Below are 115,343 nucleotides of genomic sequence, written 5' to 3'. Positions count from 1 at the left end.
TGCTGACCGGCTCCCTCGACGACCTCACCGCAGGTGTCGATGCCGCCCGCGAAGCCGTGGAAACCGCCCCGCCCGGATACAGCGACCGAGCGGCGCTGCTGACGAACCTCGCCGCGTTGCTGCGCACCCGTGCCGCGCGCACGGGCGGCGTCGAGGATCTCGACGCGGCGGTCGCGGCCTCCGGCCAGGCGGTGGAGGCGGCGAGCGGGCCGCACCGGGCGTCGGTGCTGCTCACCCACGCGATCGCGCTGACCAGCCGGTTCGAGCGGACGGGGAACCCCGCCGACCTGGACGCCGCCGTCGCCGCGGGCGAAGAAGCGCACGCGACCGGGGCGCCGGACCACTTCGACCGCGCGACCTGGGACTCCGACCTCGCGTCGGCGCTGGTGACGCGGTACGTCAACCGCGGGGATCGCCGGGACCTCGACACGGCGGTGCGGCTGGCCCGCCGCGCGGCCGCCGCGGACCACCCCGATCGCGGCCGGTTGCTGTCGAACCTCGCCTACACGCTGCGCATCCGCGCCGCGGCGACCGAAGACCCGGCCGACTTCGACGAGGCCGTGTCCGCGGGCGAGGAAGCCGTGGCGTCCCTGCCGGACGGGCGGCCGGGCCGGTCGGGGTACCTGGTGAACCTCGCCTCCGCGCTGGCCGCCCGTTCCGAACGCACCGGCAGCACCGCCGACCTCGACGAAGCGGTGGCGCGTTCTCGCGAAGCCCTCACCCAGATCTCCGAAGCGCACGCCGACCACCCCGGCCTGCTCAACAACCTGGGTCTGATCCTGAGCCGCCGGTTCGACCGCCTCGGCAGGCTCGCCGACGTCGACGAGGCGGTGGCGCTGGCCCGGCGCGCGGTCGACGACGTGCCCGCCGAGCACCAGGACCGGCCCGCCTACCTGACCAATCTCGGCACTTCGCTGCGGTCCCGGCACCGCCGCACGCACAGCGCCGAAGATCTCGACGACGCCGTCGAGGTCTCACGGGCGGCCGCGGCGGCCCTCCCGCCCGGGCACACGGCGCTCGGCGGGTACCTGAGCAACCTGGGCAACACCCTGCGCGCCCGGTTCGACCTGGCCGGCGACCCGGACGATCTCGCGGCGGCGCTGGTGGCCGCCGAGCGCGCGGTCGCCCATGCGGCGTCCGACGTCGAACGCGCACAGTTCCTCTCGAACTTCTCCGCGGTGCTGATGAGCGCCTTCGAGCACGATTCCGCGCCCGATCGGCTCGAAGCCGCGATCGCGGCCGCCGAAGCGGCCGTCGAAGCCACTCCGGCCGACCACGCCGACCTCGGCCGGCACCTGGCGAACCTGGGCAACGCCCTGGTCGCCCGCGCCGGTCCCGGTGACCTGGCGCGTGCGGTGGCCGTGACCGGTGAAGCCGTCCGCGTGACTCCGGCGGCGGACCCCGACCACGCGGGCTACCTGCTCGTCGCGGGGCACGCCCGCCGCACGGCCGAGCCGGCCGCGGGGGTACCGGACGAGTGGCGGCAGGCGGCCCGCAGCGCGACCGGGCCGGCCGAGGTGCGGCTGGCGGCCGCCTGGGCGTGGGGCGACGCCGCGGCGGCCGACGAGAACGTGTCCGAGGCGGCCGACGGGTTCGCGGCCGCGGTGTCGCTGCTGCCGGTCCTGGCCTGGCGCGGCCTGGACACCGCGGCGCGCGAAGGACAGCTGTGGCGTTGGGCCGGCCTGGCGAGCGAAGCCTGCGCGTGGGCGCTGCGCGCCGGCGACCCACGCCGGGCGGTCGAACTGCTCGAGCAGGGCCGGTCGATCACCTGGAGCCAGCTCACGCAGACCCGCGCGGACCTGACGGCGGCCCGGGAGGCCGCGCCCGAGCTGGTGGACCGGCTCGCCGAGCTGCGTTCGGCGCTCGACGCACCGCAGCGCGACGCGGACACCCGGACGGTGCTCGACCGCGAACGGGCGGCTTCGGCACGGCGTCGCCTCGCCGAAGAGTGGGACGAGGTCCTCGAGCGGATCCGCGGGATCGACGGCCTGCGGAACTTCCTCGCCGCGGCGCCCTACGACGAGCTCGCGGCGGAGGCCGCCGCCGGCCCGGTGGCGCTGGTCAACCTCAGCAGCCACCGGTGTGCCGCCATCGTGGTCACCGGCGGGGAACCGATCGTGGTGGACCTGCCCGGTGACGCACAGGCCCGGGCGGTCGAGCTGGTGAACGGGGTGCTGCAGACCCGGCAGGCCGCGGCCGTGAACCCCGCCTTCGCCACGGTCCGCGCCGCGCACCGGGCCCTGGCGGAGGCGCTGAGCTGGCTGCACGAGAACGTCGTCGGCCCCGTGCTGGACGCCCTCGCGCTCGACGCCGCCGACGGGCAGCTGCCGCGGATGTGGTGGTGCCCGACCGGGCCGCTGGCGTTGCTGCCGCTGCACGCCGCGGGAGACGCGCTGGACCGGGTGGTTTCGTCCACCCTGCCGACCATCGGGACGTTGCGCCGGAGCCGCGCGGCCGCCGGTGCCGGACCGGTGCGGGCGCTCGTGGTGGCCCAGGCCGAAGCCCGGGGGGACCTGCCGGCGCTCCCGAACGCCGAAGAAGAGGCCCGCCGGGTGCGCCGGCACCTGCCCGACGGCGAGGATCTGGCCGGTCCCGCCGCGACCGCCGACGCGGTCCTCGCCGCGCTCGCCGGTCACACCTGGGCCCACCTGAGCTGTCACGGCAGCCAGCACCCCACCGACCCCACCACCAGCGCCCTGCACCTGGCCGACCGGCCGCTGACGGTGGCCGAGATCGCCGCCCGCACCTTCCCCGGAGCCCACCTCGCCTACCTCTCGGCGTGCGAGACCTCGACCGGCGGCACCCGGCTACTGGACGAGGCCCTGCACCTGGCGGGTGCCTTCCAGGTGGCGGGCTACCGGCACGTGATCGCGACACTGTGGACGGTCGCGGACGACCGCGCCGTCGAGGTCGCGGAGAGCGTGTACACGGCTTTGCTCGGCCAAGGCACAGCGGCCGCGGACGAGGTGGCGCGGGCCCTGCACCAGGCCGTCCGCCGCCTGCGTGCCCTGGTGCCCGAGGCGCCGATGCTGTGGGCGCCGTTCGTCCACAGTGGACCATGACCGGGCTTCGGGGCGGGATCGCTCAGAACAGCGTCGCGGGCTCGACGGGCTCCGGCTCGGGCAGCGGGTCGAGATCGGGGACGAGCGCTCGCACGTCGTCGTGGAAGCGTCGGGCGAGTGCCGGCGCGTCGTCGTTGCCGGGGGTGTGCACGAAAACCGTCGGCGACCGGCCTTCCCGCAGCCACCCGGCGACCACCGCGGTCCACGGCTGCCAGCCCTCGGCGGTCTCCTCGGCCGAGTCCCGCCCCAGGTAGCGCACGATCGGCCGATCCGTCAGCGCCCGCGTCCGCCGCGGCAGCCGCGGTTTCATCCCCCAGGTCTCCCGCTCGGCCGGGGTGACCGGCGGCTGCCGGAAGAAAACGGTGGTGTCGAACGGCACCCATTCGGCCTCCGCGGCAGCCAGCGCGCCTTCCAGCTTCGCCGTCGCACCGGCCTCGGTGAAGAATTCAGGATGCCGCACCTCCACGGCCCGCCGCCGCCCGGCGGGCAGCCGCCGCAGGAACCGGCCGAGGGCCTGGACGTCCGAAGGGCCGAACGAGCCGGGCAGCTGGGTCCACAGAACGGCCCGGTCACCGAGGGGTTCGAGCGCGTCCAAGAAGGCCCGCATTTCGCTCTCGACCCCGGCCAACCGCAGTTCGTGCGTGACGACCTTGGGCACCTTGACGACGAACCGGAAGTCGTCGCCGGTCTGCTGCGCCCAGGTCGCCACGGTGTCCCGGGCCGGAATGGCGTAGAAGGTCGTGTTGCCTTCGACGGCGTTGCACCAGCGCGAATAGGCCCGAAGCCGTTCTTTGGCCGGCAGCGACGGCGGAAGGATCCGCCCGGGCCACGCCTTGTGCGACCACATCGCGCAGCCGACGTGCAGACGTGCCACTGGTCAGCTCCCCTCGATCGTGCGGAAAATCTACCGGTTCCGCTCGACCCCCGCCGTCTGCAGGAGGGCGTCCACCGCGGCGAGGCCGAGCACCTGGCCGCCGTCGCCGGGCACGGCCACGCCGATCACCTCGCCGACCTCGTCCAGGGCCGGTGCCCCGGCACAGCCGGCCGGCAGCGCCAGGCTCGTGCGGAACAGCCGTTCGCCGTGCTCGGCCGGCTCGAACCGGTTGACCACGCCGGTCAGCAGCGTGCGGGTGCCGTCCTCCGCCGGGGCGGGCAGCCAGAGCTGGTCGCTGATCCCGACGAGCTCGGAGTGGCCGAGGGGCAGCGGCGCCACGCCCAGCGGCCTGGCCAGTTCCAGCACCACGACGTCGTGCCCGGCCCGGTCCGCGGTGTGGACGTGCAAGACGTCGCTGGTCGCCGCGCCCGCCGTCACGACGATCGGCGCGTCGCCGTCCCGCCGGGGCAGGTGCGCGACGACGAGCCGCTCGCCGACCAGGAATCCCGTTCCGCCGGGCGAAACTTCGACCAGCCCGGCCGGCAGCCCCGTCGGCCGTTTCGCCCCGGCGCGCCGCCGCAGCGTGCGGTAACCCTCGGCGTCGCCGATGCGCGCGAGGCACTGCTCGTGCCGCCGGACGTCGGCGGGATCGTCCGGCGGTTCGGGCAGCTCGCCCAATGCGCCGAGCGCCTCCCGGTACGACCCGGCCGCGTGGTGGTCGCGGAAGCGGCGAAGCGGATCCGGCTCGTGCATCGCCAGCCGGGTGAGCACGGCGCTCCAGCGGGCGACCTTCGCGGCCAGCTCCCGCAACCTCGCGGCTTGGGCCCGGGTGGTGTCCAGCAGGTGCGTGCTTTCGGCAACGGTCGCTTCGAGGTCTTCTTCGGCCGGTGCCCGCCGGGCGGCGCAGGCATCCGCCGCGGCGGCCGCGGCGAAGGCCGCCGTCCGCGCGGAGGCCAGGTCGAGCTCGGTCTGGACGTCCTCGTTGAACATCTCGACCAGCGCCTGCCGCGTTTCGGCCGTCAGCGCGGTGGCGGGCGGGCGGTGGGTGGCCTGCCGCTGCCGGAACTCCTGCCAGGCCCCCTCGGTGCTGTCTTCGGCGATCCCGGCGGCCAGTTCCCGCAACTGCGTCCGCACTTCCGCCAGCTCAGCGCGCTGCTGCTCGCGCCGGCGCTGCTGTTCGTAGCGGCGGGTCAGGTCGCCGATCTCGCGGGGCGACAGCAGGGTGGTTTCGGTGACCCGGATCCCGTTGGCCTGCTTGGTTTCCAGGTCACGCGCGGTCACCTCGAGCACGCAGTCGGCGTCGATTTCGAAGGTGACCTCGATCTTCGGGCGCCCCTTCGGCGCGGGCGGAATCCCGGTGAGGGTGAACTGGCCGATCCTCGACTCCCGGTCGAGGGTGCCGTTGAAGATCCGGATGCACACCTCGGTCTGGTTGTCCTCGTGGGTGGTGTAGATGTCGGAGCGGCGGGTCGGGATCGTGGTGGCCCGGCTGATCAGTTCCGAGAAGATCTGCCGCTTCGTCTCGTCGGTGATCTGGATGCCGAGGGCGAGCGGGGTGACGTCGAGGAGCAGGAACTCGGTCAGGGCGCCGCTGCGCATCGCGCCGAGGAGCGCGGCTCCGCTCGCCACCGCGGTCCGCGGATCGGTGACGACGACCCGCTTGGCGGCGAAGACTTCTTCCACCGTCTGCCGGACCAGGGGGGACAGCATCGGCCGGCCGACCAGCACGACCTGGTCCGGCCGGTCGGGCGCGGACTCCAGGAACGCCGCGGTCACGCGGCGCAGCGTCGCCAGCCGGTCGGCCAGCACCTCCGCCAGCTCGGTCCGGGTCAGCTCCAGGAGAACGTGCTCGTGCGAGCCGAAGCCGGCCAGGCTGCACGACGCCCGGTCCTGCGCGGAGAGGTCGATTTTCAGGCTCTCCGCGGCGATTCCGAGCCGCCGGCGCAGCTCGCCGGTGGCCGGGACCTGGATGCCCTTCAGCGCCAGCTGGGCGGCCAGCGCGTCGGTGACCGCGGCGTCGAAGTCCTTGCCGCCGAAGCGGGTGTCGCCGCCGACGTCCCGCACCTCGTAGACGCCTTCGCCCACCTCCAGCAGGCTCAGGTCGAGCGTGCCGGCGCCGAGGTCGACCACCGCGACGGTCTTGTCGAGCTTCCGCTCGTACGCGGCCGCGATGCACGCCGCCGTCGGCTCATGCACCAGCCGGACCAACTCGACTTCCGCGATTTCGCACGCCGAGCGGGTGGCCGCGTTCTGGTTGTTGGTGAAGTACGCGGGCACCGTGACGAGCACCCGCGGCCGGTCGATCCGCAGGTCGTGGTGGCGGTCGGTCCAGGCCAGCCACTCCGTCCGCACCTGACCGAGCTCGGCGGCTGCCAGCTCCCCGACGCGTTCCCGCACCTGTTCGGCCAGGAACGTCTCGACCAGCCCCCTGGCGTGGCGGATGATCCGGGCGGCGACTTCTTCCGGCCGGTAGGTGCGGTCGCGGATCTTGAACCGGGTGGCGCTGCCCATCCGCCGTTTCGCGGCGTCGATGTGCCCGGCGAGCCAGGGCGCCAGCGTCTCCTCGCCGGTCAGGCCGACCAGCTCGGTGCCCTGCCGGTCGAGGCTGAGCGTCGAGGCGAACTGGAGGTGTCCTTTCCACGGGCAGAAGACCGGCCGCTGCTTCTCGCGGTCGTAGATTGCCGCGGCGGACGTGGTCGTGCCCAGGTCCAGGCCCCAGATCGCGCTGTACCGCTGGTCGACGTCCGCGCGGGCCCTGGTCACCCACGCCTGCGCCCGTTCCTGGAACCGGCGCAAGTCCTCCGCGCCCAGCGCTGTCAGGCATTCCGTCACGTCGGCGTCCAGGTGGGGCGGCACGAGCTCGTCTTCGGCCAGCCTGCGCAGCACCCGGGCCGCCTGCGACCGCTCCCCGCGGGCCTCGATCGCGGTGAGGCAGTGCCGGACGAGCTTGTCGTACTCGCCGGTCCGGCGCAGGCATTCGGCCAGCCGCGGGTCCTCCGCCGCTTCCGCGCCGAGCCAGCCGAGCAGGACGTGTGCCGCACCGGCGAAGTCACCGGCGCGCAGGAACAGCGTGACCGCCTGCTCGGGCTGGCCGATGCGCCGGCGCAGCCTGGCCGCGCCGGCGAAGTCCCCGCCGGCCTCGTAGGAAGCGGCGCGCGCGTCCAGCGCTTCCGGGGAGTCGTCGCCCTTCAGGACCCGCGCCGCCTCACCGAACTGCCTGGCCCGGTTGAACAGCCGGTTGGCGCGGAAGAACTCGCGTCCCTCTTCGGCCCGCGAGGCGGCGAGGGCAAGCTCGCCGGCGGCTTCCTCGAAGACGCTCCAGGCCCGGTAGGCGTCCTGGCAGGCGTCGGCGTCGTGTTCGGCCAGCCGGATCAGCGCGCCGAAGTGCAGCCGGGTGGCCGAGACGAGGTCCGCACGCAGCCCTGCCACCCGTTCACGGCGTTCCAGCACGGCGGCGGTCGGCGTCGCGACGCGGTCCAGCTGCGCCAGCACGTCCTGGAGCCGCCCGGCCGCGGCGGCGAAGTCCTGCCGCCCGGCGAGTTCGTCGACTTCCGGCAGGGCCCGGTCGACAAGCGCGGCCAGCCGCTCGGGCCGGTCGGCCGGGCAGGTGGCGAGGGCGTCGAAGAACTGGTGGAGTTCCTCGTGGCACCGGCTCACCTGGTCCAGCCGGCCGAGCTCGCGGTAGACGGGCAGCGCGGCGGCGAACCGGCCGGCATCGGCCAGCAGGTCGCCGTACCGCTCGGCGAGCGGTACGGCCAGCTCGGTGCCGGGGTGGGCCCGAGCCAGTTCCAGCCCCGCGCCGACGTCTTCGGCCACCGACGACCGCAGGCAGCAGGCGAGGGCACGGCGGACATCGGTGTCGGAGCCGGAGCTCGCCAGCCGGACGGCGTCGGCACCGTGCCCCAGCAGGCAGTGGACGTCGAGGACGTCCGGCCGCAGTGTCTCGGCGAGGTCGGCGAAGAAGCGCTGCCACAGCTCGGCGTCGCGCTCCAGAGGTGTGCGGGCGGCGTGCAGCGTCACGACCGCGGCCACCACGTCCCGGGTGAGCACGCGCCGCTTCCACCAGCGGAGGAGATGGCGGACGGCGAGGTCGGCGTCGCCCAGCTCGCCGAGCAGCGTCACCATCCGATCGCGGGCCACCACCTGCAGGTCCGCCAGGTCGAGCCGCGAGGCGACCTCGAAAACGACGGCGAGAACGTGCCGATCCGGCCGCGAGGTCAAAGCGCCCAGCCACGCCCGGTCACTGGCGTCCAGCGGGTACCGCTCGGGCGGAATCCGGTGATCGCAGGCACCGAACACCTCGGCGGCCAGGCCGGGTTCGGCCCGAAGGGCCAGCAGCAGAGCCCGCCGGTAAGCACGCCCGGCGCGTTCCCAATCGACCGGAGCACCCCCACCGGCGGGAAGCTCCCCGTCAAGCCGCGCCACGGCCCGCACCACCCGTTTCCGCGCCCCACCGGCCAGCCAGTCGAGCACCGACTCACGGACAGGAACCCGGTACGGAGGGGCGACGAAAGGGACGGGAGCAGTATTCGGCTGCCCGATGATCACGGTGTTGATACGCCCGGCTTGCACGGTGTTCCCCGCGCCATCACCCTCGAATTTGTTTTCGACCCGGCTCTCGCTCACGCCACTCCCTGTCGCCAGTCTGCGAGCACGCTAGCACCGGGCGAGTTCCCGCCCGGCGCTTTCCGCGCCGACGGCGAAGGGGGTAGCGAACGTAAACGATTTCTGGCCAAATAGAGGCCACGAATTCGACGTCGTTGAGGAAGTGATCCGCGCGGTTTCCGGTTCGGGTCGGGCGGCGCTCAGGCCACGGCGACCGGCAGCGTGCTGAGCCCGCGCAACGTCACCGTGGCCGCCCACTCCGGATCCCCGGCCGGCTGCAGGCCCGGGACGCGGCGGGCGAGTTCCCGCAGCACCGTCCGGCCTTCCAGCCGGGCCAGCGGCGCACCGAGGCAGAAGTGGATCCCGTGCCCGAACGCCAGGTGCCGCTCCGGCGGCCGCGTGATGTCGAAGGTGTCGGGCGCCCGGTGCGCGCGCGGGTCCCGGTTCGCGGCGCCGATGAACACCAGGGCCTGGTCGCCGGCGGCCAGCGGGACGTCGCCGAGGGTGGTGTCGGCCAGCGCGGTGCGCATGGTGAGCTGGATCGGCGAGTCGTAGCGCAGGATCTCTTCGACCGCGGCTTCCGCGAGCGCACCGTCGCCGGTGAGCGCGGCGTACTGTTCCGGGTTTCGCAGCAGGGCGAGGACGCCGTTGCCGAGGAGGTTCGTGGTGGTCTCGTGGCCGGCCACCAGCAGCAGGGTGAGCGTGACCAGCAGTTCGCCTTCGCTGAGCACCTGGCCCTCGTCCGTGACCGCCACGAGCGCGGACAGCAGGTCTTCTCCCGGGGTACGGCGACGCTCGGCAGCCAGGTCGCGGAAGTAGGCGATGAACTCCCGCCGCGCTGCCGCTGCCTGCTCGGCGACGCCCGGCGGCAGGAGGAACCCCGGGTCCGACGCCCGCGCCATCGCGGCCGACCAGGCGCCGAACCGTTCCCGGTCCCCGGCCGGAACGCCCAGCAGTTCCGCGATCACCGTGACCGGCAGCGGCACGGCCAGCGTCTCCATGAAGTTCGCCTCGCCGGCGTCGAGGATCCGGTCGATCGCCTCGGTGGCCAGCGCCTCGATCCGCGGCTGCAGGTTCCCGATCACGCGCGGGGTGAACGCCTTCGACACCAGACGGCGCAGCCGGGTGTGGTCCGGCGGGTTGCGGAACGCGAACGCGCGCACCACGCGGCCCTGCGCGTCGACGGGGTGGTCCGGGTCCCCGCCGTCGATGACCTCCGGCTCGGGGTGTCCGAACTGCGTGCCGCGCAGCACCTGCTCCGCCTCGGCGTGGCCCAGCACGGCGACGAACGAACCACCGGCCCGGACGACCGGCGCCTTCTCCCGCCACTGCGCGTACAGGGGGTAGGGATCGGGACGGTTCTGCGGGGTCAGGAGGTCTCCGAGCATGTTCACCACGGCACCTTCTCACGCTGCGGTGACGCGGCTCAGCCCGGCGGGAATTCCACGAAGAAGCGCCCCAGCACTCTGGGGAAGATGCCGGGGCGCTTGCCGTTCGCCGCGGTGGCCCGGGTTCGAGGGTGGCGGGCCACGTATCCGTTGCGGCGAACGGATTCGAGGGTGGGGTACCTGCTGGCGACACGGGATTCGGTGTCGCCAGCAGGATTTCCCCCCTCTGTCCCCGCCGCGGGGTGGTGATCCGCTTGGCGAGGAACTTCAAGTTATCGGCCCACCACGGTGGATGTCAACTAAAAAGTACGCGCGGAGATCGACGTAATATGAAGTTGGACCAGGTGCCGGGTCGCGCCGGGAACGTCCGGCTCAACCGCGGGCGGCGGTGAGCGACGGGCGCTGCCACTCCTGCGCCACGAGGCGCAGGAACTCCACCATCGCCGCGAGGTTGTTGCCGGTGGCCGGCTCCTCGATGATCTTCGTGCTCGGTTCGCGGGACTGAGCCGCGTGGGCGGCCAGGGCGTCCCGCCACAGCGCGGCTTCGACTGCGGCCAGGAGCTCGGCCCCGGCGAGCCCGCGGGCTTTCGCGGCCTGCTCGGCGGCCCGCGCAACGTCCTCGTCGAGGTACCCGCGCAGGCGGCTTCGGCCGTCCATGATCTCGATGGCACGCCGGTACAGCGCGAACTCCGAATCCCAGGCCGGCGGGCGCGTGTTCAGCATGATCGAGGGCAGCGCGGTCGTGAACGCCTCCCACAGCGGCTCCAACTGGCGGTAGGACCGCCGGTAGGCGAAGGAGAGCCGGATGGATGTCGCCCGCGGCCCCCAGGCCGGCATCGAGAGGCCGACGAGCCAGAACAGGACCCCGACCGCGATCACCGGCACCTCGAGGCCCTGCGGGTAAGGCGGGGTGATGCCGAAGGTGATCAGGATCGTGAACCCCAGGTGGTGCACGGTGTAGAGCAGGCCGAGGGTGGTGCCGATGGTCATGGTGACCAAGCCGCGGCGCACCCACGTGCGGTCGGCGATCCGGGACCATTTCCACGACAGGCGGCTGAGGGTCAGCGACGATGCGCCGACCGCCGCGGTGTAGCAGAGCACCATCACGCGGGCGAACGGGTACGCGTGGTAGTCCAGGTCCCGGTAGTCGGGCGATTCGGTGACGAGGCTGGTCGCCCAGGCGGCGACCATCCCGGCGGTGAACAGCAGCATGGCGGCCTGGTACCAGGCGATCTCCGCGGGGCGTTTCCGCTGCCCGTAGATCGACAGCAGGTAGAACCACTCGAAGGAGACGATGGAGCCGAGGATGAGCAGGTGCTGGATCAGGAACAGCTGTGCGGAAAGCGGGCGGAGGAACCCGGTCGCGACGGCTGCGGTGAGAAGGAACAGGCCGGACCACATCGCCCACATCGCGGGCCGCCGCGGCGAGCGGATCAGGTCGACGAGCCGGTAGACGGTGACCACGACCCCGGCGAGGACCATGACGTATTGGAGCGCGGTCTGGATCGCTTCACGCACGGGTGCGTCCCATGATCGCGGCGAGGGCGTCGACACTGGCGAGGTCCTCGCCGTGGAGGTGGCGCTCCGGTTCGATGAGGCGACGCCCGGCGGCCTTCCAGATGAGCGACGCTCCGACCTCGGCTTCGGTCTCCTGGTGGAACGAGTACGTTTCGCGGTGCAGCACCTGATCCCCGGCGGCGCCTTCGCCGGCGTGGCGGATGATCACCTCGCGCAGCTGCTCGTCGAGCGGGCCGCGGGCGAGCACGGCGTCTTCGTCGCCGCGGTGGCAGAGCAGGATGTGGGCGGCCTCGTGCGCCAAGACTTGCTCCCAGTGCAGGTCGCCCTCGCGGAGGGCGGAGTCGTAGAGGATGACGTCGACGTTCTCGGTGGGCACCCACAGGGCGTCCGGCCCGTCGGGCGGAATCTCGGCGGCCAGGAGCTCGATCGGCCGGCCGCGGTAGCCGGCCAGCCGCTGGATGAACTCGCGGATGTCCCAGGGCTCGGGAACGCCGACTTCGTTCAGGAGCTTGTTGATGCGTCGGCGGAGCCGCCGGTACTCGGCGGCTCCGAGCAGTTCCGGTCGCCGGCTCGGAGCGCCGGAAGCCGGGCTGTCGTCGATGGACATGGTGCGGCTATTCCTGTTCGGGCTTCTCGCGTGGTTTGTGTTTCCGGTTCAGCGCAACGAGCTGTTCACTCATACTGGCAAGGACACTCCGGGCGGCGGGATCCATCTGCCCCATCCGGAAGAGGACCTCCTTGACACCGGCGTCCTCGCGAAGCAGTTTCAGCGCAGCCCGCGTCTCGGCATCCTCGACCGCGGCGGCAGCCTCGGACCTGCCCCCGAAGTCGGTGAGGAAGGCGACAGCGACGTTGAGGACCTTGGCCAGGGAGCCGATCGTCTCCAGCGTGGGGTTGTGACTCTTCCCGGTCTTGAGCTGGTACAGCGCATTGCGGCTCAGATGACCGCCCTCAGCCTCGATACGGTCGAGAATCTGCTGGTCAGTGAGGCCACTGGCGCGAATCGCGTAGTTCAGGCGGTCAGCAAGAGTGGACCCCGGGTCGTGGCCCTGTGGTGTGGTCATCGCGCTGCCCTTCCTGAAGCTCCGGCGAGACCACGCGTCATCCGAAGTGCATACAGTCTTGCCGGTGTCACATTTAGTTCACAGTCTAACGCTGTGGCTGACGCTCGCCCAGCGGCATCGCGGCTGTCAGGCGCAAGCGATCTGGCTCGAGATCCTCCCGTGCCGCTCCGGGTCGTCAGGGCGGCGTCGGCCAGGGTGCTCCGCCTGCACGGAGTTGCCCGAGACACCGCCCTCGAGTTTGTTTCCGACCCGGCTCTCGCTCACGCCACTCCCTGTCGCCAGTCTGCGAGCACGCTAGCACCGGGCGAGTTTCGGCCCGGCGCTTTCCGCGCCGAAGGCGAAGGGGGTAGCGAACCGTAAACGATTTCTGGCCAAGTAGAGGCCACGAATTCGACGTCTGCCCGACGAGAGCCGCCGCCGGGCTACGGCCGCAGAGCAACCAAGAAGTCGCGCCAAACGGCAGTGTCACGCGTCCAGTCCTGGACGAAACCGGCCAAGAGCTGCGGCCAGCCGGCTTGGTGGGTCGCCAGGACCGCTCGCATCGCGCGTACGCCGTCGCTCACGCCGCGGCGTTCCAAGTCGCTCGTCGCCGAACTCACCAACGCGCGCCGATCGCGCAGCACCGACGCCCAGAACTCCGCCCGGCGGAGTTCTTCCGGAGCCGGCCGCCGGCTCCATCCTTCCGCCAGCACTTCACCGAACTCCTGCGACACCGCACGCGCTGGGTCGTCGAACGGACGGTACTCGTCCTGCGTGAGGGTGCCCGTGACACACACTGACGCCGGATCGTCCAGCAGCAGCGCCAAACCCACGAGCAGATCTTCGTTGTAGACGGGAGGGAACGGCGGCGGTGGGTCGTCGCAGTTCACGGCCATCGCGCCGCCGCCGACGAAGGAAACGGGTTCGCCGGGATCGCGCCAACAGGCGTGTCCCACGGTGGAAAGGTCACGGAAATCCCGGAATGCCCAGCCGACCAGACGTCGCGGTGCACCACCCCGATCCGTTCCGGCCAGAAGCCCGGCTGCGCGCTGCAGGTCCGGTGAGGCGATCGCCTGGACGTCGTCGTCGAGGAAGAGAACCGTTCGCCAGCCCCGCAGACGAGCCAGGACCAGACCGGCGTTCCGCTTCCGGCTCACGTCGCTGACCGTGCTGGCGCAAGGGTGGCGGAAGGTCAGGAAATCCGGCTCGGGGAGCTCGGCAGGCGTGCTCAGCACCAGGCGCACCTCGTTCCTCAGCAGCCGCGCGGCTGCTGAGGCATCCGTCCTGCCGCTGGCAAGCACCACCAAGGGGGCATCGGCGTTCCGTGCCGTGAGCGCAGCGCGCAGGAGCGCGTCGGCACCGCGCGCGGACGAGACGATCACCGCGTCGAACGACGGCACGTCTTCGCGGGGTTCGGTCCGGCAGCGGCCCGGCGCCGGCATCGCGATCACCCCGCCACGGCGGTACACGGTGAGGACGCCGAACTCCGGGACCTGCCGCGGCCAACGCACAACGGCGATGCACCCGACGGCGGTCAGCCCGAACCACATTGCTGTCTCGAGAGCCGTCACAAGTGCTCCTTTTCCGCGGTCAATCCGGGGTTTCGTTCAAGAGCCGGTCCACCTGTTCGACCTCCGGCGACCCGAGTTCCGCGTAGATCTCTCGCGCGCGACGCCAGTGGTCGCGGGCGTCGCGGATGTTCCCCAGGTCCCGGTGCATGGCCGCAAGTCCTTCCAATGCCTGCGCCTCTTCGTAGCGGTCACCGATCTGCTGGGCGATGGTCAATGCTTGTTCGTGCAGGTCCAGAACTGTTTCCTGCTGGTGGAGCAGGCGATTGGTGTTTCCGATCCCGTTGAGCGCGGCCGCCGCCAACGCCCGATCCGTCGTCTTGTGCGCGAAACCCAGTGCCTCGTCGTGATGGGCCAACGCTTCGCTGTAGCGTCCCAGGCGCTGGAGCACCACGCCGATGTCGTTCAGCGCATACCCCGTACGTGGACCGTCGTTCGTCGCGCGGAAGACCGACAGGGCTTGCTCGATGTGGTCTGCTGCCTCGTCGTGGCGGTCCAGCCGGCCGAGAACCAGGCCCATGTTGTTGAGAACCTGGCCCTGACCGGTCAAGTCCCCCTCCTGCTGGAAGAGACGCAATGCCGCCGACAGGTTCAGCAAGGCTTCGTCGTTTCGGCCGAGCAGCATCAGGACCAGACCGAGATCGCTGAGTGCGAAGGCCTCGACCATCGGTTGGCCGACCTCCCTCGTCGCCGCCAGGGACTGCTCCAGGTAGGCGACGGCGTCCTGGTAGCGACCGAGCCGCTGGTACACGCTGCCGAGGTTGTGCAGTGCCCGGCCTACGGCGACCGGTTCGTTGCGCTGCTGGCCCGCGGCCACTGCCGCGGTGTGCAGGATGACTGCGTCGTCGAAGTAGCCGTGGCTGTCCAGGAAACGGTAGACGACGGTGGAAAGCGCGATCGTGAAGATCGCCCAGCTGCTGTGGGATGTGTGCGCCGCCATCGCCAGGAGCGCGGCGCGTTCCGCGTCCAGCCAGCGCGCCGCCTCGATGTCGTCGACGAGCGGTGCGCTGCCTTCGGTCGGTACTCGTGGGCGGCGATCACGCTCCTGCGGGTAAAGGATGTCCATGGCGACGGACGCGGTGGCGAGGAAGAAATCGAACAACCGCCGGCGAGCGGCTTCCTGCTCTGTTGCCGGCTCCTCGTTCTTCGCGAGGTCGGCTGCGTAAACCCGGATCAAGTCGTGCATCTGGTACCGCCCGGTCCGGGTGCGTTCCACCAGGTGGGCGCGGACCAGGGCGTCGAGCAGCCGCCGTGCGCGCAGCACCGTGGTGTCCAGGAGGGCGGCGGCGCTGGCCGGTTCGAAGTCGCGGCCGGGGTGCAGACCGAGCAGGCGGAACGCTCGCGCCTGCGCGTCCGGGAGATTGCGGTAGGACCAAGAGAAGACCGCACGCACGGCGGTGATGGGGTCGTCTCCCGCATCCAGGGCCGCCAGCCTCTCCTGCTCGTCCTCGAGATCGCCGGCCAGTTCGGCCAGTGTGACATCCGGGTTCATCGCAGCCAGGTCGGCCGCGATCCGCAGGGCCAGCGGAAGGCGGCCGCACTCTTGAACGAGCATGGCCACGGCGTCCGGCTCGGCGTCGACCCGCGGGCCGATCAGCATCCGCAGCAGGGCGGTCGCCTGAACGTCCGGCAACAGGTCGAGATTCACCCGCCGGGCGCCGTCACGGGAGACGAGCCCTTGCAGCGCACTGCGGCTCGTCACGAGGACGACGCAGGAGGAGGTACCGGGCAACAACGGCCTGACCTGCTCGGGGCCGGCCGCGTTGTCCAGCACGATCAGCATGCGTCGCCCCGCGACCAGGCTGCGGAACCTCGCCGCACGCTCGTCGATGTCGGAGGGTATCTCTTCGTTGGATAGCCCCAGCGATCGCAGGAAACCGCCCAGCGCCTCGGTGACCGGCACCGGCGTATGCGGTCCGAAACCGCGAAGGTTGACATAGAGCTGCCCGTCCGGAAATCGGCCGCTCACCCGATGTGCCCAGTGGATCGCAAACGCGGTCTTGCCCACGCCCGGAGTGCCGGAAACCGCGGAAATCACCACGGCAGCGGTCGAGGCGACCGGGTCCGAGCCGGCGAGCAGCAGGTCCAGCTGCTCGAGCTGCTCGACGCGATCGGTGAACGCGTGCACATCCGGCGGAAGCTCGTGCGGCGGGGAAAACGGCATCGGCGGCGCCGGGTGCAGGTGGATGCCGCCGGCGATGGAACCCGCTTGAACCACCGTGCCGGCCATCCCCGACATCTCGTTGGCCCGGTCGGCGTCTTTCTCCGACACGTCATCCTTCCCGCAGGTCCGGTGCGCACCGGAATGGTCGCACGCCACCGGCTCTTCGGCGTATCCGCGAAGCGAATAGTTCGGCTTCTTCTCCGCGCGGGTTCACGCAGTCACGTACCTTGCGCAGTCGGTCAGCCCGAGGGCGCCGGGCACGCTCGCCACTCCGGAAACCAGCCGCCCGTACCGGCCTCGGATCCGCTCGTTGTGGTCGTGCCACGCCGAGCGGTCGTCCCGTAGTGCGATCAAGTACTCCACGCAGGTTCGAGGTTCGATCACGCCGGATTGTTCGTGCGCCCCGAGGAGCGCCGCCAGCATGCGCTTCCGCTGGTCCGCGCGGTCGCGGCGCTCGGCCTTGGCCAGGGTGTCGGCTATCATCCGCTGTCGGTCGGCCAGGAACCCGCGCCAGAAGTCGACACCGGCGTCGCCCGCTTGACGACCATCCCGGTGCAGCAGAAGCACGCCCTCGGCGACGCAGTCGCCGAACTCCTCGAACCGCGCCCGGCTGCCGACTTGGAAGGGGTCGTACCGCGCCTGGAGCGCGGTACCCGAGACCACTGCGGGGCGCAAGCCCTGGTGGTCGAGCAGGAAGAGCAGATCTTCGTTGTACACGTTGGGAAAGAAAGTATTGATCTTGGCGGGATTCACCGCCAGTGCGCCCCCGCCGCCGATGAACGCGGGCCACTCCCCGCCCACCGCCCGGTAGGCGTGCCGGACGACGGAGTTGTCCGGGAATCCGTCGACGAGCAGGCCGACGATCGAGTGTTCCGCCACGAGCGTCGCGGCCGTGGCGAGATCGCCGGGAGCCGGTATGTCGATGTCGTCGTCGAGGAAGACCGCGCACTCCCACCCGAGGAGCCGGGCGAGGAGCAGGCCGAAATTGCGTTTCATGCCGGTATCGGTCCGCAAGTCGAAGACGGACTCCGCCAGCATGCGCCTCGTCGAGAGGCTCGGCATGAGGTGATCGGGCAGCCGGGTCGTGTCGATGGCGAGCAACTCGACGCCTGCGCTCCCGGCCAGCCGCGCGGTGACGTCCGTCGAGGCCAGTCCGCTGCACAGGGCCACGACAACGCAGCGGAGTTCGTGAGCTATTCCGATGATCGTGCGAAGCCGTTCCGACGGTCGATTCGTCGGAACGATGATCGCTTCCACTCTGTTAGAGTTGCCTGCCGGACCCGGCTGTTCGCTTCGAGGAGCCAAGGTTCCGACCTTCCGGTGTGAAGATCAATCTTGTACGTCCGCACGACAGATCTTCGGAACTGTATCGGCAAATTCTCGTGAAGACAAGGCTCCGAAGGGGTGACTCGACAGTCCGGGAACGAGAGAGAGGGCGATGGAGCAATGAAAGTTCTGGTGGTCGCTCCGCCCAATTCGAACACGGCCATCGAAGGCGCAGCGTGCACGGTGACGAATCCCCAGGAGCACAGCGATTGGGCCAACTATCCCCACCTCGGCGTCTTGGCTCTGGTGTCGGCTCTGCGGCCCGTTCCCGGAATCGAACCGGAGTACCTGGACGGAACGATCCTGCCGTGGCAGGAACTTCTGAAGTACGTCGAAGACCACGCCGGTGAGATCCTGGCGCTGTGCATCACGGCGCTGACGGCCACTTACGAGGCCGGACTGCAACTCTGTGCAGCGGCGAAGAACGCCAACGAGAACATCGTCACGATAATGGGGAACGACCACGTCACCGCCTTGACCGCCGAGGTGTCTTCCCTGCGCGCCGGCCAGGTCGACTACATCTTCACCGGCAACGAGGTGGTCGGCCGGTTCGTCGGACTGATCGCCGCACTGCGTGCCGGCGCCGTGGCGAAAACCCCGGGAGTCGTGCAGGTGATCGGGTCGTCGCCCGGCGAGCCGGTGTACACCTCGATCGACCACTCGGCGATCGACCGCACTTTTCGGCATTCGGCAGCGTATCGAAAAAACTTTGCTGGACGCATAGCGCCCGCGCTGCTCCGGCTGACCGGACGGACCTTTGCCGCGGGAGTCCCAGTCGAGATCGGCCGCGGTTGTGTCAAATTCGCGCAGGACGACGCCTGTTCTTTCTGTTCCATCCAGCACGCGGGTGTTTGGCGCAACTCGATACGGGATGCGGCCACGGCGTGGAACGTCATATCGGATGCACATCGGGCTGGTTACGATTACCTCTACTTGACTGCCGACGAGTTGCCGCTGACGTTCGGCAAGCTACTGCGTGAGATGCAGGCCGAAACTCCCGGGTGGTGGCGGGAAATGGCCGAAGACGAGCGACCGGCGATGGTGGGATACGCGCGCGCGGACGGCCTCGAAAACGAACGGAACGCGGCGCTTCTGCGCGGCCTGGGCATCCGCCAGGTGATGGTCGGCCTCGACGCAGGCAGTCCGATATCGCTGCGGGCGTTGCGCAAGCCGCTGAGCCCGAGACGTGACCCGGCCCCGGCGGCTCGCGCCGAGAAGCTGTTCGAAAGCAACGTACGCGCCCTCAGTTCCGCGAAGAACACCGGATTGGTGTTGAAGGTCGGGTTCGTGCTGGGTCACCTCGGGATGAGCCACGGGCTACTCCGCGAAAACGTCGACATGATGAACGAGTTGCTCACCCTCGGCGCCGGCAGCATCACCTCGGTCGACGTGGAAGTCCTGTCACCCGAGCCGGGCTCGCTCGACTTCCGGACACTGCTGAGCCCGGACCTCGCGAGTGCCCGAGCGTCCCGGCTCGGGTTGCCGTTACCGACGTCGGCGCCGCGCGAGCAGCTGGCCGGCAAATGGCGGGGCAAGGACGTGATCGACCGGGAGTCGGCCATGGCCGACTACGTGACGGCAGTGATGCCAGGGCTGACGATGGCGGACCTCGCCGAGGCGAGGTCCGCGGTTCGCACGCACGCGGCAGACCTCGGTCTGACCATCGGATCCTGACGCACACCCGGACGTCGATCGAAGCACGGGGAGAGATCCTTGGTTGTGGGGATCCCGGCCCCGATGTGCCGCCTCGATCAGCTTAGTTGCTTGCCCAGGCACTGATGGCGCATCCGACCACCCAGCCGAACGGTCCTGCCGCCTTGACGAGGGAGGAAGCAACCTTTCCGGCGATCCAGCGCGCGCCGGCGAAGCCGAACCAGCCGCCGCCGGCAAGGCAGTTCGACCACAACCACTTGGCCACTGCCCGACCTTCTCCTTCGTGGCCAGGGCAGTCGTTGGCGTCCTCGTGGCTCATCTCGCACTGGATCAGGTCGTCCTCGGGGTCCTGCTTCTTCCAGCCGGCGAACCGCGCCGTGCGGCCCCGGGTGAGGGAGACGTCGCCCCGCGACGTGTTCGCATGGCGGGTCACCCTCCGGACGATGCGTCGCATGAGGTGACCGCGGATCCTCGTGACGTGCTTGCGCACGGTCGGATGCCGCCGGGCGCGTACCCGCTGGCCGTCGAGGTCGGTCGCGTTGATCGGATCGCCGGCGGTGTAGTCGTAGTCGTTGGCCGAACCGCCATCGACCGGGTCGACCGACAGGAACCGGCCCAGCATCGGGTTGTACGGCCGGGCGCCCATCTGGACCAGCGACAGTGATCCGGCGTGCTCGTACGGCCGTTGGTGCTGGCCGAGCCAGGCGTTGTCCATCTGGCCGGGCTGGTTGTCCGGCACGTTGTCCGGATCCGGTGTGCCGTCGCTCTTCAGCGGTTCGCCGAACGGGCTGTAGGTGCGCAGCTCGCCGATCTGCTTGCCGGCGTTGTCGGTGGTGAGGCTGAGGTCGCCGCGGACGGTGGGGTGGTCCCACGTCACCGTGGACCCGTTGATCGTGTAGAGCACGCCTCCGGGCAGTGAGATGCTGCGGGACAGCAGGTGCTTGTCCGGTGCATACGCCAGATCGGCGGAGTCGCCGCTGCCGGTGTAGCCGTACAGCACATCGGTGATCTGGTCGCCTTGAGTGGCGTTGCGCCACACGAGCCGGTCGGTCGCGTCGCGGGTGTAGGAGACGACTGCGGGGTCGGGGCCGGTGGTGCTGGCGTAGGTGTTGCGGTCCGCGCCGTCCCAGGCGAGCTTGGTGACGGCTCCCCCTGCGGTGTACTCGGTGGTGTCGCCGTGGGAGTTGTACTGCACACCCGTGACCGCAGCCGCGCCGGTGGTGGCGAGGAGGCGATCGGCGGAGTCGTAGCAGTAGCCGGTTTCGGTGGTGCCCGCGCCGGTTTGGTCGAGCAGGCGGACGCGGTTGGTGTTGGTGCCCGCGTTGGACCGGGTGCCGCCGGGGCAGGCCGACGAGGCGAGCGAGGTGAAGTCGTAGGTGTAGTGGTGGCCGGTGACCCAGGCTTCGGTCAGCCGCCCGGCAGTGTCGTAGACGTAGTTGGGAGCGTTCGGCCGGGCGTCGGCGCCGCCGAGGGTTTCGTCGGTGATGGTGCCGGCCCGTGTGCGGTCGACCGTGGCGGCGATCTGGTGGCCGTCGCTGGTCTTCCAGGTCAGCGACGTGGTGCGGCCCGCGGTGTCCTTGCCGATCGCCGCGAGCGACGATCCGTTGGCATACGTCACGGTGGCGAGTTCGCCTGCGGTGTCGTAGGTGGAGGTCGCCAGGACGGTGCCGCCGAGTTTCGTGGTGAGGACGCGGCCGGCGTCGTCGTAGCCGGGTGTGGTGGTTTGCGGTGCGTCGGCGGCGTTGGGTGGGGTGACCTTTTCCGTGCTTGCGCGGCCGGCTTGGTCGTAGCCGGTTTCGGTCTTCGTGCCGTGGACGTCGGTGTAAGTGACGGTGCGGCCGAGGAGGTCCACGGTCGTGGTCACCGTGCCGTGGTTGTCCCAGACCGAGGTGGTGAGCGGGTCGCCACCGACCTGGTAGTCGTAGTGGACGGTGCGGGGCGAGGAGGTCACGCTCGCGGGGACGGCCACCTGGCTGACGCGCCCTCGTCCGTCGTAGCTGGTGCAGGTCCAGTCACCGGTCGTGGCTTTGGCCACGATGCGGCCGGAGGCATCGTAGACCTGTTCGTCGACCCGAGCCGTCCCGGATGTGGGCGTGGCCGCGGTCGAGAGCTTCGCCATGCCGCCCTGGTTGACCGCCGGGCTGCCTGGCACGCAGGGGTTGGCGCGAGTCTCGGTGTCGCCGTAGAAGGCATAGGTGTTCGGCACACCGTTGGGCATGGTCTTGCCGGTCTTGCGCAAGTAGCCCGTACCCGGCGGTTCATAGCCGGACCAGGTGGTGAGCTGGTGCCCGGTGGGGTCGGTGACGGTGGCGGTCGGCAAACCGAAGACGGGATCCAGGCCACCGTCGTTGTATCGGGTGGCGGTGATCTGGTCGGCCACGCCGTCCGATTCGGACGTCACTGACGAGGTGGTCAGGCCGTAGCGGGGCCGCAGCGTCGGAACCGGCTCCAGCACGCCACTCGGCGTCTTCCAGTGCAGTTCCAGCTGAGCGATTCCGCCGACGTCGTAGTAGTCGACCCGGATGCGCTTGACGGTGCCCGGAGTGTCGATGTGCACGGTGCCTTCCCGCCAGATCGCGCCGGTGTCCTTCCAGTCGTCGATCACGCTGGTGTCGTCCACCCACACCCGGACGCCGTCGTCGGCCAGCGCTCGCAGGACGTAGTCACCGGCCTGCGGGAAGGTGATCTCACCGGTGGCCCGCAGCGAGAAGCTGTCCGTCGTGATGCCGGTGACGGGGCCATCGGTGCCCCAGTTGCGGACCAGCGTGCCGTCGCTGGTGCCGATTCCGGTGGCGTAGACGTTCGGGCTGCCACTCAGGGTCGGGTTGGCGTAGTAGGCCACCGACAGGCCTTTGACGTTCTCGTCGTAGTTCGTGCGGGTGTGCGGCACTGTCGCCGCGCAGGCCGCGGTGGGCTGCTGCCCGGAGAAGCAGGACGCGGGGGCTGGACCGTACTGGTCGGTGACGCGGTCGGCGTAGTCGTACACGGTGGTCGACACGCGGCCGGCGGCGTCGGTCGAGGCCAGGAGCTGGTCCTTGACGTTCCAGGTCTGCCCGGTCGTGCGGCCGGTCGCGTCGGTGGTGCTCAGCAGCCGGTCGGCGTCGTCGTAGGTGATCTTCGAGAAGTACCCGGGTGCCGGGGTGAGGCCGGCGACGTCGACGAAGGTCTGCCGGTTGGCCGGGTCGTAGCGGTAGGCGTGACGCGGTCGTGGCTGGCCGGGCGCGGGTGCCGGTGACGTCACCGACGTCGCCGTGGGCTTGGCGGCCGTGGGGTCGTAGCCGATCTCGGACTGGATGTCCGCGAGGTTCGTGCGATGGGCCGGGTCGGCGGCGATCCAGTCGTTGATCAGCGGCGATCGCGACCGGTTCAGCAGGCCGTCGGCGGTGTAGCCGAAGTCGGTGATCTCCGAGCCCGGGTCCTCGATCCGGCTCAGCCGGCCCTGGGTGTACCACAGACGGGTCTCGGTTCCGTCCCAGTAGGACACCCGGCAGAGCATCTGGGCCGGCGGCAGGGCGTCGGCCCCGGCGGGCGGGGCTACGCCGCCGTAGCAGTCGTCGCCGGGCCGGTTGTAGTGCAGCACGTGCAGGCGTCCGCTGACCGGGTCCTTGATACCCGACAGTCTCAAGGGCGCACCGTCGTAGAGGTTCTGCAACGCTGCCGGCTTGCGCGAGTCCGCGGTGGTGGATTGGGTGTCGAGGGCGCCGTCCGGGCGGAAGGTGAAGACCTCGTTGCCGTCCTGCAGGGTCACCCGCCCGGCGCTGTCGATGGCGAGCACGCCGTCCTCGCCTGCGGGCGGGTCGTAGCCGCCGGCGCTCTTCTTGGTCCAGGTGTGCTTGGCGCCGGAGGTGTCGGTGAGGACGATGTTCTGGTCGGTCACCTGCGCCTTCGTGTAGCTGCCGCCGTCGCCGTCGAGATCGGCCGACAGCGTCCAGCCCTGCGGCAGCGCGGGCAGGTCACTGCTGTACAGCCAGTCGGCCGGCACGATCTGCGCGCCGACGTTGCCCTCGGTCGTGCGCGTGAACAGCCGCATGGTGGCGGCGCCGGTGGCTTCCTGCAGCTCCACCTTGATCGGCACCCGCTGTCCCTGGGTGAGGCTGACGTTGGTGGCCTGGGTCCAGTTCAGGTCGCTGGCGGTGTCGCCGTCGTAGACCTTGTTGCCGTTGACGTACACCTCGGCGCCGTCGTCGTGGACGCCGGCGAACTGGTAGGTCCCGGTGGCCGGGGCTTGGAAGTAGCCCTCCCAGCGGGCCACGAACCAGTCGCCCGGCAGCGCCGGCGCGAACGGCGAATCCGTGCCCCAGGTGACGTTTACCTGCGGTTCGGTGCGCACCAGGACGGGCTGCTGCGCCGGGTTGATGATCCCGTTGTGGCTCAGGTCGACGAAGTAGGACGCCCGGAGCCCCTTGCTCTCCCGTTGTTGCGAGTTGTAGCCGAAGGTCAGCCCGGCGTTGCCACCGACGGTGGTGAAGGCCGGTGATCCCGCGCTCGTGTTCACGTTGCCGTTGGCGAGGTTCACCGTGACCGGCCCGGCGCTGTCCACAGGGGACGGTCCGTGCTCGCCGATGCGCTGGTCCACCTTGAAGTGCCCCACCCATGACGGGGTTGTCGTCGTCGACCCGCTGTAGGCCATTGCCTGCCACGTGTAGGCGACGCCGTCCTGAAGCACGTCGGGCGGGACCGTCCACTGCGGGGTGTTGAGGCAGCCCGAGTCGACCACGACGCCGGATCGGGCGTCGGCGCCGGTGGCCACCCGGAAGCAGTAGGTGACCGGATCGCCGTCCGGGTCCGACACCGGGCTCACCGACAGGGCCGGGGTCATGGTCGTCAGGACGCTGCGGTCGGCCGGGGACTGCAGGGCGGGCGCGGGTGCGGGCGTGCCGGTGTCGACGGTCAGCGTCGCGTTCAGGTTCTTGTACGTCCACGTGCCCGGCTGCTCGGTGCCGGCCATCATGAACGCCACGTTGAGGTTGCGGGCGTTGACCTGGTCGCGCATGAAGTTGGTGAACGTCGTGCTGCTGAAGCTGCCGACGTCGCCGACCAGCGCGCTGCCCAGGTAGGGCCCGAGGGCGTCGAAGTTCTTACCGCTCGCGTGGTAGAGATCGGCGTTCCAGGTCTTCAGCGAGCCGGTGACGTCGGTGTTGCGTGTCACGTCCAGCCGTGCGCCGACGACGTTCTTGCCCCACAGGGAGGAGTAGTCGATGAAGAACCACGCCCGGTTGTAGCTGTCGCCGTTGCTGAGGCTGTTTCCGATCCGCAGGCCGCAGTAGTCACACGTGTAGCCGTCCGACCGGTAGTCGTGGGTCTCCCCGGTCACCAAGGTGACGGTCGGATCGACACTCACCGGGTACACCCGCTTCGGGTCGCGCAGCCAGCCGTTGTCCACGGAGACCGTGAGCAGCCAGGAGTCGCCGCTGCGTTCAACGGCGTAACGGCCACCGGTCATGGCCGGCGCATCGCCCGCGGAATCCCAGGTCTGTACCGGGGGAATGCTCGCCGGCACCTTCCCGGCGGCGTCCTCCAGCAGGACCGAGCCCGTGCCGTCCGGCCGGTCCAGCACCGGGGTCAGGCCAGGGGCGGAGAGCCGGAACCGCCATTGCGGCTGGGCGGGTGGCCGCTTGAGCACCACGGTTTCCTTGACTCCACCGGCGGTGACCTCGTAGCCGAGATCGGTGTCCGGTGCGATGCCCGGGTAGGAGGCGCGGTTCCGGTCGACCTTCGCCGGGACCGGCCGGGCGCCGTCGAAGCCGAGCGAGACCTTGCCGGTGGGGAGGTTCACGGCCAGCACCGCCGGATCGTCACCCTTCCCGGCCAGCGACGGCTTCAGCGGGTGGACGCCCGGCTGCACCCGCCCGGACGCGCCGTCCTTGCGCAGGGTGGTGTCCACCGGCTGCCAGGTGCCGTTGGCATCCTTGGCGTTCAGCGGCTCGACCGACTGCCGCACGGTGTGCGTGCCGTCGGGGTTGCGGAACTCGTCGGTGAACATCGACCGGGACACCACGGTCGACCGGGCTTGGTCGAAGTGAGTGGCCCCGGCGTTCTTCTCCAGCGGAGTGAAATCCGCTTTGCCCACGTTCGCGGCCCGGTCCGGCGCCCGCTTGCCCGCCATCACCGGTACGTCACGTGGATCGATCCGCCGGGTCGCCGCCGGCTTGGTGTCCGCCGCGGCCAACGCCGGCACGTCGGCGCCGGTCAGCCCCACCGCGGCTACGGTGACGAACGTGAGTAACCGCCTTGCACGCACGCTGAATCCCTGAGCCCGCGCCATCGTATTCATCCCCCTGCAATTCATCGGTCAACAGCCGTCCGGACAGAGGTGTCCGAGCCGGAAGAGGAGCCTGGTCAGCACTTCGTCGCCGGATCGGCGTGCGGCCAGTCCGCGATGGGAACGAACCCGGCCAGTTCCAGGTTCGCGTTCGTCGGCGAGTGGTCGATCAGCAGGTCCCAATACCTGCCTTCGAACGTGCCGGCGGTCCGGCAGAGCGGCCCGATGTTCTCGTTCTGGTACATCTGGCCGTAGCCGCAATTGAGAGACGGGCAGCTGTGCGCCCACGTCTCGGTGTTGACCGTGCCGGTGGGGCCGATGTCGACACATCGCTGGAAGGTCGAGTCGCGCAGGGCGTTCCGGTCGACATAACCGGCGATGATGGTGCTGCCGTCCCACGGCGCCGGCGCGACGACCAGGTCGTATTCCAGGTTCTCGTTCAGGACGTAGCACGCCACGCGGACGATCGTCCCCGACGGGATCACGTGGTATCCGCAGTGCATGGCCGCGCACTGGTGCGCCCACGCGATCTGATTGGTGACCGTGGAAACGAAGTTCACGTCGGCGGTTTCCGCGCTCGCCGGAGAGGAAGTCAACGCCAGGATTGTCACTACCGGCATCAAGATTTTTCGCAGTACTCTTTGCATTTTTCCATTCCTTTGAGAGAACCGACGCGCGCAGTCGTCGAGCGAGGTCCACAATGCGTTCTCGTCGGGAAGCACGATCGAAATCGGCGGCCCGCAGCAGCGCGCTGCTGCGGACCGCCGGGCCTGTGCCGCGCGGTGCCAGTCCGGCGGCCAGCGGTTCCGAGCTGATCTCCCTCCTGCCCTTCCGTGGGGCGCGTCGGATTGAGCCCTCAGCGTGCTATTGGGTCGCGCAGGGGACCAGGTCACGGACCGGCCATCTGTGGCCGGTTGTGCGTAGCTCGCTGCGCCCGGCCGTTTTCACTGCCCGGTTCGAGAGGCAGGTAGGCGAGGCGGTGTTACTGCCGATCCGGCTGCATGATCTCCGCCACGGTGTCGCGCGTCAGGCGCTCGCTGCGGGTGCGGTCAGGAAGGTCGTGCGGAACACGCTGCGGCACTCGTGGATCACCGCCGCGGCTCGGGCACATCTCGGGCTCTTCGTCGACCATTGTGGATGGAAGGAAGCGGAAGTCATGATTCCGGATAACACAAAACCCCAGGTCGAAGAGAGCTTCGACCTGGGGAGTGAGGGTGCGCCATCAGGGACTCGAACCCCGAACCCGCTGGTTAAGAGCCAGCTGCTCTGCCAATTGAGCTAATGGCGCCGGTGTCTGCCGGAGGTTTCCCTCGGCGACGTGGAAAAGATTAGCACCCCCCTGAGAGGCCCTTTCAGGGGGGTCCCCTTGACCGGGTTGCGGCCTTGCCGGCCCGGTATCCGGGCTGGTCGGGCACACTGTAGTCGGACATCGACGACGAAACAGGCGGGTGGGCATGCGGGGTTCGACCGGGGTGAGGGCGCGGCTGCTGGGGGTCGCTGTGGTGATCGGGCTCACTCTCGGTGGCTGCAGCAGTAGCCCTTCGGGTGAACCGCCGCGGGAGACTGCTCCCGTCAGCAGTGTCGCCAAGCCTGCGCCGAAGCCCGCCGTGCTCGCCCTGGTGCCCGGCAAGGACGCCAAGGGTGTTGCGCCCGGGGAGCCGGTGAGCGTCACCGTCACCGACGGGAAGGTCGGCGAGGTCCGCCTCGCCGGGGCCGACGGCAAGGTCGTGGCCGGGAAGGCGCGGGCCGACGGGTCCGGGTGGGACTCCGCCGAGCCGCTCGGCTACAACAAGACCTACAAGCTGACCGCGACCGCCACCGGCACCGACGGCAAGCCCGTCACCTCCGAGACGACCTTCAGCACCGCCAAGCCCGCGCGTCAGCTCGACGTCTCCGTGAACCTCGTCGACGGCGAGACCGTCGGGGTCGGGATGCCGCTGATCTTCACCTTCACCGGCAACGTCGCCGACAAGGCCGCCGCCGAGAAGGCGCTGAAGGTCACCGCGGAGCCGGCCACCGAGGGCGCCTTCCGGTGGTTCGGCGACAAGCAGGTGACCTGGCGGCCGAAGGACTACTGGAAGAGCGGCACCCGGATCAAGGTCGACGCCGCCATCTACGGCAAGGCGCTCGGCAAGGGCAGCTACGGCCGGGAGGACAAGAGCGTCGGCGGCACCGTCGGTGACAAGCTCGTCGCCGTGGCCGACGGCGGGACGCACCAGATGACGGTCACGATCAACGACAAGGAGGTCAGGACCATGCCGACCTCCATGGGCAAGCCCGGTCACAACACGCCCGCCGGCACCTACACCGTGATGAGCGAGCACACCGGCTACACGATGAACTCCGCCACCTACGGCGTGCCCGAGGACGCGCCCGGCGGCTACAGCACCTTCGTCCAGTACGCCGTCCGGCTGTCCTACAGCGGCATCTTCTACCACTCGGCGCCCTGGTCGGTGCGGCAGCAGGGCCACAGCAACGTCAGCCACGGCTGCCTGAACCTGTCCACCGAGAACACGAAGTGGCTGATGGACACGTCCAAGAAGGGCGACCTGGTCACGGTGCAGAACAGCGGCGGCCCGAAGCTCGAGCCGACCGACGGCTGGAGCGTCTGGCAGCTGTCCTGGGACGAGTGGCGGACAGCAGCGAACTAGCCCGAGTCGCGCACCAGTTCCCGCGCCTCGGCCTCGGTCGACACGGCGGGCCCCGAACCCCACAGCGGCTTGTTCGCGGTCTCCCGGCTGAAGTACACCGCAACGGCGCCGATCGCGCCCGCCGCCATCAGGTACCAGGCCGGCCAGAAGTCGTGCCCGGTGGCGGAGATGAGCGACTGCATGACGAGCGGCGTCGTGCCGCCGAAGAGCGACACCGAGATGTTGAACGCGATGGACAGCGCCCCGTACCGGATCGCGGTGGGGAACAGCGCGGGCAGCGCGGCGGGCATCGAGACCTCGAAGCAGAGCAGCAGCAACCCGAGCCCCATCAGCCCGAGGAAGGTGAGCACGAGGCCGCCGTCGTGCACGAGGAGCATCAGCGGCCAGGACAGCACGAGGAATCCGACGCAACCGGCCATCATCACCGGCTTGCGCCCGACGTGGTCGGTGATCCGCCCGCCGACCATGATGATGAGCATCATCACGACCATGACGACGATGATCAGCAGCAGCCCGTGGGTGGCGTCGAGGTGCAGCTGTTCCGACAGGTAAGTCGGCATGTACGACAGCAGCATGTAGTCGGTCACGTTGAAGACGAGCACCAGGCCGACGCAGACGAGCAGTGCGGGCCAGTACTCGGTGAACAACTTCCAGAACGGCTCCCCGGACCGCCCTCGCTTCTCGGCCTCCTCGGCGTGCTTCTGGAAAGCAGGCGTCTCTTCCAGCTTCAACCGCATGTAGAGCCCGATGACACCCAATGGCCCCGCAACGAGGAACGGGACCCGCCACCCCCAGTCGAGCAACGTCTCGTGCGGTACCCAGGCCTTCATCCCGGTGACGACGGACGCCCCGAGCACGTACCCGGACAGCGTCCCGAATTCGAGCCAGGACCCCATGAACCCCCGCCGCTTGTCAGGCGAGTACTCGGCGATGAAGGTGGTGGCGCCCCCGTACTCCCCGCCGGTGGAGAACCCCTGCACCATCCGGGCGAGCACGAGCAGGATGGGCGACCAGACCCCGATCGAGCTGTACGACGGGATCAGCCCGATGCACAGGGTCCCGATGGCCATCATGATCATGGTGACGGCGAGCACCTTCTGCCGCCCGATCCGGTCCCCGAGCGGCCCGAAGACAAGTCCCCCGAGTGGCCGCATGAGGAAGGCGGCGGTGAAGGCGCCGAAGGTCCCGATCAGCCGAATCCCGGGCGACACACTGGCGGGAAAGAACACCTCGGCAATGGTGTCGGCGATATAGGCGTACACACCGAAGTCGAACCACTCCATGGCATTGCCCAGCGCGGCGGCGCCCACCGCGCGCTTGAGCAACGACCGGTCGACGACGGTGATGTCCTCGTACCGCAGCTTCTTCTTCCGACCCCGGATCTTCGGTGCTGAACGTGCCACGAGAACACGGTGCACCGGCATCCGGCCGCCCGCACGCTGAGCCATCCAGTCGTGAGCGTTACCACGAACAGCCCAGGCGCCCGGCAACCCAACGCAACCACATGGATGGGGGTCCGGGGGCTCGCCCCCGGCGGGGGTGTGGGGGTTCGACCCCCACAAAAAGGCGAAACCCCGACAGGGGGAAGGGCCGCAAGGCCCTGACCATGCCGGGGTGATGGGGTGAGCGACGGGTTTCGAACCCGCGACCTCCTGGACCACAACCAGGTGCTCTACCAGCTGAGCTACGCCCACCATCGCCGAGGGGATCCGCTTGCGATCACCTCGCTGGGAGTAATCGTAGCGGGTGTCCTCGACCGCTTTTCACGGGGTCACCTTTGGTGGTGTTCCTGCACTTCAGCGGCGGCGGCCTTGGCTTCTTCGCTGGTGGGGCCGGGCTGGGGGACGAAGGCGACGCGCCGGTAGTAGTCGAGTTCGCCGATGGACTCGCGGATGTCGGCCAGTGCCCGGTGGGCGAGGCCCTTCTCGGGCTTGGCGTAGTAGATGCGGGGGTACCAGCGGCGGACGAGTTCCTTGACGGAGGAGACGTCGACCATGCGGTAGTGGAGGTGGGCGTCGAGGGCCGGCATGTCGCGGGCGATGAAGCCGCGGTCGGTGGCGATGGAGTTGCCGGCGAGGGGCGCGGTGCCCGTCTCGGGGACGTGCTCGCGGATGTAGTCGAGGACGCGGCGTTCGGCTTCTTCGAGAGTCACGGTGGAGCGGCGGACTTCTTCGGTGAGGCCGGAGTGGGCGTGCATCTCGCGGACGACTTCGGGCATCCCGGCGAGTTTTTCCTCGTCGGCGTGGATGACGATGTCGACTCCTTCGCCGAGCACGTTCAGTTCCGCGTCGGTGACGAGGGCGGCGATTTCGATCAACGCTTCCTTGGCGAGGTCGAGCCCCGTCATTTCGCAGTCGATCCAGACTAGGCGGTCGGTCACCTCGTGACCCTAACCCGACACGGGGATATGAAGGGCGTTACCTGCGCGTACGGCGCGTTACGCTCGCGAAGCGGGGTTCGATGTGGCGCAGGACACAGATCGGGGAGCGGGCAGTGACCGAGCAGGAGTCGCCGGCGAGGGAGATCGCCGCTGGTTATGCGAGTGAGGGTGCCGCCCTGGAACTGGGTGCGGTGGTGATCGACGGGCAGGTGGATGCGGCCGCGGCCGTGCGGCTGCCGTTGGCGACGTTGAACCGGCACGGGCTGGTCGCGGGGGCGACCGGGACGGGCAAGACGAAGACGTTGCAGCTGATCTCGGAGCAGCTCTCGGCCGCCGGGGTGCCGGTGGTGCTCGCGGACGTCAAGGGTGATCTGTCCGGGCTGGCCGCGGCCGGCGAAGCGAACGACAAGGTCGCGAAGCGTTCTCAGGAGCTCGGCGACGACTGGGCGGGCGCGGCGTTCCCGGTGCAGTTCCTGTCGCTGGGCACCGGCGGGAAGGGCTCGCCGATCCGGGCGACGATCACGAGTTTCGGGCCGGTGCTGCTGGCCAAGGTGCTGGGCCTGAACGAGACGCAGGAGTCGACGCTCGGGCTGATCTTCCACTGGGCCGACCAGCGGGGCCTGGCGCTGCTGGACACGAAGGACCTGCGGTCGGTGATCACCCACTTGACCAGCGACGAGGGCAAGGCGGACCTCAAGGGTATCGGCGGGGTCTCGGCGGCGACGGCCGGCGTGATCCTGCGTGCGCTGTCCAATCTGGAAGCTCAGGGCGGCGAGGACTTCTTCGGCGAGCCCGAGCTGGACGTGCACGACCTCATGCGCCAGGACGGCGGCAAGGGCGTCGTCACGCTGCTGGAGCTCGACAACCTCCAGGCCAAGCCGGCGCTGTTCTCGACGTTCCTGATGTGGCTGCTGGCCGAGCTGTTCGAGGAACTGCCCGAGGAGGGCGATCTCGACCAGCCGAAGCTCGTCTTCTTCTTCGACGAGGCCCACCTGCTCTTCGCCGACGCGTCGAAGGCGTTCCTCGAGCGCATCGAGCAGACCGTGAAGCTGATCCGGTCGAAGGGGGTCGGCGTGTTCTTCTGCACGCAGCTGCCCACGGACATCCCGAACAACGTCCTCTCGCAGCTCGGCGCCCGGATCCAGCACGCGCTGCGGGCGTTCACGCCGGACGACCAGGCCGCGCTGGCCAAGACGGTGAAGACGTACCCGAAGACGAAGTTCTACGAGCTCGACACGGCGTTGACGTCGCTGGGCATCGGCGAGGCCGTCGTCACGGTCCTGTCGGAACGCGGTGCGCCGACGCCGGTGGCGTGGACGCGGCTGCGCGCGCCGCGGTCGAAGATGGGCTCGATCGGTGACGAGGCCGTCGCCGCTTCGGTCGCTTCGTCGGACTTGCACGCGAAGTACGCCGAGACGATCGACCGTGAGTCGGCCTACGAGAAGCTGGCCGCGAAGGTCGCTGCCGCGCCTGCGCCCGAGGCTGCTCCCGATGCGCCGGCGCCCGAGAAGGACGAGCCGGGGTTCCTCGAGTCCGCCATGAAGAACCCGGCAGTGAAGTCGTTCATGCGGTCCGCGGCGAGCGCGCTGGGCCGGGAGATCACGCGCGGCCTGTTCGGCAACCGGAGGCGCTGACAATACCTGACGCAAGCTGTCAGGTATCGCTGACAGGCTGGGCGCACCTTTGAAAGGAAAACAGCCATGACCAGCACTGCCACCGCGTCGTTCGTCCTCGACAAGTGGGACCCGCAGGCGACCGACGAGGCCGGGGGCACCGAGTTCGCCCGGGTGGCGATCGGCAAGACGTTCACCGGCGCGGTCGAGGGGACCAGCACCGTCGAGATGCTGACGGCGTCCAACGCAACTTCGCGCGCGTACGTCGGCTTCGAACGTCTCGAGGTCTCGGTCGACGGCCGCAAGGGCGGCTTCGTCCTGCACCACTCGGCCGACGACGCCGGCTTGACGCTGAAGATCCTCACCGGCTCGGGTTTCGGCGAGCTGGCCGGGATCGCCGGGACGGCGAGCATCGAGATCGACGAGGAGAAAAACCACCTCTTCACCCTCACCTACACGCTGTGAGCAGCGCGAAGGCCGCTTCGAGAGCCCCCGATTGACTCTCGAAACGGCCTTCGCGTGTTCTCCCGCTCCCCGAAGCGGGGGGACGGGCCGCCCCGACCACGGCCCGTCCGCGTTCTAGTTGTTCACGATCTGGTCGACGATCTTCTTGGCGTCGTTGATCGGGATCGCGAAGCCGATGCCGACGCTGCCTGCCGAGCCGTTGGCCGAGGCCGTCGGGCTGTACAGCGCCGAGTTGATGCCGATGACGTTGCCCTGGGCGTCGACCAGCGCGCCGCCGGAGTTGCCCTGGTTGATCGCGGCGTCGGTCTGGATCGCGGTGTAGCTCGGCGAGTCGCTGCTCTGGTTCGACGTGCGGCTGAACGGCGAGCGCTGCTGCTGCTCGCCCTGCCCGATGTCGGACAGGTTCCGGTTCAGCGCGCTGACGATGCCGGTGGTGACGGTGTTCTGCAGGCCGCCCGGCGAGCCGATCGCGACCACTTCCTGGCCGACGGCGAGCTTGCTCGAGTCGCCCAGCGACGCCGCCTTCAAGCCGCTGGCGTTCTGGGCCTGGACCACCGCGATGTCCGCCTTGGTGTCCGCGCCGACCACGCTGGCCTGGTACTTCTTGCCGTCGGACGTGGTGATCACGACGTTCTGGGCGCCGTTGACGACGTGCGCGTTGGTCAGGATCCGGCCGTCCGCGGTGAGGATGACGCCGGACCCGATGGCCTCGCCCTGGTCGGTCGTGACGTTGATCTGCACGACGCTCGGCGTCACCTTCGCCGCGACCGCGCTGACGTCACCAGAGGTCGAGTTGGCGACCGTCTGCCCGTTCGCCGCCGGCGTGCTGATCGACGTCGTCGCGCCGTCCGCCGAGGTCGTCGTGAGCCCGACGATCGCCGCGCCGCCGACGCCGCCGACCAGCGCGGCGCCGAGCGCGGTCGCGCTGACGATCATCGCGACCCGGCCGCCCTTGCGCGGCTTGGTCTTCAGGGCCTCCGGCGGCGGCTGCGGGGTGAACAGAGGGTTCGGCGCGGCCTGCTGCTGGTAGGCGTACTGCGCGTACGGCCCGTACTGCTGGGTGTGCTGGTGCGGCTGGTGCCCACCGGTTGAGGCGGGGCCGGGCCGACTCTCGTTCTCGGTCATGGGACAAGGTTCGCGCCCGTGCTTGTGAGCAGCCTGTGGAAATCCCTCAGGCTTTGCTGAGAAGAATCAGCTGAGAAAACTCAGCTGTTCCTCAGGTGTCAGGCGAAGAACGACGGGACGTCCAGTGCACCTCCCGCCGCCTCGAACTCGTCGTGCACCGCCTTCCGCAGCCCGGCGTCACCGAGGTAGTCGGCGGCGGTCAGGGCCAGGCCGAGCGCGCCGTCGCGGACTCCCGCATCACCCGTCTCCGAGCCGGCCGCGGCCGCGAATTCCTTGGTGTGCAACGCAACCGTCGGCCCGGAGATCGCCAGCATCGGGTGCAGGGCGGGGATGCGGTAGGAGAGGTTGCCGAGGTCCGTCGAGCCGGTGAGCGAGTCCGGCACGATACCCGGCGGGAGCGGCTTGCGGCCGGTGATCACCTGGTTGGCCGTCCAGCGCCCGGCGAGCGCGGTGTTGAACCGGATCGGCAGGTAGGCGGCCTGGGCATCCCAGATCAGTTCGACGCCGCAGCCGGTCATCGCCGCCGCGCCTTCGGCGATCGACGTCATGCGGGCGGCGAGGTCGCGCAGGGTCTCCGGGGACTGCGAGCGGAGGTAGAACAGCAGCGCGGCGCGCGCCGGGATGACGTTCGGCCGGGCACCGCCGTCGGTGAACACGCCGTGGACGCGGTCGCTCTGCGGGAGCTGCTGGCGCAGGGCCGAGACGCCCTGGTACGCGGCGACGGCGGCATCGAGCGCGTTGCGGCCCATGAACGGCTGGGCGCTCGCGTGCGCGCCGACGCCGTGGAAGACCATCTCCAGCTGACGCCGCCCGAGGAACGGGTGCAGCGCGATGTCGTGGCTGAACGGGTGCAGCATGATCACCGCGTCGACGTCGTCGAACACGCCGGCGCGGGCGAGGATCTCCTTGCCACCCCCGCCTTCCTCGGCGGGGGTGCCGATCAGGCTGACCCGGCCGCCGAGCCGCCCGGCGACGGTGGCGGCGCCGAGGAAGCCGCCCGCGGCGGTGGTGCAGATGACGTTGTGGCCGCACGCGTGACCGAGCCCGGGCAGCGCGTCGTACTCGGCGAGGACGGCGATGTGCGGGCCCGCTTGCTGCGGCGTGCTCACCCGCAGCGCGGTGTCGAGCCCGCCGACGCCGACGGCCGGTTCGTGACCGTGGCGTTCCAGGAGGCCGGCCAGCGCGCGTACCGACCGGTGCTCGGCGAACCCCTCTTCGGGATGAGCGTGCAGATCTTGGCTCAACGCCACCAGATCGGGTGAAGCGCGCTCGACCGCGGCGGTCACTTCGGCCCGCGTCGCCTCGTCCGCGCCGGCGTGCGGCGAGGACAGCGGTTCGGCGGCCGCGACGGCGTCGGCGGTGGCCTCGACCAGGGAACGCAGGTAGCTGTCGTCGGGCGGGACGGGTTCGGCGTGGGTCATGGGGCGATGCTAACCGCCACCCCCGACAGTTCGGGCCGATCAGCCGAGCCGGCCCGCCACGATCTGCGTGACCCCGGCGTATCGCTCGGTGATCTCCGTGAAGCCGCGGGCGCGCAGGCCCGCCGCGATTTCCCCGCGGTCGAACATCTTCTGCCCGCTCACGATCCCGCCCGCCGACTCGAGCAGGCGGGCGGGCTGCCGGCCCCGGCGCGCGCTCGTCAGCAGCACCACCCGGCCGCCGGGCTTGAGCACGCGCGCGAACGAGTCCAGCGCGGTTTCCGGCTCGGCGAACATGTGGAGCGCGGCGAAGCAGCAGATGCCGTCCACAGTGGACGTCCGGAGGGGAGGGTGCACGGCGTCGGCGCGCAGGTAGGCGACGGTGTCCGGGCCGCCTTCGGCGACGGCCTTGGCGAGCATGCCGCGAGCGCCGTCGAGCCCGATCGCGAGCCCGTCCGGGCCGACGGCGACGCCGAACGCGCGCGTGAACCGGCCGGTGCCGCAGGCGACGTCGAGGACCGTGTACCCGGGTTGCAGCGCGAGGAGTTTCGTGGCGAGCCGGACCTCGCCCGCCATGCTCGGCCCGAAAGGGCCCTTCAGCGCGCGGCCGAGGACTGGTCGCCAGTACCGCTCGTAGACCTGGGGGAGGAGCGTGGTGCGCATCAGGCGCTGGGTGATCCCGGTGGGCGGCCCGGCTTGCGGCGAGGTGCCGAGCAGGTCGAGGTAGCCGTCGCTGGTCTCCGCGGGCGTTTCGAGCAGGGCGTTCAGGCGGTCGAGCGCGGTGGCGCGGCTGGTCGGCACGGACCCCTCCCGGAAGTTCGGATACCGGCAGTATGCCCAGTACCTGGCCACTCGTTCGAGTGAACAAAACCGGGATCAGGCGTTCGAGTCCCGGAATTGTCGGTGCCCCTCCCTAACGTCGCAGGCGATGTCCCGATCCGAGGAGGAGAGATGACGACGACTGAGGTTTCCCGCCAGTGCGGCGAGATCGAGGTGCGCGGTGAGTTCGACCTGGCCGCGACGGCCCGGTTCCTGACCGGCTTCGCCCCCGCCGGGCAACCGGAGGCGGAACCGGGCGCGCTCCGGGTGGCCTTCCTGCTGGAGGGCGACTGGACGCCGGTGGGAGCGGTGCTCCGGCAGAGATCGCCCGGCGCGGTCTCGGTGGAGGTCCACGGCCCGCCCGAGCACACCGGAGCGGTGGTGGAGCAGGTGCGGCGGATGTGCTCGCTGGACATCGACGGCACCGCGTTCCCCGAGGCCGGCGCCCGCGATCCGGTCGTTTCGCTGCTGCAGGGGATGCACCCGGGGCTGCGCCCGGTCCTGTTCGCGTCGCCGTACGAGGCGGCGTGCTGGGCGGTGCTGAGCCACCGGATCTGGATGACGCAGGCGGTCCGGCTGCGCCGCAGGCTGACCGAGCGCTACGGCACGGAAGTCGACGTGGGCGGCAGCAGGCTGAGGACGTTCCCGTCGCCGGCCGCGTTGGCGGAGATGGAGTACCTGCCGGGGCTTCCGGGCCCGAAGCTGCCACGCCTGCGCGGCCTCGCCGCGGCGGCGGCCGAGGTCATGCTGGACGCGGCGACGTTGCGGGCGATGCCGGCCGAGGAGGCGCTGAAGCAGCTGCAGCTGCTGCCGGGCATCGGCCGGTTCAGCGCGGAACTGATCCTGATCCGCGGCGCAGGACACCCGGACGTCTTTCCCCGTGGCGAGACACGCCTCCACGAGATCATGCGCGACGCGTACCACCTCCCGGACGCGGGAGCCGCGGAGCTGGCGGAGATCGCGGAGGCCTGGGCACCGTTCCGGAGCTGGGTGTCGTTCCTGTTCCGCGTCGAGGGCGAGGCCCGGATGCGGGAGTCGCGATGACGTGAGAGCCGGCGCCGGCCGGGCTGCCGGTCCCGGGTCCGGTCAAGCCATCGCCGTCGATCGGCGAGTTCCCATCCCGCCATGTCCGGAACACCGAACGAGAGGAGACCACATCGACTCGATACCGGAGGCCGTGAAGCGGCGAACGGTGGGGACTCACAGTAGCCAGATGTCGCCTGTGGTGAGGTGTCCGGGTGAGCTCGCCCGTTCAACTCGCGCTCGGCGGCCCGGCCGGTGACACCCTGTCAACCCTCCGCGCGGCCGCCACCGACACTTCGCCGGCCGGTTCGCTGCTCGAACAGGCCCAGACTCCCGCGGTGATCACCCTGGTCGCCGGCGGTGTGGCGCTGCTGGTCGTCTTGGTCGGCGGGACGCCGTGGCGGCGGGCGCGGAACGTCGTGACGATGGTGCACGAGGCCGGGCACGCGCTGGCCGCGGTGCTGGTCGGACGGCGCCTGCAGGGCATCAAGCTGCACTCGGACACCTCGGGCGTCACCGTCTCGCGCGGCAAGCCCGAAGGGCCGGGCATGGCCTTCACCGCGATGGCCGGGTACCTGGCGCCGTCGGTGCTGGGGCTGCTGTTCGCGAGCCTGCTGGGCAACGACCTGGTCGGCACGGTGCTCGTCCTGATCGCGCTGCTGCTGCTCGGCGTGCTGGTGATGGTGCGCAACGCCTACGGGGTGTTCACCGTGGTGGCGAGCGCGCTGGTGCTGGCGCTGGTCGCGTTCGTCGCGCCGGTGGAGGTGCAGGCACCGTTCAGCTACCTGCTGACGTGGTTCCTCCTGTTCGGCGGCGTCCGCCCGGTGGCCGAGCTGCAGATCAAGCGCCGGCGCGGCCAGGCCCGCGACTCCGACGCCGACCAGCTGGGCCGCCTCACGGCGGTCCCGCCGGTCCTGTGGGTGCTGGTCTTCGCAGTGGCGACGATCAGCTGCCTCTTCGCCGGCGGTCTGTGGCTGCTGCAGCCGGTCGCGACGTAAGCGAGCCGCTCACGGCGCCGGCTGCGGCCGGCGTTGCCGCCGCCAGCGGTGGCTCGGCTGACGTCGCCGGTTGCCGGTCGTCGGTTGCCGACGTTCGGCCGGGGCGAGCGCTGCCCGTGGCCGCGGGCCATGCGCGGCAGGGCGCGGTCGGGTTCGGCGGCCTGGTGGCCTCGGTGGCTCGGCTGGCGTCGCCGGTCGCGATGTAGGGGACAGCCTGTGGGCGCCGCCTGCGGCTGGCGTTGCCGCCGCCGGCCGCGGCCGGCGTTGCCGCCGTTGGCGGTGGGCGCCTGGCGTCGTCGGTTGCCGACCGTCGGCTGCCGGCATCCGGCCGGGCGAGCCCTGCCGGTGCCGCGCGGTACGCGCGGTCGGGGTCCGTCGGCCGGGCGGCGTCGGTGGCGCTGCTGGCGTCGCCGGTCGGCGGCGGCCGACCCTCGCCGTCCGTGGTCGCCGTGGTCCGGCGTCGGCCCGGTGGCCGCCGTCGTCAGGCCCGGCGCCGGGGTGGGTGGTCCATGCGGCAGACTGGTCTCTCGCTGGTCCGCGCGGAGGGAGACGAACGATGGACGAGGTCGCCAAGGCCGTGGAAGCGTGCGCGCGGGCGGCGAAGGCCGCTGCTCCGTCGCTTGCTGCCGCCAGTGCCGAGGCCGTTGACGCCGCCCTCAGCGGGATGGCCGAGCGGCTGCTCGCGCACCGGGACGCGATCCTCGAGGCGAACCGGGCCGACGTCGAACGCGCCACCGCCGACGGGATGAGCGCCGGGCTGCTCGACCGGCTCACCATCACCCCCGACCGGCTGACCGGCATGGCCGAACAGCTGCGGCTGCTCGCCGGGGCTCCGCACCAGGAACGCTCCGTCGACGTGTCCACCCTGGACGGCGGGCTGCGGCTCGTCGAACGGCGGCGGCCCGTCGGTGTCATCGGGGCGAACTACGAGGCCCGGCCGAACGTGACCGTCGATGTTGCGTCGCAGCTGGTCAAGTCGCGCAACGCCGGTGTGCTGCGGACCGGCTCGGCCGCGCTCGGCTCCGCCCAGCGGCTGCGTGACGTCGTCATCGCGCCGGCCCTCGCCGAGGCGGGCATCGACGCCGACTGCGTCCAGCTCGTGCCGCGGGTCGAGCGGGAGGCCGCGTCCGCGCTCGTGCGGCTGCCCGAGCTCGTCCCGCTGGTCATCCTGCGGGGCAGCGGGGACAGCACCCGGGCCCTCGCCACCGAGGCGGCCGTCCACGGGGTGCGCACGCTCGCCCACGCCGACGGCGGCGGTGTCCTTTACGTCGACCGGGGCGCCGATGTCACCAAGGCGCGGGACCTCGTGCACGCCAGCCTCGACCGCCTCGGCGTCTGCAACCGGCTGAACCTGCTGCTCATCCACGAAGACCTCCACGACGAAGCCTGGCCCGCCATCTCGGACGCGCTCGCCGAGCGCGGGGTCACGCCTTCGCTCGCGCCGCACGAACACCCCATCGGGTACGAGTGGGCGCTGGACTCCGACCGGGAGGCGACCGTCACCGTGGCCACGGTCGGGTCGCTCGCCGACGCCGTCCAGATCGCCAACGAACGGACCTCGGGCCTGGCCGCCGGCATCGCCACCGAGGACGAGGCCGCCGCCGACGCCTTCTTCGACGGCTACACCGGCACCGGCGTGTTCTGGAACGCCCCGACCCGGCTCCTCGACGGCTTCAAGCTGCTCGCCGTCCCGGAAACCGGCATCAACCTCGACAAGGTCCCCGGGCCCCGCGGTCCGGTGACCTACACGGACCTCTACGTCCGCCAGTACGCCGTCCTGCCGGCCTGAACCGGCATGCTGCTCCCGCTCACCCCGGCCGACGTCCGCCGGGTCGAACTGCGCCGCGTCTCGACGGACCGGGGAGGGGACGTCGTTCCGGGCGACCTGCTCGCCTCGGTGACCGGGGCGGACGCGGTGGCGCTCGTCCAGCTCGTCGCCGACCTCCCCGACGACGGAATGATGCGGTGCTTCAACCCCGTGTACGCCCTCGAGGCGCACGGGGCAGCGGGCCTCCTCGCGGAGGTCGCCTTCTGCTTCCGCTGCCACAACGCGCTCGTCGCCGTCCCGGGCGGGGGTCGCCGCGAACTGTTCGGGTTCGACCCCGGCTCGGCCGCCGGGCAGGCACTGCTCGCCCGGTTCAAAGCCGTGGACCGGCCCGGCAGCCAGCAGGCCCCGGACCGGCCCGGCAACTGACCGCTCAGCCGGCCGATCAGCGCGTCGGGGGCACGTCGGCGAGCCTGCGCAGCTCCCTCACCGTGTCCGCCGCGTTGGTCACCAGCTGGGTGCCCTCTCCGGCTTCGCCGGCGTAGCGATAAATGGCCGTCGGTCCGTCGCTGATCGCGATCGCCGCGACCAGGCGGCCTTCGGGGTCGCGGGTGAGCCCGGTGGTCACCGACACCTCCCGGCCGACCGTGTCGACCGTGGTGAGCGTCCGCTCCTTGTACCAGCCTCGCGTGGTCATGTTCCGCAGCTCCGGGGGGATGGGCTCGACAGGGATACGTCGTAGGACGCGGGGATCGCCCGCGGTGTTACGGCATACTGGGCCCGGTGATCTCCCGGCCGCACGTCCTGCTGTCCGCCGCGCAGTCGCTCGACGGCTTCCTCGACGACATCTCACCCGAGCGGCTGGTGCTGTCCACTGAGGACGACTTCGCCGTCGTGGACCGGTTGCGGGCCGAGGCCGACGCCGTCTTCGTCGGGGCCGGGACCGTCCGGGCCGACAACCCGCGGCTGCTCGTCCGCTCCCCGGAGCTGCGGCGGAAACGGCTGGAGCAGGGCAAGCCCGAACAACCCGTCAAGGTCACCGTGACCACCCGCGGCCTCGACCCGGACGCGCAGTTCTTCACCGTGGGGGACACCGAAAAGATCGTCTACGCGCCGCCCGGGGCGGCTGACGGCCTGAAGCACGTCGCCACCGTCGTCGACGCCGGGAATCCACCCGACTTCGGGCGCGTGCTCGACGACCTCGGCGCGCGCGGGATCGAAAACCTGCTGGTCGAGGGCGGCGGCGGGATCCACACCCGGTTCCTCACCGAGGGGCTCGCCGACGAGCTGCGGCTCGCGATCGCGCCGTTCTTCGTCGGGCAGCCGGACGCGCCGCGGTTCGTCGGGCCCGGGCTCTACCCGCGGCCGCTCACGCTCGTCCGGGCGAACGAACTGCAGGGCATGGCGATCCTCGAGTACCGCGCGGCCGCCGAACCGACCGGCCGGGACGTCCAGCGCCTCAAGGAAGCCATCGCCCTCGCCGCGGAATGCCCGCCGAGCCACACCTTCCGGGTCGGGGCCGTGATCACCGACGCCGGGGGCGAGGCCGTCGCCACCGGGCACTCCGGTGAAGGCGACCCCGCCAACCACGCCGAAGAGGCCGCCCTCGCCAAGTGCGCCGGCGACCCGCGCCTGGCCGGCGCGACGATGTACAGCTCGCTGGAACCGTGCAGCCACCGCAGTTCCCACCCGCGCAGCTGCACCCAGCTCATCCTCGACGCCGGGATCCCGCGGGTGGTGTTCGCCTGGCGGGAGCCGCCCGTCTTCGTCGACGCCCGGGGTACCGAGCTGCTGCGGCAGGCCGGGCGGCACGTCGTCGAGGTGCCCGCGCTGACACCGGAGGTCCAGCGCGAGAACACCCACCTCGACTTCTAGGCCGCTAACAGGCGCCGTTGTCCTGCCAGACGCCCCACTCGCCGGTGGTGCCGGGCTCCTCGCCCTGCGTCCACCACTTCGCCGTCCACTTGTGGCTGTTGTGCGAGACGACGTTGTCCTTGACGTAGACCTTCGTGCGGTCCCACTCCGCCGCGGTGCAGGTGCCGCCGCCCGGGGTGGTCGGGGTCGTCGTCACCGGCGGCGTCGTCTGCGGCGGGGTCGCGCCCGCGAACCGGACGCTGAACTTCGTGAAGTCCCAGTCGTTCTGCGGGACGTTGCTGCAGACGCCGTTGTCCGTCGTGCCGACGCAGGGCCGGTCGCGGTTGACCGACCAGAACGTGAAGCGGCCGAGGCCGTGGCTGGTCGCGTAGTCGTACACCGTCTGGAAGTCGGAGGTGTAGAACATCTCGGCCGCGTCCGACTTGCCGTTCATGCCGGAGAAGCCTTCGTGCGAGTACGCGGTCGCGCTGTCCCAGCCCATGTGCGACATCAGCAGGCCGTGCAGCGCTTCCAGCGCCGACACCTGCGACGAGCCGCCGTTGAAGCCGCCGTCGAACGGCATGATCGAGAAGTTGTTCGGGCTGAAGCCGATCGACTTCGCCTGGTCGAGCAGCTGCGTGCCGAACCAGCCGGTGCCGGCCGCGGTACCCGGCATGGTCACCGACACGAACAGGCCGGGGTTGTTGGCCTGCAGCGTCTTCGCCGCGCCGAGTTCGTTCGCGATCGCCGCGGTGTTCTCGTACTCGGGCTCTTCGAGGTCGAAGTCGATCGCCTTGAGCGAGTACTTCGTGATGACCTGCTGGTAGGCGGCGGCCGTGGCGGCCACCGTGCCGCAGGTCTGGCCGAGTTTCGTGCCGCCGTAGCCGCCGACGGACACCGAGACGTCGCCGCCCGCGCCGCGGATGCGCGAGATCACGCCCGCGACCGCGGTGTCGGACGAGACCGCCGACGTGCCGTCCCAGGTCGGGCTGCAGCCACCGCCGTTCGGGGCGAGGATGAACGCCAGCTGGAACGCCTTGAGCCCGGTCGCGTTCATCACGGTGATCGGGTCGGGCGGGTTGTTGCTCTGGGGCATCAGGTACGGCGCCGCGGCGTACCAGCTGGTGCTCAACGCCGCGGTCGCCGAAGGTGCGCCGAGCACGAGGCTGACGGCGGTGGCGGCGAAAGTGGCGGCGGCGAGCCCGGCGGCGGCCAGTCTGCTCTTGCGCATGATCTGTCCTCCCGGAGGGGATCGAGGTGGTCAGATCATTGGACTAGACCATTGACGAAGTCAAGGCGCGAAAGTCGGTTCAGGGGATCCGGTGGGCGAAAAGCGCCGGAATATCCGAAATTTGTCCACGAGACGAGCGGGAGAACGGGTCAGCCGGCGACCGCGCCACCTCCGGCGGCGGCACGTGCGCAGCCCACGCAGCGCGGTCCACGAGTGCCCGGGCCGGCTCACTCCGACTCGAGGTCGCCCTCCAGCGACAGGTACACCTCGCGCATCTGCTCGAGCAGTGCCGGGTCCGGTTCCGCCCACAGGCCGCGGTCCGCCGCCTCGTTCAACCGCTCCACGATGCCGCGCAACGCCCACGGGTTCGCCTGGCGCAGGAACTCCTGGTTGACCTCGTCCAGCACGTACGACTCGGTCAGCTTTTCGTACATCCAGTCGCCGACCACGCCGGCGGTCGCGTCGAAGCCGAACAGGTAGTCCACCGTCGCCGCCAGCTCGAACGCGCCCTTGTAGCCGTGCCGGCGCATCGCCGCCAGCCAGCGGGGGTTCACCACGCGGGCCCGGAACACCCGGGCCGTCTCCTCGCCCAGCGTGCGCGTGCGGACCGCGTCCGGGGACGTGCTGTCGCCTACGTAGGACGCCGGTGCCTCGCCCGTCAGCGCGCGGACCGTGGCGATCATCCCGCCGTGGTACTGGAAGTAGTCGTCCGAGTCCGCGATGTCGTGCTCGCGCGTGTCGGTGTTCTTCGCCGCGACCACGATGCGCTTGTACGAGCTCTCCATGTCCTCGCGCGCCGGGCGGCCGTCCAGGTCGCGGCCGTACGCGAAGCCGCCCCACACCGCGTACACCTCCGCGAGGTCCTTGTCGTCGCGCCAGTTCCCGCTGTCCATCAGCGGCAGCAGGCCCGCGCCGTACGCGCCCGGCTTCGACCCGAAGATCCGCGTCGTCGCGCGGCGGACGTCACCGTGCGAAGCCAGGTCCGCCGAGACGTGCGCGCGGACGAAGTTCTCGTCCTCGGGTTCGTCCAGCGAGGCCACCAGCCGCACGGCGTCGTCCAGCAGGGTGATCACGTGCGGGAACGCGTCGCGGAAGAAGCCGCTGATCCGGATGGTCACGTCGATCCGGGGCCGGCCCAGTTCGGCGAGCGGGATCGCCTCGATGCCCGTGACGCGCCGGGACGCCTCGTCCCAGATCGGCTGGACGCCCAGCAGCGCCAGGACTTCCGCGGCGTCGTCGCCGGACGTCCGCATCGCCGACGTGCCCCACACCGACAGCCCGACCGACCGCGGCCAGTCTCCGGTGTCCTCCCGGTACCGGCGAAGCAGCGAATCCGCCAGCGCCTGCCCGGTTTCCCAGGCCAGCCGGCTCGGGATGGCCTTCGGGTCGACGGTGTAGAAGTTCCGTCCCGTCGGCAGCACGTTGACCAGCCCGCGCAACGGCGACCCGCTCGGGCCGGCCGGGATGTACCCGCCGTCGAGCGCGTGCAGCACGGCGTCGAGCTCGGCGGTCGTCCCCGCCAGCCGGGGCACGATTTCCTCCGCCGCGAACGAAAGCACCTTCGCCACCTGCGCGTCCGGGGCGACCGACGCGACCGCGGTCGCGTCCCAGCCCCGCATCTCCATGGTCTGGACGAGTTCGCGCGCCGTCTTCTCCACCGCGTCCACTTCGGACGTCGGCGCGTTTTCCTTGAGCCCCAGGGCGGAGCGCAGGCCGGGCACCGCGCCCTGCTTGCCGCCCCACATCTGCGACGCGCGCAGGATCGCCAGCACCAGGTTGACGCGGGCCTCACCGGTCGGCGCCGCGCCCAGGACGTGCAGGCCGTCGCGGATCTGCGCGTCCTTGACCTCGCAGAGCCAGCCGTCGATGTGCAGCAGGAAGTCGTCGAACTCCGCGTCGTGCGGCCGCTGCTCGATGCCGAGGTCGTGGTCCAGCTTGGCCGCCTGGATGAGCGTCCAGATCTGCTGGCGCACGGCCGGCAGCTTCGCCGGGTCCATCGCCGCGATGTTCGCGTGCTCGTCGAGCAGCTGCTCCAGCCGCGCCATGTCGCCGTAGGACTCCGCGCGCGCCATCGGCGGGATCAGGTGGTCGACGATCGTCGCGTGCGCCCGCCGCTTCGCCTGCGCGCCCTCGCCGGGGTCGTTGATCAGGAACGGGTACACCAGCGGCAGGTTCCCGAGGACGGCGTCCGGCGCGCACGACGCCGAGAGCCCCGCGGTCTTGCCCGGCAGCCACTCCAGCGACCCGTGCTTGCCGAGGTGGACGACGGCGTGCGCGCCGAACTCCTCCTCGAGCCACCGGTACGCGGCCAGGTAGTGGTGGCTCGGCGGCAGGTCCGGGTTGTGGTAGATCGCCACGGGGTTCTCGCCGAACCCGCGCGGCGGCTGGATCATGATGATCACGTTGCCGCTCTGCAGGGACGCCAGCACGATGTCGCCGTTGTCGACGTACAGCTCGCCGGGTGCCGGGCCCCAGTGCTCTTCCACCCCCGAGCGCAGCTCGGCCGGGAGCGCGTCGAACCATTCCTGGTACCGCGCCGCGGGCACCCGGATCGGGTTCCCGGCCAGCTGTTCCTCGGTCAGCCACTCGGGGTCCTGGCCGCCGGCGGCGATCAGCGCGTGGATCAGCGCGTCGCCGTCGGGCTGGTCGGTGCCGGTCGGGTCGACGCCCGGGAACGCGTCCGGTCCGAGGTCGTAACCCTGTTCGCGCATCCGCCGCAGCAGTTCGATCGCCGACGCGGGCGTGTCGAGCCCGACCGCGTTGCCGACGCGAGAGTGCTTCGTCGGGTACGCGGACAGCATCAGCGCAATGCGCCGCTTCGCCGGAGGCGTGTGCCGCAGCCGGGCGTGCGCCAGCGCGATACGAGCGACGCGGGACGCGCGCTCGGCGTCCGGCACGTACCGCGGCAGCCCGTCTTCGTCGAGTTCCTTGAACGAGAACGGCACTGTGATCAGCCGCCCGTCGAACTCCGGCACGGCCATCTGGTTCCCGGCGTCGAGCGGCGAGAGGCCGTCGTCGTTCGCCGCCCACGTCTCGCGGTCGCTGGTCAGGCACAGGGCCTGCAGGATCGGGACGTCGAGCGCGGCCATCTCGGCGACGTCCCACGCCTCGTCGTCCCCGCCCGCGCCCACCTCGGACGGCCGCGTGCCGCCGGCCGCCAGCACCGTGACCAGCAGGGCGTCGACCTTCCCCAGCTCGGCCATCATCTCCGGCTCGCGGGTCCGCAGCGACGCGCAGTAGACCGGCAACGCGCGCCCACCCGCGGCCTCGACCTCGTCGGCGAGCGCGTGCACGAACGCGGTGTTCCCGGACAGGTGGTGCGCGCGGTAGTACAGGATCCCGATGACCGGGCCGTCGCCCTTCGCGGGACGTTCGAGGACGCCCCAGGCGGGCTGCTCGGCGGGCGGCTCGAAGCCGTCGCCGGTGAGCAGGAGCGTGTCGGAGAGGAACCGGTGCAGCTGGGTGAGGTTGGCCGGACCGCCCTGGGCGAGGTAGGCGTGCGCCTCGGCGGCGATGCCGGCCGGGACGGTCGAGAGCTTCATCAGCTCGGCGTCCGGCGTCTGCTCCCCGCCGAGGACGACGACGTGCGCGCCCGACGCCCGCAGCGTGTCCAGGCCCTCCTGCCAGGTCCGCGGCGTGCCGAGGATGCGGACGACCACGATGCGCACGCCGTCGAGCAGCGCCGGCAGCTCGGCGATGTCGAGCCGGGACGGGTTGCCGAGCCGGTACTCGCCGTCGGCCGAACGCGCGCTGAGCAGGTCGGTGTCCGAAGTGGACAGAAGCAGGATCACGAGGTTCCTCCTCGGGGTCCGCGCCCCGGGTCGACGGTCGCGCCGGCCGGAGTTCCTGGCTCCCGGAGATCACTCTCCGGTCACAGTGGCGGGACCGCCCCGGACTTCCACCGGGTTCCTCCACCTGCCGACGCGTGGGTAACGCACCCACTCTCCGGTGCCGGTCGAGGCGCGTCAAGGTGACGTTGCCCCGGGTAACCTGGCGGCTTGGAATCCCTTCTCCGGAGCTTCACCGCCGCGCAGTCCGCCCGCCAGCCGTACCGCCGCCCCACGACGGCCGAGCTCGAAACCGCTCGGATCGGCTTCGCGGCCCTGCTCGACGGCCGTCCCCACACCCTGCCTGACCTGGGATTCTCCGTGACCGGTGACTCCCTCGTCGTCCAGGAGCCCGGCTCCGAGCGCGCCTGGGGGCTCTACGCGATCGACCGATCGGCGCCGCCGTCCCTGGTGATCGAGGTCCCGCACGCCGCCTCCGACCTGCGGACCGAGCTGCTCGGCCTGGCCCTCCACCAGCGGACTCCGGGCGCGGTTCTCGCGGTCAACGGCGCCCACCGCCGCCGCGAAGACCCCGCGCACGACCCGCGAACCGTCTTCCACATCGTCACCACGCTGCTGGCCCGGCGCGGCCTGCCGCAGGTCCAGCTGCACGGCTTCAACGACCGGACCCTCCCCGCCGCCGACGTCGTCGTCTCGGCCGGGGCCGCGGACGTCGGGGACGCGGCCCGCCGGGCGGCGGAGGCGTTCGAATCCGCCGGGTTCCGCGTCTGCCGGGCGTGGGCCCAGCCCTGCCGCGGCCTGGCCGGGACGACGAACGTCCAGAGCCAGGCCGCCGGCGGGACGCCGTTCCTGCACGTCGAGCTCAACCGGACCACCCGCGAGACGCGCCGCGACGCCGTCGTCGACGCGCTCGCCGAAGCCGACCTGCGCAAGCCCTAAGCGGACCGCTCACCCAGCCGGGGGAACGGCTTCGTCGAGAACAGCACCTCGACGGAGACCTCGAAGAACTCCGCGATCCGCAGCGCCAGGTACAGCGAGGGGCTGTACTCGCCGCGCTCCAGGTAGCCGATCGTCTGGTAGTGCACCCCGAGGGCGTCGGCCAGCTGCCGCCGCGAGATCGACCGCTCCGCGCGCAGCATCGCGATCCGGTTGTAGACGACCTCACTCATCACTACCCCACACGCTGCATGGCCCTCTGCCGCCGTTCGGCCAGCGACGAGCCGGCCTCGCGCCGCGCCATGCGGCGGAGCAGGACCGGGGCCAGCGCGACGCCGAGCACCGCCCACGCGAGGAGCACCGCCAGGGTCGGCAGCGGCCGCCACGACTGGCCGATCTCGACGACGACCGCGCTGTCCGGCAGCAGCGCCGACCGCATCCCGAGGCCCAGCCAGTACATCGGGAACACCTGCGCGATGTCCTGCACCCAGCCGGGCAGCGCGGTGATCGGGTAGAAGATGCCGGAGATCGCGCCCATGCCCATGACCGGCAGCGTGATCAGCCCGATCGAGCGCGGGCTGTTGGTCAGCGACCCCAGTGCCGCGCCGATCGGCATCGTGGCGGCCATGCCGATCACCAGCACCCCGAGCAGGTGCAGGTACGACCAGACGCCGTCGGGGGCCAGCCCCGAGAACGCGAACACGCAGGGGATCAGGACCGCGGCCAGGCTGGTGAGCTGAGCCAGCGACAGCGCCGTCGTCTTCCCGATGAGGTAGCCGAGCATCCCGTTCGGGGTCGCCTTCGCCCGCAACAGCGTGCCGTCCTCGCGGTCCACGGCCAGGTAGCCCGCCGCGCCGGTCAGGCCGTTGAACACGATGCCGGCGCCGAGCACGCCGGGCACGGTCGCCGCGCCGAGCGAGAACGACGTGCCGGGCAGCGTGGCGTTGCGCATGAAGAACAACGTACCGAGGAAGAGCGCGACGAAGACGAGCTGCCCCATGACGTCGTCGAGGTTGGACCACGTCTGCTTGAACTCGATCCAGCCGCGGGCCAGCCCGGAGCGCAGGGCGACGGTCCTGGCGTTCATCGCGCACCCGCTTCCTGGAGCCCGAGCTCCGTCTCGCCGCCGGTCTCCGCGCGGTGGACCAGCGTCATGTAGGTGTCCTCCAGCGACGCCCGCCGGACCTCGAGGTCCTCGACGGCGTCGCCGTGCTGCTTGAACAGGTCGTACACGTACTTCGTCGCCTCGGTCGTCGAGTGCACGAACCGCTGGCCGCCGACGCTCCAGCGGACCTCGGCCTCGCCGGAGATCTGCCGGCTGAGCTGGTCGGCCGAGCCGTCGGCGATGATCCGGCCGCCGTTGAGGATGAGGATCCGGTCGGCCAGCTTCTCGGCCTCGTCGAGGTCGTGCGTGGTGAGCAGGATCGTCGTGTCGAGCTCGTCGGACAGGCGGTGCACCAGCTCGTGGAACTCGCGCCGCGCCTCCGGGTCGAACCCCGCGGTCGGCTCGTCGAGGAACAGCAGCTCGGGCCGGCCGACGATGCCGATCGCGACGTCGAGGCGCCGCCGCTGGCCGCCGGAGAGCTGCTTGAGCTTCTTGTCCGCGTGCTCGGTGAGCCCTACCGTCTCGATCAGCTCGCCGGCGTCCCACGGCCGCGGACGGGCCGGCGTCGAGTACGGCGCGTAGTACCGGCCGAGGTGCGCGAGCAGCTCGCGGACGCGCCACTTCCCGTGGTCGCGCCAGGACTGGAGCACGACCCCCAGGCGTGCCCGCCAGTCCTCGCCGCCGTGGGCCGGGTCGGTGCCCAGCACGCTCACCTCGCCGGCCGACCGCATGCGGAAGCCTTCGAGGATCTCGATCGTCGTCGTCTTGCCCGCGCCGTTCGGCCCGAGCAGGCCGACGACTTCACCCCGGTACGCCTCGAAGTCGACGCCGTGGAGCACGTCGTTCGTGCCGTAGCGCATCCGCAGCCCGCGCACGCGGACGACGGGATCGGCCGGATCTCTCATCGCGGTTACCCCCATCTGACTGATGCGATCGAATGTAGCACACCTACTACATTCGATGAGACTTCTGCTGTCCCGGGAACTTGACCGCCGGTCACTCGGTTCGCCCGGGCATGGGAACTTGGCTGGGGTTGGCCCTTCCGGGCGGCGTGGTGATCCTGCTGGTCACGGCGGCGATCGAACTGCGGCCGCGCAAGAACGGCTCGCGCTTGAAGGCGCGGTTGTCCGCCACCTACATCGAAGAAGCCACCGCGTTCCTCTACGGGACCAAGCGGCGTGAGCTGGAACACCGGGAAACGATGTCGATGCTCGTCGAGCAGGACGCCGAAGGCGCGCGACCCTGGCGTGACGTGGACCTGGACGCCGGCACGGCCCGGATCCGGCCCCGTCCGGAGCCGCCGGAGGGCCGGAACCGCCAGCTACAGTGACCCCATGCCGACCCCAGCACGTGTGCGAGCCGACGCGTGCCCCGGTGTTTTCGCACCCCACGACGCCGCCGACGGCCCACTCGCGCGGGTCCGGCTGCCCGGCGGCACGATTTCCGCAGCGCAGCTGCGCGCGCTGGCGGACGCGGCGGAAGCCTGCGGCGACGGCGATCTCCACCTCACTTCGCGTGGCAACGTCCAGCTGCGCGGCGTCACCCGGCCCGGCCTCGCGGCGCGGCTGACCGACGCCGGCCTGCTGCCGTCGCCGTCGCACGAGCGGGTCCGCAACGTCCTCGCGTCGCCGTTGAGCGGGGTGCGCGGCGGTCTCGCCGACGTCCGCGGCCTGGCGGCGTCGCTGGACGCCGGGCTGTGTTCGACGCCGGAACTGGCGTCGCTGCCGGGACGGTTCCTCTTCGCCTTCGACGACGGCCGCGGTGACGTCGCGGGCGAAGGCGCCGACGTCTGCTGGCGCGCTCTCGATGCCGAAACGGGGGCTCTGCTGCTCGCGGGCGGCGACACCGGACGGCGGGTGGCGCGCGCCGACGCCGTGACGGTGCTGCTCGACGTCGCCCGGGAGTTCTGCCGGGTCCGCGGGGCCGCCTGGCGCGTCGCCGAGCTCGACGACCCGGCCTGGCGCGGGACGCCGGTGCCGCGGACGCCGGCCGAGGTCCCGGCCGGGCTCATCGAGCGGGACGGCGGCTTCGCGGCCGGTGTCGTGCCGCGCTTCGGGCAGCTGTCCGCGGCACAGGCGCGGGCGCTGGCGGAGTTCGGGACGGCGCTGGTCACGCCGTGGAAGTCGGTGGTCCTGCCGGACGCGCCCGAGGACGTCTTCGAGCGGCTGGGTTTCGGCGGCGAAGCCTTGGGGACCACCGCGTGCATCGGGCGCCCGGGCTGCGCGAAGTCGCGCGCCGACGTCCGGGCCGACGCGGTGTTCCGGCCGGGCCTGCGCGCGCACTTCTCGGGCTGCGAACGGCGGTGCGGGAAGCCGTCGCAGTCCCATGTGGACGTTGTCGCCGAAGCCGGGGGCTACCGCATCGACGGCCGCTGGGTGCCGCTCGACGAGATGGAAGGGAAGCTGTGATCGACTACCTGCGGGACGGTGCCGAGATCTACCGGCACTCGTTCGCCACGATCCGCGAGGAGGCGGACCTGGCGATCCTGCCCGACGACGTGGCCGGGCTGGCGGTCCGGATGATCCACGCCTGCGGCATGGTCGATCTGGTCGACGACCTGCGCTACACGCTCGACGTCGTCGAGTCCGGCCGCGCGGCCCTCGAAGCGGGCGCGCCGATCCTGTGCGACGCGCAGATGATCGCCAGCGGCGTCACCCGCCGCCGGCTGCCCGCGGACAACGAGGTGCTCTGCACGCTCTCGGACCCTGCTGTGCCCGGTCTGGCCGAACGCATGGGCACCACACGCTCGGCGGCGGCGCTGGAACTGTGGCGCGACAAGCTGCCCGGCTCGGTCGTGGCCATCGGCAACGCACCGACGGCGTTGTTCCGCCTGCTGGAGATCCTCGACGAAGGCGTCGGCGCGCCCGCGGCGATCATCGGCGTCCCGGTCGGCTTCGTCGGCGCGGTGGAGTCCAAAGTGGAGCTGGCGAAGCAGGCCCCGGCCCCGTACCTGGTGGTGCACGGCCGGCGCGGCGGCAGCGCGATGGCCGTCGCGGCGATCAACGCACTCGCGAGCGCGGAAGAATGACCGGCACGCTGTACGGCGTCGGGCTCGGCCCCGGCGACCCGGAACTGATGACGGTCAAGGCCGCCCGCCTGATTTCCGAGGCGTCGGTGATCGCCTACCACTGCGCGCGCCACGGCCGGAGCATCGCGCGGTCGGTCGCCGAGCCGTACCTGCGCGAGGGGCAAATCGAGGAGAAGCTCGTCTACCCGGTCACGACCGAGACGACCGACCACCCGGGCGGCTACGAGGGCGCGATCGCCGACTTCTACGAGCTGAGCGCGAAGCGGCTGGCCGAGCACCTCGACGCGGGCCGCGACGTGGTCCTGCTCTGCGAAGGCGACCCGTTCTTCTACGGCTCGTACATGTACATGCACGAACGGCTTTCGGGCCGGTTCGAGGCGGTGGTCGTGCCGGGGGTGACGTCGGTGAGCGCGGCGTCGTCGGTCCTCGGCCGCCCGCTGGTCCAGCGCGACGAGGTCCTGACGGTCCTCCCGGGCACCCTCCCGGCTCCGGAGCTGGCGCGGCGCCTGGCGGACACCGAGGCGGCGGCGGTGCTGAAGCTGGGCCGGACGTTCTCGTCGGTGCGGGAGGCGTTCGCGGAGGCGGGCAAGCTGGACGACGCCGTGTACGTCGAGCGCGCGACCTGGGGGCAGCAGCGCATCGAGCCCCTGGCGTCGGTGGATCCTTCGACGGTGCCGTACTTCTCGCTGGCGTTGCTGCCTTCGCCGGCGTACGCGTCGCGTCAGTCGCCGCCCGCTCCTGCGCCTGCTGTCCCGCATTCGGCCGGCGAGGTCGTCGTCGTGGGTCTCGGTCCGGCGGGTCCCGAGTGGCTGACGCCCGAGGCTGCTTCGGAGCTTTCGGCTGCGGAACACATCGTCGGGTACGGCCCGTATGTCGCGCGGGTGCCGCAGAAGGCGGGTCAGCAGCGGCACGCGTCGGGCAACCGGGTGGAGGCGGACCGGGCGCGCGAGGCGCTGTCCCTGGCCGCTTCCGGCGCCCGGGTCGCGGTGGTGTCCTCGGGCGACCCGGGGGTGTTCGCGATGGCGTCGGCGGTGCTGGAGCAGGTGTCGGCCGGCCATGGAGCGGACGTCCGGGTCCGGATCGTCCCGGGCGTGACGGCGGCCCAGGCGGCGGCGTCCCGGGTGGGTGCGCCGTTGGGCCACGACTACTGCGTGCTGTCGCTGTCCGACCGGCTCAAGCCGTGGGAGATCATCGAGAAGCGCCTCGACGCGGCGGGCGCGGCGGACCTGGTGCTGGCGCTGTACAACCCGGCGTCCCGTACCCGGACCACGCAGCTGGCCGACGCCCGTGCCGTGCTGCTCCGCCACCGCGCGCCGGAGACGCCGGTGGTGGTGGCCCGCGACGTGGGCGGCCCGGAGGAGGACATCCGCATCACGACGCTGGGTGACCTGGATCCGTCCACCGTGGACATGCGGTGCCTGCTGATCGTCGGCTCGTCGAAGACCCGCGCGGAAAACGGCATCGTCTGGACGCCGCGGAGCTACTGACGTGAGGCCGGGGGCGCCGGAGCTAGACCGCGGGGAGGAGCACTTCGCTGTGCTGCGGTGACGCGCCGAGGAAGACGTCGCCGTAGAGGTCGCCGCGGTCCGGGAAGAAGGTCAGGATGTTGCGGGCGCCGGTGGCCGCCACCAGCTTGGCCGCCCCCCGCAGCGCGATGCCCGACGTGCCCCCGGCGTAGACGCCGCGGCCGGCGAGTTCGCGTACCCCTTCGGCCGCCTCTTCGTCGGACGAGTAGAACACGTCCTCCACCAGGTGCATGGCGGAGCCGATCACGGCGGGGACCGCGTTCGTGTTACCGATGCCGCGCAGGATACTCGGGCCCGGTTCGCCGCCGAAGGTCGCCGAGCCGACGCGGTCGGCCACGTAGCACGGGATCCCGTGCCGGCACAGCATTTCCGACAACCCGACGAAGTGCCCGCCGGTGCCGACCACGAAGATCGCCGCGTCGATCCAGTCCAGGTCGAGCTTCGGCTCGATGCTCGGCACCAGCCAGCGGCGGTACACCGCCGGGTTGAGATCGGAGTTGTTCTGGTCCGTCCAGTGCATCCCGGGCCGTTCGGCCAGCAGCGCGTCCAGCAGCTCCACCCGGGCCTGCTGGGTGCCGCCGGTGGGGTGCGGGCCGCTGACGAGGTGCAGCTTCGCGCCCAGCAGCTCGATCTTGCGCCGGGTGATCGCCGGGATGTTCGGGTCGGTGACGAGCTCCACCGGGTTGCCGAGGATCTTGCCGGCCAGCGCCAGGCTCACCCCGAGCGAACCCGACGTGGACTCGATCACCGTCTGGCCCGGGCGGAGCAGGCCCGCTTCGTAGGCGAGCAGCAGGATGCCGAACCCGAGGATCGACTTGAAGCTCGACTCCGTCGTCGTCATGCCGTAGATCGCGCGCAGCCGGCCCCGGCCGCCGGCGATCGGCCCGCAGTCGAGGACCGGGAGATCGCTGAAGCCCTCGAGCAGCTTCTCCGCGACGAGCCGCGGGTGTTCGAGACCGTGCCAGTTCTCGATCACGAGCCGATCCTTTCCGGGGCCGGGCCGATGGGGAAGAGCCGGACGAACGTGGTGATCAGGCCCGGGTCGCCGTGGGCTTCGACGAGACCGAGCCACAGCGCCTCGGTCGGGCTCAGCTCGCCCGCCATCAGGTGCTTGAGCAGCGGAGTCTCGATGACCAGATCGGCGCCGGGCAGCTCGCCTTCCTCGACCGTGAGCACGCCGTCCTCGACCCGGGCGCCGACCACCAGCTCGCCGAACCGCACCTCGAAGCTCGCGTGGACGCCGCGGGCGTGGTCCGGGCGGAACGTCGAGCGCAGGGCCATGATGGCGATGTCGAGGGAGAACAGGTCGCCGGGACGCGGATCGCCGAGCGAACGCGCGCCCCACCGGCCGAGCTCGGCCAGGGCCGGTTCCAGGTCCCGCCCGTAGCCGGTCAGCTCGTAGGCGCCCGACTCGCCGCGCCGGACGACACCGGCTTCGACGAGCTCGCCGAGGCGGCGCTCCAGGATCTCCGCGCTCACCCGCGGCAGCGTCTCGTGCAGTTCGGCGAAGTCCTTGGGCCCCACCATCAGGTCGCGGACGACGAGCACGGACCACCGCGAACCGATGATCTCGAAAGCTCGCGCCAGGCCGCAGAACTGCCCGAGCGATCGGTCTGTCATGCCGGGTTCCTCTCAGCTCGCCAGCCGCCGCGTGGCGGCGACCGCGTCGGTCATCCGGTCGAGGATCGTGCGCAGGACCGGGGTGGCGGTGCCGAAGTTGAGGCGGACGAACCCGTCGCCGCCCGGGTTGTACTTGGTGCCGGCGTAGAGCTCGACCCTGGCGCGCTCGAGGAAGTACCCGGCGGGATCGTCACCCCAGCCGAGGGCCCGGCAGTCCAGCCACGCCAGATACGTCGCCTCCGGCATGCGGTAGCGGATCTCCGGCAGCCGCTCGGCGAGTACGCCGGCGATCAGCCGCCGGTTGTGGTCGAGGTAGCCGACGACGGTGTCCAGCCAGTCGGACGCCTCCGTCCAGGCGGCCAGGGTCGCGCGCATGCCGAGCACGTTCACGTTCGGCCCGGGCGGCAGCGCGGCGAGCTTCTCCCGCAGGGCCGACGGACCCACATGTGCCACGGCGCAACGCATGCCGGCCACGTTGTACGCCTTGCTCGCGCCGTAGATGGTGACGGTCCGCGCTTCGAGCGCGGGATCGAGCGACGCGAACGGCAGGTGCCGGTGCGGCGCGAACGTGAGGTCGGCGTGCAGGTCGTCCGAAATCACCGTCAGGCCGTGCCGTTCGGCGATTTCGCCGAGGGCGAGCAGTTCGGCGCGGGTGAACACCCGGCCGGTCGGATTGTGCGGATTGACCAGGACCAGGGCCCGGCACTTTTCGCGCGCGGCGCGCCGGGCGAAGTCGTCGGCGTCGAACGCCCAGCCCGCCGGGGTGCCGGTCATCGGCAGGGGCACCAGGCGCCGGCCCAGCTGCGCGATCATCTGCGGGAACGGCCCGAACGCCGGCGTGTGGAGCGCGACGCCGTCGCCGGGCCGGGTGCTGAGCTCCAGCATCGTCCGCAAGGCGTGGGTGACGTCGGTGAACTCGCGGACGTGCTCCTCGGCCGGCAACCAGCCGTAGCGGGCGTTCATCCGCTGGGCGAACGCCCGGCGCAACGGGCTGCCCACCGTCCAATCGGGATAGCCGAGGTCGCCCAGGTCCAGGTAGCCGCGCACGGAAGCGAGAATCGGCTCCGCGACGGGAAAGTCCATGTCCGCAATGGACGCCGGCAGCACGTCGGGCGCGGGCGAGCTCCACTTCACCCCCGGTCGGAACCGCAGGGTGCGTTCGTCGAGCCGGTCGAAGATCACGGACCGGCTCCCTCGCGATGCGCGCATGGCCCAAGACCACCACGGTGGCAAGGCGTTGTCATCTCTGGTCATGCTCGCGGCGCACAGCACGCCCGAAGGTGCTTCCCGCTGACGCACTCACCATGCTGGCCCGCAGTGACCCCGTGTCGGGGGACGGAGAGGAACACGATCCGGATGGCCGAGCGAGAGATGAGCGATCCCGCCGAGGATCACGGCGACAGTCCCTTCCCGCTGACCGAAATCCAGTACGCGTACTGGGTCGGCCGGGGACCGAACTTCGTGCTGGGCAATGTGGCGCCGCACGCCTATTTCGAGCTCGAGGGCCGGCGCCTGGACACCGGCGCGCTGACCACGGCGTGGAACCGGCTCATCGACCGGCACCCCATGCTGCGGGCGGTCGTCGGCACCGACGGCAACCAGCGCGTGCTGCCCGAGGTGCCCCGCTTCGCCATCGAGGTCGTCGATCTGCGGGACGCGCCGGCGGACGAGGTCGAGGGCAGGCTGGAGCAGATCCGGTCGGACATGTCGCACCGGGTGTACGACGCGGCCCAGTGGCCGCTGTTCGACCTGCGCATCACCCGCCTCGCCGACGCCGACCGCCTGCACATCAGCCTCGACCTGCTGATGGTGGACCTGGCCAGCGTCACGGTCCTGTTCAGCGAATGGCAGCTGCTCTGCGAAAACCCGGCGCACGAGCTCCCGCCGATCGACGTGACCTTCCTGGACTACGTGCTCGCGCTGGAGCGCAACGCCGATTCACCGCGTACGCAGCGGGCCCTGGAGTACTGGACTTCGCGCGCGGCCACGCTCGCGCCGCCACCGGACCTTCCGCTGGCTGCGTCGCCGGTCGCGGTGCACAAGCCGCGGTTCACCCACCGCGAGTTCCAGCTGGAGCCGGACGCCTGGAAGCGGTTGCGCGACCGGTCGGAGGCACGCGGGCTGACCCCGACGACCGTGCTGGCGACCGCGTTCTCCGAGGTGCTCGCGGCGTGGAGCGGGACGCTGAAGTTCACGCTGAACCTGACCCTGTTCAACCGGCTCCCGCTGTTGCTCGCCGAAGACGGCGCAGGCCACCGCGGCCTGCACCCGCACCTGCGCCGGGTGGTCGGCGACTTCACGTCGATCTGCCTGCTGGAGGTCGACACCGCCGAGGGCACGTTCGAAGAGCGCGTGCGCACCACCCAGCGCCAGCTCCAGCAGGACCTGCGCCACCGGCACGTCAGCGCGCTGCACGCGCTGCGCGAACGGCGCCGCCTCGGGCTGGACACCGCGTTCGGGACCATGCCGGTCGTGTTCACCAGCGGCCTGGGCACCGTCGCCGACGTCTCCGGCCCGCGTGACTTCTTCGGCGACATCACCTACCGGATCAGCCAGACCCCGCAGGTCTGGTTCGACCACCAGGTCGTCGACTTCACCGGCTCCCTCGACCTGACGTGGGACGTCGTCGAAGAGCTGTTCCCGGCGAACCTGCTCGACGACATGTTCGCCGCCTACACCGGGCTGGTGGAGCGGCTCGCGGCCGAAAACGCCTGCTGGGACGGCGAACTGCGCGTCACGCCGCCGCGGTACCAGCTCACCGAACGCGACGAGGTGAACCGGACCGCGGGGCCGCTGCCCGACGGACTGCTGCACGAGCCGTTCCTGGCCGTGGCCGCCGAACACCCGGAGCGGCCGGCGGTCGTCACCAGCACCGGCACCGTCACCTACGGCGAGCTCGCCGGCCGGGCCGGCGCCGTAGCCGAAGCGATTCGCCGCTCGGGCGACGGCTTCCCGCTGCGCGACCGGCTGGTCGGCATCAGCCTCGACAAGGGCGCCGACCAGGTCGCCGCCGCCTACGGCGTCCTGCTCGCCGGCGCGGCTTACCTGCCGGCCGGGGCGGGGCTGCCGGCCCAGCGGCGCAACGCGATCCTGGCCGACGGCCAGGCGACGACGGTGGTCACGACGTCCCGGCTGGCTGAGCAGCTCGACTGGACCCCCTGCGCCACGACGCTGGTGCCGATCGACCGGCTCGAAGCCGTCGCCACCCCGCCGTCGAGCACCGCCGAGCCGTCCGACCTGGCCTATGTGCTGTTCACCTCCGGCTCGACCGGGCGGCCCAAGGGCGTGATGATCGAGCACCGGTCCGCGCTGAACACCGTCGCCGACATCACCGAGCGGTTCGGGGTGACCGACGGCGACCGGGTGTTCGGGCTGGCCGAATTGAGCTTCGACCTGTCGGTGTACGACCTGTTCGGTGCCCTGGGCACCGGCGCGGCGCTGGTGCTGCCCGACCCGGACCAGGCGGGCGAGCCGGCGCACTGGGCCGAGCTGATGAGCGAGCACGGGGTGACCGTGTGGAACTCCGTGCCGGCGCAGATGCAGATGCTGGTCGACCACATCGAGGCCGTCGGCGAAGTGCCCGAGGGGCTGCGGCTGGTCATGCTCAGCGGCGACTGGATCCCGGTCGACCTGCCGGACCGCATCCACACGCTCTGGCCGGCGGCCACCGTGATCAGCATGGGCGGCGCGACCGAGGCGTCCATCTGGTCGAACTACCACCAGGTCGACGAAGTGCCCGAAGGCACGCGCAGCATCCCCTACGGCGTCCCGCTGCGGAACCAGCGCTTCCACGTGCTGGACGCGGGACTGCGGCCCTGCCCGGACTGGGTCCCGGGCGAGCTGTACATCGAGGGCAGCGGCCTGGCCCGCGGATACTGGCGCGACCCGGCCAAGACGGACGCGAGCTTCCTCCGGCACCCGGTGACCGGCGTGCGGCTCTACCGCACCGGCGACTACGGCCGGTACCTGCCCGGCGGGATCATCGAGTTCCTCGGCCGCCGGGACGGGCAGGTGAAGATCCGCGGGCACCGGATCGAGCTGGGCGAGATCGAAGCCGTGCTCGCCCAGCACCCCGGGGTCGACCGCGCGGTCGCCGTCAAGGCGGACGACGACGGCGCCGGCGCTCAGCTGCTCGGCTACGTCATCCCGAGCCGTGACGCCGTGGACGGACCGGAATCCCTGTACCGCAAGGAGAGCGCCGATCCCGAGGAGTCCGAGCGGTCGTGGCGCGCGCTGTGCGACGGCACCCTGCCCTCGACCGGCCCGTCGGCCGCGCAGCTGGCCGCGGCCTGGCAGCAGCTGAACGACGTGTACGTCCACGCGGCCGGCGTCGCCTTGACCTCGTTCGGCGTGACCGGCGAGGTCGACGTCCCGGCGCTGCTGCGGTCGGCCGGCGTGGCGGACCGGTACGAGCGGTGGCTGCACCGCGCGGCCGCCAACCTGGGCGAACGGGGCATGCTCCCCGGGCGGCTGCCGGCGGAGATCCCGCCGGAACTGGTCGCCGCGACCCACCGGGTGCTCGGTGGCGAACTGGGCGTGCCCGCCGACCTGACCGACTGGCTGATGACCATCGCAGCGAACGTCGGGGGCGTGCTCACGCAGGACATGCACTCCGCCGAGCTGTACGCGAACGACCGCACCCCGGCGGTCTACGAGCACCTGTTCGGTCCGGTGCACCTGGCCGCCGCGGAAGCGATCCGGCGCGTCACCGCCGCCTGGCCGGAGGGCAAGCCGCTGCGGATCCTGGAAGTCGGCGCGGGCTACGGCACGCTGACCAAGCACGTCGTGCCGCAGCTGCCCGAGCGGGCCGAGTACACGTTCACCGACATCTCGACCTACTTCACCGAGCGGGCCCGGGAGCAGTACGCCGACTACCCGAACATCGGCTTCGACCTCTTCGACGTCGACAAGCCCGCCGACATCCAGGGGTTCGACGGCCGGTCGTTCGACCTCGTCGTCGCCGGCAGCATGCTGCACGACGCCAAGCAGATCCGGCGCGCGGTGGGCAACCTGCGGTCGGTGCTCGCGCCGGGCGGGATGCTGCTGCTGGTCGAGCAGACGGCGTTCCACGACTGGTTCGACCTGACCATGGGGTTGCAGCAGGGGTTCGACGGCTACGAAGACACCGGCCTGCGCTCGGCGCACCCGCTGCTCGACGCGGCCACCTGGCGGTCGGAGCTGGCGGCGGCCGGGTTCGCGGACACGGCCGTGCTGACCCCCGAAGGCAGCGGGATGGCGTCGGTCGGCTTCGACGTGATCGCCGGGCGCGCGCCCGACGAAAGCCGCCGCTTCGACGGTGAACTGCTGCGGGCGTTCCTCGGGCTGCACCTGACGAAGCACATGGTTCCCAGCACGATCCACGCCATCGACGAGCTCCCGCTCACCAGCACCGGCAAGGTCGACCGCGCCACGCTCGCGAAGGCGCGCGGCCGCAGCGGCCGGCACGGCCGCCCGGCCAAGCCGCCGCGCACCGACCGGCAGCGCAAGCTCGTCGAGATCTGGTGCACGGTGCTCGGGCTGAGCCACGCCGACCTGGGCGACGACTTCCTCGAAGCCGGCGGCGACTCGCTGCTCGCGGCCCGGCTGGTCGCCCTCGTCTCCACGGCGTTCGGCACCACGGTCGCCGTGGCGACCGTGCTCGAATACCCGACCGTCGAACGGCTCGACGGCTACCTGGAGCAGATCCTCGGACCCTCCGAGCTGCTTCCCGAGGCAACGGAGATCGCATCGTGAACGCGGACGAGCTGGACCTCCGGGCGTGGTTGCGGACGTTCGTCGCCGACGTCCTCGACATCGGCCCGGAGGAGGTCGACCCGGGCGCCCCTTGGGAGTCGCTCGGCATCGACTCGGCGATGACGCTGGTGCTCGTGGCCGACCTGTCGGTGGTGCTCGGCCGGACCGTGCAGCCGATCGAGGTGCTGACCGCCCCGACGATCGACGCGGTCGTCGAGCACCTCGTCGCCGTCGAAGCGGTGGGAGGCGAGCGTCCGTGAAGCCACGTGCCACCAGCCGGTGGTTCATCCGCGGCCAGGCGCGGCCGGGCCGCCCGAAGCTCGTCTGCTTTCCGCACGGCGGCGGCTCGGCGGCGGAGTTCGTCCGGTGGTCGCGCCGGCTGCCGGACGTCGACCTCAGCGCCGTCCAGCTGCCCGGCCGCGGATCGCGGCTGTCCGAGCCGGTGCTGTCCGGCATGGCCGAACTGGTCGCCGAGGTGGTCGACGCCATGCCCACCACCGAGCCGTACTCGGTGTTCGGGCACAGCCTCGGTGCGCTCGTGGTCTACGAGGTGACCCGCGAGCTGCGCCGCACCGGGCGCCGGCTGCCCGAGCGCCTGGTCGTTTCCGGCTTCCCGGCGCCCTCGACGCGGCGCTCCGAACCGCCCGTCCACCACCTGCCGGACAGCGAGCTGATCGGCGAGGTGGACCGCCGGCACGGCGGCCTGCCCCCGGAGATCGCGGCCCACCCGGAACTGACGGCCATGGTCGCCCGGTACCTCCGCGCCGACTACCAGGTCCTGGAAACCTACGAGTGGCGGCCCGAACCACCGTTGCCCGTGCCGCTGACCGTGTTCGGCGGCCGGGACGACGCGATCGGCGAAGCCGAGCTGCGCGCCTGGCAGGAGCACGTCACCGGCGCGATCACCGTGCGGCACTTCCCCGGCGGCCACTTCTACTTCCGGGAGCACGAGGCCGTGGTCCTGCGCGCGCTGGCCGCGGTGGTCCGGACGACCGCGGCCGTGAACAGGGCGGCGTGAACCATGTGGGTCTTCATCGCGGCCGCGCTCGTCATCATCGTCATCCCCGGCCCGGACCAGGCGCTGATCACCCGGCAGTCCCTGGTCCGCGGCAAGGGGTCCGGCTTCATGACCACCTTGGGCGGTGCCACCGGGCTCACCGTGCACGCCACCGCGGCGTCGCTCGGGCTCACCGCGGTCCTGGTCGCGTCTCCGGTGGCGTTCACCGTGCTGAAGGTCGTCGGCGCGATCTACCTGGTGTGGATGGGGGTGCAGACCGTCCGCATGGCGCGCCGCGCGGCGACCGACCAGCCGACCGGTGAACCGACCGACCGCAAACCGCTGCGGTGCCTGCGCAAGGGGTTCCTGACCAACGCGCTGAACCCCAAGCTCGCCGTCTTCTTCCTGACGTTCCTGCCGCAGTTCCTGCCCGCCGACGGACCGGTGCTGGGGAAGGCGCTCACCTACTGCGGGGTGTTCGCCGTGCTGTACCTGACCTGGTTCAGCCTGTACGTCTTCACGGTGGACCGGATCGGCGCCGTGCTGCGCCGGCCCAAGGTCCGCTCCGGAATCGAATACAGCACCGGTGTGCTGCTGCTCGGATTCGGCGTCGGGCTGGCCATCCAGGGACTTCCGTGAGCGGTCAGCGCGTCGGGTCCTTGCCGTTGGGCTGCCGCGGTCCCGGTCCCGGCGACCACCAGCCCGGCACCGTCTTCTCCCCGTGCACCACCGTCGGCGCGATGCCTTCGGTGAACGGTTCGATCTGCAGCAGCTGGCCCCACGACTGGCTCGGCTGGCCGATCAGGTAGCTCGGCACCTCCGGCTCCTCGGCCAGCTCCTCCAGCCAGCCGATCGGGCCGCCGTTCGTCGACGACGCCCACTGGGCCTCGTCCGCCAGGCCGCCCGCCGTGATGCGGTAGTCCGGGACCTGCGAGATGCCGTCGTGGGACGTCACCGGCTGGACGCACGGGTACACGAACGACGCCGGCCAGTCCACGTACACCGGCTTCGAGCCGATGCGGTCCGTCAGCGTCGTGAACGTCGGGACGCGCGGGGCCGAGGCCGCGATCCAGCCGTCCTCCGTCAGGTCGTTGTCGACGATGTTGATGCGGACCGCGTTCGTCTCCGGCGGGAGGTCGCGCAGGTTGATGCGGGTGTCGTTCCAGCCACCCGTGCCCGAGCCGGGCGGGAGCATGAACTGGCTGCGCAGGACCTTCACGCCGTCCGGGGTGTCGACGCCGTAGTCGAGGCTGACCGACGTCGGACGCCGGGCCGCGCCGGCCGTGGCCACCACGATCTGGCCGTCCGCCGGCTTCTCCGTGAGCGCGTACCAGTCGCTGCGCAGCCGCCCGGCGCGCGTCTCCGGGTCGAGGTAGCTCGACCACATCGGCACCCGGTCCGGGGTGAACCCGTGCGGCGGCTCGGCCAGCGGGTCCTTGTCGTCGACCGGGCGGGTGTGGAAGCCGGTCTGGACGCGGCCGTTGTCCTGGTCCGGGTTCGGCAGCGGCGAGTTGGCCGGTTCCTTCGGCTTCTCCGCGACCGTCCGCTGCTCGGTCTGCGCGTGCAGGATGCTGGTCGCCGCGTCGCGCTCGACCATCACGTGGTCGGAGAGGTTGCAGCTCTTGCCGAACAGGTGCCCGATGTTCGCCGCGCCCAGGCTGTAGCTGCCGGACTGGTTGTGGATCGCCCACGCCATCGTGACGAACTCGCCCGCCGCGACCAGGCCGCAGACCACCACCAGCGACAGCGACCCCAGCCGCAGCGCGCGCCGCTTGCCTTCCTGGGGCTGCTCGGGCAAGCCCGGCCGGTGCGCGCGGACGTTCTCGACGAACGCGTATATCCCGGCGACCGCGGCCGCGACCAGCAGGATCGTCGACAGCGGGATGCCGCCGATCGACGGCGCCACGTTCGTCCACTGGACGCCGAGGCGCGAGACGAACCAGTACGTGTTCGGCCCGGTCGCGGCGAGCGCGGCGACCACCAGCAGCGCCGCGAGGAAGGCCGCGCGGTTGCGTTTCGACCGCAGTACCGTCGAGCTGGTCGCGAGCGCGGCCAGCGCCGCCATCGACGCGCCGACCGCGGCGAACGCGCCGAAGTGGTGCGTCCACTTCGTCGGCGTCAGGGCCAGCAGGAGGAAGAACACCGCCGTCGTGCCGATCAGGCGGCGGGCGGGGCCGAGCGACGCGCCGGGGATGCGGCCGCGGCGCAGCAGCATCACCAGGCAGGTGGCGGTGCACAGCACGACCAGCAGGACCGGGAACCGGCGCGGCGCCGAGCCGTCCGGCAGGTCGGCGAACAGCAGCTGGTAGCGCGCGAGCTCCTGGAACCACGACAGGTTCGGGCCCACCTGGGTCCGGATCCGGGTCGCCTCCTGGACGGTCGCGAACGTCTGGTCGGCGAACACCACGACCAGCACCAGCAGCCCGGCCGCGGCGACCGGCGCGAGCACCGGAAGCCAGCCGTTCTCGTTCGCGCGCTGGCGGATCAGCTTGAACAGGGGACGCGCGGCGACCAGGAACGGCGCCACCGCGATCAACCCGGTCGGCGTCGCGGCCAGGGTGAACCCGGCCGCGGTCAGGCCGAGGCACAGGGGCAGCAGCCGGCGCGTCACCAGCGCGCGCTCCACGGCGCAGATCGCCAGCAGCGAGCCGAGCGCGGCCACCGGTTCCGGGCGGACGCCGTTGTTGTAGGGCATCCACCAGATCAGGAACACCGTCGCGGCGGCCCAGCTGGCCGGGCGGCTGGTGCGGATCTGGGTGCCCAGCCGCGGCATCACCTCGCGGCTGATCAGCAGCCAGCTGAGCACGCCGAGCAGGAACGACGGCAGCCGGATCCACGGCGGCACCGTGCTGACGTGCGTCATCAGCTCGAAGACGTGGTAGAACCAGCCGAACGGCGCCTCGGCGACGCCGAACCAGCGGTGGTAGTTGGTCAGGTACCCGGTCGACTCGGTGACCCGGGCCATCGTGAGGATGTAGCCGTCGTCCGAGGTCACCGGCCCGATGAAGACCCACGCGCCGAGCGCGGCGATCACCGTGACGTCTCGCGCCGTCAGCCGCCACCAGCCGACCGGCGCCCAGCGCGGCGCGCGTCTCGCGAAGCCGGAGTCGCGGCGCCAGACCGCGATCAGGCAGCCGATCAGCGACAGCACGGCGAGCACGCCCACGACGATCTTCAGCGCGGTCGGCGACGTCTGGTAGCGCGTGTCCGGCACGACCGAGACGTGCAGGCCGGCGATCGGGTCCTTGCTCGAGTTGATCGAGGAGTAGATGCCGATCACGCGGGGCCGGACGTCGCCGCCGGTGTGGAAGATCGGCGTCCCGGCCACGGCCAGGGTCATCTGCGTCGCGTCGACGTCCAGCTCGACGTCGCACTTCTCGGCCGGCAGCGGCTGCTGGGCGATCTGCTGGCCCTGGCTGGAGGCGAGCAGCACGCCGTTGTCGACGCGCAGCTGCAGGCCGACGCCGTTGCCGGCCTTCGGGTCGGTGCGGCCGTCCGGCACGGTGGCGAACAGCAGGCCCGGGCCGTTCGTGCGGGCGTCGACCGAGCGGATCGCCGCGCACGGCACCTCGGCGCGCAGGTCCTCGGCCCAGTACCCGGTCAAGGGCGCGTTGACGGAGCGGGTGTCGCTGCCGGTCGGCCAGACGACCTCCGCCGTGTCCTGCACCACCGGCAGGAAGGGGAAAGCCAGCGCGCACAAGGCCGAGAGCAACCCCAGCGCTACGGCAATCAGACGCATCGGCGCAACGCTAACGGGTCAGATGACGGAGGTTGACGCAGCCCCCGGGTCACGCGGGGTGAACCTGCCGTGGTGTATCGCCGCGGTCAGGGGACGGCGGCTGCGCCAACCGTGGCGTTCCAGGTCGGGCACGGTCTCGAGCTTGCTCACCGGGCCGACGCAGAGCCACGCGACCGGCCGGATCCCGGCCGGGATGCCGAGCAGCTCGCTCAGGAACGGTTCGCGGTAGAAGCTCACCCAGCCGACGCCCAGGCCCTCCGCGGTGGCGGCGAGCCACAGGTTCTGGATCGCGAGGCACACCGAGTACAGGCCGGCGTCGGCGATGGCGTGCCGGCCGAGCACGTCGGGGGCGCCGCGCGCCGGGTCGTAGGTGACGACGACGCCGAGGCTCGCTTCGAGGATGCCCTCGATCTTGATGTTCGCGAAGGTGCTCGCGCGGTCTTCGCCGAGCTGCCCGGCGAACACCTCACGCTCCTCGTGGACGTGCTTGGCGAACCGCTCGCGCGTCGCGACGTCGTCGACCAGCACGAAGTCCCACGGCTGCGTGAGCCCGACGCTCGGCGCGGCGTGCGCGGCTTCGAGGACCCGCATCAGCGTGGCTTCGGGGACGGGCGCGCCGGTGAACTCGCCGCGGACGTCCCGCCGCTTGCGCAGGACTTCGTAGAACTCTTCGATCATCGGTGCAGGACCCATTCGACGGCTTCGGGGACGGTTTCGGCGATCTCGGTGCCGGGGCGTTCCGGCCGCCTGATCAGCAGGACGGGCCGGCCGAGCTCGCGGGCGGCGGTCAGTTTGGCGCTGGTCTGCGCGCCGCCGGAGTCCTTGGTGACCAGGACGTCCACCCGGCCGAGCAGCTCGCGTTCGGCGGCCACCTCGTACGGCCCGCGGGCGAGGAGCAGCTCGTGGTGGCGCGGCAGCGGCGGCTCGGGCGGGTCGACGCAGCGGATCAGGAACCACAGGTCGTCGAGGTGCGCGAAGGCAGGCAGGCCCTGGCGCCCGCTGGTGAGGAACACGCGTTTGCCCAGGTCAGGAAGCTTTCGCGCGGCATCGGCGAGGTCGTCGGCCCAGTACCAGTCGTCCTGCGGCCCGGCCTGCCAGCCCGGCCTGGCCAGCCTGAGCAGCGGCGTTCGCGTCAGTTCGGCGGCTTTCGCCGCGTTCGTGCCGATGCGTTCGGCGAACGGGTGCGTGGCGTCCACGACGGCCGTGATCCCGTGCTCGCGCAGGTACCGCGCGAGCCCTTCCGGGCCGCCGAAGCCGCCTACGCGTACTTCGCCGACGGGGAGCCTCGGCCGCGCGACGCGTCCCGCCAGCGAAGAGACAACGCGGACTTCGCGCTCGGTGAGCGCTTCGGCGAGCTGCCGGGCTTCGCCGGTGCCGCCGAGGATGAGGATCACGCGCGACGCCCGTAGCCGACGGCTTCCCGCCAGCGGTCCAGCGTCCGCATGTTGGCGAGGGTCTCGGCCCAGGTCAGCTCGGGCGCCTGGCGGTCTTCGACGTGCGCGGCGACGTGGTCCGCTTCGCGCGCGAAGACGCCCTGGGTCGCTTCGATCTCGATGACCTCCGGCTCGCCGTCGGCCGGGGTCAGGATGATCTGCGAGACGCCGGGGTCGCGCAGCGGGTGGATCCACGCCGGGCGCGGGATGTGGAGCTGCCCGAGCGAGCCGAACACGTGGATGCCGTCCTCGCGGGTGAGCCGGATCCCGCACGAGATCGTGGCGAGGATGTCGCCGGGCAGGCGCAGCAGGCCGGTCGCCCACTCGTCGACGCCGGTGGCGGACAGGTGCGCCATGCCGCTGACCTCGGCCGGCTCGACGACGTCCTGCCCGGTGGCCGCCTGCGCGACCAGCCGCGCCAGCGACGTGCAGTAGCAGCCGACGTCGAGGATCCCGCCGCCGCCGAGCGCGGGGTCGCTCAGCCGGGCGGTTTCCTCGGGGTTGCTGTCGAAGGAGAAGGTGGTGTCGACCGCGCGGACCTCCCCGATGGCGCCGGAGGAGATCAGCTCGGCCAGCCGCCGCGTCTGCGGGTGCAGCCGGTACATGAACGCTTCCATCAGGAAGACGTCGTGCGCCCGGGCGGCGTCGATCACCTCCCCGGCATCGGCGGCGGTGATCGTCAGCGGCTTCTCGCAGAGCACGTGCTTGCCGGCTTCGACGGCCGCGATGGCCCACTCCTTGTGCAGGGCGTGCGGCGTCGAGACGTAGACGGCGTCGATGTCCGGGTCGGCGAGAAGGTCTTCGTAGCTGCCGTAGGCCTTCGGGATGTCGAAGCGCGCGGCGAACTCCCGGGCGCGTTCGCCATCCCGCGCGGCAACGGCGCCCAGCACGCCGTGTTTGCTTTCGTCGACGCCCGCGGCGAAGTGGGCGGCGATGGTCCCGGCGGCCAGCAGGCCCCAGCGCAGTTCCGTCACAACGACTCCGGTTGGTCCGCCCGGTCACGGGCACTCGAGTAGAGGAAGCTGTCGGGAAAGCCGCTGGCACCGAGCACCCGCCCGACGAAGATGGTGGCGGCGCGGGTCATCCCGGCTTCGCGGACGAGCGCCGGGAGTTCCCCGAGCACCCCGCGCACGACGGTCTCCCCGGGCTGGCTCGCAAGCGCGACGACGGCGACGGGGCAGTCCTCGCCGTAGTGCGGCGTGAGTTCCCCGGCCACCCGCTCGACGTGGTTGATGGCGAGGTGCAGCGCAAGGGTGGCCCCGGTCGCGGCAAAGGCGGCGAGGGTCTCGCCGGCCGGCATCCTGGTGGAGCGCGCCTGAACGCGGGTGATCACCAGGCTTTGCCCGATTTCGGGCACGGTGAGTTCCCGTTTCAAGGCGGCGGCCGACGCGGCGAAGGCGGGCACGCCGGGAACGACCTCGTAGGGAACGTCCCTGGCATCCAGTCGCCGCATCTGCTCGGCGACCGCGCTGTAGAGCGAGGGGTCCCCGGAGCACAGCCGCGCAACGTCGTGCCCGGCGCGGTGCGCATCGACGAGCTTCCCGACGATCTGCTCGAGGCTGAGGTTCGCCGTGTCGACGAACTCGGTCCCGGGCGCGCAGTAGGCGAGCAGGTCGGGCGGGGTCATGCTGCCGGGGTAAAGGCAGACACCGCAGCGGGCCAGCAGATCCCGCCCCCGAACGGTGATGAGGTCGGCGGCCCCGGGCCCGGCGCCGATGAAGTGCACGGTCATCGGCTGCTCCAGGTCGGGGTGGCGGGACGCGCGAAGGCAGGCTGCCACACACCGCGAGCGGCCGTCGATGTCGTGCTCGTCACCGGCCGCACGCCGCAGATGGGCCACGCGGTCACCGGCTGCTCCCCGGACCCGCGTGCGGTTCGCGTTGCCCGGCCGCGGTGGGCTGTGCCACGCCCGTCGGCCGAGCGCGGGCCCGTCGCCGTCGGCCGGCTGCCCGCCATCGGCTGCTCCCCGGCCGCGGTTCGCGTTACCCGGCCTCGATGCGCCGCACCACGTCCGCCGGCCAAGCGCGGGCCCGTCGCCTGCCCCACGCGATCCGTGGCCGCCGGTCGCCCGCCGGTCATCGGCTGCTCCACTGGGTCACGACCCGCGCCGGGGTCCAGCCCGTGAAGCCGCCCAGCGGTGCCGCCCGCTCCACGCCGATCCGCAGCAGCTCGCCTCCGTGCTCCTCGTACGCTCGCGCCAGGACCTGCTCGGCCTCCAGCGTCACGCCGTGAGCCACCACCCGCGCGCCCGTCGCCAGGCACGCGTCCAGTACGCCGAGCGCCGTCACGCCGCCTCCGATGAAGACCGCGTCCGGTGCCGGCAGCGCGCTCAGCGCCTCCGGTGCGTCTCCCGTCACCACCTCCAGCTCCGGTACTCCCAGGTCCAATGCGTTCCGCGCGATCCGTTCCGCCCGCTCCGGCGAGCGCTCGATCGCCACCGCGCGGTTCAGGCCGTTCAGCCGCGACCACTCGATGCCGACGCTGCCCGCGCCCGCGCCGACGTCCCACAACAGCTCGCCGGGATTCGGCGCGAGGCGGGCCAGCGCCGACACGCGGAGGTCGCGCTTGGTCAGCTGCCCGTCGTGGGCGTACACGTCGTCCGGGATGCCGATCAGCGGCAACGCCGGACCCGCGCACGCCAGCGCGAACACCGTCAGCGGACCGGGATCGCCGGTCCAGCCGTCGGAGATGCGCTCGTCGGGCCCGCCCAGGTTCTCCAGCGCGATCAGCTCACTCTCGCCATAACCCCGCACGGTGAGCAGGGAGCGCAGAGCCGTCGCGTCGGCACCCAGGACGAGCACCCGCCGGCGCGGCGCCAGCACCCGGGCGACGCGGGCCGACGACCGGCCGACGATGGTGACCACCTCGGTCTCCTCGGCGGACCAGCCCAGCCGTGCCCGAGCCAGTGTCACCGAGGAGAGCGCAGGCAGCGCCTCGACCTCGTATCCATGGGCCACCAGTGTGGCACCCACCCCCGACAAAAACGGATCTCCGCTGGCCAGGACGCAGATCCGGGCCCCTTCGTGCTCGGCGATGACCGCGTCGAGCCCCGGCAGCAACGGCGTCGGCCACGCCTGCGCCGGGACCGCCTCGGGGAGGTACCCCAGCTGCCGTGGCGCGCCCAGCACGACGTCGGCGGCGAGCACCGCGGCTCTGGCCTGCTCCGACAGCCCGGACCAGCCGTCGGCCCCGATCCCGACGACCGTCAGAGGTGATTTTTCGCGCACGATTTCCCACCCTAAGCGAGCCTGGCGCTGTGCGATGATCGGCCGGTCGCCGACCTCAGGAGCGCTGTTGAAGCCGTACCCGTTCACCGCCGTCGTCGGGCTGCCCGACCTGCGCCTGGCGCTGGTCCTCTCGTCGATCTCGCCCGCCGTCGGCGGGGTGCTGGTGCGCGGCGAGAAGGGCACCGCGAAGTCGACCATGGTCCGCGCGCTCGCCGGCCTGCTGCCCGGGGTCGACGTCGTCGACGGCTGCCGGTTCTCCTGCGGCCCCGCCGCCCCCGACCCGCTCTGCCCGGACGGCCCGCACGACGGCGCGAAGAGCCACCGCCGGCCGGCCAAGCTGGTCGAACTCCCCGTCGGCGCGGCCGAAGACCGCGTCATCGGCTCCCTGCACCTGGAACGCGCGCTCGCCGAAGGCGTCACGGACTTCCAGCCCGGCCTCCTGGCCGCCGCGCACCGCGGGCTCCTCTACGTCGACGAGGTCAACCTGCTGCACGACCACCTCGTCGACACGCTCCTGGATGCCGCCGCGATGGGCCGCGCGACCGTGGAACGCGAGGGCGTCTCGGTGTCGCACGCGGCGCGGTTCGTGCTGATCGGCACCATGAACCCCGAAGAGGGCGAGCTGCGGCCGCAGCTGCTGGACCGGTTCGGGCTGACCGTCGAGGTCGCCTCCAGCCGCGACCCGGAGCAGCGCGTCGAGGTCGTCCGGCGCCGCCTGGCCTACGAAGCCGATCCTGACGCCTTCGCCGCGCAGTACGCCGAAGAAGACGCCCAGCTCGCCGCGGACATCGAAGCCGCGCAACGGCTCCTGCCCGCCGTCAAGCTCCCCGACGAAGCCCTGCGCCAGATCGCCGAGGTCTGCGCGTCCTTCGAGGTAGACGGCATGCGCGCGGACATCGTCACCGCTCGCACCGCGGTCGCGCACGCAGCCTGGGCCGGCCGCGACGAGGTGACCACGGACGACGTCCGCATCGCCGCCCGGCTCGCGCTGCCGCACCGCCGCCGCCGCAACCCGTTCGACGCCCCCGGCATCTCGGAAGAGCAGCTGGAGCAGGCGTTGCAGGACGCGCAGCCGGACCAGGGACCCGAGGACGACGGCCCCGGCTCGGGGCCGGCGCCCGACCGGGACGAAGCCCCGCAGGGCAGCGAGAACGCGCCGCAGGGCGAACCGAAGCAGAGTGGCGGGCAGCAGAAGACCGTCGGCGCCGGCGAGACGTTCAAGGCCCGCGTCTTCCGCGTCAAGGGCATGGGCGAAGGCGAGCGCGGACGTCGTTCGCGTGCGATCACCGACAGCGGCCGGACCATCGGAGTCCAGCCCCCGAGTGTCCACGAAGGACGGCCGCACTTGGTCGCGACCGTCAAAGCCGCGGCGCCGCACCAGAAAGCCCGCGGCCGCGACGGCGCCGGCCTGAAGCTGCGCCCGGAAGACCTGCGGTTCGCGCTGCGCGAAGGCCGCGAAGGCAATCTCGTGCTGTTCTGCGTGGACGCGTCCGGCTCGATGGGCGCCAAGGCGCGCATGCGCGAGGTCAAGTCCGCCGTGCTGTCGCTGCTGCTCGACGCCTACCAGCGCCGCGACAAGGTCGGGCTCGTCACCTTCCGCGGCACCGCGGCCGAGCTCGCGCTGCCGCCGACGATCAGCGTCGACGCCGCCGCGTCCCGGCTGGAAGGCCTGCCGACCGGCGGCCGGACGCCGCTGGCCGAAGGGCTCCTGGAGGCGGCGCGCGTGCTGCGCGTCGAGGAGATCCGCGACCCGCGGCGCCGCCCGCTGCTGGTCGTCGTCACCGACGGGCGCGCCACCAGCGGACCGGACGCCGTCGCGCGCGCCCAGGCCGCGGCCGGGCTGCTGACCGGTGTCACGGCGATCGTCATGGACTGCGAGAGCGGCAAGATGCGGCTCGGACTGGCCGCCGACCTCGCCGCCCACCTCGGCGCGGAGCACGTCCCCCTCGCCGACGTCGCCGCCGAATCGCTGGCGGACGCCGTCCGCGCCCGGACCGGAAGGGCCGCCTGATGCCGCAGGGCAAGCCGGAAGCCGTCCCGAACGACGGCCTGACCACGCGCCAGCGCCGCAACCGGCCGCTGCTCGCCGTGCACACCGGCGAGATGAAGGGCAAGTCGACCGCCGCGTTCGGGATGGCCCTGCGCGCCTGGAACCAGGGCTGGTCGATCGGCGTGTTCCAGTTCGTGAAGTCGGCGAAGTGGCGCGTCGGCGAGGAAGCCGCGTTCCGCGCGCTGGGCAAGCTGCACGACGACACCGGCCAGGGCGGGCCGGTCGAGTGGCACAAGATGGGCGAGGGCTGGAGCTGGGCGCGCAAGTCCGGCACCGAAGAGGACCACGCGGAGAACGCGCGCGAAGGCTGGGCGGAGATCAAGCGCCGGCTCGCCGCCGAGACGCACGACTTCTACGTCCTCGACGAGTTCTCCTACCTGCTGAAGTGGGGCTGGCTCGACGTCGACGACGTCGTGTCCGCGCTGGTCTCGCGGCCGGGGCACCAGCACGTCGTCATCACCGGCCGGTACGCGCCGCCGGAGCTGGTCGAGGCCGCCGACCTGGTCGCCGAGATGACCAAGGTCAAGCACCCGATGGACGCCGGCCAGAAGGGCCAGCGGGGGATCGAGTGGTAGCGCGGGTGGTGATCGCCGCGCCCGGTTCCGGGCACGGCAAGACCACGATCGCCGCCGGGCTGATGGCGGCGCTGCGCACGACCGGGCACCGCGTGTCCGGGCACAAGGTGGGGCCGGACTTCATCGATCCGAGCTACCACGCGCTCGCCACCGGACGTCCGGCGCGCAACCTCGACCCGTTCCTCCAAGGCGAGGAGCAGCTGGTTCCGTTGCTGCGGCACGGTTCCCGCGGCGCCGACATCGCCGTGATCGAGGGCGTGATGGGCCTGTTCGACGGCGCGCTCGGCACCGAGGGGTACGCCTCGACCGCGCACGTGGCGCGTCTGCTGGACGCGCCGGTGGTCCTGGTCGTGGACGCATCGGCGGCCTCGCGCAGCGTCGCCGCGACCGTCCTCGGGTTCGCCCACTACGACAACCGCGTGCGGCTCGCCGGGGTCATCCTCAACAAGCTGGGTTCGCAACGGCACCGCGACGAGATCGCGTCCGCACTGGAAGCCACCGGCGTCCCGCTGCTGGGTGCGTTGTACCGCAACGAAGAGATCCACGCGCCGAGCCGGCACCTCGGGCTCGTCCCGGCGGCGGAACGGGCCGCGGAGGCGGAGAACGTGCTGCCCGCGCTCGCCACCTGGGTGCGCGACGGCGTCGACCTCGAGGCGATCGTCCGGATCGCGTCGGCCGCCCCGCCGCTTTCGGTGCCGGCCTGGGAACCGTCCGGTGTGGACGGTCCACGGGTGACGATCGCGGCCGCCGGCGGTCCGGCGTTCACCTTCCGCTACACCGAAAACGTCGAGCTGCTGGCCGCCTGCGGGGTCGAGGTGGTGGACGTCGACCCGCTGCGGGACGAAACGCTGCCCGAGGGGTGCGCCGGACTGTACTTCGGCGGCGGCTTTCCCGAGGTGCACGCGGCCGAGCTGTCGGCGAACACGGCGTTGCGTTCTGCGGTGGCTTCGGCCATCGAGCGCGGGATGCCGGTCAGCGCCGAATGCGCCGGGTTGCTGTACCTGTGCCAGTCCCTGGACGGCGTGCCGATGGTCGGCGCGGTGCCCGCGGACGCGAAGATGACCGCCCGCGGCAAGCTCGGCTACCGGCGCGCGGTCGCCGTCGAAGACAACCTCCTGGCCGCGGCCGGGCAGCGCGTCACCGGGCACGAATTCCACCGCACCGAGGTGACGCCGTCGCACGGCGCGTCGGCCGCTTGGGGCTGGGACCGGCAGCTCGACGGCTTCGCGTCGCCGACACTGCACGCGTCCTACCTGCACGTTCACTGGGCGGGGTACCCCGAGCTGGCCCACCGGTTCGCCGCCCGGGCCCGGGCCCATGGCTGAGTACGACCTGCACCACCACGGCGACCGCGAGGTCGGGCCGGGGCTGGTGGACCTGGCGGTGAACGTCCGGCTGCCGCGGCCGCCGTCGTGGCTGCGGCAGGAGCTGGTGTCCGCTGTGGACGATCTGGCCGCCTATCCGTCCTCGGTGGAGGCGACGCGGGCGGTGGCCGCGCGGCACGGGCGTAACCCGGAAGAAGTGCTGGTCACCGCGGGTGCCGCGGAGGCGTTCACCCTGCTGGCCTCGGCGTTGGAGCCGCGGCGGGCGGTGGTCGTGCACCCGCAGTTCACCGAGCCGGAGGCCGCGCTGCGAGCCGCCGGGCACGCGGTCGAACGCGTGGTTCTGTCCGAAGCGGACGGTTTCGTGCTCGACCCGGCGCTGGTGCCGTCCGGTGCGGACCTCGTGTTCGTGGGCAACCCGACCAATCCGACGTCGGTGCTGCACCCGGCGTCGGCGCTGCGTGCGCTGGCGCGGCCCGGACGGCTGCTGGTGGTCGACGAGGCGTTCCTCGACGCGGTCCCCGGCGAGGTCGAAAGCCTGGCCGCCGGGCACCCGGGCGTCGTCGTGCTGCGCAGCCTGACGAAGACGTGGGGGCTGGCCGGGCTGCGCGCCGGGTACGTGCTCGCCCCGGCGGACGTCATCGAGCGGCTGCGCACGGTCCAGGTGCCGTGGTCGGTGTCCACATTGGCGGGAGTGGCGACGGTGGCTTGCTGCCGTCCGTCCGCGTTGGAGGAAGCGGAAAAGCTCGCGGTGACGGCGGAAGCCGACCGTGAGTACCTGGTGTCCGGCCTGACGGCGGTGGGTGTTTCGGTCCTGGGCGACCCGCGTGGGCCGTTCGTGCTGGTCCGAGTCCCGGGTGGGGCGGCGGTTCGGGCGCGGCTGCGCGAGGTGGGTTACGCGGTGCGCCGCGGGGACACGTTCCCCGGGCTGGGGCCGGATCACCTGCGCCTGGCCGTGCGCGACCGCGCGACGACGGACGCGTTCCTCACCGCGTTGCGGAAAGTTTTGTAAACACCGACAGGGGGTTGTCGCTGCCGTCGCCGAGAGTGGGTGCAGACCGGGAAACGCCCGGTGAGGCAGCGAAAGGACCATCATGCCCGGATTCAACGACGTCGCCTGGTTCGAGATCGGCACCCCGGACCCGGCGGCCGCCGAACGGTTCTACGGCGAGGTCTTCGGCTGGACCGTCGCGCAAGACGAGTCCGCGAGCACCGACCCGGCCTACCGCGTGATCAACACCGGCGGCTCGCGTGGCGGCCTGGCCAGGGCCGAGAAGGACTACGCGGTGTTCACCGTGCTCGTCGAGGACGTCGAAGCCGCCTGCAAGCGGGTCGAAGCCGCCGGGGGCACCGTGCAACGCCCGCCGGCGGTCAACCCCGTCGGCGTCACCTTCGCGCACGTGCTCGACCCGGCGGGCAACCACTTCTCGGTGTTCACCCCGCCAAAGTGAGCGGCTCGGGGGCGCCGTAGGGGATGTCGAGGTCCTCGGGCCGCAGCCGGCGGAGCGGCGGTACTTCGGCGGTCACGGAGAACGAGGCGATCCGGTCGGTGCGGAACGCCCGGATGGCCCCGCGCAGCCGGCACCAGGCCACGAGGTACCAGTGGTCCGGCTTGCCGACGTAGCCCAGCGGCTCGATCTCCCGGCGGGTGACGGTGCCGTCGCGATCGGCGTACCGGATGCGCAGGACACGGCGGATGCCGAGCACGTGCGGCATCGGCGGGATGGGACCCTCGCCGAGCAGGTGGACGCAGGCGGCGAGGTCCCGCGCCGCGGCGGCGTCCTCCTGCCGCATCGCCGCGACGAGCTTGCGCAGCGCCGAGCGACCTTCCGCCCGGAACGGGGTGCCGTCGAGGTGTTTCAGCGCGAGGGCCATCGCGACGGCCTCGGCGGGCGTCAGGTTCACGGGCGGCATGGTGTGGGCCTTGTCGAGGCAATACCCGCCGGTGCGGCCGGTCTCGGCGTAGATGGGCACGCCGGACTGCTGGAGCGCGCTGATGTCCCGTTCGACGGTGCGCACGCTCACCTCGAACCGGCTCGCGAGCCAGCGTGCGCTGCGCGGGCGAGGCGAGACGACGCGGAGTTCCTCGACGAGGGCGTAAAGACGATCGGTCCGGTTCACGCGGCCGACTGTAGGGAAGGGGTACGACAGTTTTCATACGAGCGCGAGTAGTGCGGCCGCAACGGCGGCTTCGACGCCGGCGCCGAGGACGTCGCCGGTGACACCCCCGAGGCGCTTGGTGCACCGGAGCAGAAGGGCACCGGCGACGGCGTAGGCAAGGAGAACGGCGAGCGGCCCACGCCACCACGGAACACCGGGAAGCAGCACGGCGAGCCCGGCGGCGCCCACCCCGACGGCAACCGCGGCGACGCGCGGAACCGAGCCGGCGACGGTGGCACCGAGGCCTTCGGGCCGGGCAGAGGGCACGCCGCGCGCACACGCCATCGACAGGGTGCACCGCCCGACGAGAACGGCGGCGGCTGCCGTGAAGGGGTTGGCGGCGGTGAGCGCGCCGACCTGGACGAGGAGGACGAGAACGAGAGTCGCGACCCCGGTGGGACCGGAGTCGCCGCGGCGCATGACGTCGAGGGCCTTGGCGCGGTCATAGGAGGCACCGAGCCCGTCGGCGGTATCGGCGAGCCCGTCGAGGTGCAGCCCCCGGCTGCCAAGCGCGACGGCTCCCAGGGCAAGTGCCGCGGTCGCGAGAGCCGGAACGCCGAGCGCGGCGCCGGCGGCGACGACGAGCCCGGCGGCCACGGCCAGCGGAAGAGCGGCGAGCGGCGCGAGCAGCATGGCCCCGCCGGCGACCCGCCGGTCGATGACGCGGGGCGCCGGGACGGGAACGGTGGTCAACGTCCCGACGGCCATCCGCACGGAGTCGAGCCAGCGGCTCATGCCGGGTTGTCCACAGCACAGGGGAAAGGAGCCGAGTTGTCCACAGAAGGCTGAGCGCGGTGCGGGTCACCGAGACGGGCCGGCATCCCGGTCGCGGCGTTGAACGGGCTGTGTAGGGGTTGTCCGCTACGCAGGTCGTGGGTCAGCTGCCTCCGGGCCGGTCGCACGGGCGGCCGGCTGCCCGAGTGCCGGCGCGAACCGGCACGGGCCTCGACCTCGCGGGCTTGGGTGGTGGTTTCGTCGGTCACACGCCACTCCGGCCTGTCGGGATGGTCGCGGTGGTGAACGGGCCGGGCAGAGGTTGTCCGCTGCGCGGGTCCTGGGTCAGCTGCCTCCGGGCCGGTCGCACGGGCGGCCGGCTGCCTGAGTGTCGGCGCGAACCGGCACGGGCCTGGACCTCGCGGGCTTGGGTGATGATTTGGTCGGTCACACGCCACTCCGGCCAGTCAGGGTGGTCGCGGCGTCGGCTGCAGCTGATCCGCTGCGGACGACACCGCGGCAGGTCAGCCCGCGGCACGGCCGCCCGCCACACCGGATGCGCGACCGGCGCGGGCCGGCGCCGCGACCTGCCCTCATGCCAGGTCGGCCAGCAGGCCCATGTCGGCCAGGATGGCGCGCGCCGCCCGCAGGGTCGGGACCGCCTGGACCGCTCCGCTGCCTTCGCCCAGCCGCAGGCCGAAGTCCAGGATCGGCTCCAGCCCCAGGGCCTTCAGCGCGAACGCCTGCGAAGGTTCCGTCGATCGGTGCCCGGCGAGCCACCACTGCTCCGCTCCCGGCGCGATGTCCCGCGCCACCAGGGCCGCCGCGCCCGAAAAGACTCCGTCCAGCAGCACCGGGATGCCCAGCACCGCCGCCTGGACCAGGAAGCCCGCCGTGGCCGCCACGCAGGCGCTGCCCAGGGCCGTCAGGCGCTCGAACGGGTCCTCCGTGCGGCCCGTCGTCCGGGCCAGGGCCGCGGCCACCGCGGCCGTCTTGCGCTCCAGGCCCGCCGCGTCGACGCCCGTTCCCGTGCCGACCACCTCCGCCGCCGGGAGGCCCAGCGATGCCGCCACCAGGGCCGCGCACATCGCCGTGTTGCCGATGCCCATGTCGCCCGGGATCAGCACGTCCGCTTCGCGCTCCTCCAGCGCGATCACCCGGCCCGCCTCGAACGCCGCCTGGGCCTCGCCCGGCTGCAGCGCGTCCTCGACGTCGATCGAGCCCGAACCGCGGCGGATCTTGTGCGCCGTGACCTCGGGCGGGACGTCCGCGCCGTCCCAGTCGACGCCGAGGTCCGCGACCCGCACCCGGGCGCCGACCTGCGCGGCCAGGACGTTCACGCCGCTCTTGCCGGCCAGGAACACCCGCACCATCGCCGCGGTCACCTCGCGCGGGTACGCCGAGAGCGCCGACACGCCGTGGTCGCCCGCGAAGACGACCACCCGGACGTCGTCCAGGGGCCGCGGGGGGACGCTTCCGTGCGCCGCGGACAACCAGGCGGCTATCTCCTCCAGCCTGCCCAGCGCGCCGAGCGGCTTGACCAGGCCGTCGAGGCGCTCCAGCGCGGCGGTGCGGGCGGCGGGGTCGGGCACGGGTACGTCGAACACGGGCGCCTCCTGGGCTACAGGTCGAGCGCCCGGCCCGCGACGACCAGCACGACCCGGTCGGCGTCGGCGGACACCCGGTTGTTGAGTGCGCCCAGCACATCACGGAACAGCCGTCCGGACGACGTTGCGGGCACCACACCGCTGCCGACCTCGTTGCTGACCGCGACCACCGGCACCCGCGCCGCGGCCCACGCGGCGAGGAAGTCCTCGAGCCGGTCGTCCAGGCGGTGCTCCCAGCCCGGCTTCTGCCGCCACGCGCCGACGTCGTCCAGCACGCGGGACAGCCACGTGCCGAGGCAGTCGATCAGCAGTGGCTCGGTCGCGCTCCGGAGGACGCCCGCGAGGTCCGTGGTCTCGACGGTCTTCCAGTTCGCCGGCCGCCGGGCCTGGTGCGCGGCCACCCGCGCGGCCCACTCGGGGTCGTCCTCGCCCGCGGGCAGGCCGGGCGCCACGTAGACGAGGTGCGCGTGGCGGGCGACGAGCCGCTCGGCGTGCCGCGACTTCCCCGAACGGACCCCGCCGAGGACCAGCACCTTGCCTTCGTCGCGCCCGTACCGGCGTAGGGCGCGAGCCAGGGATTCCAGATACCCGGCGAGCCGGTGGGTCAGCTTCGTCATACCGGCATTCTGGTGCACGCGCTACCGTGCGCCACGTGCCACTCCGTCTAGGGACAACCACAGCCGGACTCGTGACCGGATACGTTACCGACGCTCTGTTCGGTGACCCCCGAACGGGGCATCCGGTCGCTCTGTTCGGTACCGCCGCCGCCCGCCTGGAACACCGTCTGTGGGCCGACTCGAAGCCGCGCGGGGTCGCGTACGCCGCGTTGTGCACGTTCGGCGCTGTCGGCCTCGGCGTTGCCCTTCAGACGGCGACGCGGCGACGTCCCTTCGCGCGCTTCGCGACCACAGCTGTCTGCACGTGGGTCGTGCTCGGCGGGCGTGGCCTCGCCGCCGAAGGCTCCGAGATGGCTCGGCTGCTCGAAGCGGGCGAAGTGCCCGAAGCGCGTCAGCGGCTCTCGCACCTCTGCGCCCGCGACGCGACGACGCTTGACTCCGCCGAGCTGACCCGCGCGGCCACCGAGTCGATCGCCGAGAACACGTCGGACGCCGTGGTCGCGCCGCTGTTCTGGGGCGCCGTCGCCGGGATTCCGGGACTCCTCGGCTACCGCGCGCTCAACACCCTGGATGCCATGGTCGGCTACCGCTCGCCGCGCTACCGCCGCTTCGGCTGGGCCGCGGCGCGGGCCGACGACGTCGTCAACCTGGCGCCGTCGCGGATCGGTGCCGCGCTCACCGTGCTGTGCGCGGGCGGCCGGACGCGGGAGGCATGGCGGATGTGGCGGCGCGACGGCGGACGGCACCCCAGCCCCAACGCCGGCCAGGTCGAGGCCGCGTTCGCGGGCGCGCTGGACGTCCGGCTCGGCGGGACGAACAGCTACGGCGGCGAGGTGGAGAGCCGGGCGCGGCTCGGGGACGGGCGCGAACCGGAGCCGGTCGACCTGCGGCGCGCGGTCCGGTTGTCGCGTCGGGTGGGCGCCGCCGCGGTCGCGCTGGCGGCGGTGGTGGCCCGGTGAACGGGCTGCTCGTCGCCGGGACGACGTCCGACGCCGGGAAGAGCCTGGTCACCGCCGGGATCTGCCGCTGGCTGGCGCGCCATGGCGCGCGCGTCGCGCCGTTCAAGGCGCAGAACATGTCCAATAACTCGATGGTCTGCGCCGACGGCGCCGAGATCGGCCGCGCCCAGTGGCTGCAGGCCCGCGCCGCGGGCGCCGAGCCCGAGGCGGCGATGAACCCGGTGCTGCTCAAGCCGGGCAGCGACCGGCGCAGTCACGTTGTCGCGCTCGGGAAGCCGTTCGGCACCCTCGAAGCGGGGGAGTACGCCACCGGTCGCGCCGGGCTGGCCGAGATCGCCTTCGGCGCCTTCGCGGACCTCAGCTCGCGCTACGACGTCGTCGTCTGTGAGGGCGCCGGCAGCCCGGCGGAGATCAACCTGCGCGGCGGCGACTACGTCAACATGGGGCTCGCGCGGCGGTTCGGGCTGCCGGTGCTGGTCGTCGGCGACATCGACCGCGGCGGCGTGCTGGCGGCGATGTTCGGCACCCTCGCGCTGCTGTCGGCCGAGGACCAGGCGCTGGTCGCGGGCTGGGTGGTCAACAAGTTCCGCGGCGACGTCGGGTTGCTGCGCCCGGGCCTGGACAGCCTCGAGAAGGTCACCGGGCGGCCGGTGCTGGGCGTGCTGCCGTGGCTCGACCGGGTGTGGATCGACTCGGAGGACGCCCTCGCGGCGGCGGGCTGGCGCCGCGAGGCGCACGGCGGCGGGCTCGGCGTGGCGGTCGTCCGGTTCCCGCGCGCGTCCAACGCCACCGACGTCGACGCGCTGGCCGCCGAACCCGGGGTGACGGTGACGCTGACGGCCGACCCTGACGTGGTCGCGGCGGCGGACATCGTGGTGCTGCCGGGCTCGCGCGCGACGGTGGGCGACCTGGCCTGGCTGCGCGACCGCGGTCTCGACACGGCGGTGGCCTCCCGCGCGGCGGCGGGCCGGCCGGTCCTCGGCATCTGCGGGGGCTACCAGATGCTCACAGAGTCCATTGTGGACGAAGTTGAGTCCGGCGTGGGCACGGTGCCCGGCCTCGGCCTGCTCCCGGGACGGGTGACGTTCGCACCGGAGAAGGTGCTGGCCCGGCCCACGGGGGCATGGCGGGGCCACCGGGTGGACGCCTACGAGATCCACCACGGCTCGGTGACCACGACGGCACCGGCGGAGTCCTTTCTGGACGGAGCACGCACCGGCGCGGTCTGGGGCACGATGTGGCACGGCGCGTTCGAGAACGACGCGTTCCGCCGCGCGTGGCTGACGGAAGCGGCAGGGCAGGCGGGGGCGACCTGGACGCCGGCACCGGACGCGCCTGGTTTCGGCGACCTGCGCGAGGAGATGCTGGAAAAGCTGGCGGACGCGGTGGACGAGCACCTCGACACGGCAACGTTGGAGACGCTGCTGGAACGGGGTGCACCCCCGGGCCTGCCGTTCGTCCCGCCCGGCGCGCCGTAGCGCGGGAGAGCGGGAGAGCTTGCGGTTCGGACCGCCCGGAGTGCTGTGGCGTCGGGCCGCGGTCGAGGATGCCGTTGGTGCCGGGGCGCGGTCGAGCGTGCCGTTCTTCCCGCCGGGAGCGCAGTAGCGCGGACAGGTGCGGTCTTGCTGCTCCGGGGCAGCCGAGCCGGCGGCCACCGCCACGGCCGGTCGCGGCCTGCTCTCAGCGTGGCAAGGGGCCGGTGAGCCGGCCGGCGCGGGCTTCGAGGCCGCACGTTCCGATGCGGGCCCCGGCTTTCCACGCCTTCTCGTCCGGTGCGTATCCGACCAGGACCAAGCCGGGCGGGATCTCGTAGGCGCCGCCGAACAGGGTGTCCGACCGGGTCTGGCAGCTGCGGTTCACTCCGGCCGTGGCTTCGCGGTCGCCCGGGTACGGGGTTTCCGGGCCTGCGATCGTGAACGCGTCCAGCACCACGCCGTCGTGCTCGCCCGCGCAGGGGACGCGGACCGCGTCGGTGCCGAGGCGGCCCAGGTCGTAGCAGTTCTCGACCTGCATGGCCGCGATCGGTGCGTTCGAGAAGCTCAGCAGGCGGACCAGCACCAGGACCGCCGCGACCGGCAACGCGATCGCCCAGACCAGGCCCGCGGCGATCCCGCCGATCGCCAGGCCGCGGCCGCGCTCGCCGGTCCGGTGGATCCGGACCAGCGCGACGATGCCGAAGACCACTCCCAGCAACGCCGTGATCCCGAAGAAACCCAGCACTCCGGTGATCAAGGACGCGACCGCGAAACCGTCCCGCTTGGCGGGCCCGGGTGTGAATTCCCCCATGGGGAAAGGTTAGGGGGACGAACCGGCCGGCGGGTTAACGATCCGGTCAGGCGGCGACGGCGGTCCGCCGGTTCAGGGTCTTCTCCGCGAACGCCCCGAACGACAGGCCCAGTGCCAGCCACAGCGTCACCTGCGTGCCGACCGAGGCCGTCCGGAAGCTCCACAGCGTCGACGCCGGGAACGTCGGCGGGACCTCGTCGACCACCGGCATCAGCCAGGCCACCACGCCGATCACGACCAGGTAGCCTGCCGCTGCCAGGAGGAAGCCGTTCCACGCGCCCAGGCGGTCCGCCAGCTTGCGGCCGAACACCGTGGCGAGGATGCCCGCGAGCAGCGAGACCGCGACGAACCCGAAGTACAGCTCGGTGCGTGAGCCGATCGTGCCCGGCTGGCCCACCGCGGGCGGGTTGGCCGGGTACTTCAGGAACGGCACCAGGAACACCACCGCGAACGCGCCCGCCGTGAGCAGCAGCGCCGTCACCCGTGGACGCAGGTTGCCCAGCCGTCCCTGGGCGAACGCGAAGGCCAGCGACAGCAGGCCGCCGATCGCGACGCCGTAGACGAGCACGCCGGTCAGCAGGCCGAGCGTGCTCTGGATGTCGCGGGGGACGAGCTCCTCCTCTTCCGGAGAAGGAGCGGAAGCGTCGTGCGAGTGCGAGTGTCCGCCGGGCTCCTCGAGCCCGATCGCGGTGTTCACCGACGGCTCACCGAAGGCGTAGGCGAAGCCGAACGCGAGCACGCCGGCGATCAGGCCCGCGAGCATGCCGCGGACCAGCAGGGTCTTCATCATGGGAGTGCGTGCCCGCCGATCAGTGGCAGGGGAAGGCCAGCAGGTGCCGGCCGTCGTGCACGAACTCGTGGACGTACATATTCGCGAACACCGCGGTCGCGCCCTGCTCGGCGCTCACGAAGTACAGCGCGATCAGGGCCAGGAGCACCACGAACACCGCCCACGGCACGATCTCACGGATCGGGATGCGGATCGGGAGCGGAACGGCGGGAGCTGCCGTCTGGGTCATGAGCGTGGCCTCCTCGGGCTTTCGCGGCCTCATCGGGGTCGGTCACGAGGGTCCGGGTCTGGCTTCCCCCTGGTGGGGGTCACAGTGGCGCGACCGCGCGGACTTGCACCGCGTTCCGGAATCCTCGTCTGGCCGGTTGAGCGTAGGTCCGCCGTTCCACGCCCGTCAATGTGACAATGCCGCGGTGACTCGAATGGTGGCCGCCCTCGACGTGGGCGGGACGACGATCAAGGCCGCGTTGCTCGACGAGCAGCTGCAGCCCAAGGCGGCACTGCGCGCGGAGACGGCCCGCAGCGCGGACGGGACGGCGCTGGCCGCGCAGACCGCGGACATCGTGGCCGCGCTGGCCGAACAGGCGGGGACCGGGCAGCCGGCGGCGGTCGGCGTCGTGGTGCCGGGCATCGTCGACGAGGAGACCCGCGTCTGCCACTTCTCGGCCAACCTCGACTGGCGCGAAGTCCCCTTCGGCGAGCTCCTGGAAGACCGGCTCGGGCTGCCGGTGGCGTTCGGCCACGACGTCACCGCGGGCGGCGTCGCCGAGTTCCGGGTGGGCGCGGGCCGGGGCGCGACGAACGCGGCGTTCATCCCGGTCGGCACCGGGATCGCCGCCGCGCTGCTGCTCGACGGCCGGATCCACCGCGCGCACGGGCAGGCCGGCGAGGTCGGGCACATCGACGTCGGCCACCCGGGCCGCTGCGGCTGCGGCGCGACGGGCTGCCTGGAGGCCATCTCGTCGGCGGCCGCGATCGCCCGCCGCTACACCGAGCGCACCGGCCGCCCGGCCGACGGCGCCCGCGAAGTCGTGGAGCTGGCCCGCCGCGGTGACGAGGTCGCGATCGCCGTTGTCCAGGACGCGCTCGACGGGCTCGGCCACGGGATCCGGACGCTGCTGACGCTGCTCGGCCCGGAGGTGATCGTCCTCGGCGGCGGCCTCTTCACCGCGGCCGACTACGTGCTGGAGCCGGTGCGGGAGTGGCTGGCCGCGCACCTGACGTTCCAGAAGATGCCGGAGCTGCGGATCGCCGAGCTGGGCGACGAAGCCGGGCGGCTGGGCGCCGGGTTGCTCGCGTTCGACCTGCTCGGTACCTGAGCCCTCCGAAGGCCACCACCGGGCGAACCCCGGTGGTGGCCTTCGCCCCCAGCTCAGAGTGAGCGCAGGAAAGCCAGCGACGGCATGAAGAAGTACTCCCCGCCCCGCAGCGTGACCGACTGCGGTACCGGCCCGGCCGTCCGCTGGGCGGAGCCGCCCCAGTCCACCGTGTAGTCCGACGACCCGCGCTCGCCCTGGCCGATCACCGGGTCCAGCCCCGGCGTGACGCCGTCGATGATCGGGAAGCCCGGGTTGTCGGCCCAGAGCGCCTGGGTGAACTCGAACTGGTTGTCCAGCACCGAGTTGAAGGCCATGAACAGCAGCCCGACCCCGTTGCTCGGCCGCGCCGCGGGCGGGACGTCGGCGTTCGGGTCGTCCGGCCGCTCGCCGTAGGTGACGCCGCGGCGGGCCATCAGGTGCCGCCGCTCGGCGTCCGGTTCCTCGGCGCCGCCGGAGCCGCGCGGGTTGGTCTTGCGGATGTGCGCCTGGAACGGGCACTTCAGCGCGGCGCGGTCGCTGTCGTAGGTGAAGTTGTTGGACACCGGGCTTTCCGCGCCGTCTTCGCGCTGGGTGGTCAGCGGCGTGCCGTCCTCGAAGCGGCCGATCAGCATCGCCCCGGCCCGCTCGCGGTCCTCGCCGGTCAGGGCGAGCGCGTCGGCCAGGTCCAGTTCGGCCTGCTTGAACCGCCGGACGTTCTGCTCCAGCTTGCGGAAAACGAAATAGCTGCCGAAATGCACGCCGGGATCCGGCGCGGCGGTGTCCGGAACCAGCACCTGCTTGAGCGGTGCCGCCGGGTTCCACACGTTGATGCCGTCGGTGCTGTTCTTTTCCGCGTCGACGTCTTCGGTGAGGAACAACGGCTGGCTCCGGCCGTCGACGTACCCGAAGTGCTCGATGCCTTCGCCGCGCGCGTTGACCCGGCCCAGCCCGGTCTCCTCGGCGAGCACCGCCGCCGAGTCCGGCAGCAGGCCGAGGATCTCGTTGCGGCGGGCGGTCATCGCCTTGTCGGTGGCGTCGCCGACGAGCACGACGGCGTGGATTTCCGCGCGGTAGCCGGGATCGAACGTCGAACGCGGCGGGTCGTTCAGCTTCCGCCGCGTCGCCGGGGCCGCCATCCCGCGCAGGAACGCCTCGTCCTGCGGCATGTTTCCGTCGACGCCGAGCGCGCGGTAGCCGGCCGCGGTGAGGCCGACGCCGACGTACGGCGTTCCCGCCGCGCCTTCGCTCTTGAAAGCCCCCACTTCCTCGAGGTGGTCCTTGGCAGACTTCATCTTCCCGGTCACCGAGACCAGGAAGGACCGCGCCTCCGCCGCGTCCCCGAACGCGAGGAACAGCGCGGACAGGTGATCGCGGACGTGGGCCTTGAGGATGTTCGGCTGCAGTTCGCCGAGCATCGTGGCGGCGTCGCCGCTCGCCGTGGTCCAGGACAGCGTGGTGGACAGATCGACACTCATTCCGGGTCCCCTCCCGTGTGAAAAAACGCCCGCCTCTCGGCGGGCACCCGGCCGACCTGAATCCCCCTCGGCCGACCGGGTCCCCTGAGCCCAGAATGCCGTGCCGGGGGCGGGGAATGCCACCCGTCCGGCGGGTTCACACGAAAGATTAAGTTGAGCGCGAAATTTCCCGCGGGAAAAGAAAACGCGGGCCCCGGCCGGGGCCCGCGTTTCACCGCGCCTGCGTGATCAGGACCACCACTGGGACTTGGCGCCCGCCATGAAGTCCCACAGCTGCATCCGCGTGCCGTTGCCACCGACCTGGCCCTCGCCGGTCAGGTAGCGGTTACTGGCGGGGTTCTGCAGCCGCAGGTAGCCCTCCGGGTTGACGGTGTCGATCCACCACTGGTTCTTGCCGCCGGGGCTGTAGTCCCACAGCTGGACCTTCGTGCCGTTCTTGCCGATCGTGGTCAGGTCGGCTTCGAGGTACCGGCCGCTCTGGACGTTCTGGAAGCGGAGGTAGCCCTCCGGGTTCCGGGTGATGTAGAACGCCTGGTTCGCGGCGTACACGTTGCAGTCCCACAGCGCCATGATCGTGCCGTTGGCGTTGATCGTGTTCAGGTCCGCGTCCCAGCAGCGGCCGAAGGCGGCCGACTCGATCAGGTACGCGTCGGCCTCGGCGACCTGGGCACCGGCGGCCCCGGCGGTGGACCGGTGGGCGGCACCGACCTTCGCGGGCCGCAGCTTGATCCCCCCGGCGAGCGTCTGCACGGGCACGTCGCCGCCCTTGCCGTCGGTCTGCGCCGCGCCGGCCTGCGCCGCGCCGGCCTGCGGCACGGCGACCAGCCCGAACAGGCCGGCCGCCGCGGCGACCGTCACCATCAGGCGCTTCATCTTCGTCATGGTTCCCCTTCTCGTCGCTTCACCAGTGACGACGACGGGAAAATGCAGGCGGCAACCGGCCCCGGGCCACAGTGGACCCGGCGCGTGGCCGTGCCGGCGAATCCCCCTCGCCGAGACCGTCAAACCCCCGAAAGCGGTCTCTCCGACCATCATTCAGGCCACTCCCGCCGTCGTCGAGGTGATTTCCCGGAGGGGACAGAACGCAGGTCAGCGGTGTAACGGAACGAGATCTCGGCCCGATGGACCGGCAGACACCCGGGGGAGGGGCGTGCGGATCGAGCTGACGGTGCCGGACCTCATCCGCGTCGGGCTGGCGGCGGCGGCCGACCCGATGGGCGAGCTGACGGCGAGCCTGCAGGTCCTGCAGCGGCGCGACGGCGGCCGCAACGCGGCGTCGGCGGCGTTCAACCGGTGGCGCCACCGGGTCTGGCAGGGCTTGCCGGATTCGGCGTCGGTGCTGATGTGGCTCTGCCGCCCGGGCGCGCCGGTCCCGGCGTTCCTGCTGCCCGCGGCGGGGCGCTACGACCTGGAGTCCGGGCTCGCCGCGGTGCTCGACACCGAACCGCTGCGCCTCAAGACGGCGTTGCGCACGGCACCGGCCGGCCGCGACCTGCCGGCCTGGGCCGCGGCGCTCGCCGACGGCGACACGGCGGGCCTGCCACGGCTGGCGCAGGCCCTCCAGGAGTACCACGACCTCGCGCTCGCTTCGTGCTGGGACGTGGTGTGCGCGCAGGTCGACGCCGATCTCGGGATGCGCACGCAGGTGCTGCTCCACGGCGGGGTCGACGCGCTGCTGACCGGCCTGCGGCCGAAGGTCCGCTGGGCCGCACCGGTCCTGGAGACCGACGACCGGATCGCCGGGACGCTCCCGTCGGAAGGCACCGGCCTGCTGCTGGTCCCGACGTACTTCTCGGTCGGCCCGGTCCTCGTCCCGGCGTTGCCCGGTGGCACGCCCCGGCTGCACTACCCGTGCGTCCGCCAGGTCACGCACCCCGTGGGGCCGGCGAGCCCGAGGGCGCGGAAAGCGCCGGGCAACGCACTGGCGGATCTGCTCGGCCCGACCCGCGCGGCGGCGCTGACGATCCTGGCGGTGGGGTGTTCGACGTCGGAACTGGCGGCGCGGCTCGGGGTGACGCCCTCGGCGGTCAGCAAGCACACCGCGGTGCTGCGGCGGGCCGGGCTGATCATCACGCACCGGGAGCGGAACACCGTGCTGCACTCGCTCACGCCGCTGGGAAGCGCTCTCCTGGACAGCTGACTGTCCATTGCGGACGGTCAGTCGAGGTCGGCCGTCGCCGCGATCAGTTCCGCCAGTGCTTCCGCCGCCAGTTCCGCGAACCCGCGCTCGTTCGCCGGCGCGGTCCACCGTTCGAAGGCCGTCCAGAACGCCAGGCCGCCGAGCTCTGCAGCGAGGGTCGCCGCCGGGTCCGGCACTCCGCGTTCACGCAGGGCGCCGGCCATCGCCGCCGTGAGCGTCGCCCGCTTGAGGAGCCCGCGCTCCCGCAGGTCGCTCTGCCCCGCGACCACCGCCTGGACCCGGCGGGCGCGCTCCCGCCGCTCCGGACCGAACTCCGCCGCGGCCGCCGCCAGTGCCCCGCCCACCGCCGCGGCCGGGCTCGCGGCCTCGGGAGCCGCCGCGATCGCGTCCGCGAGGATGCGGCTCAGCATCTCCTGGCCGGCGAAGAGCACTTCGCGCTTGTCGGTGAAGTGGCGGAAGAAGGTCCGCTTCGTCAGGCCGGCCCGGTCGGTGATCTCGGCGACCGTCACGCTGTCGTACCCGCGCTCGCCGAACAGCCCCAGCGCGGCGTCCAGCAGTCGCTCGCGCGTGTTCGGCTCCCAGCGGCTCATGCCTCCAGCCTAGGCGATGACACCAGGTGTCATCACGGTGCTATGGTGATGACACCAAGTGTCATAAGGAGGCTCTCATGCGTGTGTTCGTCACCGGCGCGTCCGGCTGGATCGGCCGGGCTCTCGTGCCGGAACTGCTCGACGCCGGTCACCAGGTCACCGGGCTGGCGAGGTCGGACGAGTCGGCCGGGAGCGTCGCCGCGATGGGCGCCGGCGTCCTCCGCGGCGGCCTCACCGACCTCGAAGTTCTGAAAGAAGGCGCCGACAGCGCCGACGGCGTCGTCCACCTCGCCTTCGGGCACGATTTCGCCGAGATGGACACGGCGATCCGAACCGACGCGGCCGCGGTCGAGGCGATGGGCGCGGTGCTGGCCGGGAAGCGGTTCGTCGCCGCCTCGGGGACACCGATGGTGCCCGGGCGCGCGGCCACCGAGGAGGATGACTCCGTGTTCGCGGGGCCGGTGGCCGGCCGCGGGGACAACGCCAGGGCCGTCCTCGCGATGGCAGACCAGGGCGTCCGCGCGTCCCTCGTCCGGCTGCCGCGTTCGGTGCACGGCGAAGGCGACGCCCACGGGCTCATCACGCGCCTGATCGCGCTCGGGCGCGAGAAGGGCATCGCGGCTTACGTCGGCGACGGCACGCAGCGGTGGCCCGCGGTGCACGTCCTCGACGCGGCCCACCTGTTCCGCCTGGCCCTGGAGCAGGCCCCGGCGAAAGCCGTGCTGCACGCAGTCGGCGACGAGGGGGTGCGGATCCGTGACGTCGCCGAGGTGGCCGGGCGCCGGCTCGGCCTGCCGGTCACGTCCGTGACCGCCGAGGACCTCGGCTTCCTCGGCGGGCTCGTGGCGCTCGACCAGCCGGCGTCGGCGAAGATCACCCGGGAAACGCTCGGCTGGCAGCCCACCGGCCCCGGCCTGCTCGACGACATCGAAAAGGGTTACTACGACTGAGGAAGTGGTACAGCGCCGGCGGAGGTGGCGACAGTGACACCTCCGCCGGCGCTGGGGTCCTACGCGATCGGCCGGTCCGTCGGCGCGATCGGGCGGGGCAGGACGTCGCGGCCCGTCAAGTACGCGTCGACGCCGGCCGCGGCGCTGCGGCCCTCCGCGATCGCCCAGACGATCAGGGACTGGCCGCGGCCCATGTCACCGGCCACGAACACGTTGTCCAGGCTCGTCTTGAACGCCTTGTCGCGGGCCACGTTGCCGCGCGCGTCCAGCTCGACGCCGAGGTCTTCGAGCAGGCCCTGCTTCTGCGGGCCGAGGAAGCCCATCGCCAGCAGGACGAGCTGCGCGGGCAGCTCGCGCTCCGACCCCTCGACGGGGACGAACTTGCCGCCCTCGTTGCGGACCTCGACCAGCTTCAGCGCCCGGACGCGGCCGTCGGAGTCGCCCAGGAACTCCTGCGTGTTCACCGCGTACAGCCGCTCGCCGCCCTCTTCGTGCGCCGAGGACACCCGGTAGATCATCGGGTACGTCGGCCACGGGTGGGCGTCCGACCGCGTCTCCGGCGGCTTCGGCATGATCTCCAGCTGCGTCACCGAGCGCGCGCCCTGGCGGTGCGACGTCCCGACGCAGTCCGCGCCCGTGTCGCCGCCGCCGATGACGACGACGTCCAGGCCCGAGGCGTCGAACGGCGACTTCGCCAGCTCGCCCGAAGCGACCCGGTTGGCCGGCGGCAGGAACTCCATGGCCTGGTGGATGCCGTCGAGCTCGCGGCCGGGGATCGGCAGGTCGCGCCAGTCGGTGGCGCCACCCGCCAGCACCACGGCGTCATAGGACGACTGGAGTTCGGCGGCGGTGATGTCGACGCCGACGTTCACCGACGTCCGGAACTCCGTGCCCTCGGCCTCCATCTGCGCCAGGCGCCGATCGAGGCGGGACTTCTCCATCTTGAACTCGGGAATGCCGTAGCGCAGCAGCCCGCCGATCTTGTCGGCCCGCTCGAGGACCACGACGCTGTGGCCCGCGCGCGTGAGCTGCTGCGCCGCGGCCAGACCCGACGGGCCGGAGCCCACGACCGCGACCTTCTTCCCGGTCTTCGTGGTGGGCGGCTGCGGCGTCACCCAGCCCTCGTCGAAGGCCCGGTCGATGATCGAGATCTCGACGCGCTTGATCGTCACAGGGTCGTCGTTGATGCCGAGCACGCACGCCGTCTCACACGGTGCCGGGCACAGCGTCCCGGTGAACTCCGGGAAGTTGTTGGTCGCGTGCAGCCGCTCGATCGCCTGCTGCCAGTCCTCGCGCCAGGTCAGCGTGTTCCACTCGGGGATGAGGTTCCCGAGCGGGCAGCCCTGGTGGCAGAACGGGATGCCGCAGTCCATGCACCGGCCGGCCTGCTTCTGCAGCTTCGTCGTGGCGAAGTCTTCGTAGACCTCTCGCCAGTCCATCAGCCGCAGGTCGACCGGACGCCGCTTCGGCTCTTCGCGGGTGGTGGTCAGAAAGCCCTTGGGGTCAGCCATGTGCGGCCTCCATGATCGCCTCGTTCACGTCGCGCCCGTCGCGCTCGGCCTGCACCTGGGCGGCGAGCACGCGCTTGTAGTCCTTCGGCATGACCTTCCCGAAGCGGTCGACACCCGCGTCCCAGTCGGCCAGCAGTTCCCGCGCGACCGCGGATTCCGTTTCGTTGTAGTGCTTCTCCAGCGTCTCGCGCAGGAAGTCCGCGTCCTCGGAGTCGAGCGGGTCGAGGTCGACCATCTCCGGGTTGACGCGGTGCGCGGGCAGGTCGAGCACGTAGGCGATGCCGCCGGACATGCCGGCCGCGAAGTTGCGCCCGATCGGGCCGAGCACGACCATCCGGCCGCCGGTCATGTACTCGCCGCCGTGGTCGCCGACGCCTTCGACGACGGCCAGCGCGCCCGAGTTGCGCACGCAGAACCGCTCGCCGACCTTGCCGCGGATGAAGATCTCGCCGCTCGTCGCGCCGTAGGCGATGACGTTGCCGGCGATGATCTGCTCCTCGGCCACGTACTGCGCGTCCCGCGGCGGCCGCACGATCAGCCGTCCGCCGGAGAGGCCCTTGCCGACGTAGTCGTTGCCGTCGCCGTAGAGCCGCAGTGTGATGCCCTTCGGCACGAACGCGCCGAACGACTGGCCCGCGGTGCCGGTGAAGGTGACGTCGATGGTGTCGTCCGGCAGCCCTTCGCCGCCCCACCGCTTGGTCAGCTCCGACCCGAGCATGGTGCCGACGGTCCGGTTCACGTTGCGGACCGGCAGTTCCAGCCGCACCTTGTCGCCCGAGTTGAGCGCACCTTCGGCCAGCTGGATCAGCGTGTTGTCGAGCGCCTTCTCCAGCCCGTGGTCCTGCTTCGTCTGCTGCAGCCGCAGCCCGGCCGGGGCCATCTCGGGCACGTGGAAGATCGGCGACAGGTCGAGCCTGGCCGCCTTCCAGTGGTCGATCGCCTTGCGCTTGTCGAGGAACTCCGCGTGCCCGACGGCCTCGGCGATCGACCGGAAGCCCAGTGCTGCCAGGTATTCGCGCACTTCCTGGGCGATGAACTCGAAGAAGTTGACGACGTATTCGGCCTTGCCGCTGAACTTCTCGCGCAGCTTCGGGTTCTGGGTCGCGACGCCGACCGGGCAGGTGTCGAGGTGGCAGACGCGCATCATGATGCAGCCCGACACCACCAGCGGCGCGGTCGCGAAGCCGAACTCCTCGGCGCCGAGCAGCGCCGCGATGATGACGTCGCGGCCGGTCTTGAGCTGGCCGTCGGTCTGCACGACGATCCGGTCGCGCAGCCGGTTGGCCAGCAGCGTCTGCTGCGTCTCGGCCAGGCCGAGCTCCCACGGGCCGCCCGCGTGCTTGATCGACGACAGCGGCGACGCGCCGGTCCCGCCGTCGTGGCCCGAGATGAGCACGACGTCGGCGTGCGCCTTCGACACGCCGGCCGCGACCGTGCCGACGCCGACCTCGGACACGAGCTTCACGTGGATGCGCGCGTTCGGGTTGGCGTTCTTGAGGTCGTGGATCAGCTGGGCGAGGTCCTCGATCGAGTAGATGTCGTGGTGCGGCGGCGGCGAGATCAGGCCGACGCCCGGCGTCGAGAACCGCGTCTTCGCGATCCACGGGTACACCTTCGCGCCGGGCAGCTGTCCGCCCTCGCCGGGCTTCGCGCCCTGCGCCATCTTGATCTGGATGTCGTCGGCGTTGACGAGGTACTCGCTCGTGACGCCGAACCGGCCGGACGCGACCTGCTTCACGGCGCTTCGCCGCTCCGGGTCGTACAGCCGCTCCGCGTCTTCGCCGCCCTCACCGGTGTTGGACTTCCCGCCGAGGCGGTTCATCGCGATGGCCAGCGTCTGGTGCATCTCCATCGAAATCGAGCCGTAGGAGATCGCGCCGGTGGCGAACCGCTTGACGATCTCCGAGACCGGCTCGACCTCCTCGATCGGCACCGGCGCGCGCTTGCCGTACTTGAAGTCGAACAGCCCGCGCAGCGTCAGCAGCTTCTCGGCTTGGTCGTCGACGGCCTTGGTGTACTCCTTGAAGACCTCGTACTTCCCGGCCCGCGTGGAGTGCTGGAGCTTGAACACCGTCTGCGGGTTGAACAGGTGCGGCTCGCCCTCGCGCCGCCACTGGTAGTCCGCACCGGTCTCCAGCTCGCGGTGCGGCGCGTGGAACCCGTCGGCCGGGAACGCGTACTTGTGCCGCTTCGCGACCTCGTCGGCCAGCGTCTCGAAGCCGACGCCGCCGAGGCGGGACGTCGTGCCGGTGAAGCAGTTCTCGATGACCTCTTCGCCGAGCCCGATCGCCTCGAAGATCTGCGCGCCGGTGTAGGACGCGACCGTCGACACGCCCATCTTCGACATCGTCTTGCGGACGCCCTTGCCGAGCGCCTTGATCAGGTTCTGCGTCGCCTGCTTCGGCGTCACCCCCGGGATCAGGCCCTGGTGGGCCATCTCCTCGACGGTCGCCATCGCCAGGTACGGGTTCACCGCGGCGACGCCGTAGCCGATCAGCAGCGCGATGTGGTGCACCTCGCGCGCGTCGCCGGCCTCGACGATGAGGCCGACCTGCGTGCGCGTCTTCTCGCGGACGAGGTGGTGGTGCACCGCGCCGGTCAGCAGCAGCGACGGGATCGGCGCGTGGTGCTCGTCGACACCGCGGTCGGACAGCACGATCAGCCGGGCGCCGTCCTCGATCGCCTCCGAAACCTCGGCGCGGATCTCGTCGAGCCGTTTGATCAGCGCGTCGCCGCCGCCGTGCACGTTGTACCGGCCGAGCACGGTGACCGCCTGGAACTCCGGCAGGTCGCCGTCGTCGTTGACGTGCACCAGCTTGGCGAACTGGTCGTTGTCGAGCACCGGGAACGGCAGCACGATCCGGCGGCAGCTGGCCGCGTTGCCCGCCAGGAGGTTCGGCTCGGCGCCGATCTGGGTGCCCAGCGCGGTGACGAGCTCCTCGCGGATGGCGTCCAGCGGCGGGTTCGTGACCTGCGCGAACAGCTGGATGAAGTAGTCGAAGATCAGCCGCGGCCGGCTCGACAGCGGGGCGAGCGGCGAGTCGTTGCCCATCGACCCGATCGGCTCCGCGCCGGTGCGAGCCATCGGCTCGAGGATGGCTTCGAGCTCCTCCTCGGTGTAGCCGAACGCCTGCTGGCGGCGCACGAGCGCGGCGTGCAGCGGGACCTCGCGGTCGCGCTCGGGCAGGTCGTCCAGGTGCACGAGACCGGCGTCGACCCACTCGTCGTACGGGTGCGCGGTCGCCAGTTCGGTCTTGACCTCTTCGTCCTCGACGATCCGGCCTTCGACGGTGTCGACGAGGAACATCCGGCCGGGCTCGAGGCGTCCCTTCCGGACGATCGTCGCCGGGTCGATGTCGAGCACGCCGACCTCGGAGGCGAGCACGACGAGACCGTCGTCGGTCACCCAGTACCGGCCGGGGCGCAGGCCGTTGCGGTCGAGCACCGCGCCGATCTGGCTGCCGTCGGTGAAGGCGACCAGCGCCGGGCCGTCCCACGGCTCCATCAGCGTCGAGTGGAACTCGTAGAACGCCCGCCGCGCGGGGTCCATCTCCTGGTGGTTCTCCCACGCCTCCGGGATCATCATCAGGACGGCGTGGGGCAGCGAGCGGCCGCCGAGGTGCAGCAGCTCCAGGACCTCGTCGAAGCTCGCCGAGTCGCTGGCGCCGCGGGTGATCACCGGGTAGATCCGCTTGAGGTCGCCCGGGATCAGGTCGGTCTCCAGCAGTGCCTCGCGGGCGTCCATCCAGTTGCGGTTGCCGCGCAGGGTGTTGATCTCGCCGTTGTGCGCCACGTACCGGTACGGGTGGGCCAGCGGCCACGACGGGAAGGTGTTGGTCGAGAAGCGCGAGTGCACCAGGCCGATGGCGCTGGTGACGCGCTCGTCGGTCAGGTCGGCGAAGAACCGCTCGACCTGGGGCTCGGTGAGCATTCCTTTGTAGACGATCGTGCGCGAGGACAGCGACGGGAAGTAGACGTCGTCCTCGGCCAGCTCACGCTCCGCGCGCTTGCGGACGCAGAAGGCGCTGCGCTCGATGGCGAGCGGGTCGGCGTGCTCCGGCTTCGGGCGGCGCGCGGCGAGGAACAGCTGCGTGAAGTGCGGCATGGTCTCGGCCGCGGTCGGCCCGCAGTGCTCGGTGTGCACCGGCAGCTCGCGCCAGCCGAGGACGCGCATGTCCTCCTCGGCGGCGATGCGCTCGATGGTCGTCATGGCCCGGCCGCGGCGCTTTTCGTCCTGCGGCAGGAAAGCCGTGCCGACGGCGTAGGTGCCCGGCTCGGGGAGCTCGAAGTCCACGACCTCGCGGTAGAACTCGTCCGGGATCTGGATCAGCAGGCCGGCGCCGTCGCCGGTGTCCGGTTCGGCGCCACGAGCCCCGCGGTGTTCCAGGTTGCGCAACGCGACCAGGGCCTTGGCGACGATCGCATGATCTCGGCGCCCGGTCAGGTCGGCGACGAAGGCGACACCGCAGGCGTCGTGTTCGTAGTCGCTCCGGTAGAGGCCCTGGGCCTCGGCGTTGCTGAGCTGCTCCCCGGACGGGGGCAGGGAACTGGCACGGTGGGTCACGGCTGGCCGCCTCCCAAGGCGTTGGCGCGACCGGTACTCACCTCATCGAGTGGTTCGGGCTGAACCGGTTAACGAAGTGGTCCGGTACCGCGATGGTCAGTCGAGAACAGTTGCTGTTATCGGCGTCGTTGATGTCACGAGTGCAAGATGCCGCGAGGTACCGGCCGGGCAACGATGCCTGGAAACCGGACGCGGATCATCTGGGAGGCCGCACGACACTGGGCAGCCGAACATGTCGGGTGCTGCGTGCGCGCACAGGACGGCCACTGTGGTGGGGGCCGTCCGGAGCGCGCGGTGTTACTCCCGGGTTCGCCGGGTCTTATGACGATAGTGTGAATTCGCTGTTATCGACATACGTCGTCGCGCCCGGGTGGGAAATGCCACGCTGGCGTTGACGTGGCCCAGGGTAGTCCCATATGCCGGGCTGGAGTTCCCGCAGAACGGTCAATAACCCCGCTGACCTGCGCAAATGTCCGTCCGAAGTGGTCCGATGCGGCTGTCGCGGGCCCGTTGCGGGGTGGGATGCTGGGTGCATGGCGGACTGGCCCGATGACTGATCGTTATCTCTCCGTGGCTCGGACGGGCGTCCACGAGATCGAGATCAAGCGCTCTCGGTTCCTCTGCGCGCTCGCTCCGGTGTCGTCGGAAGCGGCCGCGCGCGAGTTCATCGCCGGTCGCCGGCGCGCCGATCCGGGTGCCCGGCACCACTGCCACGCGTTCGTTTTGGGGCCGGACGGGCGAATCCAGCGGTCCAGTGACGACGGTGAACCGGCCGGCACCGCGGGCACGCCGATGCTGGAAGTGCTGCGCCGCCGCGAGCTCACCGACACCGTCGCGGTGGTGACGCGCTACTTCGGCGGCGTCCTGCTCGGCGCGGGCGGCCTCATCCGCGCGTACGGTCAGTCCGTTTCGGACGCTCTGGAAGTTGTTGGTGTACTAGAACACCGGCGTCTCAGCCTCGTCGAGGTGTCGGTGAGCTACGACCGCGCGGGCCGGCTGGAGAACGACCTGCGCGCGTCGCCGTACCACCTGCACGCGACGCGGTTCGACGCGCGAGCCCACTTCGAGATCGGGCTGGCGCCGGGAGAAGCGCCCGCGTTCGAAAGCTGGCTCGCCGACCTGACGAACGGCGAAGCGGCGACGACCGCTCTCGGCGACCACTGGGTGGTCCACCGGCACTGAGTGGTCCGGTCGCGAAACCGCTTGGCGCGCAACGAACTTTCGGCGCTTCCGTCGGAAGGTCCGTTCGTGGCACCATGTCGTGCCACCGAGTTCCGGTACCACTTCGATCCCCTGGAACGTTGCCGGCATGGCTCGACGCATGCTGACAACGTTGTCACCACCTGTTCTGCTTGCCCGACAACGTTGTCGCCCGGCGGAAGCGTGCGACAAGGAGGGAAGGTTCCATGTCCGGACCACTCGCCAGACGGTTTCGCGGGGCCCTGCTCGCCGCGGTCCTCGCGGGAGCGGGGCTCGCCGCACTGCCCGCCCCACCCGCCGTCGCGGCGGCCGCGGCCCTCACGCAGTACGTGAATCCCTTCATCGGCACGGACAACAGCAACTCGCCCAACCCGGTGCCCGGCGGCGCCGGCGGCAGCACGTACCCGGGTGCGGTGGTGCCGTTCGGGATGGTGCAGTTCAGCCCGGACACCCCGACCGCGTCGCCGTCCGGCTACCGCTACAGCGACACCAGCATCGAGGAGTTCAGCCTCACCCACTTCAACGGCGCCGGCTGCCCCAACAACGAGGACCTCGGCCTGCTGCCGATCACCGGCGCGCTCGGCACGTCGCCGGGCACCGGCTGGACCGGGTACGCGGGCGGCTACACCAAATCCAACGAGTCGGCCGCGCCCGGCTACTACAAGAACAAGCTGGACAACTACAACACGACCGTCGAGCTGTCGGCCACCCAGCGGTCCGGGTTCATGAAGCTGACCTACCCCAACACGACGTCCGCGCGGCTGCTCGTCAACACCGGCCGCAGCGCCACCGGCAGCCGCAACGGGTCGATCAGCATCAGCGGCAGCCAGCTCACCGGTTCGGTGACCGGCGGCGGCTTCTGCGGTTCTTCGAAGACATACCAGATCTTCTACGTGATCCAGTTCGACCGCGCGCCGAGCGGGTTCGGCACCTGGCTCGGCGGGACGATCTCGGCCGGGTCGGCGAGCACCAGCGGCACGAACTCCGGCGGGTACGTCACCTTCGACACCTCCAGCAACACCACGGTGCAGGCGAAGGTCGGCATTTCGTTCGTCAGCCTGGCCAACGCGCAGGCGAACCTCGCCGCCGAAAGCCCCGGTTTCGACTTCGCCGGGATCCGCGGCGCGGCCGACACGAGCTGGAACAACGTCCTGAACCGCATCCAGGTGTCCGGCGGTGCGGCCGCCGACCTGCAGAAGTTCTACACGGCGCTGTACCACGTGTTCCAGAACCCGAACATCGCCAGCGACACGAACGGGCAGTACCGCGGGTTCGACCAGGCGGTGCACACCGCGTCGCACACGGTCTACCAGAACTACTCCGGCTGGGACATCTACCGCTCGTGGGCCGCGCTGATCGGGCTCGTCGCGCCGAACGAAGCGAGCGACATCGCGAAGTCGATGGTCCTGGACGGCCAGCAGGGCGGGCTGCTGCCCAAGTGGTCGCACAACAACAACGAGCACTTCGTGATGACCGGCGATCCCGGGCCGATCATCGTCGGCAGCATGTACGCCTTCGGGGTCCGCGGCTTCGACACCTCGGCGGCGCTGACCCTGATGGACAAGAGCTCGAACGGCGGCACGGCGCAGGGGCAGGCGATCCGCGGCCGGGAAAGCGGCTACCTCAGCCGGCACTACGTCTACGAGGACCCCTCGGACTCGCTCGAGTACTCGGCGTCGGACTTCGCGATCGCGCAGTTCGCGAAGGCGGTCGGGGACACGACGAAGTACAACACCTACATGCAGCGCGCCCAGTGGTGGCAGAACGTGTTCGGCACCGACTCGGGCTACATCCAGCCGCGCGGCAGTGACGGCACCTGGGCGTGGCCGGTCGTGCCGTCGAGCAACAGCGGCTACACCGAGGGCAACCCGTCGCAGTACACCTGGATGGTGCCCTACAACTACCAGGGCGTGATCAACCTGATGGGTGGCCGCCAGACCGCCGTCCAGCGGCTGGACCACCACTTCACGCAGCTGAACGGCGGCCTCACCCAGCCGTACTTCTACATCGGCAACGAGCCCGAGCACGGCGTGCCGTGGGCGTACAACTACGCCGCCCACCCGCAGGGCACCAGCTCGGCGGTGCGGCGCGTGATGAACGAGTCGTTCACCACCGGCGCGGGCGGCCTGCCCGGCAACGACGACCTCGGCGCGACGTCGGCGTGGTACGTCTTCGCCGCGCTGGGCATGTACCCGGCGACGCCGGGCGCGGACGTGCTGGCCCTGCACGGCCCGCTGTTCCCGTCGGCGTCGATCGTCCGGCCCGCCGGGACGATCCAGATCACCGGCACCGGCGCGGGCCAGGGCGCGCAGTACGTGCAGAGCCTCAGCGTGAACGGCGTCTCGACGACCCGGTCGTGGATCCGCTACGGCGACATCGCGGGCGCGTCGACGCTGAGCTATTCGATGGGCTCGTCGCCGAGCGCGTGGGGCACGAACGTGTCCGACGTCCCGCCGTCGTACAACGACGGGTTCACGCCGCCCGCCGCCGCGCCGGAGCTCGGCACGAACCTGGCGCAGGGCAAGACGGCCACGGGCTCGGCGCCATGCAACTCGGCCGAGGTGCCGGCCAACGCCGTGGACGGGAGCCTGGCGAACAACAGCAAGTTCTGCAGCACGGCGGCGACGAAGTTCCTCCAGGTCGACCTCGGGTCGGCGCAGAACGTCTCCTCGTTCGTGGTCAAGCACGCCGGCCTCGGCGGCGAAACCACGAGCTGGAACACGGGCGCTTTCACGATCCAGACGTCGACCGACGGTTCGACGTGGACGACCGTCGCGTCGGTGACCGGTTCCCGGGCGAGCCGCACGTACCACCCGATCAGCACCCGGTCGGCGCGGTACGTGAAGCTCAACCTGACCACCCCGGCCAACGACGGCAACGGCGCGGCCCGGATCTACGAGTTCGAGGTCTACCGCTGACCCTCGTGAGTGGTAAGGCGAGTTAGAACTCGCCTTACCACTCACGACCCGGCTGCGGCAGCCCACTCCTCGCGGGTGATGGCGTACTCGACTGCGCCGTGCTCGCTGCCCGGGGCGCGCTCGTGCTCCGGGAACTCTTCCGAGTAGGCGCGGACGAACTTCATCCCCAGCTTCTCCATCACGCGGCGCGAGCCCGTGTTCACCGCCATGGTGGACGCCGTCACCCGGGTGACCCCCAGTTCGGTGAATCCCTTCGCCAGCAGCGCGGCCGAGCCTTCCGTGCCGTAGCCCTTGCCCCAAGCGTGCTGGTGCAGGCGGTAGCCGAGTTCGGGCTCGTCCGGCGGGTCGTGCGGGCGCGGGCGGAAATGGAACCAGCCCAGGAAATCGCCGGTGCGCTTCTCGATCGCCGCCCAGAACCCGTAACCGGGGAAACGCGCGTAGTAACCGAGGAACGCGGGAAGATCCAGGGTGACGATCTCGGCGCGGTCCGCCGGCTGTCCCCCATTGAGGTACTTCATGACGGCCGGGTCGTCGTAGAGCTCGAAGAGCGCGTCGGCGTCGTTCTCGGTGAACCGGCGGAGGATCAGCCGCTCGGTTTCGAGGAATACGTGCATCGGGTGATGCTGGCAGTAACCCCAGAGTGTGGCAACGTGATTACGCGGCGACGGCGAGGACCTCGTCCAGCGCCTGCGAGCCGGCCTCGGTGAGCAGGGCGGGCACGCGCTCGCCGCACTTGCCGGGGTGCGCGGGTGCGATCAGGCCGAGCCGCGCGAGCCGGTGCACGGTGATCTGGTCGCAGCAGCTCAGGCCGTCGATGAACAGGTCGGGCTCGCAGCTGCAGCTGATCTCGGCGTGGCCCTCGGCCACGGCTCTCAACGTGGCCCGCTCACGATGGTTCAATGCGGTGATCATGGCGGCGCCTCCTTCCCTTCGAGCCCATTAGACGCCCCACCACCGACAGTTTCCGCCTTTCAGCGTGCGAACCCGGGTATTTCAGGGGTGCACGTAGGGGTGGCGTGTCGCGCGGCGCCGGGGTGACCCCCGGGTACCCCTACGGGAGCGGTTCAAGCGTCGTCTTCCGGAGGTGCCGGAAAACGATCGACGTCCGGAACCCGACGATCTCCCGGCGCAACGCGAGCCGGTCGGTCAGGAATGCGTGCAGCGCGTCGATGCCGGGTGTCGTGACTTCGATCAGGAAATCGTCGTTTCCGGCCGTGACGTATACCGACAGCACTTCCGGAAGTTCGGCGATCGACCGCTGGAAGGAATCGATCACCGCCCGGCTCAGCGGCCGCACCTGCGCCGTGACGAGCGCCCGGACGCCGCGGTTGAGGCTCGCCAGGTCGATGTCGGCGTGGTAGCCGCGGATGACTCCACGCTCACGCAGCAGCCGGATGCGTTCGAGGCACGTCGAGGGGGCGATGCCGACCTTCCGGGCGATGTCCCGGTTGGTCTGGCGGGCGTCTTCCTGCAGCAGCCGCACGATCGCCGAATCAAGTTCGTCCAGCACCGGCCCTCCTCGGTCGTACCGAATTTCGTTCGGCAGCGACCTTCGGCTGCCGATTGTCACTCTAACTTCGGCCGTCATGACCGCACATGAGCAGCTCGTAGCCCGCCGGGGCCGGCGTTCCGGCATCACCACGATGGTGGCCGTCCATTCGACCGTGCTCGGTCCCGCCGTCGGCGGTTGCCGCTTCAAGCCCTATGCCACGCTCGAAGACGCCATCGGTGACGTCCTGCGCCTGTCGGCCGCCATGACGGCGAAGTGCGCCGTCGCCGGGCTGGCGTTCGGCGGCGGCAAGAGCGTCATCGCGCCCGAGCCGGGCCGCGTGCTCTCGCCCGAAGAGCGCCGGGCCGTCCTGCTCGACCACGCCGACCTCATCGCCGAGTTCGGCGGCCGCTACCAGGCGGGCCCGGACGTGGGCACCGGTCCGGCCGACATGCTGGTGCTCCGCGAAGCCTCGCCGTACGCCTTCTGCACGCCCGAGTCCGCGGGCGGAACCGGTTCCTCCAGTGGCCCGACCGCCGTCGGCGTGCTCGCGGCGCTCCGGGCGGCCGGCCCGGCGGACATGGCGGGCCGCCGGGTGGTGATCAGCGGCCACGGTTCGGTGGGCGCCCACCTCGCGGCGAGCCTCCAGGCCGCGGGAGCCGACGTCGTCGTCTCCGACATCGACCCGGCCAAGCGAGCCGGCGCCGAAAAGCAGGGGCTGACCTGGGTGGAGCCGGAGAAGGCACTCAGCCTGACGGCCGACGTGGTGATCCCGGCGGCGGTCGGCGGGGTGCTCAGCCCGGAGACCGTGGCCCGGCTCGACACGCCGCTCGTCGTCGGCCCGGCCAACAACCAGCTGACCGCCGACGCGGTCGCCGACGACCTCGCCGCCCGCGGTGTGCTGTGGATCCCGGACTACGTGGCGAGCGCGGGCGGGATCCTGTACACACTTTCGCGCGAAGCCGAAGGTCTCGGCCACGAGGCCGCGCTCGCCCGCGTCGAGACGATCGAGGACACCGTGCGCACCCTCCTCGCCGCCGCGGAGGCCAACGCGACCACCCCGCTGCACGAGGCGGCCGCCCTGGCCGAACGCCGGCTCACCCCCTCGTGAGTGGTAAGGCGCGTTCCAACCCGCCTTACCACTCACGACCGGCGGGCGCGGAGGGCGGCGAACACCTCGGGTGACGTTGTGCGCTCGCCGAGGCGGACCGGCTTGCGGGCGCCGTGGAAGTCGCTCGATCCGGTGACCAGCAGCCCCAGGTCCGAGGCCACCGCCCGGAGCCCGTCGCGGACCTCCGGCGGCTGCTCCGGGTGGTCGGCTTCGACCCCGGCGAGGCCCGCTTCGCGAAGGGCCGCCAGCTGAGCGTCCGACACCTCGGCGCGCCGCTTGACCGAGCGCGGGTGGGCCAGCACCGCCACGCCGCCGGCCGCGCGGACCAGCGCGATCGCGTCCACCGCGGCCAGCACGTGCTTCGGGACGTCGGCCCGGCCGCCGTCGGCGATCCACTCGGCGGTGAAGGCGTCGGAGATGCCCGCTTCGGCCAGCGCCGCGGCGATGTGCGGCCGGCCGAGCGGCGCGCCCGCGGCGATCGCCCGCACCCGGGCGAGGGTGATCGGTGCGCCGAGCTCCCGGCAGCGCTCGACCATCCGCACCCCGCGGCGGTCGCGGTCGGTGCGGATCAGCGCCAGCTCGGCCGCCAGGGGCTCGTGCCCGGGATCGACGAACAGCCCCAGCAGGTGCACCTCGGCGTCGTCGAGCCGGCACGAGATCTCGACCCCGGGAACCACCTCGACCTCGGCGGCGGCCCGCCCGGCCGCCTCCAGGCCCGCGAAGGTGTCGTGGTCGGTGAGCGCGAGGACCGTCAGCCCGGCTTCGGCGGCCAGCCGCGGCAGGTCCGCGGGCGGCGTGGTCCCGTCCGAGGCCGTGCTGTGCGTGTGCAGGTCGATCGTCATGCCGCGGATCGTCGCACGGGTGCGGCGCGCGGTGGCCCGGTCGACTTGAATGGGGGCGTGGAGATCCTCACCGACGCCGCCACGCTCGCGCTGTACACCACCGACGCGTCCAACTACCGCCACGTGCCCCGCGGCGTGGTGCTGCCGCGGACTGTCGACGACGTCGTCGCCGCGGTCGCTTCCGCGCGCGATCGTGACCTGCCGGTGATCGCGCGCGGCGGCGGCACGAGCGTCGCCGGGAACGCGTGCGGGCCGGGACTGGTGATCGACACGTCCCGGCACCTCGGCGGCGTGCTCTCCCTGGACCCGGACGCGCGGCTCGCGCGGGTGCTGCCCGGCACGGTGCTCGACGACCTGCAGGCGGTCGCGGCCCCGCACGGCCTGCGGTTCGGTCCGGACCCGTCGACGCACAGCCGCTGCACGCTCGGCGGGATGATCGGCAACAACGCGTGCGGCTCGCACTCGGTGGCGTGGGGGCGCACGGTCGACGTCGTCCGCTCGCTGGAGGTCCTGCTCTACGACGGCACCCGGCTGCGGGTGGGCCCGGACGAGCCTGCCGAGGGCCGGATCTTCGACGAGCTGCGCGCGCTGGTGCGCGACAACCCGGCGTTGCTGCGCAAGGAACTTTCGACGTGGCCGCGCCGCGTGTCGGGCTACGGCCTCGAACACCTGCTGCCGGAGAACGGGTTCGACGTCGCCAAGGCGCTGGTCGGGTCCGAAGGCACGTGCGTGACCATCCTGGAGGCGACGGTCTCGCTCGCCCGGCTCCCGGACCGCAAGGTGCTCGCCGTGCTGGGGTTCCCGTCCGACATCGCGGCGGCGGACGCGGTTCCGGCGATCCTGCCGTGGTCGCCGCTGACCGTCGAAGGCGTGGACGCCGAGCTCGTCGCGATGCTCCCCGGCCGGGCGGCCGACCTGCCGCCGGGCGGGGCGTGGCTGTTCGTCGAGCTGGCCGGGGACGACCCGGCGGCGCGGGCGAGGGACCTGGCCGCGTCGCTCGACCTGACGGGCTTCGCGATCCTCGACGACCCGGCCGCGCAACGCCGGCTGTGGCGCATCCGCGAGGAAGGCGCCGGGCTCGCGACGCGGCTCGCCGACGGCTCGGAAGCGTGGCCCGGCTGGGAGGACGCCGCCGTCCCGCCGGAACGGCTCGGCGCGTACCTGCGCGAGTTCAAGGAGCTCATGCGGGCGCACGGCCGCCGCAGCGTCGTCTACGGCCACTACGGCGAAGGCTGCCTGCACCTGCGGCTGGACTTCGATCTGCTGTCTTCCGGCGGCATCGCGGACTTCCGGCGCTTCCTGGAGGAGGCCGCGGACCTCGTCGCCGCGCACGGCGGCTCGCTGTCCGGCGAGCACGGCGACGGCCAAGCGCGGTCCGAGCTGCTCTCGCGGATGTACAGCCCGGAGATGCTGGACGTCTTCGCGCGCTTCAAGGCGATCTTCGACCCGGCCGGGCGGATGAACCCCGGCATCCTGGTGGCGCCCCGGCCGATCGACGCCGATCTGCGGGTGCGGTCGACGTCACAGTCCATTGAGGACACCGTCTTTCTCGGCTATCCCGAGGACCGGGGGAACTTCGGGCAGGCGATGCGGCGCTGCGTCGGCGTGGGGAAGTGCCGCAACACCAGTGGCGGCGGCGTGATGTGCCCCAGCTACCGGGCGACTCGCGAGGAACAGCACTCGACGCGCGGGCGCGCGCACCTGCTCGCGGAGATGATCAACGGCGAGGTCATCACGGACGGCTGGCGCTCCACCGAGGTCCGCGACGCCCTGGACCTGTGCCTGTCCTGCAAGGGGTGCCTGTCGGACTGCCCGGTCGACGTCGACATGGCGACGTACAAGGCGGAGTTCCTGCACCAGCACTACCGGCGGCGGCTGCGCCCGGCGTCGCACTACTCGATGGGCTGGCTGCCGCTGTGGCTGCGGCTCAGCGCTGTTGCCCCGCGCCTGGCCAACGCCGTCGGGCGGTCTCGGCTGGCGGGGCTGGTGAAACGGCTCGGCGGGATCGCGCCGGAACGTTCCCTGCCTTCGTTCGCTGCTTCCCCTTTCACGTCGTCACGCGCGGATCTTCGGCGGAAGGCGACAGGGGAGCGCCGGGTGGTGCTGTGGCCGGACTCGTTCAACAACTACCTGACGCCTTCGGTGCTCGACGCCGCCCACGAGGTGCTCACCGCGGCCGGCTACGACGTCGTGCTGCCGGACCGCGGAGTCTGTTGTGGACTGACGTGGGTGTCGACGGGCCAGCTCGGCGTCGCCCGCCGCGTGCTGGACCGGACGCTTTCCGTGCTCACGCCGTATCTGGAGGACGGCTACGAGGTAGCGGGCCTGGAACCGAGCTGCACGGCGCTGTTCCGCGGTGACCTGCCCGCGCTCATACCGGGTGACGCACGCGCGGAACTGCTGGCCTCGCGGACGTTCACCTTCGCGGAACTCCTCGAGCGGGCGCCGATCCCGTTCGCGGCGCTCGATGTCGACGCGATCACGCAGGTGCACTGCCACCAGCACGCGGTCCTCGGCTTCGGCGCCGACGAGTCCGCGCTGGCGGCCGCGGGTGTCCGCAACACCACGCTGGACTCGGGGTGCTGCGGCCTGGCGGGCAACTTCGGGTTCGAGCGCGGCCACTACGACGTCTCGAAGGCGGTCGCGGAGGACCGGATGCTGCCCGCGATCCGCGCGGCTTCGCCGGAGACGGTGGTGGTGTCGGACGGCTTCAGCTGCCGGACGCAGATCGCCCAGGAGTCGGGCCGGACACCGGTGCACCTGGCGGAACTGCTGCGCCGCGCGCTGCCGTGACTATTCGCTGCGCTCCAGCAGCGTCTTGGTCGCGGCGAGGACGAGCCGGCAGATGTCGTCGGGATCGGCGCCGGCCAGCGGTTCCAGCCCGGAGATCTCGCGGACCAGCGCGATGCCCATGAGCCAGGCGAGCGCGAGGTCGGCGCGCAGTTCGGCGTCCGGGGCGTCGGTCAGCGAGGCGAGCACCCCGGCGTACTCCCGGCCGACCTCGTGCCGGATCGCGGCCGCGACGCCGTCGCTGCCCGACGAGCGCAGGTACGTCTCCAGCGCCCGGTTCCGGTTCCCCTCCGGGGCCAGCATGCTGCGCAGCGACGTGCTGAAGAGCCGCTCGGGCGGGGTGGCGGCGAGCTGTTCGCGCCCCGACCGGGCGATGACCGCCTCGAACAGCGCCTCCTTGCTGCCGAAGTAGCGGAACAGCAGCGACTGGTTGGCCCCGGCCAGCTTGGCGATGTCCCGCACGGTCGTCCGGTCGAAGCCACGCTCGGCGAACAGCTTCGCGGCGGCGTCCAGCAACGCCTGCCGCGTCGCGGCCGCGTCCCGTCTGCGCCCAGGCTGCTCGCTCATCGGAGCAGGCTAACCGGCAAACCGGACGCGGGCGCGAGGGGACCCTAGGCGCCGGAGAGGCGGATCGCGGCGGCCGGGCAGGTCAGTTCCGCCTGCCGGACCGCGTCCTCCTCGCCGGCGGGCGGCTCGGCCGCGAGCAGGACGACGGTGCCGTCGCCGGAGTTCTGGTCGAACGTCTCCGGCGCCAGCAGCACGCACTGCCCGGACGAGACGCAGCTGCCGGTGTCGACGGTGATCTGCACGCTCACCACTCCACGGGAACGCGCTCGACACCGCCGGCCACGCGGTTGGTGCGCACCGGGATCTCGTCGACCCCGACGGCGAGCCGCAGGCCCGGGAAGCGGCGGAACAGCTTCGGGAACACCGTGCGCAGCTCGGTGCGGGCCAGGTTGGCGCCGATGCAGACGTGGGCGCCGGTGCCGAAGGCGAGGTGCACGTTCGGCGTCCGGTCCGGGTCGAACCCGTCCGGGTCGGCGAACACCGCCGCGTCCCGGTTGGCCGCGTCGCTGGAGATCAGCACGGCGTCGCCGCGCCTGATCCGCGTCCCGGCGATCTCGACGTCCTCGTGCGCGTACCGCAGCAGGCCGGTGCCGCTGGTGGCGGTGAGCCGCAGGATCTCCTCGACGGTCTGGTTCACCTCGCCGTCGGGGTCGGCGGCGAAGCGGTCGCGGCGGGCGGTGTCGGCGAGCAGGAACAGCGTGCCCATCGCGATCCGCGTCGACGTCGTCTCGTGGCCGGCGAACAGCAGCCCGGCACCCATCCGGGCGAGGTCCTCGTCGGTGAACGTCGGGTCCTCGGCCTGGACCGCGACCATGTCGGAGATGACGTCGGGCTGCGGGTCCGCGCGCCTGGCGTCGGCCAGCTTCGTCATGTAGGCCATGAACTCCGCCATCGCCGCCTGAGCGTCCTCGCCGCCGTCCATCACGGCGATCCGCTCGGACAGGCCGCGGAAGTGCTCCCGGTCGGCGTAGGGCACGCCGAGCAGTTCGCAGATCACCAGCACCGGCAGCGGAAACGCGAGGAAGTCGGTCAGGTCGACGGGGCCGCCCACGCGCGCGGCTTCCATGTCGTCGAGGCAGCGGTCGGTGAGTTCCGCGATGCGGTCGCCGAGGGCGCGCATCCGGGGCGCGGAGAACGCGGGCGCGAGCATCCGGCGCATCCGCTTGTGCACGTGCTCTTCGGTTTCGAAGTCGCCGCTCGGGCCGTCCTGAACCGCGGCGTAGGAGATCCGCGACGCCTGTTCCGGCGCCGGGTGCGACCGGCCGAAGCGGCGGTCGCGGAAGACCTCCTTGGCCTCCTCGTAGGACGTCACCAGCCAGGCCGGGTCGCCGGCCGGCGTGAGCACCCGCGTCACCGGCGCCTGCCGCCGGAGGACCTCGTAGTCCGGGGCGATCGCGAGCGCGTTCGCGCGGGCGAAGGGCAGGCGTGGCGTTTCTTCGGTGGTGGTCATGCGTCTTCCCTCGGGTCGGTGGTGAGGTCGGCGAGCCAGCGGAGTTCGGCGTCGAACTTCCCGAGCACGTGCTGCAGCGCGGCCCGGCTCCACGGGTCGGCCTGCCCGGCGGCGAGCCCGGTGAGCCGGGCCTGCTCGGCGGTGAGCGCTTGCCTGCGGGTCTCGAGCACGCGCCTGCGTTCCGGCGGGCGCAGCCAGGCGAAGTTCCCGACGCGGGCCAGGAACTCGGGCTCGTTGAGCGCCAGGTCGGCCGGGAAGTCCGCGAGCATGTCGTGCAGCAGTTCCCGCCCGACGTCGGTGATCGTGTAGACGTGCCGCGGCGGTTTGGCCTCCTGCTCCTCGGCGCTGCGGCTCACCGCGCCCGCGTCGACGAAGCGTCGCAGGGTCGGGTAGAGCGAGTTGTTGGACAGGGTGTGACCGGTCGACGCCTCCACGGCCTTGCGGAGTTCGTAACCGTGCATCGGCTCGGCGGCCAGCTTCGACAGCAGGAGGATCTCGATCCACACCTAGGTCACCGTAACCTAGGGTCCGGTGACCGGGCAATGGCGGATCGTGACAGGTGGGGAGAAACTGTGTAGCGTTGTAAGCAGCTGCTTACAATCGAGCACGGGGGTTCCCGCATGACCGCCACCCACGCCGAGCCGCTCGCGTACCCGTTCAACGAGGAGGCCGGCCTCGACCTGAACGAGGCCTACGCGGCCGCCCGGGACGCCGAGGGCCTGATCCGGGTGAAGATGACCTACGGGGAGCCGGCGTGGCTGGCCACCCGCTACGCCGACGCCCGGCTGGTGCTGGGCGATCGCCGGTTCTCCCGGGCGATGGAGAAGGAGAAGGACGCGCCGCGCCGCTCGCCGGCGGTCCGCGACGGCGGCATCCTCCAGATGGACCCGCCCGACCACACACGGCTGCGGACGCTGGTCGCGAAGGCGTTCACCGTGCGCCGCGTCGAGCTGCTCCGGCCGCGCGTCGCCTCGCTGGCGGCCGGCCTGATCGCGGAGATGAAGGCGGCCGGCCCGCCCGCCGACCTCGTCGACGCCTACGCGCTGCCGATCCCGGTCGCGGTGATCTGCGAGCTGCTCGGCGTCCCGGTCGCCGACCGGCCGAAGTTCCGCGTCTGGAGCGACGCGGCCCTGTCGACCAGCAGGCTGACGCCCGAGGAGTTCGAACGCAACCGCGAAGAGCTGCGCGACTACATGCGCGGCCTGATCGCCGAACACCGCGAGCGGCCGCAGGACGACCTGATGACGGCGCTGATCGAGGCCCGCGACGTCCGCGACCGGCTGACCGAGCTGGAGCTGGTCGACCTGTGCGTCGGCATCCTCGTCGCCGGCCACGAGACGACGGCGAGCCAGATCCCGAACTTCGTCTACGCGCTGCTGGACCAGGAAGGGCAGTGGGAGCGGCTGTGCGCCGACCCGGACCTGATCCCAGCCGCCGTCGAGGAGCTGCTGCGGTTCGTGCCGCTGGGGGCGGGCGCGGGGTTCGCGCGGTACGCCACCGAAGACGTCGAGGTCGGCGGCGCGCTGGTCCGGGCGGGCGAGCCGGTGCTGGTGGCGATCGGCGCGGCGAACCGCGACGGGCTCCAGTTCGACGACGCGGAGAAGCTGCGCTTCGACCGGCCGGAGAACCACCACCTGGGCTTCGGCCACGGCGTCCACCACTGCCTGGGCGCGCCGCTGGCCCGGCTGGAGCTGCAGGAGGCGCTGCGCGCGTTGGTCACCGAGCTGCCGGGGCTGCACCTGGCCGGCGATATCGTGTGGAAGACGCAGATGCTCGTCCGCGGACCGCGGACGATGCCGATCGGATGGTGACCATGACCTGGCAGGTGGAAGTCGACGAGCACGTCTGCATCGGCTCGGGGATGTGCGCGGCGCTGATGCCGGAGGTGTTCGTGCTCGACGGACCGGTCGCGCACACGCTGACGTCCTCGGTCGAGGCGGACGAAACGGTCCTCGACGCGGCGGACTCCTGCCCGGCCATGGCGATCACGGTGACCGACGGCGGCCGCGAGATCGGCCCGCGCCCCTGAAGACACCGTGCTCGGTGACGACGGCGGTGACGAGCTCGTGCGGGGTGACGTCGAAGGCGGGGTTGAACACGCCCGCGTCCGGCGGCGTGATCGGCACCTCGCCGTAGTGGGTGAGCTCGCGGGCGTCGCGTTCTTCGATGGCGACGCCCGCGCCGTCCGGTAGTTCCAGGTCCACTGTGGACGAAGGAGCGACCACGACGAACGGCACCCCGTGGTGGCGCGCGGCGATGGCCAGCCCGTAGGTGCCGATCTTGTTGGCGACATCCCCGTTCGCGGCGATCCGGTCGGCGCCGACGAGCACGCAGTCGACGAGCCCCCGCGCCATGGCAGCGGCGGCGGCCCCGTCGGGCTGGACGCGGTAGGGAACGTTCGCCTGCGCGAGTTCCCAGGCCGTCAGCCGGGCCCCTTGGAGCAGCGGCCGCGTCTCGTCGACGAGAACCTCTTCGACGAGCCCGCGGGTGTGCAGGTGCCAGACGACACCGAGGGCACTGCCCCACCCGACGGTGGCCAGCCGCCCGGCATTGCAGTGACTGAGCAGCCGAAGCGGCCGTCGCGGGCACTCGGCGAGCACAACCTCGGCGGCATGCCTCGACGCGGTCTCGTTGAGCAGCTCGTCTTCGTCGAGCAGGGCCCGGGCTTCGGCCAGGACGGCGTCGGCGCCTTCGCCGAGCTTCGCGAGGGCGCGTTCAACGCCCCAGGCGAGGTTGACGGCGGTGGGCCGCGCCCGGGCGATCAGCTCGGCGTCCTCGCGAACGTCCCCGCCGGCCTGCGCGGCCAGCGCGACACCCAAGGCCCCGGCGGCCCCGAGCGCGGGAGCCCCGCGGACGGCGAGCCGCCGGATGGCATCGACCAGCGCACCGACGCTCCGCAGCTCGAGCAGCCGGAACTCACCGGGAAGCGCGGTCTGGTCGATGATGACAACGGCACCATCCACCCAGTCGATGGTCCTGCGCACACGCCCTCCCGAACTCGGCCCCGACGTCCCAGACCATTCAACGTCACGACCAGCCCGGACACACGTGATGACCGCCCAGTCACGCGAGATGGCCCGCCAATCACGCGAGATGTCCGTCCAATCACGCGAGTTACGCGCTCAATCACGCGAGTGACGGGCTCGGTCACGCGAGTGCGGCGTACCGGAACAGTCGGCTCGCGTACCTGGAGGGTCGACTCGCGTGATCGAGGCCGGAACTCGCGTGATCGGAGGGCGATCTCGCGTGATTGGGGAGTCATCTCGCGTGATTGGCGGGCCATCATTCGTGATTGGCGGGGCATCACGGGACCGGCCGCCTTGCCCTGGCCCTCACCCCGACCGGCGGCCCTGCCCGGCCCGCGGCGGGCGGGGGTCAGAGCCCGGCCATCAGGTCGGTTTCCGTGATGCCCGGGCCCTGGCCCGCGCGGATGAACCACTCCGTGCCGAACGCGAACGTGAACGCGTCGTCCGGCATGGCCAGCATGAACATGTCCTCGCTGATCTGGCTCGGGTGGGCCCGCATCGCCGCGCGCTTCACCGGTGCGTACTTCGACACGTCGACCGCCGCCGTGATCTCGGCCTCCGGTTTGCCGAACTCCACGTTCTCCGGGGGCTTGGGGGCCGCCTCCGGGGGGATCTGGCCGTTCGCCACCGCCGCCTCGAAGCCGCGCTGCATGAACTCGCGGTTGAACGTCGCCTGGAAGACGCGGGGCGTGCCCGCCAGCTCGGCCGCGCGGATGCCGACGCGGTGGACCTGGATGTGGTCCGGGTGGCCGTAGTCGCCGTTGTCGTCGTACACCGTCAGGACGTCCGCCGACTCCTCGCGCAGGATCGCCGCCAGCTGCTCGGCCGCCTTCTCGACGTCGGCGCGCCAGAAGCAGGCCGGGTCCTCGTTCGTCGGCTCGCCCATCATCCCCGAGTCGCGGTAGCCGAGGAACTCGACGCGCTCGACGCCGAGGATCTCCGCGGCCGCGTGCGCCTCCTGGACGCGGCGGTCCTCCAGTTTCTCGCCCTCGGCGAGGAAGCCGTCGGGTACCTCGCCGACCTCGCCCTTCGTGGCGACGACGAGCACGACCCGGTGCCCCTCTTCGACGGCCTTGCGCATGACGCCCGCGGTGCGGAGGCACTCGTCGTCCGGGTGGGCGTGGAAGGTGACCAGTGTTCCCATGTCAGCGACGTTACCGGCAACCCCCGACAAAAACCGCCCGCGAGGATGCGCTCCAGCCCGCTAAGGTCCGCGACCGTGAGCGAGAAGACCACGTTGCTGGCGTTCCTGCGGGCCCAGCGCGCCAGTGTCCTGGCGATCGTCGACGGCCTCGGCGAGGAAGCCCTGACGACGGCGGTCCTCCCGTCCGGCTGGACCCCGTCGGGCATGGTGGAACACCTCGGGGACGCGGAATGGCACTGGTTCCGGGAGATCGTCACCGGCGCCGCGGGGCCGGACCCCGGCGAACACGCGCCGCGAACCCCGGCGGAAGTCTTCGCCTACTACCGCGAACAGTGCCGCCGGTCCGACGAAATCTTCGCCGCGACGCCGCTGTCCGCGACGCCGAAAGGGCGTCACCCCGGCCCGCTCGGCGACGAAATCACCGATCTGCGCGGAGTCGTGCTGCACCTCATCGAGGAGACGGCGCGGCACGCCGGCCACCTGGACGTGGCGCGGGAGCTGCTCGACGGCCGCACCGGCTTGGGCCCGCGCTAGGACTGTTCCTTCGGGCACCACCAGGTCGACCGGCCGCCGACGGTGCCGTGGCTCATCTCCGCCCCGCAGCGCGGGCAGTGGTCGCCCGCGCGGCGGTGGCCGATGATTTCGCCGGTGTGCACGCCGCCGTGGCGGATCGCCGCACGCAGTGCCTTCCGCAGCGCCTTGTGCAGGTCGGCGAGGTCGTCGCCGGTCAGCTCGTGCACCGGCCGGGCCGGGTGCAGCGCGGCCTGCCAAAGGGTTTCGTCGGCCAGCAGGTTGCCGATCCCGGCCACCACGGACTGGTCCAGCAGCCGCGCCTTCAGCGGCGCCCGCCCCCGGCCGACGCGGTCGGCGAAGTCCCGGCGCGAGATCTCCCCGGCGTCGGGGCCGAGCGTGTCCAGGTCCGGGTCGAGCCGCACCCGGCTCAGCCGCCGCGTGTCGAACAGGCGCAGCTGTTCGCCGTCGGCGAAGGTGATCCCGAACCGGAACCACTCGGGCTTCTCGTCGCGGTCGCGGAAACGCCGGGGACCGGGCGGTCCGCGGTGGCCCGCGAACCGCAGCTGGCCGGCCATCCCGAGGTGCAGCCCGAGGTTCGGGCCGGGCTGCCCCTCCCGGCTTTCTGTTTCACACCAGAGCGTCTTGCCCCGCCGGTGCGCCTCGGTGAGCCGGCCACCCCGCAACGCGGTGGCGATGTCCCCGGGCGCGTGGGGACGGCAGACCCAGTCGTCGTGGTCGTCGACGTCCCGGATCTCCCGGCCGAGGGCGCCGGCGAGGACCTGACGGGCGAGTTCGACTTCGGGGAGTTCGGGCACCCGGCCAGTCTCCGGCACGGACGCCGGTCACGCCGCGCGACGCGGTCCGGCGGCCGGTCAGGACCGGCTCGCGGCGGCGGTGGTCTCCCAGGCGAACCCGTCCGGGTCGGTGAACGGCTCGGCCGCGCCGCCGACCGCGATCCGGTGCGAGCCGCTGCCCTCGGGCGGGACGCCGGCGTCCTTGGCCAGCGCCTTGCGCCGGTACAGGGCCAGCTTGACCGGGCTCGATCCCGCTTCGAACTCGACGTACACCTTGCCGAAGCTCTTGCCGACGGCGAGGCCGCGGCCGACGTAGAACTTCTTGCTCGCGGCGACGTCGGCAACGCCCAGAAGCAGCACGACGGCGTCGATCTTGCGGGTGGCCGGCCCGGTGTTCTTCTTGGCCGAAGTGGCGAGCTTCCAGATCGTCCCGTCCGGCGCCCGGACGGTGCCGCCGTAGCCCCACATGGACTTCGTGGCGGGCTTGATCGTGGTCGCGCCGGCCGCCAGGGCGGTGCCGATGAGGGAGTCGACGTCGGCGGGCTGCGGCACGGTGAGGGAGAGGGTGAAGCCGCGGAAACCGTCGCTGGGGGCGTCCGAGACGCGGAAGCGCAGCTGGCTGGTGAGCCCGAAGGCGTCGGCGTAGAAGCGCTCGGCGGCGGCGGGATCGGTGACTTCGAGGGTGATGACTTCGCTGTTCGTCATGCCGGTAACGCTAGGTGCGGCGCGCTGACCGGCGCTTCTCGATTCCTGACCGGTCCTGGCGGCCCGTCGCCGGAAAAGGGCTGGGCGGGACGCGCGCGCGGCTGGTAGCTTTCCCCTGACCGTGACCCGGCCCGAGGAGGTGAGACCCGTGAACGTTGTACGCAATGGGTGCTCCCCCTCGTCGTCACGGGCGGGCGGCTGACGCAGGTGTCGCCGGGAGCGCTACGACCGGCTTCCGAAAGGCGACACCATGAACCATCTGCACGAACGACCGGGCGTGGCCGGCCGCGGGGAAGTGTCCCGGCGACCGGACGGACGCCTCTTCCTCAGCATCGACACGTGGGACGACGCGGACTTCGCGCTGCTCGCGGCCGACATGCTGCCGGCCCTGCCGAGGCCGTTGTACACAGTGGTCGACGAAGCCGACGCGGATCTGCGCGCCCGCTGGGAAACGGCCGGATTCACGACGCGACGCCGTGAGTGGGAGTACGTCCTCGGCACGGCCCGCGGTGCCGTTTCCGCGGACGTGACAATCTCCCAGCCGTCCGACGAGCGCCGGCTGAGCGCCCTCGAGGACACCATCCGCGCCGAAGTGTCGGCGGCGGTCGGCTGGCAGGAGATGCCGGCGGAGATCCTGCCCCGCCCCGACGTCCCGGACGTCACGAAGTACGTGGTCGCGGAGTCCGCGGGCGACTACGTGGGGCTGGTCCGGCTGGCGGCCGTGACACGGCAGCCGCGCATCGGGCTGATCGCGGTCCGCGCGGATTGGCAGCGCCGCGGGATCGGCCGCGCGTTGCTCACCTCCGTGCTGGACACCTTGTACTACAAGGGAATCCGGACGGTTTCGGCCGAAGTGCACGAGGCGAACCTGGCGGCGGTGGCGCTGTTCGAGGGCGCCGGAGCGCGGCGGGCCGGCAGCAACCTCGAGCTGGTGTTGCGCTGATGGACGGCATCGAAGTCGAAGGCACGGTGGTCGAGTGCCTGCGCGGGGCGACGTTCCGGGTGGAGCTCGAGAACGGGCACAAGGTGCTCGCGCACATCAGCGGGAAGATCCGGAAGAACTTCATCAAGATCCTGCCGTTCGACCGGGTCCTGGTGGAGCTGAGCCCGTACGACCTGAACCGGGGGCGGATCCTGTTCCGCTACCGGACGTAGTGCGGTAGCGGAGGCGGGGGGCCGGGGGCCGCCGCCCCGGGCGCCCCAGCCCCCCCAAAAAAACCAGACAAAAATTGAACAAGCGCGCGGTCGC

The 115,343-nt window shown here is 71.6% G+C and carries 93 protein-coding genes, 2 tRNA genes and 1 riboswitch (1 of these 96 running past the window's edge); of the genes, 38 read left to right on the top strand and 57 right to left on the bottom strand.

All coding sequences use genetic code 11. The features are described 5' to 3' along the window. Positions 1 to 3,062: the 3' portion of a CHAT domain-containing protein gene (locus tag AB0M93_RS31285; protein WP_364279811.1), read on the top strand. Its footprint begins 1,054 nt before the window's first position; only the last 3,062 of its 4,116 coding nucleotides appear in the window; its start codon lies beyond the left edge, outside the window; its stop codon occupies positions 3,060 to 3,062. A gap of 22 nt (positions 3,063 to 3,084) precedes the next feature. Here the strand turns inward: AB0M93_RS31285 and AB0M93_RS31280 are convergent, their stop codons facing one another. From AB0M93_RS31280 to AB0M93_RS31240, 9 genes are all read right to left on the bottom strand, one after another. Beyond that, a complete protein-coding gene (locus AB0M93_RS31280) occupies positions 3,085 to 3,909 on the bottom strand; it encodes a DUF72 domain-containing protein (RefSeq protein ID WP_364280151.1) in 825 nt (274 codons plus the stop codon). Positions 3,910 to 3,966: 57 nt separating this feature from the next. Continuing rightward, positions 3,967 to 8,361: an Hsp70 family protein gene (locus AB0M93_RS31275; RefSeq protein WP_364279808.1), complete on the bottom strand. Its 4,395-nt coding sequence runs from the start codon at positions 8,359 to 8,361 to the stop codon at positions 3,967 to 3,969. Positions 8,362 to 8,741: 380 nt separating this feature from the next. Next, a complete protein-coding gene (locus AB0M93_RS31270; protein ID WP_364280148.1) occupies positions 8,742 to 9,929 on the bottom strand; it encodes a cytochrome P450 in 1,188 nt (395 codons plus the stop codon). A 372-nt stretch (positions 9,930 to 10,301) separates the two neighbouring features. After that, the gene (locus AB0M93_RS31265) at positions 10,302 to 11,447 is read right to left on the bottom strand and encodes an MAB_1171c family putative transporter (RefSeq protein ID WP_364279805.1); all 1,146 of its coding nucleotides are present in this window, start codon (positions 11,445 to 11,447) and stop codon (positions 10,302 to 10,304) included. Further along, positions 11,440 to 12,054, bottom strand: a complete 615-nt coding sequence (locus AB0M93_RS31260) for a hypothetical protein (protein WP_364279802.1) — start codon at positions 12,052 to 12,054, stop codon at positions 11,440 to 11,442. Before AB0M93_RS31260 ends, AB0M93_RS31265 begins: the two co-directional genes overlap by 8 nt. 7 nt (positions 12,055 to 12,061) lie before the next feature. Next, positions 12,062 to 12,511, bottom strand: coding sequence for a helix-turn-helix transcriptional regulator (locus tag AB0M93_RS31255; protein WP_364279799.1), 450 nt, complete (start codon positions 12,509 to 12,511; stop codon positions 12,062 to 12,064). 422 nt (positions 12,512 to 12,933) lie between these two features. Further along, complete coding sequence (locus AB0M93_RS31250) at positions 12,934 to 14,061, bottom strand: hypothetical protein (protein WP_364279796.1); 1,128 nt, start codon at positions 14,059 to 14,061, stop codon at positions 12,934 to 12,936. A gap of 19 nt (positions 14,062 to 14,080) precedes the next feature. Next, positions 14,081 to 16,330, bottom strand: a complete 2,250-nt coding sequence (locus tag AB0M93_RS31245; RefSeq protein WP_364279794.1) for a tetratricopeptide repeat protein — start codon at positions 16,328 to 16,330, stop codon at positions 14,081 to 14,083. A 102-nt stretch (positions 16,331 to 16,432) separates the two neighbouring features. Further along, a complete protein-coding gene (locus AB0M93_RS31240; RefSeq protein WP_364279791.1) occupies positions 16,433 to 17,392 on the bottom strand; it encodes a hypothetical protein in 960 nt (319 codons plus the stop codon). A 276-nt stretch (positions 17,393 to 17,668) separates the two neighbouring features. Between AB0M93_RS31240 and AB0M93_RS31235 the strand changes: the two genes are divergently transcribed. After that, positions 17,669 to 19,222 (top strand): hypothetical protein, encoded by a 1,554-nt coding sequence (locus AB0M93_RS31235; protein WP_364279789.1) that lies wholly within the window; start codon positions 17,669 to 17,671, stop codon positions 19,220 to 19,222. Between the two features lie 82 nt (positions 19,223 to 19,304). Here the strand turns inward: AB0M93_RS31235 and AB0M93_RS31230 are convergent, their stop codons facing one another. From AB0M93_RS31230 to AB0M93_RS31220, 3 genes are all read right to left on the bottom strand, one after another. Beyond that, positions 19,305 to 25,400, bottom strand: coding sequence for a PA14 domain-containing protein (locus AB0M93_RS31230; RefSeq protein ID WP_364279786.1), 6,096 nt, complete (start codon positions 25,398 to 25,400; stop codon positions 19,305 to 19,307). 140 nt (positions 25,401 to 25,540) lie between these two features. Next, positions 25,541 to 26,059, bottom strand: a complete 519-nt coding sequence (locus AB0M93_RS31225) for a hypothetical protein (RefSeq protein WP_364279783.1) — start codon at positions 26,057 to 26,059, stop codon at positions 25,541 to 25,543. Positions 26,060 to 26,678: 619 nt separating this feature from the next. Beyond that, positions 26,679 to 26,751: transfer RNA gene (locus tag AB0M93_RS31220), tRNA-Lys, on the bottom strand. Between the two features lie 160 nt (positions 26,752 to 26,911). Between AB0M93_RS31220 and AB0M93_RS31215 the strand changes: the two genes are divergently transcribed. Next, positions 26,912 to 28,114, top strand: coding sequence for an Ig-like domain-containing protein (locus AB0M93_RS31215; RefSeq protein ID WP_364279780.1), 1,203 nt, complete (start codon positions 26,912 to 26,914; stop codon positions 28,112 to 28,114). On the opposite strand, the gene proP is transcribed toward AB0M93_RS31215, so the two are convergent. From proP to orn, 3 genes are all read right to left on the bottom strand, one after another. Continuing rightward, positions 28,111 to 29,538 (bottom strand): glycine betaine/L-proline transporter ProP, encoded by a 1,428-nt coding sequence (gene proP, locus AB0M93_RS31210; RefSeq protein WP_364280145.1) that lies wholly within the window; start codon positions 29,536 to 29,538, stop codon positions 28,111 to 28,113. The two genes, AB0M93_RS31215 and proP, sit on opposite strands and share 4 nt — an antisense overlap. A gap of 194 nt (positions 29,539 to 29,732) precedes the next feature. Then, positions 29,733 to 29,808, bottom strand: a tRNA-His gene (locus AB0M93_RS31205). A gap of 77 nt (positions 29,809 to 29,885) precedes the next feature. Further along, positions 29,886 to 30,494, bottom strand: coding sequence for an oligoribonuclease (orn, locus tag AB0M93_RS31200; protein WP_364279778.1), 609 nt, complete (start codon positions 30,492 to 30,494; stop codon positions 29,886 to 29,888). 113 nt (positions 30,495 to 30,607) lie between these two features. Between orn and AB0M93_RS31195 the strand changes: the two genes are divergently transcribed. Both AB0M93_RS31195 and AB0M93_RS31190 read left to right on the top strand, forming a co-directional pair. Continuing rightward, entirely contained in the window at positions 30,608 to 32,128 is a 1,521-nt protein-coding gene (locus AB0M93_RS31195; protein WP_364279775.1) for a helicase HerA-like domain-containing protein, read from the top strand. 66 nt (positions 32,129 to 32,194) lie between these two features. Further along, positions 32,195 to 32,572 (top strand): DUF3224 domain-containing protein, encoded by a 378-nt coding sequence (locus tag AB0M93_RS31190; protein WP_364279772.1) that lies wholly within the window; start codon positions 32,195 to 32,197, stop codon positions 32,570 to 32,572. A 114-nt stretch (positions 32,573 to 32,686) separates the two neighbouring features. On the opposite strand, the gene AB0M93_RS31185 is transcribed toward AB0M93_RS31190, so the two are convergent. From AB0M93_RS31185 to AB0M93_RS31175, 3 genes are all read right to left on the bottom strand, one after another. Then, the gene (locus AB0M93_RS31185; RefSeq protein ID WP_364279769.1) at positions 32,687 to 33,697 is read right to left on the bottom strand and encodes a trypsin-like peptidase domain-containing protein; all 1,011 of its coding nucleotides are present in this window, start codon (positions 33,695 to 33,697) and stop codon (positions 32,687 to 32,689) included. Between the two features lie 98 nt (positions 33,698 to 33,795). After that, a complete protein-coding gene (locus AB0M93_RS31180) occupies positions 33,796 to 35,118 on the bottom strand; it encodes a M20 family metallopeptidase (RefSeq protein ID WP_364279767.1) in 1,323 nt (440 codons plus the stop codon). Between the two features lie 39 nt (positions 35,119 to 35,157). Then, entirely contained in the window at positions 35,158 to 35,916 is a 759-nt protein-coding gene (locus AB0M93_RS31175; protein WP_364279765.1) for a methyltransferase domain-containing protein, read from the bottom strand. A gap of 150 nt (positions 35,917 to 36,066) precedes the next feature. Here AB0M93_RS31175 and AB0M93_RS31170 point away from each other — a divergent pair, with 150 nt between their 5' ends. From AB0M93_RS31170 to AB0M93_RS31155, 4 genes are all read left to right on the top strand, one after another. Next, positions 36,067 to 36,978 carry a DNA-3-methyladenine glycosylase 2 family protein gene (locus AB0M93_RS31170; RefSeq protein WP_364279763.1) on the top strand — a complete coding sequence of 304 codons (912 nt, stop codon included), beginning with the start codon at positions 36,067 to 36,069 and terminating at the stop codon, positions 36,976 to 36,978. Positions 36,979 to 37,172: 194 nt separating this feature from the next. Further along, positions 37,173 to 37,955, top strand: a complete 783-nt coding sequence (locus AB0M93_RS31165; protein ID WP_364279760.1) for a M50 family metallopeptidase — start codon at positions 37,173 to 37,175, stop codon at positions 37,953 to 37,955. A 556-nt stretch (positions 37,956 to 38,511) separates the two neighbouring features. Then, entirely contained in the window at positions 38,512 to 39,744 is a 1,233-nt protein-coding gene (locus AB0M93_RS31160) for an aldehyde dehydrogenase family protein (protein ID WP_364279758.1), read from the top strand. A gap of 6 nt (positions 39,745 to 39,750) precedes the next feature. Continuing rightward, positions 39,751 to 40,149 carry a hypothetical protein gene (locus AB0M93_RS31155; RefSeq protein ID WP_364279755.1) on the top strand — a complete coding sequence of 133 codons (399 nt, stop codon included), beginning with the start codon at positions 39,751 to 39,753 and terminating at the stop codon, positions 40,147 to 40,149. A 16-nt stretch (positions 40,150 to 40,165) separates the two neighbouring features. Here AB0M93_RS31155 and AB0M93_RS31150 read toward each other — a convergent pair whose 3' ends face one another. After that, complete coding sequence (locus tag AB0M93_RS31150; protein ID WP_364279752.1) at positions 40,166 to 40,417, bottom strand: hypothetical protein; 252 nt, start codon at positions 40,415 to 40,417, stop codon at positions 40,166 to 40,168. Between the two features lie 86 nt (positions 40,418 to 40,503). On the opposite strand from AB0M93_RS31150, the gene AB0M93_RS31145 reads away from it, so the two are divergent. Next, positions 40,504 to 41,595, top strand: coding sequence for a dihydrofolate reductase family protein (locus tag AB0M93_RS31145; RefSeq protein WP_364279749.1), 1,092 nt, complete (start codon positions 40,504 to 40,506; stop codon positions 41,593 to 41,595). Between the two features lie 4 nt (positions 41,596 to 41,599). On the opposite strand, the gene AB0M93_RS31140 is transcribed toward AB0M93_RS31145, so the two are convergent. Both AB0M93_RS31140 and cobN read right to left on the bottom strand, forming a co-directional pair. Beyond that, on the bottom strand, positions 41,600 to 42,805 hold the full coding sequence (locus AB0M93_RS31140) for a chitinase (protein WP_364279746.1): 1,206 nt from the start codon (positions 42,803 to 42,805) through the stop codon (positions 41,600 to 41,602). A 227-nt stretch (positions 42,806 to 43,032) separates the two neighbouring features. Then, on the bottom strand, positions 43,033 to 46,596 hold the full coding sequence (gene cobN, locus AB0M93_RS31135; protein ID WP_364279743.1) for a cobaltochelatase subunit CobN: 3,564 nt from the start codon (positions 46,594 to 46,596) through the stop codon (positions 43,033 to 43,035). 49 nt (positions 46,597 to 46,645) lie between these two features. Next, positions 46,646 to 46,717: riboswitch (cobalamin riboswitch) on the bottom strand. An 86-nt stretch (positions 46,718 to 46,803) separates the two neighbouring features. Between cobN and AB0M93_RS31130 the strand changes: the two genes are divergently transcribed. Further along, positions 46,804 to 47,532 carry a hypothetical protein gene (locus tag AB0M93_RS31130; RefSeq protein WP_364279741.1) on the top strand — a complete coding sequence of 243 codons (729 nt, stop codon included), beginning with the start codon at positions 46,804 to 46,806 and terminating at the stop codon, positions 47,530 to 47,532. On the opposite strand, the gene AB0M93_RS31125 is transcribed toward AB0M93_RS31130, so the two are convergent. Genes AB0M93_RS31125 through AB0M93_RS31115 form a run of 3 tightly spaced genes read right to left on the bottom strand, consistent with a single transcriptional unit; the run spans position 47,529 to position 49,539 of the window. Beyond that, positions 47,529 to 47,762, bottom strand: a complete 234-nt coding sequence (locus AB0M93_RS31125; RefSeq protein WP_086857807.1) for a helix-turn-helix transcriptional regulator — start codon at positions 47,760 to 47,762, stop codon at positions 47,529 to 47,531. The genes AB0M93_RS31130 and AB0M93_RS31125 overlap by 4 nt on opposite strands. A gap of 2 nt (positions 47,763 to 47,764) precedes the next feature. Beyond that, the gene (locus tag AB0M93_RS31120) at positions 47,765 to 48,616 is read right to left on the bottom strand and encodes an ABC transporter permease (RefSeq protein ID WP_364279738.1); all 852 of its coding nucleotides are present in this window, start codon (positions 48,614 to 48,616) and stop codon (positions 47,765 to 47,767) included. Beyond that, complete coding sequence (locus AB0M93_RS31115) at positions 48,613 to 49,539, bottom strand: ABC transporter ATP-binding protein (protein WP_364279736.1); 927 nt, start codon at positions 49,537 to 49,539, stop codon at positions 48,613 to 48,615. The genes AB0M93_RS31120 and AB0M93_RS31115 overlap by 4 nt, the downstream gene beginning before the upstream one ends. A gap of 110 nt (positions 49,540 to 49,649) precedes the next feature. Between AB0M93_RS31115 and AB0M93_RS31110 the strand changes: the two genes are divergently transcribed. The 4 genes from AB0M93_RS31110 to AB0M93_RS31095 are packed head-to-tail and all read left to right on the top strand — an operon-like array spanning position 49,650 to position 53,149. Then, entirely contained in the window at positions 49,650 to 49,964 is a 315-nt protein-coding gene (locus AB0M93_RS31110) for a DUF6191 domain-containing protein (protein WP_364279733.1), read from the top strand. A 4-nt stretch (positions 49,965 to 49,968) separates the two neighbouring features. Continuing rightward, positions 49,969 to 51,042: a precorrin-3B synthase gene (locus AB0M93_RS31105; RefSeq protein WP_364279731.1), complete on the top strand. Its 1,074-nt coding sequence runs from the start codon at positions 49,969 to 49,971 to the stop codon at positions 51,040 to 51,042. Beyond that, positions 51,039 to 51,662, top strand: coding sequence for a precorrin-8X methylmutase (locus AB0M93_RS31100; protein WP_364279728.1), 624 nt, complete (start codon positions 51,039 to 51,041; stop codon positions 51,660 to 51,662). Before AB0M93_RS31105 ends, AB0M93_RS31100 begins: the two co-directional genes overlap by 4 nt. Continuing rightward, on the top strand, positions 51,659 to 53,149 hold the full coding sequence (locus AB0M93_RS31095; protein ID WP_364279725.1) for a precorrin-2 C(20)-methyltransferase: 1,491 nt from the start codon (positions 51,659 to 51,661) through the stop codon (positions 53,147 to 53,149). Before AB0M93_RS31100 ends, AB0M93_RS31095 begins: the two co-directional genes overlap by 4 nt. A 22-nt stretch (positions 53,150 to 53,171) precedes the next feature. Here the strand turns inward: AB0M93_RS31095 and AB0M93_RS31090 are convergent, their stop codons facing one another. Genes AB0M93_RS31090 through AB0M93_RS31080 form a run of 3 tightly spaced genes read right to left on the bottom strand, consistent with a single transcriptional unit; the run spans position 53,172 to position 55,990 of the window. Beyond that, the gene (locus tag AB0M93_RS31090; protein WP_364279723.1) at positions 53,172 to 54,164 is read right to left on the bottom strand and encodes a pyridoxal-phosphate dependent enzyme; all 993 of its coding nucleotides are present in this window, start codon (positions 54,162 to 54,164) and stop codon (positions 53,172 to 53,174) included. After that, positions 54,161 to 54,808 carry a helix-turn-helix domain-containing protein gene (locus AB0M93_RS31085; protein WP_364279720.1) on the bottom strand — a complete coding sequence of 216 codons (648 nt, stop codon included), beginning with the start codon at positions 54,806 to 54,808 and terminating at the stop codon, positions 54,161 to 54,163. The genes AB0M93_RS31090 and AB0M93_RS31085 overlap by 4 nt, the downstream gene beginning before the upstream one ends. Before the next feature lie 12 nt (positions 54,809 to 54,820). Continuing rightward, entirely contained in the window at positions 54,821 to 55,990 is a 1,170-nt protein-coding gene (locus AB0M93_RS31080; protein ID WP_364279718.1) for an aminotransferase class I/II-fold pyridoxal phosphate-dependent enzyme, read from the bottom strand. Positions 55,991 to 56,164: 174 nt separating this feature from the next. Between AB0M93_RS31080 and AB0M93_RS31075 the strand changes: the two genes are divergently transcribed. The 4 genes from AB0M93_RS31075 to AB0M93_RS31060 are packed head-to-tail and all read left to right on the top strand — an operon-like array spanning position 56,165 to position 62,177. Continuing rightward, positions 56,165 to 60,541 (top strand): amino acid adenylation domain-containing protein, encoded by a 4,377-nt coding sequence (locus AB0M93_RS31075; protein ID WP_364279715.1) that lies wholly within the window; start codon positions 56,165 to 56,167, stop codon positions 60,539 to 60,541. Then, on the top strand, positions 60,538 to 60,801 hold the full coding sequence (locus tag AB0M93_RS31070) for an acyl carrier protein (protein WP_364279713.1): 264 nt from the start codon (positions 60,538 to 60,540) through the stop codon (positions 60,799 to 60,801). The genes AB0M93_RS31075 and AB0M93_RS31070 overlap by 4 nt, the downstream gene beginning before the upstream one ends. Then, positions 60,798 to 61,559 (top strand): alpha/beta fold hydrolase, encoded by a 762-nt coding sequence (locus AB0M93_RS31065; protein WP_364279710.1) that lies wholly within the window; start codon positions 60,798 to 60,800, stop codon positions 61,557 to 61,559. Before AB0M93_RS31070 ends, AB0M93_RS31065 begins: the two co-directional genes overlap by 4 nt. Positions 61,560 to 61,562: 3 nt before the next feature. Beyond that, positions 61,563 to 62,177 carry a LysE family translocator gene (locus AB0M93_RS31060; RefSeq protein ID WP_364279707.1) on the top strand — a complete coding sequence of 205 codons (615 nt, stop codon included), beginning with the start codon at positions 61,563 to 61,565 and terminating at the stop codon, positions 62,175 to 62,177. A 4-nt stretch (positions 62,178 to 62,181) separates the two neighbouring features. On the opposite strand, the gene AB0M93_RS31055 is transcribed toward AB0M93_RS31060, so the two are convergent. The 6 genes from AB0M93_RS31055 to cbiE form a co-directional block, all read right to left on the bottom strand. Next, positions 62,182 to 65,277, bottom strand: a complete 3,096-nt coding sequence (locus AB0M93_RS31055; RefSeq protein ID WP_364279704.1) for an arabinosyltransferase domain-containing protein — start codon at positions 65,275 to 65,277, stop codon at positions 62,182 to 62,184. 18 nt (positions 65,278 to 65,295) lie between these two features. Next, a complete protein-coding gene (gene bluB / locus AB0M93_RS31050) occupies positions 65,296 to 65,955 on the bottom strand; it encodes a 5,6-dimethylbenzimidazole synthase (RefSeq protein WP_364279702.1) in 660 nt (219 codons plus the stop codon). After that, positions 65,952 to 66,671: a cobalt-precorrin-6A reductase gene (locus AB0M93_RS31045; protein ID WP_364279700.1), complete on the bottom strand. Its 720-nt coding sequence runs from the start codon at positions 66,669 to 66,671 to the stop codon at positions 65,952 to 65,954. The genes bluB and AB0M93_RS31045 overlap by 4 nt, the downstream gene beginning before the upstream one ends. Beyond that, the gene (locus AB0M93_RS31040; RefSeq protein WP_364279697.1) at positions 66,668 to 67,684 is read right to left on the bottom strand and encodes a Gfo/Idh/MocA family oxidoreductase; all 1,017 of its coding nucleotides are present in this window, start codon (positions 67,682 to 67,684) and stop codon (positions 66,668 to 66,670) included. The genes AB0M93_RS31045 and AB0M93_RS31040 overlap by 4 nt, the downstream gene beginning before the upstream one ends. Continuing rightward, positions 67,681 to 68,442: a precorrin-4 C(11)-methyltransferase gene (cobM, locus tag AB0M93_RS31035; protein ID WP_364280142.1), complete on the bottom strand. Its 762-nt coding sequence runs from the start codon at positions 68,440 to 68,442 to the stop codon at positions 67,681 to 67,683. The genes AB0M93_RS31040 and cobM overlap by 4 nt, the downstream gene beginning before the upstream one ends. A gap of 343 nt (positions 68,443 to 68,785) precedes the next feature. Next, positions 68,786 to 69,937, bottom strand: a complete 1,152-nt coding sequence (gene cbiE / locus AB0M93_RS31030) for a precorrin-6y C5,15-methyltransferase (decarboxylating) subunit CbiE (RefSeq protein ID WP_364279694.1) — start codon at positions 69,935 to 69,937, stop codon at positions 68,786 to 68,788. A gap of 67 nt (positions 69,938 to 70,004) precedes the next feature. On the opposite strand from cbiE, the gene AB0M93_RS31025 reads away from it, so the two are divergent. From AB0M93_RS31025 to AB0M93_RS31005, 5 genes are all read left to right on the top strand, one after another. Further along, a complete protein-coding gene (locus AB0M93_RS31025) occupies positions 70,005 to 71,948 on the top strand; it encodes a putative cobaltochelatase (RefSeq protein WP_364279692.1) in 1,944 nt (647 codons plus the stop codon). Continuing rightward, positions 71,948 to 72,562, top strand: a complete 615-nt coding sequence (cobO, locus tag AB0M93_RS31020; RefSeq protein WP_364279690.1) for a cob(I)yrinic acid a,c-diamide adenosyltransferase — start codon at positions 71,948 to 71,950, stop codon at positions 72,560 to 72,562. The genes AB0M93_RS31025 and cobO overlap by 1 nt, the downstream gene beginning before the upstream one ends. 5 nt (positions 72,563 to 72,567) lie before the next feature. Then, complete coding sequence (locus tag AB0M93_RS31015; RefSeq protein WP_364279687.1) at positions 72,568 to 73,887, top strand: cobyrinate a,c-diamide synthase; 1,320 nt, start codon at positions 72,568 to 72,570, stop codon at positions 73,885 to 73,887. Next, complete coding sequence (gene cobC / locus AB0M93_RS31010) at positions 73,880 to 74,896, top strand: Rv2231c family pyridoxal phosphate-dependent protein CobC (protein ID WP_364279684.1); 1,017 nt, start codon at positions 73,880 to 73,882, stop codon at positions 74,894 to 74,896. The genes AB0M93_RS31015 and cobC overlap by 8 nt, the downstream gene beginning before the upstream one ends. An 82-nt stretch (positions 74,897 to 74,978) precedes the next feature. After that, entirely contained in the window at positions 74,979 to 75,335 is a 357-nt protein-coding gene (locus AB0M93_RS31005; RefSeq protein WP_364279682.1) for a VOC family protein, read from the top strand. On the opposite strand, the gene AB0M93_RS31000 is transcribed toward AB0M93_RS31005, so the two are convergent. From AB0M93_RS31000 to AB0M93_RS30985, 4 genes are all read right to left on the bottom strand, one after another. After that, the gene (locus AB0M93_RS31000; protein WP_364279679.1) at positions 75,319 to 76,005 is read right to left on the bottom strand and encodes a YafY family protein; all 687 of its coding nucleotides are present in this window, start codon (positions 76,003 to 76,005) and stop codon (positions 75,319 to 75,321) included. The two genes, AB0M93_RS31005 and AB0M93_RS31000, sit on opposite strands and share 17 nt — an antisense overlap. A gap of 33 nt (positions 76,006 to 76,038) precedes the next feature. After that, positions 76,039 to 76,779: an adenosylcobinamide-GDP ribazoletransferase gene (locus tag AB0M93_RS30995; RefSeq protein WP_364279676.1), complete on the bottom strand. Its 741-nt coding sequence runs from the start codon at positions 76,777 to 76,779 to the stop codon at positions 76,039 to 76,041. Between the two features lie 572 nt (positions 76,780 to 77,351). Then, positions 77,352 to 78,365 carry a nicotinate-nucleotide--dimethylbenzimidazole phosphoribosyltransferase gene (gene cobT / locus AB0M93_RS30990; protein WP_364279674.1) on the bottom strand — a complete coding sequence of 338 codons (1,014 nt, stop codon included), beginning with the start codon at positions 78,363 to 78,365 and terminating at the stop codon, positions 77,352 to 77,354. 14 nt (positions 78,366 to 78,379) lie between these two features. Beyond that, positions 78,380 to 78,982, bottom strand: coding sequence for a bifunctional adenosylcobinamide kinase/adenosylcobinamide-phosphate guanylyltransferase (locus AB0M93_RS30985; RefSeq protein WP_364279671.1), 603 nt, complete (start codon positions 78,980 to 78,982; stop codon positions 78,380 to 78,382). A gap of 35 nt (positions 78,983 to 79,017) precedes the next feature. Between AB0M93_RS30985 and AB0M93_RS30980 the strand changes: the two genes are divergently transcribed. Together AB0M93_RS30980 and AB0M93_RS30975 are read left to right on the top strand one after the other, a co-directional pair. Next, on the top strand, positions 79,018 to 79,941 hold the full coding sequence (locus AB0M93_RS30980) for a cobalamin biosynthesis protein (RefSeq protein WP_364279668.1): 924 nt from the start codon (positions 79,018 to 79,020) through the stop codon (positions 79,939 to 79,941). After that, positions 79,938 to 81,419: a cobyric acid synthase gene (locus AB0M93_RS30975; protein WP_364279665.1), complete on the top strand. Its 1,482-nt coding sequence runs from the start codon at positions 79,938 to 79,940 to the stop codon at positions 81,417 to 81,419. Before AB0M93_RS30980 ends, AB0M93_RS30975 begins: the two co-directional genes overlap by 4 nt. Before the next feature lie 202 nt (positions 81,420 to 81,621). Here the strand turns inward: AB0M93_RS30975 and AB0M93_RS30970 are convergent, their stop codons facing one another. The 3 genes from AB0M93_RS30970 to AB0M93_RS30960 are packed head-to-tail and all read right to left on the bottom strand — an operon-like array spanning position 81,622 to position 83,246. After that, complete coding sequence (locus tag AB0M93_RS30970; RefSeq protein ID WP_364279662.1) at positions 81,622 to 82,227, bottom strand: DUF4190 domain-containing protein; 606 nt, start codon at positions 82,225 to 82,227, stop codon at positions 81,622 to 81,624. 46 nt (positions 82,228 to 82,273) lie between these two features. Then, positions 82,274 to 83,017, bottom strand: a complete 744-nt coding sequence (locus AB0M93_RS30965) for a CbtA family protein (RefSeq protein ID WP_364279659.1) — start codon at positions 83,015 to 83,017, stop codon at positions 82,274 to 82,276. A gap of 19 nt (positions 83,018 to 83,036) precedes the next feature. Next, positions 83,037 to 83,246, bottom strand: coding sequence for a CbtB-domain containing protein (locus tag AB0M93_RS30960; protein ID WP_003069169.1), 210 nt, complete (start codon positions 83,244 to 83,246; stop codon positions 83,037 to 83,039). 193 nt (positions 83,247 to 83,439) lie between these two features. Here AB0M93_RS30960 and AB0M93_RS30955 point away from each other — a divergent pair, with 193 nt between their 5' ends. Further along, positions 83,440 to 84,336, top strand: a complete 897-nt coding sequence (locus AB0M93_RS30955; protein ID WP_364280139.1) for an ROK family protein — start codon at positions 83,440 to 83,442, stop codon at positions 84,334 to 84,336. 53 nt (positions 84,337 to 84,389) lie between these two features. Here AB0M93_RS30955 and AB0M93_RS30950 read toward each other — a convergent pair whose 3' ends face one another. Together AB0M93_RS30950 and AB0M93_RS30945 are read right to left on the bottom strand one after the other, a co-directional pair. Continuing rightward, the gene (locus tag AB0M93_RS30950; RefSeq protein ID WP_364279656.1) at positions 84,390 to 85,790 is read right to left on the bottom strand and encodes a Dyp-type peroxidase; all 1,401 of its coding nucleotides are present in this window, start codon (positions 85,788 to 85,790) and stop codon (positions 84,390 to 84,392) included. A 228-nt stretch (positions 85,791 to 86,018) separates the two neighbouring features. Next, complete coding sequence (locus AB0M93_RS30945) at positions 86,019 to 86,672, bottom strand: RICIN domain-containing protein (RefSeq protein ID WP_364279653.1); 654 nt, start codon at positions 86,670 to 86,672, stop codon at positions 86,019 to 86,021. Between the two features lie 268 nt (positions 86,673 to 86,940). Here AB0M93_RS30945 and AB0M93_RS30940 point away from each other — a divergent pair, with 268 nt between their 5' ends. After that, positions 86,941 to 87,930, top strand: coding sequence for a winged helix-turn-helix domain-containing protein (locus tag AB0M93_RS30940; protein ID WP_364279650.1), 990 nt, complete (start codon positions 86,941 to 86,943; stop codon positions 87,928 to 87,930). 17 nt (positions 87,931 to 87,947) lie between these two features. Here the strand turns inward: AB0M93_RS30940 and AB0M93_RS30935 are convergent, their stop codons facing one another. Then, positions 87,948 to 88,520, bottom strand: coding sequence for a helix-turn-helix domain-containing protein (locus AB0M93_RS30935; RefSeq protein ID WP_364279648.1), 573 nt, complete (start codon positions 88,518 to 88,520; stop codon positions 87,948 to 87,950). Positions 88,521 to 88,597: 77 nt separating this feature from the next. On the opposite strand from AB0M93_RS30935, the gene AB0M93_RS30930 reads away from it, so the two are divergent. Then, a complete protein-coding gene (locus AB0M93_RS30930) occupies positions 88,598 to 89,470 on the top strand; it encodes an SDR family oxidoreductase (protein ID WP_364279645.1) in 873 nt (290 codons plus the stop codon). 59 nt (positions 89,471 to 89,529) lie between these two features. On the opposite strand, the gene AB0M93_RS30925 is transcribed toward AB0M93_RS30930, so the two are convergent. Both AB0M93_RS30925 and gltB read right to left on the bottom strand, forming a co-directional pair. Beyond that, on the bottom strand, positions 89,530 to 90,981 hold the full coding sequence (locus AB0M93_RS30925) for a glutamate synthase subunit beta (protein ID WP_364279643.1): 1,452 nt from the start codon (positions 90,979 to 90,981) through the stop codon (positions 89,530 to 89,532). Beyond that, entirely contained in the window at positions 90,974 to 95,545 is a 4,572-nt protein-coding gene (gene gltB / locus AB0M93_RS30920; protein WP_364279641.1) for a glutamate synthase large subunit, read from the bottom strand. The genes AB0M93_RS30925 and gltB overlap by 8 nt, the downstream gene beginning before the upstream one ends. Before the next feature lie 549 nt (positions 95,546 to 96,094). On the opposite strand from gltB, the gene AB0M93_RS30915 reads away from it, so the two are divergent. Both AB0M93_RS30915 and AB0M93_RS30910 read left to right on the top strand, forming a co-directional pair. After that, positions 96,095 to 96,727, top strand: a complete 633-nt coding sequence (locus tag AB0M93_RS30915) for a YigZ family protein (protein WP_364279639.1) — start codon at positions 96,095 to 96,097, stop codon at positions 96,725 to 96,727. Positions 96,728 to 96,951: 224 nt separating this feature from the next. Continuing rightward, on the top strand, positions 96,952 to 99,663 hold the full coding sequence (locus tag AB0M93_RS30910; RefSeq protein ID WP_364279636.1) for a GH92 family glycosyl hydrolase: 2,712 nt from the start codon (positions 96,952 to 96,954) through the stop codon (positions 99,661 to 99,663). A gap of 41 nt (positions 99,664 to 99,704) precedes the next feature. Here AB0M93_RS30910 and AB0M93_RS30905 read toward each other — a convergent pair whose 3' ends face one another. The 3 genes from AB0M93_RS30905 to AB0M93_RS30895 all read right to left on the bottom strand — a co-directional run bounded on the left by AB0M93_RS30905 (position 99,705) and on the right by AB0M93_RS30895 (position 101,170). Continuing rightward, positions 99,705 to 100,277, bottom strand: coding sequence for a GNAT family N-acetyltransferase (locus tag AB0M93_RS30905; RefSeq protein WP_364279633.1), 573 nt, complete (start codon positions 100,275 to 100,277; stop codon positions 99,705 to 99,707). A 40-nt stretch (positions 100,278 to 100,317) separates the two neighbouring features. Then, positions 100,318 to 100,575, bottom strand: a complete 258-nt coding sequence (locus AB0M93_RS30900) for a hypothetical protein (RefSeq protein ID WP_364279631.1) — start codon at positions 100,573 to 100,575, stop codon at positions 100,318 to 100,320. Between the two features lie 139 nt (positions 100,576 to 100,714). Beyond that, on the bottom strand, positions 100,715 to 101,170 hold the full coding sequence (locus AB0M93_RS30895) for an Lrp/AsnC family transcriptional regulator (RefSeq protein WP_364280136.1): 456 nt from the start codon (positions 101,168 to 101,170) through the stop codon (positions 100,715 to 100,717). Between the two features lie 79 nt (positions 101,171 to 101,249). On the opposite strand from AB0M93_RS30895, the gene AB0M93_RS30890 reads away from it, so the two are divergent. Further along, a complete protein-coding gene (locus AB0M93_RS30890) occupies positions 101,250 to 102,263 on the top strand; it encodes a Glu/Leu/Phe/Val dehydrogenase dimerization domain-containing protein (RefSeq protein ID WP_364279628.1) in 1,014 nt (337 codons plus the stop codon). A gap of 32 nt (positions 102,264 to 102,295) precedes the next feature. Here the strand turns inward: AB0M93_RS30890 and AB0M93_RS30885 are convergent, their stop codons facing one another. Continuing rightward, positions 102,296 to 103,105, bottom strand: coding sequence for a PHP domain-containing protein (locus tag AB0M93_RS30885; protein WP_364279625.1), 810 nt, complete (start codon positions 103,103 to 103,105; stop codon positions 102,296 to 102,298). Between the two features lie 57 nt (positions 103,106 to 103,162). Between AB0M93_RS30885 and AB0M93_RS30880 the strand changes: the two genes are divergently transcribed. Next, positions 103,163 to 105,898, top strand: a complete 2,736-nt coding sequence (locus tag AB0M93_RS30880) for an FAD-binding and (Fe-S)-binding domain-containing protein (protein WP_364279622.1) — start codon at positions 103,163 to 103,165, stop codon at positions 105,896 to 105,898. Here AB0M93_RS30880 and AB0M93_RS30875 read toward each other — a convergent pair whose 3' ends face one another. Genes AB0M93_RS30875 through AB0M93_RS30860 form a run of 4 tightly spaced genes read right to left on the bottom strand, consistent with a single transcriptional unit; the run spans position 105,899 to position 108,418 of the window. Further along, on the bottom strand, positions 105,899 to 106,462 hold the full coding sequence (locus tag AB0M93_RS30875; protein ID WP_364279619.1) for a TetR family transcriptional regulator: 564 nt from the start codon (positions 106,460 to 106,462) through the stop codon (positions 105,899 to 105,901). Between the two features lie 44 nt (positions 106,463 to 106,506). Next, positions 106,507 to 106,704, bottom strand: a complete 198-nt coding sequence (locus AB0M93_RS30870) for a ferredoxin (RefSeq protein ID WP_364280133.1) — start codon at positions 106,702 to 106,704, stop codon at positions 106,507 to 106,509. A gap of 2 nt (positions 106,705 to 106,706) precedes the next feature. Continuing rightward, positions 106,707 to 107,912 carry a cytochrome P450 gene (locus tag AB0M93_RS30865; protein ID WP_364279617.1) on the bottom strand — a complete coding sequence of 402 codons (1,206 nt, stop codon included), beginning with the start codon at positions 107,910 to 107,912 and terminating at the stop codon, positions 106,707 to 106,709. After that, entirely contained in the window at positions 107,909 to 108,418 is a 510-nt protein-coding gene (locus AB0M93_RS30860; protein ID WP_364279614.1) for a PadR family transcriptional regulator, read from the bottom strand. The genes AB0M93_RS30865 and AB0M93_RS30860 overlap by 4 nt, the downstream gene beginning before the upstream one ends. 114 nt (positions 108,419 to 108,532) lie before the next feature. On the opposite strand from AB0M93_RS30860, the gene AB0M93_RS30855 reads away from it, so the two are divergent. After that, on the top strand, positions 108,533 to 109,723 hold the full coding sequence (locus AB0M93_RS30855) for a cytochrome P450 (RefSeq protein WP_364279612.1): 1,191 nt from the start codon (positions 108,533 to 108,535) through the stop codon (positions 109,721 to 109,723). A gap of 2 nt (positions 109,724 to 109,725) precedes the next feature. Further along, complete coding sequence (locus AB0M93_RS30850; protein ID WP_364279609.1) at positions 109,726 to 109,941, top strand: ferredoxin; 216 nt, start codon at positions 109,726 to 109,728, stop codon at positions 109,939 to 109,941. Here the strand turns inward: AB0M93_RS30850 and mtnA are convergent. After that, positions 109,898 to 110,896 (bottom strand): S-methyl-5-thioribose-1-phosphate isomerase, encoded by a 999-nt coding sequence (gene mtnA / locus AB0M93_RS30845; protein WP_364279606.1) that lies wholly within the window; start codon positions 110,894 to 110,896, stop codon positions 109,898 to 109,900. The genes AB0M93_RS30850 and mtnA overlap by 44 nt on opposite strands. A gap of 391 nt (positions 110,897 to 111,287) precedes the next feature. Beyond that, complete coding sequence (locus AB0M93_RS30840) at positions 111,288 to 112,082, bottom strand: PIG-L family deacetylase (RefSeq protein ID WP_364279603.1); 795 nt, start codon at positions 112,080 to 112,082, stop codon at positions 111,288 to 111,290. Positions 112,083 to 112,157: 75 nt separating this feature from the next. Here AB0M93_RS30840 and AB0M93_RS30835 point away from each other — a divergent pair, with 75 nt between their 5' ends. Then, positions 112,158 to 112,616, top strand: a complete 459-nt coding sequence (locus AB0M93_RS30835; protein WP_364279600.1) for a DinB family protein — start codon at positions 112,158 to 112,160, stop codon at positions 112,614 to 112,616. On the opposite strand, the gene AB0M93_RS30830 is transcribed toward AB0M93_RS30835, so the two are convergent. Then, a complete protein-coding gene (locus tag AB0M93_RS30830) occupies positions 112,613 to 113,410 on the bottom strand; it encodes a DNA-formamidopyrimidine glycosylase family protein (protein WP_364279597.1) in 798 nt (265 codons plus the stop codon). The two genes, AB0M93_RS30835 and AB0M93_RS30830, sit on opposite strands and share 4 nt — an antisense overlap. Positions 113,411 to 113,467: 57 nt before the next feature. Beyond that, a complete protein-coding gene (locus AB0M93_RS30825; protein WP_364279595.1) occupies positions 113,468 to 114,094 on the bottom strand; it encodes a glyoxalase in 627 nt (208 codons plus the stop codon). Positions 114,095 to 114,344: 250 nt separating this feature from the next. Between AB0M93_RS30825 and AB0M93_RS30820 the strand changes: the two genes are divergently transcribed. Beyond that, a complete protein-coding gene (locus tag AB0M93_RS30820) occupies positions 114,345 to 115,037 on the top strand; it encodes a GNAT family N-acetyltransferase (RefSeq protein WP_364279593.1) in 693 nt (230 codons plus the stop codon). After that, positions 115,037 to 115,249: a translation initiation factor IF-1 gene (infA, locus tag AB0M93_RS30815; protein ID WP_364279590.1), complete on the top strand. Its 213-nt coding sequence runs from the start codon at positions 115,037 to 115,039 to the stop codon at positions 115,247 to 115,249. The genes AB0M93_RS30820 and infA overlap by 1 nt, the downstream gene beginning before the upstream one ends. The last annotated feature ends 94 nt before the right edge of the window (positions 115,250 to 115,343 follow it).

Origin of the sequence: Amycolatopsis sp. NPDC051102 (assembly GCF_040682815.1) — a bacterium.
Classification (GTDB): Bacteria; Actinomycetota; Actinomycetes; order Mycobacteriales; family Pseudonocardiaceae; genus Amycolatopsis.
Note: the sequence above shows the minus strand (reverse complement) of the source record. Positions and strands in the feature narration are given on the sequence as shown.

Excerpts from the sequence above, each read along its gene's own strand:
- AB0M93_RS31280 (WP_364280151.1), bottom strand. The coding sequence starts at position 3,909 with ATGTGGTCGCACAAGGCGTGGCCCGGGCGGATCCTTCCGCCGTCGCTG.
- AB0M93_RS31270 (WP_364280148.1), bottom strand. The coding sequence starts at position 9,929 with ATGCTCGGAGACCTCCTGACCCCGCAGAACCGTCCCGATCCCTACCCC.
- AB0M93_RS31260 (WP_364279802.1), bottom strand. The coding sequence starts at position 12,054 with ATGTCCATCGACGACAGCCCGGCTTCCGGCGCTCCGAGCCGGCGACCG.
- AB0M93_RS31255 (WP_364279799.1), bottom strand. The coding sequence starts at position 12,511 with ATGACCACACCACAGGGCCACGACCCGGGGTCCACTCTTGCTGACCGC.
- AB0M93_RS31235 (WP_364279789.1), top strand. The coding sequence starts at position 17,669 with ATGAAAGTTCTGGTGGTCGCTCCGCCCAATTCGAACACGGCCATCGAA.
- proP (WP_364280145.1), bottom strand. The coding sequence starts at position 29,538 with ATGCCGGTGCACCGTGTTCTCGTGGCACGTTCAGCACCGAAGATCCGG.
- AB0M93_RS31190 (WP_364279772.1), top strand. The coding sequence starts at position 32,195 with ATGACCAGCACTGCCACCGCGTCGTTCGTCCTCGACAAGTGGGACCCG.
- AB0M93_RS31185 (WP_364279769.1), bottom strand. The coding sequence starts at position 33,697 with ATGACCGAGAACGAGAGTCGGCCCGGCCCCGCCTCAACCGGTGGGCAC.
- AB0M93_RS31180 (WP_364279767.1), bottom strand. The coding sequence starts at position 35,118 with ATGACCCACGCCGAACCCGTCCCGCCCGACGACAGCTACCTGCGTTCC.
- AB0M93_RS31170 (WP_364279763.1), top strand. The coding sequence starts at position 36,067 with ATGACGACGACTGAGGTTTCCCGCCAGTGCGGCGAGATCGAGGTGCGC.
- AB0M93_RS31160 (WP_364279758.1), top strand. The coding sequence starts at position 38,512 with ATGGACGAGGTCGCCAAGGCCGTGGAAGCGTGCGCGCGGGCGGCGAAG.
- AB0M93_RS31155 (WP_364279755.1), top strand. The coding sequence starts at position 39,751 with ATGCTGCTCCCGCTCACCCCGGCCGACGTCCGCCGGGTCGAACTGCGC.
- AB0M93_RS31150 (WP_364279752.1), bottom strand. The coding sequence starts at position 40,417 with ATGACCACGCGAGGCTGGTACAAGGAGCGGACGCTCACCACGGTCGAC.
- AB0M93_RS31140 (WP_364279746.1), bottom strand. The coding sequence starts at position 42,805 with ATGCGCAAGAGCAGACTGGCCGCCGCCGGGCTCGCCGCCGCCACTTTC.
- AB0M93_RS31125 (WP_086857807.1), bottom strand. The coding sequence starts at position 47,762 with ATGAGTGAGGTCGTCTACAACCGGATCGCGATGCTGCGCGCGGAGCGG.
- AB0M93_RS31120 (WP_364279738.1), bottom strand. The coding sequence starts at position 48,616 with ATGAACGCCAGGACCGTCGCCCTGCGCTCCGGGCTGGCCCGCGGCTGG.
- AB0M93_RS31115 (WP_364279736.1), bottom strand. The coding sequence starts at position 49,539 with ATGAGAGATCCGGCCGATCCCGTCGTCCGCGTGCGCGGGCTGCGGATG.
- AB0M93_RS31110 (WP_364279733.1), top strand. The coding sequence starts at position 49,650 with ATGGGAACTTGGCTGGGGTTGGCCCTTCCGGGCGGCGTGGTGATCCTG.
- AB0M93_RS31105 (WP_364279731.1), top strand. The coding sequence starts at position 49,969 with ATGCCGACCCCAGCACGTGTGCGAGCCGACGCGTGCCCCGGTGTTTTC.
- AB0M93_RS31095 (WP_364279725.1), top strand. The coding sequence starts at position 51,659 with ATGACCGGCACGCTGTACGGCGTCGGGCTCGGCCCCGGCGACCCGGAA.
- AB0M93_RS31085 (WP_364279720.1), bottom strand. The coding sequence starts at position 54,808 with ATGACAGACCGATCGCTCGGGCAGTTCTGCGGCCTGGCGCGAGCTTTC.
- AB0M93_RS31075 (WP_364279715.1), top strand. The coding sequence starts at position 56,165 with ATGGCCGAGCGAGAGATGAGCGATCCCGCCGAGGATCACGGCGACAGT.
- AB0M93_RS31060 (WP_364279707.1), top strand. The coding sequence starts at position 61,563 with ATGTGGGTCTTCATCGCGGCCGCGCTCGTCATCATCGTCATCCCCGGC.
- AB0M93_RS31055 (WP_364279704.1), bottom strand. The coding sequence starts at position 65,277 with ATGCGTCTGATTGCCGTAGCGCTGGGGTTGCTCTCGGCCTTGTGCGCG.
- bluB (WP_364279702.1), bottom strand. The coding sequence starts at position 65,955 with ATGATCGAAGAGTTCTACGAAGTCCTGCGCAAGCGGCGGGACGTCCGC.
- cobM (WP_364280142.1), bottom strand. The coding sequence starts at position 68,442 with ATGACCGTGCACTTCATCGGCGCCGGGCCCGGGGCCGCCGACCTCATC.
- cobO (WP_364279690.1), top strand. The coding sequence starts at position 71,948 with ATGCCGCAGGGCAAGCCGGAAGCCGTCCCGAACGACGGCCTGACCACG.
- cobC (WP_364279684.1), top strand. The coding sequence starts at position 73,880 with ATGGCTGAGTACGACCTGCACCACCACGGCGACCGCGAGGTCGGGCCG.
- AB0M93_RS31005 (WP_364279682.1), top strand. The coding sequence starts at position 74,979 with ATGCCCGGATTCAACGACGTCGCCTGGTTCGAGATCGGCACCCCGGAC.
- AB0M93_RS30995 (WP_364279676.1), bottom strand. The coding sequence starts at position 76,779 with ATGAGCCGCTGGCTCGACTCCGTGCGGATGGCCGTCGGGACGTTGACC.
- AB0M93_RS30985 (WP_364279671.1), bottom strand. The coding sequence starts at position 78,982 with ATGACGAAGCTGACCCACCGGCTCGCCGGGTATCTGGAATCCCTGGCT.
- AB0M93_RS30970 (WP_364279662.1), bottom strand. The coding sequence starts at position 82,227 with ATGGGGGAATTCACACCCGGGCCCGCCAAGCGGGACGGTTTCGCGGTC.
- AB0M93_RS30965 (WP_364279659.1), bottom strand. The coding sequence starts at position 83,017 with ATGATGAAGACCCTGCTGGTCCGCGGCATGCTCGCGGGCCTGATCGCC.
- AB0M93_RS30960 (WP_003069169.1), bottom strand. The coding sequence starts at position 83,246 with ATGACCCAGACGGCAGCTCCCGCCGTTCCGCTCCCGATCCGCATCCCG.
- AB0M93_RS30955 (WP_364280139.1), top strand. The coding sequence starts at position 83,440 with ATGGTGGCCGCCCTCGACGTGGGCGGGACGACGATCAAGGCCGCGTTG.
- AB0M93_RS30950 (WP_364279656.1), bottom strand. The coding sequence starts at position 85,790 with ATGAGTGTCGATCTGTCCACCACGCTGTCCTGGACCACGGCGAGCGGC.
- AB0M93_RS30945 (WP_364279653.1), bottom strand. The coding sequence starts at position 86,672 with ATGACGAAGATGAAGCGCCTGATGGTGACGGTCGCCGCGGCGGCCGGC.
- AB0M93_RS30935 (WP_364279648.1), bottom strand. The coding sequence starts at position 88,520 with ATGAGCCGCTGGGAGCCGAACACGCGCGAGCGACTGCTGGACGCCGCG.
- AB0M93_RS30930 (WP_364279645.1), top strand. The coding sequence starts at position 88,598 with ATGCGTGTGTTCGTCACCGGCGCGTCCGGCTGGATCGGCCGGGCTCTC.
- AB0M93_RS30925 (WP_364279643.1), bottom strand. The coding sequence starts at position 90,981 with ATGGCTGACCCCAAGGGCTTTCTGACCACCACCCGCGAAGAGCCGAAG.
- AB0M93_RS30915 (WP_364279639.1), top strand. The coding sequence starts at position 96,095 with ATGACTGATCGTTATCTCTCCGTGGCTCGGACGGGCGTCCACGAGATC.
- AB0M93_RS30910 (WP_364279636.1), top strand. The coding sequence starts at position 96,952 with ATGTCCGGACCACTCGCCAGACGGTTTCGCGGGGCCCTGCTCGCCGCG.
- AB0M93_RS30905 (WP_364279633.1), bottom strand. The coding sequence starts at position 100,277 with ATGCACGTATTCCTCGAAACCGAGCGGCTGATCCTCCGCCGGTTCACC.
- AB0M93_RS30900 (WP_364279631.1), bottom strand. The coding sequence starts at position 100,575 with ATGATCACCGCATTGAACCATCGTGAGCGGGCCACGTTGAGAGCCGTG.
- AB0M93_RS30890 (WP_364279628.1), top strand. The coding sequence starts at position 101,250 with ATGACCGCACATGAGCAGCTCGTAGCCCGCCGGGGCCGGCGTTCCGGC.
- AB0M93_RS30885 (WP_364279625.1), bottom strand. The coding sequence starts at position 103,105 with ATGACGATCGACCTGCACACGCACAGCACGGCCTCGGACGGGACCACG.
- AB0M93_RS30875 (WP_364279619.1), bottom strand. The coding sequence starts at position 106,462 with ATGAGCGAGCAGCCTGGGCGCAGACGGGACGCGGCCGCGACGCGGCAG.
- AB0M93_RS30865 (WP_364279617.1), bottom strand. The coding sequence starts at position 107,912 with ATGACCACCACCGAAGAAACGCCACGCCTGCCCTTCGCCCGCGCGAAC.
- AB0M93_RS30855 (WP_364279612.1), top strand. The coding sequence starts at position 108,533 with ATGACCGCCACCCACGCCGAGCCGCTCGCGTACCCGTTCAACGAGGAG.
- AB0M93_RS30850 (WP_364279609.1), top strand. The coding sequence starts at position 109,726 with ATGACCTGGCAGGTGGAAGTCGACGAGCACGTCTGCATCGGCTCGGGG.
- AB0M93_RS30840 (WP_364279603.1), bottom strand. The coding sequence starts at position 112,082 with ATGGGAACACTGGTCACCTTCCACGCCCACCCGGACGACGAGTGCCTC.
- AB0M93_RS30825 (WP_364279595.1), bottom strand. The coding sequence starts at position 114,094 with ATGACGAACAGCGAAGTCATCACCCTCGAAGTCACCGATCCCGCCGCC.
- AB0M93_RS30820 (WP_364279593.1), top strand. The coding sequence starts at position 114,345 with ATGAACCATCTGCACGAACGACCGGGCGTGGCCGGCCGCGGGGAAGTG.
- infA (WP_364279590.1), top strand. The coding sequence starts at position 115,037 with ATGGACGGCATCGAAGTCGAAGGCACGGTGGTCGAGTGCCTGCGCGGG.